This window comes from Aeromonas ichthyocola (assembly GCF_046087985.1).
Classification (GTDB): domain Bacteria; phylum Pseudomonadota; class Gammaproteobacteria; order Enterobacterales; family Aeromonadaceae; genus Aeromonas; species Aeromonas rivipollensis.
The window spans coordinates 569,102-684,043 of sequence record NZ_JBJSWH010000003.1 but is presented as its reverse complement, the minus strand read 5'-3'; the positions used below and the strand labels follow the sequence as shown (position 1 = coordinate 684,043).

At 62.7% G+C, this 114,942-nt stretch carries 97 protein-coding genes, 1 tRNA gene, 2 other RNA genes and 7 pseudogenes (1 of these 107 running past the window's edge); 55 read left to right on the top strand and 52 right to left on the bottom strand.

The features are described from left to right. On the top strand, nt 1–197 hold the final stretch of the coding sequence (maiA, locus tag ACF2JD_RS12005; protein ID WP_163157160.1) for a maleylacetoacetate isomerase. It extends 442 nt beyond the left edge of the window; only the last 197 of its 639 coding nucleotides appear in the window; its start codon lies beyond the left edge, outside the window; the stop codon is at nt 195–197. Between the two features lie 88 nt (nt 198–285). On the opposite strand, the gene ACF2JD_RS12000 is transcribed toward maiA, so the two are convergent. The 4 genes from ACF2JD_RS12000 to ACF2JD_RS11985 form a co-directional block, all read right to left on the bottom strand. Beyond that, complete coding sequence (locus ACF2JD_RS12000) at nt 286–414, bottom strand: hypothetical protein (protein WP_408847505.1); 129 nt, start codon at nt 412–414, stop codon at nt 286–288. A 266-nt stretch (nt 415–680) separates the two neighbouring features. Beyond that, a complete protein-coding gene (gene asnB / locus ACF2JD_RS11995) occupies nt 681–2,345 on the bottom strand; it encodes an asparagine synthase B (protein ID WP_394293635.1) in 1,665 nt (554 codons plus the stop codon). Between the two features lie 192 nt (nt 2,346–2,537). Further along, nucleotides 2,538–2,906 (bottom strand): cupin domain-containing protein, encoded by a 369-nt coding sequence (locus tag ACF2JD_RS11990; protein WP_111911474.1) that lies wholly within the window; start codon nt 2,904–2,906, stop codon nt 2,538–2,540. A 117-nt stretch (nt 2,907–3,023) separates the two neighbouring features. Further along, nucleotides 3,024–3,773 (bottom strand): HAD-IIA family hydrolase, encoded by a 750-nt coding sequence (locus tag ACF2JD_RS11985; RefSeq protein WP_005302324.1) that lies wholly within the window; start codon nt 3,771–3,773, stop codon nt 3,024–3,026. Nucleotides 3,774–3,974: 201 nt separating this feature from the next. Here ACF2JD_RS11985 and ACF2JD_RS11980 point away from each other — a divergent pair, with 201 nt between their 5' ends. Then, entirely contained in the window at nt 3,975–4,994 is a 1,020-nt protein-coding gene (locus ACF2JD_RS11980; protein WP_408752120.1) for an adenosine deaminase, read from the top strand. A gap of 70 nt (nt 4,995–5,064) precedes the next feature. Here ACF2JD_RS11980 and ACF2JD_RS11975 read toward each other — a convergent pair whose 3' ends face one another. From ACF2JD_RS11975 to ACF2JD_RS11960, 4 genes are all read right to left on the bottom strand, one after another. Continuing rightward, entirely contained in the window at nt 5,065–6,186 is a 1,122-nt protein-coding gene (locus tag ACF2JD_RS11975) for an oxidoreductase (protein ID WP_440987482.1), read from the bottom strand. 156 nt (nt 6,187–6,342) lie between these two features. Beyond that, the gene (locus ACF2JD_RS11970; protein WP_440987481.1) at nt 6,343–7,893 is read right to left on the bottom strand and encodes a TerC family protein; all 1,551 of its coding nucleotides are present in this window, start codon (nt 7,891–7,893) and stop codon (nt 6,343–6,345) included. 647 nt (nt 7,894–8,540) lie between these two features. Further along, nucleotides 8,541–9,065 (bottom strand): hypothetical protein, encoded by a 525-nt coding sequence (locus ACF2JD_RS11965; protein ID WP_408796329.1) that lies wholly within the window; start codon nt 9,063–9,065, stop codon nt 8,541–8,543. A gap of 381 nt (nt 9,066–9,446) precedes the next feature. Beyond that, complete coding sequence (locus tag ACF2JD_RS11960) at nt 9,447–10,373, bottom strand: cation diffusion facilitator family transporter (RefSeq protein WP_163157169.1); 927 nt, start codon at nt 10,371–10,373, stop codon at nt 9,447–9,449. A gap of 182 nt (nt 10,374–10,555) precedes the next feature. On the opposite strand from ACF2JD_RS11960, the gene ydiJ reads away from it, so the two are divergent. From ydiJ to ACF2JD_RS11930, 6 genes are all read left to right on the top strand, one after another. Further along, nucleotides 10,556–13,618, top strand: a complete 3,063-nt coding sequence (gene ydiJ, locus ACF2JD_RS11955) for a D-2-hydroxyglutarate dehydrogenase YdiJ (protein WP_440987480.1) — start codon at nt 10,556–10,558, stop codon at nt 13,616–13,618. Further along, a complete protein-coding gene (locus ACF2JD_RS11950) occupies nt 13,618–14,106 on the top strand; it encodes a hypothetical protein (protein ID WP_163137438.1) in 489 nt (162 codons plus the stop codon). The genes ydiJ and ACF2JD_RS11950 overlap by 1 nt, the downstream gene beginning before the upstream one ends. 102 nt (nt 14,107–14,208) lie before the next feature. Further along, nucleotides 14,209–14,670, top strand: coding sequence for a hotdog fold thioesterase (locus tag ACF2JD_RS11945; protein WP_139746270.1), 462 nt, complete (start codon nt 14,209–14,211; stop codon nt 14,668–14,670). Nucleotides 14,671–14,850: 180 nt separating this feature from the next. Then, entirely contained in the window at nt 14,851–16,731 is a 1,881-nt protein-coding gene (locus tag ACF2JD_RS11940) for a DEAD/DEAH box helicase (protein ID WP_162520224.1), read from the top strand. 239 nt (nt 16,732–16,970) lie between these two features. After that, entirely contained in the window at nt 16,971–17,888 is a 918-nt protein-coding gene (locus ACF2JD_RS11935) for a LysR substrate-binding domain-containing protein (protein ID WP_440987479.1), read from the top strand. Nucleotides 17,889–17,992: 104 nt separating this feature from the next. After that, entirely contained in the window at nt 17,993–19,198 is a 1,206-nt protein-coding gene (locus tag ACF2JD_RS11930; protein ID WP_440987478.1) for an MFS transporter, read from the top strand. 65 nt (nt 19,199–19,263) lie between these two features. Here ACF2JD_RS11930 and ACF2JD_RS11925 read toward each other — a convergent pair whose 3' ends face one another. Further along, a complete protein-coding gene (locus tag ACF2JD_RS11925) occupies nt 19,264–20,586 on the bottom strand; it encodes a Na+/H+ antiporter NhaC family protein (RefSeq protein ID WP_440987477.1) in 1,323 nt (440 codons plus the stop codon). Between the two features lie 273 nt (nt 20,587–20,859). Next, nucleotides 20,860–21,522 carry a ribonuclease T gene (gene rnt, locus ACF2JD_RS11920; RefSeq protein WP_167402244.1) on the bottom strand — a complete coding sequence of 221 codons (663 nt, stop codon included), beginning with the start codon at nt 21,520–21,522 and terminating at the stop codon, nt 20,860–20,862. 263 nt (nt 21,523–21,785) lie between these two features. Between rnt and ACF2JD_RS11915 the strand changes: the two genes are divergently transcribed. Beyond that, the gene (locus tag ACF2JD_RS11915) at nt 21,786–22,661 is read left to right on the top strand and encodes a flagellar protein MotY (protein WP_171276332.1); all 876 of its coding nucleotides are present in this window, start codon (nt 21,786–21,788) and stop codon (nt 22,659–22,661) included. Nucleotides 22,662–22,818: 157 nt separating this feature from the next. On the opposite strand, the gene suhB is transcribed toward ACF2JD_RS11915, so the two are convergent. Beyond that, a complete protein-coding gene (gene suhB, locus ACF2JD_RS11910) occupies nt 22,819–23,622 on the bottom strand; it encodes an inositol-1-monophosphatase (protein ID WP_106886543.1) in 804 nt (267 codons plus the stop codon). A 200-nt stretch (nt 23,623–23,822) separates the two neighbouring features. Here suhB and ACF2JD_RS11905 point away from each other — a divergent pair, with 200 nt between their 5' ends. The 8 genes from ACF2JD_RS11905 (at nt 23,823) to emrD (ending at nt 32,127) form a co-directional block, all read left to right on the top strand. Next, nucleotides 23,823–24,278: a hypothetical protein gene (locus ACF2JD_RS11905; RefSeq protein ID WP_106886544.1), complete on the top strand. Its 456-nt coding sequence runs from the start codon at nt 23,823–23,825 to the stop codon at nt 24,276–24,278. A 127-nt stretch (nt 24,279–24,405) separates the two neighbouring features. After that, the gene (locus tag ACF2JD_RS11900) at nt 24,406–25,014 is read left to right on the top strand and encodes a glutathione S-transferase N-terminal domain-containing protein (protein ID WP_440987476.1); all 609 of its coding nucleotides are present in this window, start codon (nt 24,406–24,408) and stop codon (nt 25,012–25,014) included. Between the two features lie 31 nt (nt 25,015–25,045). Continuing rightward, nucleotides 25,046–25,708, top strand: coding sequence for a glutathione S-transferase family protein (locus ACF2JD_RS11895; protein ID WP_411669729.1), 663 nt, complete (start codon nt 25,046–25,048; stop codon nt 25,706–25,708). A gap of 246 nt (nt 25,709–25,954) precedes the next feature. Next, nucleotides 25,955–27,445 (top strand): ABC transporter substrate-binding protein, encoded by a 1,491-nt coding sequence (locus ACF2JD_RS11890; RefSeq protein WP_440987475.1) that lies wholly within the window; start codon nt 25,955–25,957, stop codon nt 27,443–27,445. After that, a complete protein-coding gene (locus tag ACF2JD_RS11885) occupies nt 27,442–28,404 on the top strand; it encodes an ABC transporter permease subunit (protein ID WP_440987474.1) in 963 nt (320 codons plus the stop codon). Before ACF2JD_RS11890 ends, ACF2JD_RS11885 begins: the two co-directional genes overlap by 4 nt. Before the next feature lie 2 nt (nt 28,405–28,406). Then, complete coding sequence (locus ACF2JD_RS11880; RefSeq protein ID WP_408847517.1) at nt 28,407–29,213, top strand: ABC transporter permease; 807 nt, start codon at nt 28,407–28,409, stop codon at nt 29,211–29,213. Continuing rightward, nucleotides 29,210–30,640 carry an ATP-binding cassette domain-containing protein gene (locus tag ACF2JD_RS11875; protein ID WP_440987473.1) on the top strand — a complete coding sequence of 477 codons (1,431 nt, stop codon included), beginning with the start codon at nt 29,210–29,212 and terminating at the stop codon, nt 30,638–30,640. The genes ACF2JD_RS11880 and ACF2JD_RS11875 overlap by 4 nt, the downstream gene beginning before the upstream one ends. Before the next feature lie 287 nt (nt 30,641–30,927). Then, on the top strand, nt 30,928–32,127 hold the full coding sequence (gene emrD, locus ACF2JD_RS11870; protein ID WP_111913213.1) for a multidrug efflux MFS transporter EmrD: 1,200 nt from the start codon (nt 30,928–30,930) through the stop codon (nt 32,125–32,127). Between the two features lie 118 nt (nt 32,128–32,245). Here emrD and ACF2JD_RS11865 read toward each other — a convergent pair whose 3' ends face one another. From ACF2JD_RS11865 to zapA, 8 genes are all read right to left on the bottom strand, one after another. Further along, nucleotides 32,246–33,391 carry a Gfo/Idh/MocA family protein gene (locus ACF2JD_RS11865; protein ID WP_440987472.1) on the bottom strand — a complete coding sequence of 382 codons (1,146 nt, stop codon included), beginning with the start codon at nt 33,389–33,391 and terminating at the stop codon, nt 32,246–32,248. Continuing rightward, nucleotides 33,388–34,485 carry a TIM barrel protein gene (locus tag ACF2JD_RS11860; protein ID WP_440987471.1) on the bottom strand — a complete coding sequence of 366 codons (1,098 nt, stop codon included), beginning with the start codon at nt 34,483–34,485 and terminating at the stop codon, nt 33,388–33,390. The genes ACF2JD_RS11865 and ACF2JD_RS11860 overlap by 4 nt, the downstream gene beginning before the upstream one ends. 150 nt (nt 34,486–34,635) lie before the next feature. Then, a complete protein-coding gene (locus ACF2JD_RS11855; protein WP_303808074.1) occupies nt 34,636–35,604 on the bottom strand; it encodes a substrate-binding domain-containing protein in 969 nt (322 codons plus the stop codon). Between the two features lie 115 nt (nt 35,605–35,719). After that, nucleotides 35,720–36,712 (bottom strand): ABC transporter permease, encoded by a 993-nt coding sequence (locus ACF2JD_RS11850; protein WP_262110699.1) that lies wholly within the window; start codon nt 36,710–36,712, stop codon nt 35,720–35,722. Then, nucleotides 36,693–38,180 (bottom strand): ATP-binding cassette domain-containing protein, encoded by a 1,488-nt coding sequence (locus ACF2JD_RS11845; RefSeq protein WP_440987470.1) that lies wholly within the window; start codon nt 38,178–38,180, stop codon nt 36,693–36,695. The genes ACF2JD_RS11850 and ACF2JD_RS11845 overlap by 20 nt, the downstream gene beginning before the upstream one ends. A gap of 51 nt (nt 38,181–38,231) precedes the next feature. Continuing rightward, nucleotides 38,232–39,248 carry a substrate-binding domain-containing protein gene (locus tag ACF2JD_RS11840; RefSeq protein WP_440987469.1) on the bottom strand — a complete coding sequence of 339 codons (1,017 nt, stop codon included), beginning with the start codon at nt 39,246–39,248 and terminating at the stop codon, nt 38,232–38,234. A gap of 202 nt (nt 39,249–39,450) precedes the next feature. Next, a non-coding RNA gene (gene ssrS, locus ACF2JD_RS11835) (6S RNA) lies at nt 39,451–39,633 on the bottom strand. 16 nt (nt 39,634–39,649) lie between these two features. Further along, the gene (zapA, locus tag ACF2JD_RS11830; RefSeq protein ID WP_025327271.1) at nt 39,650–39,982 is read right to left on the bottom strand and encodes a cell division protein ZapA; all 333 of its coding nucleotides are present in this window, start codon (nt 39,980–39,982) and stop codon (nt 39,650–39,652) included. A 173-nt stretch (nt 39,983–40,155) separates the two neighbouring features. On the opposite strand from zapA, the gene ACF2JD_RS11825 reads away from it, so the two are divergent. The 6 genes from ACF2JD_RS11825 to gcvP all read left to right on the top strand — a co-directional run bounded on the left by ACF2JD_RS11825 (nt 40,156) and on the right by gcvP (nt 48,605). After that, complete coding sequence (locus tag ACF2JD_RS11825; RefSeq protein WP_106886558.1) at nt 40,156–40,725, top strand: UPF0149 family protein; 570 nt, start codon at nt 40,156–40,158, stop codon at nt 40,723–40,725. Between the two features lie 208 nt (nt 40,726–40,933). Beyond that, entirely contained in the window at nt 40,934–42,157 is a 1,224-nt protein-coding gene (gene ubiH / locus ACF2JD_RS11820) for a 2-octaprenyl-6-methoxyphenyl hydroxylase (protein WP_440987468.1), read from the top strand. A 99-nt stretch (nt 42,158–42,256) separates the two neighbouring features. After that, complete coding sequence (locus tag ACF2JD_RS11815) at nt 42,257–43,477, top strand: FAD-dependent 2-octaprenylphenol hydroxylase (RefSeq protein WP_440987524.1); 1,221 nt, start codon at nt 42,257–42,259, stop codon at nt 43,475–43,477. A gap of 387 nt (nt 43,478–43,864) precedes the next feature. Further along, nucleotides 43,865–44,962, top strand: a complete 1,098-nt coding sequence (gcvT, locus tag ACF2JD_RS11810; protein WP_440987467.1) for a glycine cleavage system aminomethyltransferase GcvT — start codon at nt 43,865–43,867, stop codon at nt 44,960–44,962. A 77-nt stretch (nt 44,963–45,039) separates the two neighbouring features. Continuing rightward, nucleotides 45,040–45,429 (top strand): glycine cleavage system protein GcvH, encoded by a 390-nt coding sequence (gene gcvH / locus ACF2JD_RS11805; protein ID WP_025327266.1) that lies wholly within the window; start codon nt 45,040–45,042, stop codon nt 45,427–45,429. A gap of 299 nt (nt 45,430–45,728) precedes the next feature. Further along, the gene (gcvP, locus tag ACF2JD_RS11800; protein WP_440987466.1) at nt 45,729–48,605 is read left to right on the top strand and encodes an aminomethyl-transferring glycine dehydrogenase; all 2,877 of its coding nucleotides are present in this window, start codon (nt 45,729–45,731) and stop codon (nt 48,603–48,605) included. 87 nt (nt 48,606–48,692) lie between these two features. On the opposite strand, the gene ACF2JD_RS11795 is transcribed toward gcvP, so the two are convergent. After that, the gene (locus tag ACF2JD_RS11795; RefSeq protein ID WP_139745026.1) at nt 48,693–49,178 is read right to left on the bottom strand and encodes a VOC family protein; all 486 of its coding nucleotides are present in this window, start codon (nt 49,176–49,178) and stop codon (nt 48,693–48,695) included. Between the two features lie 218 nt (nt 49,179–49,396). Here ACF2JD_RS11795 and ACF2JD_RS11790 point away from each other — a divergent pair, with 218 nt between their 5' ends. After that, nucleotides 49,397–50,146: a class I SAM-dependent methyltransferase gene (locus ACF2JD_RS11790; RefSeq protein ID WP_139745027.1), complete on the top strand. Its 750-nt coding sequence runs from the start codon at nt 49,397–49,399 to the stop codon at nt 50,144–50,146. A 347-nt stretch (nt 50,147–50,493) separates the two neighbouring features. Beyond that, nucleotides 50,494–52,050 carry a diguanylate cyclase domain-containing protein gene (locus ACF2JD_RS11785; RefSeq protein ID WP_440987465.1) on the top strand — a complete coding sequence of 519 codons (1,557 nt, stop codon included), beginning with the start codon at nt 50,494–50,496 and terminating at the stop codon, nt 52,048–52,050. Between the two features lie 128 nt (nt 52,051–52,178). Here ACF2JD_RS11785 and ACF2JD_RS11780 read toward each other — a convergent pair whose 3' ends face one another. Then, nucleotides 52,179–52,424: a hypothetical protein gene (locus tag ACF2JD_RS11780; RefSeq protein ID WP_025327258.1), complete on the bottom strand. Its 246-nt coding sequence runs from the start codon at nt 52,422–52,424 to the stop codon at nt 52,179–52,181. Nucleotides 52,425–52,540: 116 nt separating this feature from the next. Here ACF2JD_RS11780 and ACF2JD_RS11775 point away from each other — a divergent pair, with 116 nt between their 5' ends. Next, nucleotides 52,541–53,842 carry an MFS transporter gene (locus ACF2JD_RS11775; RefSeq protein ID WP_106886565.1) on the top strand — a complete coding sequence of 434 codons (1,302 nt, stop codon included), beginning with the start codon at nt 52,541–52,543 and terminating at the stop codon, nt 53,840–53,842. Nucleotides 53,843–53,919: 77 nt separating this feature from the next. Here ACF2JD_RS11775 and ahpF read toward each other — a convergent pair whose 3' ends face one another. The 3 genes from ahpF to ACF2JD_RS11760 form a co-directional block, all read right to left on the bottom strand. Further along, a complete protein-coding gene (ahpF, locus tag ACF2JD_RS11770; protein ID WP_163147490.1) occupies nt 53,920–55,506 on the bottom strand; it encodes an alkyl hydroperoxide reductase subunit F in 1,587 nt (528 codons plus the stop codon). A 141-nt stretch (nt 55,507–55,647) separates the two neighbouring features. Then, nucleotides 55,648–56,214: an alkyl hydroperoxide reductase subunit C gene (ahpC, locus tag ACF2JD_RS11765; RefSeq protein ID WP_005324327.1), complete on the bottom strand. Its 567-nt coding sequence runs from the start codon at nt 56,212–56,214 to the stop codon at nt 55,648–55,650. A gap of 644 nt (nt 56,215–56,858) precedes the next feature. After that, nucleotides 56,859–57,305, bottom strand: coding sequence for a CBS domain-containing protein (locus tag ACF2JD_RS11760; RefSeq protein ID WP_106886567.1), 447 nt, complete (start codon nt 57,303–57,305; stop codon nt 56,859–56,861). Nucleotides 57,306–57,580: 275 nt separating this feature from the next. Between ACF2JD_RS11760 and queA the strand changes: the two genes are divergently transcribed. The 7 genes from queA to nlpI all read left to right on the top strand — a co-directional run bounded on the left by queA (nt 57,581) and on the right by nlpI (nt 64,615). Continuing rightward, nucleotides 57,581–58,648, top strand: a complete 1,068-nt coding sequence (gene queA / locus ACF2JD_RS11755) for a tRNA preQ1(34) S-adenosylmethionine ribosyltransferase-isomerase QueA (protein WP_289977364.1) — start codon at nt 57,581–57,583, stop codon at nt 58,646–58,648. 117 nt (nt 58,649–58,765) lie between these two features. After that, nucleotides 58,766–59,902, top strand: coding sequence for a tRNA guanosine(34) transglycosylase Tgt (gene tgt / locus ACF2JD_RS11750; protein WP_025327252.1), 1,137 nt, complete (start codon nt 58,766–58,768; stop codon nt 59,900–59,902). 50 nt (nt 59,903–59,952) lie between these two features. Then, nucleotides 59,953–60,288, top strand: a complete 336-nt coding sequence (gene yajC / locus ACF2JD_RS11745) for a preprotein translocase subunit YajC (RefSeq protein WP_025327251.1) — start codon at nt 59,953–59,955, stop codon at nt 60,286–60,288. An 18-nt stretch (nt 60,289–60,306) separates the two neighbouring features. Further along, a complete protein-coding gene (secD, locus tag ACF2JD_RS11740) occupies nt 60,307–62,160 on the top strand; it encodes a protein translocase subunit SecD (protein ID WP_025327250.1) in 1,854 nt (617 codons plus the stop codon). A 9-nt stretch (nt 62,161–62,169) separates the two neighbouring features. Continuing rightward, nucleotides 62,170–63,117, top strand: coding sequence for a protein translocase subunit SecF (secF, locus tag ACF2JD_RS11735; protein WP_106886570.1), 948 nt, complete (start codon nt 62,170–62,172; stop codon nt 63,115–63,117). Nucleotides 63,118–63,223: 106 nt separating this feature from the next. After that, the gene (locus ACF2JD_RS11730) at nt 63,224–63,592 is read left to right on the top strand and encodes a rhodanese-like domain-containing protein (protein ID WP_139745032.1); all 369 of its coding nucleotides are present in this window, start codon (nt 63,224–63,226) and stop codon (nt 63,590–63,592) included. 90 nt (nt 63,593–63,682) lie between these two features. Further along, the gene (gene nlpI / locus ACF2JD_RS11725) at nt 63,683–64,615 is read left to right on the top strand and encodes a lipoprotein NlpI (protein ID WP_307764782.1); all 933 of its coding nucleotides are present in this window, start codon (nt 63,683–63,685) and stop codon (nt 64,613–64,615) included. 76 nt (nt 64,616–64,691) lie between these two features. Here the strand turns inward: nlpI and ACF2JD_RS11720 are convergent, their stop codons facing one another. Both ACF2JD_RS11720 and ubiU read right to left on the bottom strand, forming a co-directional pair. Continuing rightward, the gene (locus ACF2JD_RS11720) at nt 64,692–65,564 is read right to left on the bottom strand and encodes a U32 family peptidase (RefSeq protein ID WP_289985753.1); all 873 of its coding nucleotides are present in this window, start codon (nt 65,562–65,564) and stop codon (nt 64,692–64,694) included. A gap of 11 nt (nt 65,565–65,575) precedes the next feature. After that, nucleotides 65,576–66,571, bottom strand: a complete 996-nt coding sequence (gene ubiU / locus ACF2JD_RS11715) for a ubiquinone anaerobic biosynthesis protein UbiU (protein WP_440987464.1) — start codon at nt 66,569–66,571, stop codon at nt 65,576–65,578. 190 nt (nt 66,572–66,761) lie between these two features. Between ubiU and ubiT the strand changes: the two genes are divergently transcribed. Further along, entirely contained in the window at nt 66,762–67,280 is a 519-nt protein-coding gene (gene ubiT / locus ACF2JD_RS11710) for a ubiquinone anaerobic biosynthesis accessory factor UbiT (protein ID WP_440987463.1), read from the top strand. Here ubiT and ACF2JD_RS11705 read toward each other — a convergent pair. Further along, nucleotides 67,242–67,661 carry a hypothetical protein gene (locus ACF2JD_RS11705; RefSeq protein WP_440987462.1) on the bottom strand — a complete coding sequence of 140 codons (420 nt, stop codon included), beginning with the start codon at nt 67,659–67,661 and terminating at the stop codon, nt 67,242–67,244. The two genes, ubiT and ACF2JD_RS11705, sit on opposite strands and share 39 nt — an antisense overlap. Nucleotides 67,662–67,845: 184 nt before the next feature. On the opposite strand from ACF2JD_RS11705, the gene trmJ reads away from it, so the two are divergent. From trmJ to ACF2JD_RS11605, 20 genes and pseudogenes are all read left to right on the top strand, one after another. Further along, on the top strand, nt 67,846–68,577 hold the full coding sequence (gene trmJ / locus ACF2JD_RS11700) for a tRNA (cytosine(32)/uridine(32)-2'-O)-methyltransferase TrmJ (protein ID WP_440987461.1): 732 nt from the start codon (nt 67,846–67,848) through the stop codon (nt 68,575–68,577). Nucleotides 68,578–68,670: 93 nt separating this feature from the next. Further along, on the top strand, nt 68,671–69,174 hold the full coding sequence (iscR, locus tag ACF2JD_RS11695; protein ID WP_025327241.1) for a Fe-S cluster assembly transcriptional regulator IscR: 504 nt from the start codon (nt 68,671–68,673) through the stop codon (nt 69,172–69,174). Between the two features lie 52 nt (nt 69,175–69,226). Then, on the top strand, nt 69,227–70,441 hold the full coding sequence (locus tag ACF2JD_RS11690) for an IscS subfamily cysteine desulfurase (protein ID WP_106886576.1): 1,215 nt from the start codon (nt 69,227–69,229) through the stop codon (nt 70,439–70,441). Between the two features lie 54 nt (nt 70,442–70,495). Beyond that, a complete protein-coding gene (gene iscU, locus ACF2JD_RS11685) occupies nt 70,496–70,879 on the top strand; it encodes a Fe-S cluster assembly scaffold IscU (protein ID WP_005299770.1) in 384 nt (127 codons plus the stop codon). A 15-nt stretch (nt 70,880–70,894) separates the two neighbouring features. Then, nucleotides 70,895–71,218 (top strand): iron-sulfur cluster assembly protein IscA, encoded by a 324-nt coding sequence (gene iscA, locus ACF2JD_RS11680; RefSeq protein WP_005324290.1) that lies wholly within the window; start codon nt 70,895–70,897, stop codon nt 71,216–71,218. Nucleotides 71,219–71,304: 86 nt separating this feature from the next. Further along, nucleotides 71,305–71,823 (top strand): co-chaperone HscB, encoded by a 519-nt coding sequence (hscB, locus tag ACF2JD_RS11675; protein ID WP_440987460.1) that lies wholly within the window; start codon nt 71,305–71,307, stop codon nt 71,821–71,823. A gap of 28 nt (nt 71,824–71,851) precedes the next feature. Further along, nucleotides 71,852–73,714: a Fe-S protein assembly chaperone HscA gene (hscA, locus tag ACF2JD_RS11670; RefSeq protein ID WP_307764775.1), complete on the top strand. Its 1,863-nt coding sequence runs from the start codon at nt 71,852–71,854 to the stop codon at nt 73,712–73,714. A gap of 1 nt (nt 73,715) precedes the next feature. Further along, a pseudogene (gene fdx, locus ACF2JD_RS11665) lies at nt 73,716–74,054 on the top strand (ISC system 2Fe-2S type ferredoxin). Between the two features lie 157 nt (nt 74,055–74,211). Next, nucleotides 74,212–75,515: pseudogene (gene pepB, locus ACF2JD_RS11660) on the top strand (aminopeptidase PepB). Between the two features lie 103 nt (nt 75,516–75,618). Further along, the gene (pepB, locus tag ACF2JD_RS11655) at nt 75,619–76,911 is read left to right on the top strand and encodes an aminopeptidase PepB (RefSeq protein ID WP_163157226.1); all 1,293 of its coding nucleotides are present in this window, start codon (nt 75,619–75,621) and stop codon (nt 76,909–76,911) included. 270 nt (nt 76,912–77,181) lie between these two features. Further along, nucleotides 77,182–77,610: a nucleoside-diphosphate kinase gene (gene ndk, locus ACF2JD_RS11650; RefSeq protein WP_005324280.1), complete on the top strand. Its 429-nt coding sequence runs from the start codon at nt 77,182–77,184 to the stop codon at nt 77,608–77,610. Nucleotides 77,611–77,778: 168 nt separating this feature from the next. After that, a pseudogene (locus ACF2JD_RS11645) lies at nt 77,779–78,883 on the top strand (bifunctional tRNA (adenosine(37)-C2)-methyltransferase TrmG/ribosomal RNA large subunit methyltransferase RlmN). A gap of 12 nt (nt 78,884–78,895) precedes the next feature. After that, the gene (gene tapF / locus ACF2JD_RS11640; protein ID WP_106886581.1) at nt 78,896–79,687 is read left to right on the top strand and encodes a PilW family type IVa pilus biogenesis/stability lipoprotein TapF; all 792 of its coding nucleotides are present in this window, start codon (nt 78,896–78,898) and stop codon (nt 79,685–79,687) included. After that, nucleotides 79,677–80,606, top strand: a complete 930-nt coding sequence (rodZ, locus tag ACF2JD_RS11635; protein ID WP_440987459.1) for a cytoskeleton protein RodZ — start codon at nt 79,677–79,679, stop codon at nt 80,604–80,606. The genes tapF and rodZ overlap by 11 nt, the downstream gene beginning before the upstream one ends. A 10-nt stretch (nt 80,607–80,616) precedes the next feature. After that, on the top strand, nt 80,617–81,732 hold the full coding sequence (gene ispG / locus ACF2JD_RS11630) for a flavodoxin-dependent (E)-4-hydroxy-3-methylbut-2-enyl-diphosphate synthase (protein ID WP_025327232.1): 1,116 nt from the start codon (nt 80,617–80,619) through the stop codon (nt 81,730–81,732). Nucleotides 81,733–81,871: 139 nt separating this feature from the next. Next, complete coding sequence (gene hisS / locus ACF2JD_RS11625) at nt 81,872–83,149, top strand: histidine--tRNA ligase (protein WP_106886583.1); 1,278 nt, start codon at nt 81,872–81,874, stop codon at nt 83,147–83,149. 3 nt (nt 83,150–83,152) lie between these two features. After that, nucleotides 83,153–83,803, top strand: a complete 651-nt coding sequence (locus tag ACF2JD_RS11620) for a tetratricopeptide repeat protein (protein ID WP_440987458.1) — start codon at nt 83,153–83,155, stop codon at nt 83,801–83,803. Beyond that, on the top strand, nt 83,796–84,980 hold the full coding sequence (gene bamB / locus ACF2JD_RS11615) for an outer membrane protein assembly factor BamB (RefSeq protein WP_106886584.1): 1,185 nt from the start codon (nt 83,796–83,798) through the stop codon (nt 84,978–84,980). Before ACF2JD_RS11620 ends, bamB begins: the two co-directional genes overlap by 8 nt. A 74-nt stretch (nt 84,981–85,054) precedes the next feature. Next, nucleotides 85,055–86,542 (top strand): ribosome biogenesis GTPase Der, encoded by a 1,488-nt coding sequence (gene der / locus ACF2JD_RS11610; RefSeq protein ID WP_440987457.1) that lies wholly within the window; start codon nt 85,055–85,057, stop codon nt 86,540–86,542. A 117-nt stretch (nt 86,543–86,659) separates the two neighbouring features. After that, nucleotides 86,660–86,900 (top strand): annotated as a pseudogene (locus tag ACF2JD_RS11605) (zinc ribbon domain-containing protein). A 346-nt stretch (nt 86,901–87,246) separates the two neighbouring features. Here ACF2JD_RS11605 and mltF read toward each other — a convergent pair. Next, nucleotides 87,247–88,735 (bottom strand): annotated as a pseudogene (mltF, locus tag ACF2JD_RS11600) (membrane-bound lytic murein transglycosylase MltF). Between the two features lie 149 nt (nt 88,736–88,884). Between mltF and purL the strand changes: the two are divergent. Beyond that, nucleotides 88,885–92,778, top strand: coding sequence for a phosphoribosylformylglycinamidine synthase (gene purL / locus ACF2JD_RS11595; RefSeq protein WP_440987456.1), 3,894 nt, complete (start codon nt 88,885–88,887; stop codon nt 92,776–92,778). 272 nt (nt 92,779–93,050) lie between these two features. Here purL and nuoN read toward each other — a convergent pair. The 24 genes and pseudogenes from nuoN to mepA all read right to left on the bottom strand — a co-directional run bounded on the left by nuoN (nt 93,051) and on the right by mepA (nt 114,844). Further along, nucleotides 93,051–94,516 (bottom strand): annotated as a pseudogene (gene nuoN / locus ACF2JD_RS11590) (NADH-quinone oxidoreductase subunit NuoN). 49 nt (nt 94,517–94,565) lie between these two features. Then, entirely contained in the window at nt 94,566–96,083 is a 1,518-nt protein-coding gene (nuoM, locus tag ACF2JD_RS11585; protein ID WP_234566860.1) for an NADH-quinone oxidoreductase subunit M, read from the bottom strand. Between the two features lie 68 nt (nt 96,084–96,151). Next, entirely contained in the window at nt 96,152–97,999 is a 1,848-nt protein-coding gene (gene nuoL / locus ACF2JD_RS11580; RefSeq protein WP_440987455.1) for an NADH-quinone oxidoreductase subunit L, read from the bottom strand. Further along, the gene (gene nuoK, locus ACF2JD_RS11575) at nt 97,996–98,304 is read right to left on the bottom strand and encodes an NADH-quinone oxidoreductase subunit NuoK (protein ID WP_041205926.1); all 309 of its coding nucleotides are present in this window, start codon (nt 98,302–98,304) and stop codon (nt 97,996–97,998) included. The genes nuoL and nuoK overlap by 4 nt, the downstream gene beginning before the upstream one ends. Further along, complete coding sequence (nuoJ, locus tag ACF2JD_RS11570) at nt 98,301–98,852, bottom strand: NADH-quinone oxidoreductase subunit J (RefSeq protein WP_163137819.1); 552 nt, start codon at nt 98,850–98,852, stop codon at nt 98,301–98,303. The genes nuoK and nuoJ overlap by 4 nt, the downstream gene beginning before the upstream one ends. 9 nt (nt 98,853–98,861) lie before the next feature. Next, the gene (gene nuoI / locus ACF2JD_RS11565) at nt 98,862–99,404 is read right to left on the bottom strand and encodes an NADH-quinone oxidoreductase subunit NuoI (protein WP_005324242.1); all 543 of its coding nucleotides are present in this window, start codon (nt 99,402–99,404) and stop codon (nt 98,862–98,864) included. 7 nt (nt 99,405–99,411) lie between these two features. Then, a complete protein-coding gene (gene nuoH, locus ACF2JD_RS11560) occupies nt 99,412–100,380 on the bottom strand; it encodes an NADH-quinone oxidoreductase subunit NuoH (RefSeq protein ID WP_005324240.1) in 969 nt (322 codons plus the stop codon). A 91-nt stretch (nt 100,381–100,471) separates the two neighbouring features. After that, nucleotides 100,472–100,777 carry a hypothetical protein gene (locus ACF2JD_RS11555; protein ID WP_440987454.1) on the bottom strand — a complete coding sequence of 102 codons (306 nt, stop codon included), beginning with the start codon at nt 100,775–100,777 and terminating at the stop codon, nt 100,472–100,474. A 226-nt stretch (nt 100,778–101,003) separates the two neighbouring features. Further along, nucleotides 101,004–101,360: a molybdopterin-dependent oxidoreductase gene (locus ACF2JD_RS11550; protein WP_440987453.1), complete on the bottom strand. Its 357-nt coding sequence runs from the start codon at nt 101,358–101,360 to the stop codon at nt 101,004–101,006. A gap of 192 nt (nt 101,361–101,552) precedes the next feature. Next, nucleotides 101,553–103,112, bottom strand: coding sequence for an NADH-quinone oxidoreductase subunit NuoG (nuoG, locus tag ACF2JD_RS11545; protein ID WP_440987452.1), 1,560 nt, complete (start codon nt 103,110–103,112; stop codon nt 101,553–101,555). 58 nt (nt 103,113–103,170) lie between these two features. After that, nucleotides 103,171–104,538 carry an NADH-quinone oxidoreductase subunit NuoF gene (gene nuoF / locus ACF2JD_RS11540; RefSeq protein ID WP_440987451.1) on the bottom strand — a complete coding sequence of 456 codons (1,368 nt, stop codon included), beginning with the start codon at nt 104,536–104,538 and terminating at the stop codon, nt 103,171–103,173. After that, nucleotides 104,535–105,101, bottom strand: coding sequence for an NADH-quinone oxidoreductase subunit NuoE (gene nuoE / locus ACF2JD_RS11535; protein WP_440987450.1), 567 nt, complete (start codon nt 105,099–105,101; stop codon nt 104,535–104,537). Before nuoE ends, nuoF begins: the two co-directional genes overlap by 4 nt. A gap of 65 nt (nt 105,102–105,166) precedes the next feature. Continuing rightward, entirely contained in the window at nt 105,167–106,972 is a 1,806-nt protein-coding gene (gene nuoC / locus ACF2JD_RS11530; protein WP_049832185.1) for an NADH-quinone oxidoreductase subunit C/D, read from the bottom strand. A gap of 2 nt (nt 106,973–106,974) precedes the next feature. Then, nucleotides 106,975–107,649 carry a NuoB/complex I 20 kDa subunit family protein gene (locus tag ACF2JD_RS11525; RefSeq protein ID WP_025327215.1) on the bottom strand — a complete coding sequence of 225 codons (675 nt, stop codon included), beginning with the start codon at nt 107,647–107,649 and terminating at the stop codon, nt 106,975–106,977. Nucleotides 107,650–107,678: 29 nt separating this feature from the next. Continuing rightward, on the bottom strand, nt 107,679–108,083 hold the full coding sequence (locus ACF2JD_RS11520; RefSeq protein ID WP_440987449.1) for an NADH-quinone oxidoreductase subunit A: 405 nt from the start codon (nt 108,081–108,083) through the stop codon (nt 107,679–107,681). 540 nt (nt 108,084–108,623) lie between these two features. After that, nucleotides 108,624–108,929, bottom strand: a complete 306-nt coding sequence (locus ACF2JD_RS11515; protein WP_440987448.1) for a hypothetical protein — start codon at nt 108,927–108,929, stop codon at nt 108,624–108,626. A gap of 571 nt (nt 108,930–109,500) precedes the next feature. Next, nucleotides 109,501–110,375: pseudogene (locus tag ACF2JD_RS11510) on the bottom strand (flagellar motor protein MotB). Further along, nucleotides 110,350–111,108, bottom strand: coding sequence for a flagellar motor protein (locus ACF2JD_RS11505; RefSeq protein ID WP_025327212.1), 759 nt, complete (start codon nt 111,106–111,108; stop codon nt 110,350–110,352). Before ACF2JD_RS11505 ends, ACF2JD_RS11510 begins: the two are co-directional and overlap by 26 nt. Before the next feature lie 348 nt (nt 111,109–111,456). Beyond that, nucleotides 111,457–111,585: non-coding RNA, RtT sRNA (locus ACF2JD_RS11500), on the bottom strand. A gap of 224 nt (nt 111,586–111,809) precedes the next feature. Further along, nucleotides 111,810–111,897 (bottom strand) — tRNA-Ser (locus ACF2JD_RS11495). A gap of 177 nt (nt 111,898–112,074) precedes the next feature. Then, nucleotides 112,075–112,692: a TPM domain-containing protein gene (locus ACF2JD_RS11490; RefSeq protein ID WP_440987447.1), complete on the bottom strand. Its 618-nt coding sequence runs from the start codon at nt 112,690–112,692 to the stop codon at nt 112,075–112,077. Nucleotides 112,693–112,712: 20 nt separating this feature from the next. Continuing rightward, a complete protein-coding gene (locus ACF2JD_RS11485) occupies nt 112,713–113,456 on the bottom strand; it encodes a TPM domain-containing protein (RefSeq protein ID WP_440987446.1) in 744 nt (247 codons plus the stop codon). After that, nucleotides 113,453–114,058 carry a LemA family protein gene (locus ACF2JD_RS11480; protein WP_162519308.1) on the bottom strand — a complete coding sequence of 202 codons (606 nt, stop codon included), beginning with the start codon at nt 114,056–114,058 and terminating at the stop codon, nt 113,453–113,455. Before ACF2JD_RS11480 ends, ACF2JD_RS11485 begins: the two co-directional genes overlap by 4 nt. Before the next feature lie 42 nt (nt 114,059–114,100). Then, a complete protein-coding gene (gene mepA / locus ACF2JD_RS11475) occupies nt 114,101–114,844 on the bottom strand; it encodes a penicillin-insensitive murein endopeptidase (RefSeq protein ID WP_106886596.1) in 744 nt (247 codons plus the stop codon). Between the last annotated feature and the right edge of the window lie 98 nt (nt 114,845–114,942).

Here is a 114,942-nt window from a genome sequence, read left to right as displayed (position 1 = left end):
CCACGGCCGGCGTCTATTGCGTGGGCAACGAGGTGACTCTGGCGGACTGCATGCTGGTGCCCCAGGTCTATAACGCCCGCCGCTTCAACATGACGTTGGACGACTACCCCACCATCGCGCGCATCGTCGCCAACTGCGAGCAGTTGCAGGCCTTTATCAAGGCGGCCCCCGCCAATCAGCCGGATGCGCAGGCCTGAGGTTCAATACCCTCAACTAGTGTTAAACAACAAACACCCCGCACCGTCAGCCGACAGTGCGTGGCCTTCTCATCTTGGTCGGCGCTTGTCAGATGCGAATCCCCTGGCGCTGACAATGGTCGATAAAGCTGCCGAATGTCGCCTCGTCGTAGCGCTTTCTCTGCTCCAGCAATCCTGTATTGAAGGGCTCCAGCAGCCAGCCCCTGGCATCCAGCACGTAGAAGTGAGGCGCCCCAACGTACTCGGGCTCCCGATCCAGGAAGCGGTTTATCTCCTGACACCCGCTGTTGCAATAGCTGTCCTCTCATAGCCTCTTTCCTGGGGCGTTTTTGTTGCTTCCAAGCCGCCACGAACTCTGTCGCCAAGTGGCAAGAGTGGCGGGTGATATGCGAAAAGCCTGAGCGGAAGCGGAGGGGAACCAAAAAACAAAAGCCCCTCGAAAGGGGCTTGGTTATCTCGCAGTGAAACTGTCCGCTGGGATTATCAGTAACTCTGCTGGTGGACGTCCATCACGGCGCGACCGGACGGGTCGGCCATCTCCTTGAACTTGGCATCCCACTCGAGTGCGGTCGGGGTGGAGCAGGCGACCGACTTGCCGTAGGGCACTGTGCGGGCGGCGGACTCCAGCGGGAAGTGCTCGTCGAAGATGGCGCGATAAAAATAGGCCTCCTTGGTGAGCGGGGTGTTGATGGGGAAGCGGAATGCGGCCGCCTCGAACATCTGATCCGTCACTTCGGTCTCGACCATGGCTTTCAGGCTGTCAATCCAGGAGTAGCCCACGCCGTCGGAGAACTGCTCCTTCTGACGCCAGGCCACCTCGTGGGGCAGCAGCTCCTCGAAGGCTTCCCGCAGAATATGCTTCTCGATCTTGCCGTTGCCGCACATCTTGTCGGCAGGCTGCAGGCGCATCGCCACGTCCATGAACTCCTTGTCGAGGAAGGGCACGCGGCCCTCCACGCCCCAGGCGGCCATGGACTTGTTGGCCCGCAGGCAGTCATACAGGTGCAGGGAGGCGAGCTTGCGCACGTTCTCCTCGTGGAACTCCCGGGCGTTGGGGGCCTTGTGGAAGTAGAGGTAGCCGCCGAACAGCTCGTCGGAGCCCTCGCCGGAGAGCACCATCTTGATGCCCATCGCCTTGATGTAGCGGGCCATCAGATACATCGGCGTGGAGGCGCGTATGGTGGTGACGTCATAGGTCTCGAGGTGATAGATGACGTCCCGCAGGGCATCCAGACCCTCTTGCACGGTGAAGTGGATCTGGTGGTGGATAGTGCCGAGGTGATCGGCCACCTTGCGGGCGGCGGCGAGATCCGGCGACCCTTCCAGGCCCACGGCGAAGGAGTGCAGCTGGGGCCACCAGGCCTCGCTCTTGCCATCGTCCTCTACCCGGCGGGCGGCGTAGAGCTTGGTGATGGCGGAGATGACGGAGGAGTCCAGACCGCCGGAGAGCAGCACGCCGTAGGGCACGTCACACATCAGCTGGCGTTTGACCGCCGCTTCCAGCGCGGCTTTCAGCTCGGCCTTGTCGCTGACGTTGTGCTCGACCGCACCGTACTCCATCCAGTCCCGCTTGTACCACTGCTTGAGTTCGCCATCCTTGCTCCAGAGGTAATGTCCGGGCGGGAAGGTCTCGACGCTCTTGCACACCGGCACCAGAGCTTTCATCTCGGAGGCGACATAGAAGTTGCCGTGCTCGTCGCGGCCGGTATAGAGGGGGATGATCCCCATGTGGTCACGACCAATCAGGTAGGCATCCTGCTCGGCGTCATAGAGGATGAAGGCGAAGATGCCGTTGAGATCGTCCAGGAAGGCGGGGCCCTTCTCCTTGTAGAGGGCGAGCAGCACCTCGCAGTCGGAGTGGGTCTGGAACTTGAAGTCGACCTTGAGGCTCTTCTCGAGTTCCTTGTGGTTGTAGATCTCGCCGTTGACGGCCAATACGTGAGTGCGCTCGGGGTTGTAGAGCGGCTGGGCGCCATTGCCCGGATCGACGATGGCAAGGCGCTCGTGCACCAGGATGGCCTTGTCGGAGCTGTAGACGCCGGACCAGTCAGGCCCGCGGTGACGCAGTCGCTTGGACATCTCCAGGGCCGATTTGCGCAAGGCGGCGGAGTCGGTCTTGATGTCCAGAATGCCGAAAATAGAACACATTGGCGGTAATCCTCTTGATTTTTATATGAGCCCCCCACGTTTGGGCTCGAAATTCCATTTACATTCCTCGCCAATCACAATGCCTAGCGGAAAACCCTTTTGCAAGCGGGAAAACCGCAGAAAATCATGCCGCCAACGTCAAGTCGGTGGGTGAGAATGGTGTCAATAAAGGGCGGGTGCTTGACGTGCGCGTCAGGTCGCGGCGGGTTCGAAGATCACATAGAGCTTGCGGCAGGCCACCAGGGTCTCCCACTCGCCGACGAAGCCCGCTGGTATGACGAACTGATCCCCTGGTTTGAGGTGCAACTGGCCCCCCTGGCCGTCGTGGATCCGCGCCTCGCCCTCCAGCAACTGGCAGTATTCGTGCTCTGTGTAGTGCACAGCCCAGCGCCCCGGCTCGCAGGCCCAGAAGCCTACGTGAAACTGCTGGCTGGGGTCCGAATAGTGGTTCCAGAGGGTCTGGCTCGGGTTGCCGGCCCGGATCCGCTCGGGGGCGGGCATCAGCGGGGTGGGGGAGACGGGGTGCTGGTCCAGCAGGATCCAGTCGTTCAGGCTCTTCATGGTGCGTCCTTGGGGTGGCGAGGGGAGCGTCCTGCTCCCGTTTAGTTTGTTTAACAATGTTGCGCTTACGTTAAACGATGTGTGCCACCTTGCCAAGGGGGGAGCCGATGAGGGGGATCAGACGATATCGATGTCGACCACGGAGTCGAAGATGTGATTCGGTCTGAACGGCATGCGGTCTATGTCCGCCACCTTGCTCACCCCGGAGAGTACCAGCACCGTCTCGAGGCCGGCCTGGAAGCCCGCCAGTATGTCGGTGCGCAGGTTGTCGCCGATGATGATGGTGTCGTCGGAGTGGGCCTCCATCCGGTTGAGCGCCGCGCGAATGATCCAGGCGCTCGGCTTGCCCACGTAAAATGGCTTCTTACCGGTCATGCGTTCTATGGGGGCACAGAGCGCGCCACAGGCCGGGTGCATCATGGGGCCGTGGGTGTCGGGGTTGGTGGCGATGAAACGGGCCCCCTGATCCACGAACTTGGCCCCCAGTTGCATCATGGTCCAGTTGTAGTTGCGGGTCTCCCCTACCACCACGAAGTCGGGGTCTATGTCGGTGATGGTGAAGCCGGCCTTGTAGAGCTCGTGGGTCAGGGCCCCTTCGCCTATCACATAGGCCTTCTTGCCATCCTGGCGCTTGAGAAAATCGGCGGTGCCCATGGCGGAGGTGTAGAAGCACTCCTCGGGTACCTCGATCCCGGCGGAGCGGAAGCGGTTTTGCAGATCTTTCTGGGTCTGGGCCGGGTAGTTGGTGAGGAACAGAAGCTTGCTGCCCTGCTCCAGCAGGCGATGGACGAAACGGTCGGCGCCGGGCACCAGGTCGTTGTTGTGCAGTATGACGCCGTCGATATCACAGATGACGCTTTTTTTCATGGAAACTCCTTGTAGGGGGAGGTGGTTGCCAACCTCGAATGTCTTCAATCACTTATGGCTTTTTTGTGCCGCCATTATAAGGCGCTTTGATGACAAGTCTCCCCCCGGCGCGCCAGATGGGTGCACAATGACGGCAGAGGGAGGGCGCCGCTGGTGCCTGGACTGCCTGATCCATCAGGCGCTGACGATGGAGCCGTCATCATGGAGAACTTTATTGCCGGCTTGCCCAAGCTGGAGCTGCACCTGCATATCGAGGGCACCCTCGAGCCCGAGCTGATGTTTGCCCTGGGCAGACGCAACGGGGTGACCCTGCCCTGGCCCGATGTGGAGAGCCTGCGGGCAGCCTATGAGTTCGACTGCCTGCAATCCTTTCTCGATCTCTACTACCTGGGGGCCAGCGTGCTGGTCACCGAGCAGGACTTCTTCGACCTCACCTGGGCCTATCTTGAACGCTGCGCCGCCGACAAGGTGGTGCACGTGGAGATCTTCTTCGACCCCCAGACCCACAGTGCCCGGGGCGTGCCCTTTGGCACCGTGCTCGGCGGCCTCGAGCGGGCATTGCAGCAGGGGGAGCGGCAGCTTGGCATCAGCTGGCGGCTCATCATGAGCTTTTTGCGCCACCTGAGCGAAGAGGATGCCTTCGCCACCCTGCGCGAGGCCGAGCCTTATCTGGCGCGGCTGCACGGGGTCGGCCTCGATTCGGGGGAGCTTGGCAATCCCCCTGGCAAGTTTGCCCGGGTCTTTGCCCGGGCGAGGGAGCTGGGGCTGCCTGTGGTGGCCCACGCGGGGGAGGAGGGGCCGGCCGACTATATCTGGCAGGCGATTCGGGAGCTGGCGGTGCGCCGCATCGATCACGGGGTGCGCTGCGCCGAGGATCCCGAGCTGGTGCGCTACCTGGCCGACACCCGGCTGCCGCTCACCGTCTGCCCCCTCTCCAACGTGCGGCTCAAGGTGTTCGGCACCATGGCGGATCACAATGTGCTGACCCTGCTGGAGCAGGGGCTCTGCGTCACCATCAACTCAGACGATCCCGCCTATTTCGGCGGCTACCTGGGGGCCAATTTCAGGGCCCTGGCCGACGGGCTCGGCGCCACGCGGGAGCAGCTCTGCCGTCTCTCCCTCAATGGGGTGGAGGCGAGCTGGCTGAGTCTTGCCGACAAGGTGAGGCTGACCCAGGAGATCAGGGGCTATGGTGCCTGCCACGGGGTGGCCCTCTACTAGGCATCGGAGGTGCAAATAGCGCGCGCCCGCCGATGAGGGCGGGCGCGTGGGACTATGCCGGTTGCCCGTCTCAGGCAGGCTGCGACGCTGTCTCGGCCTGATAGACGGGGTAGTCGATGAGCCCCTGCTCGCCGCCGCCAAACAGGGTGGCGGGATCATGGGGGGCAAAGGGATAGCCGTGACGCAGCCGGTTCGGCAGATCCGGGTTTGCCACGAAGGGGCGACCGAAGCCAATCAAGTCGGCCCAGCCCGCCTGCAGCGCGGCTCTGGCCCGCTCACCGTCATATTTTCCCGCATAGATGAGGGTATTGGGGAAAGCATCCCGCAGACCCTGCTTGAAGCCCTCCGCCATCAGAGGCGCATCGTCCCAGTCCGCCTCGGCGATATGCAGATAGACGATGCCTATTTCCCCCAACAGTCTGGCGGCGGCCAGATAGGTCTCCTGCGGGTTCGCATCCACTGTGCCGTTGAGGGTGGTCAGCGGCGCGAGACGCACCCCGACCCGGTCAGGTCCAATCTCGTCACTGACAGCCTCTGTCACCTCTTTCAAGAAGCGCAGTCGGTTCTCCAGGGAGCCGCCGTAGTTGTCGGTGCGGGCGTTGGATTCGGAGTCGAGGAACTGGTTGATGAGGTAGCCGTTGGCGGCGTGCAGCTCTATGCCGTCAAAGCCGGCCTCCATGGCATTGCGGGCGGCCTGGCAGAACTGACCCACCACGGCGTCTATGTCGGCCTGGGTCATGGCACGGGGAGTGACTGTCTCCACAAAACCGGGGGCGTCACTGCCGTTGTCGACAAACACCTTCACCCCTTGCGCCTTGATGGCGGAGGAAGAGATGGGCTGGGCACCGCCTATGTTGTCCGGATGGGTGACCCGGCCCACGTGCCAGAGCTGGGCAAACATGATGCCCCCCTTGGCGTGCACCGCCTCGGTCACCCCCTTCCAGCCAGCCACCTGCTCGGCGCTGTGGATGCCCGGGGTCCAGGCATAGCCCTTGCCAAGGGGGTCTATCTGGGTGCCCTCGCCTATGATGAGGCCGGCGCCCGCGCGCTGGGCGTAATAGGTGGCCATCATGGCATTGGCCACGTCACCGGGCTGGCTGGCGCGGGAGCGGGTCATGGGCGGCATGACGATGCGATTGGAGAGGTGCAACTGGCCGAGGCGAAGGGGGCAGAACAGGGGATCGTGGTTCATGGTGAATTCCTCGTGTTGGGATGGAGGCGACTCTAGAGGGGATTGTCATTGTGAAAAAGAGGGGTAATTGCAGAAGAGAATTGCCATTGGCACAGCAATGGGCCCGAGGCCATGAAAAAGAGGGCCTTCTGGCCCTCTTTTCAGTGTCGCGGCAGATCAGGCGGCGCTGGCGCCTATCGGGGTGACCCGCACCCGCTCTATCCGGCGCTCGCTCACCGCCAGCACCTCGAAGCAGAGCTGACCCAGACGCAGTTGCTGGCCACAGGTGGGCAGGCTGCCGAAGTGGGAGAGCAGCATGCCCGCGAGGGTCACGTACTCATCGCTCTCGCTCACCAGGCCGTCATGGCCCAGGGTCTGCTCTATCTGGTGGATGTTGGTGCTGCCGTTGATGAGCCAGCTCTCCCCCTCCTGGACTATGTCAGGGGTCTCATCCTCGTCCGGCAACTCGCCGACGATGGCCTCCAGCAGATCGTGGTTGGTGACCAGCCCCTGGATGATGCCGAACTCGTCCGCCACCAGAATGAGGCTGCCCCTGGCCTTGCGCAGCTCCGCCAGCAGCCGGATCACGTTGATGCTCTGGGGCACTATGATGGGGTCGTTCTGCTTGGCAAGCTCGGTCAGGGGCTGCCCCTCGTTGAGGGCAAACAGCAGATCCCGCGCCTTCATCACGCCGATGATCTCGTCCAGCTCTCCGTCGCAGACCGGGAACAGGCTGTGGGGGGCCCGCTGCAGCAGGGCCCGGATCTCGTCCGGGGAGTCATTGACGTCGATCCACTCCATCTCGGCGCGGGGTGTCATTATGGTGCGGATGGAACGATCGGCGAGCGACAGTACACCGGTCACCATGTAGCGCTCCTCTTCCCCGAAGCTGATGGGGCGGGGGGCATCCTGCTCCTCTTCCTCATCCTGCTGCGGGTGCTGGTTGGCCCGACTGCCCCCCATCAGTTTGAAGATGGCGGCCGTGGTGCGCTCGCGCAGGGGCTGCCTGGACTCGTGGCGTTGGGCACTGCGCTGGGCGAGCTGGTTGAAGAACTCGATGAGCACGGAGAAGCCGATGGCCGCATAGAGATAGCCCTTGGGAATGTGGAAGCCGAAGCCCTCCGCCACCAGGCTGAAGCCTATCATCAGCAGGAAGCTCAGGCAGAGCACCACCACTGTGGGATGGGCGTTGACGAAGCGGGTCAGGGGCTTGGAGGCGATCACCATCACCACCATGGCGATGGTCACGGCCGCCATCATGACGCCCAGGTGTTCCACCATGCCGACCGCTGTGATGATGGAGTCCAGGGAGAAGACGGCATCCAGCACCAGGATCTGGGCGATCACCACCCCGAATCCGGCATAGACACCGGCCGGGCCCTGCTCCTCCGGCTTGGCCTCCAGTCGCTCATGCAGCTCTGAGGTGGCCTTGAACAGCAGGAAGAGGCCGCCGCCCATCAGGATGAGATCCCGACCCGAGAAGGGATGATCCCAGATGTGCAATATGGGGCTCGTGAGAGTCACGAGCCAGGACATGACGCTCAGCAGGGCGAGGCGCATGATCAGGGCCAGTGAGAGGCCGATGAGTCGGGCCTTGTCCCGCTGGGCGGGGGGCAGCTTCTTCACCAGGATGGCGATGAAGACCAGGTTGTCTATCCCGAGCACTATCTCGAGGATGATCAGGGTGAACAGACCGACCCAGATAGACGGGTCCAGCAAGAATTCCATTAGGATGACCTCAATAAAAACAGACGCAGTGGATGTCGGTCACGGCAAGGGGCCGTGGCAGGGCAAGGCTCGGATGTTTTCAGAGGCGCTGGTTGAGCAGGTACAGATAGGTTTTGATGGGGAAAAACGAAGAGCTACTTCGGGGGGTGTCCATGATGGGCAATAAAACCTCGGGTCAAAAGTGAGCCCTGATGATAACGGCTATCGCCGATTTGGCAAGCACCGGGCGCACAAGTGGTGGCGGGCCATCGGGCCTGGGGGGGCGCCTGCGCTGCTGGTCGGCCCATGGAGAGTCTCTCGCCATATGGATGAGGACAGGCATAAGACGCAGGCGCTGTATATATCCGCACCTGGCCAAAGTGTAACAACCTATTTCAGGCACCTGTCATTTGGTGCTTGTTTTAATAAATGTCAGCTCATTTGGTTATATAAGGAGGCGCGAACAGGCAGCGAGTGTTTATGGGGGCGATGGAAGGGGGAGGTTATTTGAAGGGAGGCTGATGCCTAAATATAAAGATTCGAACCTGAAGACAGGGGCGTTGGCGTCTCAATATAAAGAATTGAACATGAAGACAGGGAGGCATTGCCTCCCTGTCGGTCAATCCCGTCATGTCACGGGGATCTCATATTGAAGGGTGCGAAACCCCTCATTGGCCCGTGTAGGCGGCGCCCTGAACATGACCCTTCTTGTCACTGAGACAGGACCAGGGAGCATCGGCACCCGGCACCTTGATGGTGACGCCGACCCCGGCTTCGGAGTCCATCACGTCAGTCACCTGAAGCTGGGTCTGGGGCACGTTCGTCTTCTCGGAGACCGCCTTCAGGCAGGCTTTCTCCGCAGGGCTGGCCGCGCTGGCAGGGCTTGCCGAGGCCGCAGGCGCTGCTGACGTGGCTGCGGGCTGGCAGACGCCCGAGCCTTGCTTGCTGTTGTAGGAGACATCGTACTGGCCCCCGGTGTTGCTGATGGAGAGGGTGACACCCGCGCCTTTGGCCTCATAGAAGTTGTCGTTGAACTTCTTGAGCTTGGCCTCCTTGCCATTGATATAGACGGGGCCACCCTCATCGCTGTGCATCTGGATCTTACCCGGGCACTCGTAATTAAGCTGGGGAAGGGCAGCACTGGCGGTGCCCGCCATGGTCAATGCAAATACTGTGATCAACACCTTTTTCATGGGACTTACCTTAACTGTTTAACAAAGTGGAATAAGTGTATTTGTTTTTATTGTTTGGTGGATAACAACATCACTGTATTTCGGCGCGCAGTCTGCCGTTTGTCCTTGGCGAAAATAAATAGCTGGCCTACTTAATTTTAGCAACGAAATTTTCGTAACTTTTTGTGCTGCTGAAAATGGTTATTGATTCAAGGGACTCGACAAACGGTTTTCCCTGTCAATGGTTTAAAGATTAAAAAAAACAGAGCAATAACGGGCAGGAGAGGGGCGGCGAGAGTGAAGTCGGATAAAGTAGCTGGCGGGTTGCCGGAGGCCCTGTTTGGGACATTTGTCACGCGGGGCGACGGAGCCCCGCGTTGCATCAGGATGGCAAGCGCCGGATCAGAGCCAGCGTTTCTCGCGGGTGAAGCAGACCGAGAGCCAGGCATCCCCCAGGGTATCGCCGAGGCGGGACCAGAGCTCCTGGCGCAGGGCATCCTGGCGCTCTATGGGCCACTCCTGGTCCGGGGCCACCAGTATGTTCAATTCCAGATCGAAGCGGCGGCCGCTTTTCGCCAGATGGCTGTAGCACTCTATGCCATGGCGCTGGCGCAGGGCGTCTATCTCGCGCTCGACCCGCGCCGAGACATCCCCCTTGGGGGCGATTTTCAACACTTCCCGCAGGTTGCGGCCGAGCACCTTGATGGGGATCAGGGTGGCGCATAGGGCGAGCAGGGTGACCAGCACCGGGTCTATGTAGCGGTTGTAGTGGCCGTAGCCGAGGGCGTCGAGGCCGATGGCGACCACGAAGCCGATGAGCAGGGTGGCGCTGAGCAGGGTGTCGACCAGCCACTCCTTGGAGTCGACCCGCACCAGTTCGGAGTCGATACGTTCGGCGACGCCCGCCTCGATCCGGTAGATGATGGCGCAGAAGAAGGTGCAGACGGCGGCGTAGATGAGGGCGTGGCCGAGATCTATCTCTCGTCCCCCTTCGAGTAGGGAGGTGATGCCGCTATGGAAGGCGCCGAGGCAGAGCAGCAGTATGATGGTGCCGTTGATGACGTTGGTGATGGGCTCGAAGTGGGCATAGCCATACTGGAAGCGCGCGTCTGATGGGCGGGTCACCAGATAGGCGGTGATGAGTCCGAGGCCCGTCATGCCCATGCTGAACAGGGTGAAGATGCCATCGAGCATGATGGCGTTGGAGCCGACGAAGAGACCATAGCCGATCCCGAAGATGGCGAAGCTGATGCAGCCGAACAGTGACAGGGTCAGGGCCTGTTTCTCGGTGCGAACCAGCGTACTGATAACATGGCTGTAATGAGCCATAAAAGTCCTCCTTTCAAATGGTGAAGATTGAACGCGCAAGCGGTTTTCTAGCTGATATACTGCCCGCTCACATGTGAGCGGACTGGCCCCATGGCTCTAAAACAAGAGCGCCCCGAAGAGGCGGAAGGCCAGTCGTTGTCGCCGGAATGCCGGCATCAAGCAAAGGATGGGAACAAGGATTCATGATCCCGAGACTCGATTACCAGGACAGTTTGTCACCTACAACCCTGCAGTTTCTTGAGTTGCTGGCGCGATCAGCATTTCGTGGTGATATCGAAAAGTCTTATGCAAGCCGGTTGGCGATGGCGACGGATAACAGCGTCTATCAGGTAGTACCTCAGGCGGTTCTCTATCCGCGCAGCGCGGATGATATTGCGGTGATGCTCAAGCTGGCTCAGGGGCCAGAGTACGCCACCTTGAGTTTCTTCCCTCGCGGCGGCGGCACCGGCACCAATGGCCAGTCCCTGGGCGGCGGCATTATCGTCGATCTCTCGCGCCATATGAACCAGATCCTGGAAATTAATCTGGAGCAGGGCTGGGTGCGCGCCCAGGCCGGGGTGGTGAAGGATCAGCTCAACGCCTACCTCAAACCTCACGGCTACTTCTTCTCGCCGGATCTCTCCACCTCCAACCGCGCCACCTTGGGCGGCATGGTCAACACAGATGCCTCGGGGCAGGGGTCCCTGGTGTACGGCAAGACCTCGGATCACGTGCTCGGCCTCAAAGCCGTGCTGGAAAACGGCGACATCATGGCCACCGAGCCGGTGAACGGCCAGCGCCTGGCAGACAAGCTGGCCCTCGAGAGCCGCGAGGGGGAGATCTACCGCACCCTCTATCGCATCGGCCGCGAGCGGCGCGCCGACATAGAGGCGACCTTCCCCAAGCTCAACCGCTTTTTGACCGGTTACGATCTCAAGCATCTTTATCAGCCCGACACCGACACCCTGGATGTAAGTCGGGTGCTGTGCGGATCTGAGGGGTCCCTCGGCTTCATCACAGAGGCTCGTCTCAACATCACCCCCATTCCGCGCTACCGCACCCTGGTCAACGTCAAGTACGACAGCTTCCCCTCCGCCCTGCGTAATGCCCCCTTTATGGTGGAGGCTCACGCCCTGTCGGTGGAAACGGTGGACTCCCGGGTGCTGGGGCTTGCTCGCGCCGACATCATCTGGCATTCGGTCAAAGAGTTCATTCAGGAGGTGCCCGGCAAGGACTTGCAGGGGCTCAACATCGTCGAGTTTGCCGACACCGACGAAGCCGAGCACAAGGCCAAGGTGGCCGAGCTGTGCCGCCGTATCGACGGCCTGCTGGCCAAGGGGGAGGCGGGCATCATCGGCTATCAGGTGTGCAGTCACCTGCCGAGCATCGAGACCATCTACGGCATGCGCAAGAAGTCGGTGGGGCTGCTCGGCAACGCCGAGGGGCGCAAGAAGCCGGTGGCCTTTACCGAAGACACGGCGGTTCCCCCCGAGTCACTCGCGGACTTTATCATGGAGTTTCGTGCCCTGCTGGACGGCCACGGTCTCGACTACGGCATGTTCGGCCATGTGGATGCGGGGGTGCTGCACGTGCGCCCGGCGCTGGACTTGTGCGACCCCGAGCAGGAGGTGCTGCTGCGACGCATCTCCGATCAGGTGGTGGCGCTCACCGCCAAATATGGCGGCCTGATGTGGGGGGAGCACGGCAAGGGTTTCCGCTCCGAATACAGCCCCGCCTTCTTCGGCGAGCTGTGGGAAGAGCTGCAGCGGGTCAAGGGGGCCTTCGATCCCGCCAACCGCATCAACCCGGGCAAGATCTGCATTCCCTATGGCAGCGGCGCCGAGCTTGTGTCGGTGGACGGGCCCAAGCGCGGCAAGTTTGACCGCCAGATCCCGATCGCGGTGCGGGAGAGCTACACCCGCGCCATGGACTGCAACGGCAACGGCCTCTGCTTCACCTTCGAGACCGATTCCCCCATGTGTCCCTCGGTCAAGATAAGCCGCGACCGCCGCCACTCTCCCAAGGGGCGGGCCGGGCTGATGCGCGAATGGCTGCGCCAGCTGGCGGAGCAGGGCTTCGACCCGCTCGCGCAAGAGGTGGCCCTGCAAAGCGGCGGTTTGTCTATCAAGGCCATCATCGACAAGACGCGCAACACCCTGGCCCGCGCTCGCGGCCAGTATGACTTCTCCCACGAGGTGATGGAGGCGATGGAGGGGTGCCTGGCCTGCAAGGCATGCACCAGCCAGTGCCCCATCAAGGTGGACGTGCCCACCTTCCGCGCCCGTTTCATGCAGCTCTACCACAGCCGCTATCTGCGCGGCCCCAAGGATTACTTCGTCGGCACCGTCGAAGCTTACGCCCCGCTGCTCGCCAAGGCCCCCAAGCTGGTCAACTTCTTCCTGGAGAAAGAGTGGGCCCAGAAGGCGACCGAGAAGAGCATCGGCATGGTGGATGTGCCGCTTCTGAGCATCCCCACCCTGGCCGAGGAGCTGCGTGATCACAAGGCCCGCTATTTCGATCTGCCGGGCCTCGAGGCCATGAGCCCCGAGCAGCGCCGACAAGTGGTGCTCATAGTGCAGGATCCATTTACCAGCTATTACGACGCCCCCGTGGTGCGGGATCTGGTGAAGCTCGCCAGCAAGCTGGGCTATCAGCCCTACCTGCTGCCCTTCAAGCCCAACGGCAAGCCCCAGCACGTGAAGGGCTTCCTGCGCGCCTTCGCCCGCACCGCCGCGAGCGGCGCCCAGTTCCTCAACAAGATGGCGGCGCTGGGCATCCCCATGGTGGGGGTGGATCCCTCCCTGGTGCTCTGTTATCGCGATGAGTATGTGAAAGCCCTGGGCCCCGCCCGCGGCGACTTCCAGGTGTTGCTGCCCCAGGAGTGGCTGCTCTCTCTTCCGGCTCCGCAAGTCAGGGCCGCAGCGAAAGAGCCGGAGCAGGCCGAGCCCTGGTATCTGTTTGCCCACTGCACCGAGAAGACCGCCAAGCCCTCGACCCACGGCGACTGGGGCACCTTGTTCCAGCGTTTTGGGGCCAGCTTGCGGCCTGTGTCTGTGGGCTGCTGCGGCATGGCCGGCACCTATGGTCACGACGCCAAACAGGTGGAGAACTCCAAGGGGATCTATGGTCTCAGCTGGGCCGAGCCCCTGGCACGCTTGCCCAAGGATCGTTGTCTGGCTACCGGCTATTCGTGCCGCAGCCAGGTCAAGCGGATGGAGGGGGAGAAACTCAAGCATCCGCTGCAGGCGCTGCTGGAACTGCTCTGATGCTGCGCTTCCCCAAGCGGTTTCGGGTGCCGCAAGCCTATCGGCACCCGGACTTTCTGCTGCTGCCTGCCAGCCCGAGCCAGGCGGTGGTGGAGTTCGTCGCCATGCTGCGCGAGCGGGAGCAGCTCCATCGGCTGTTTCGCCCGGATGATGTCTGGCCATCGGCCCAGTTCAGCCTGAGTCAGCACGAGGCCGATCTGGAGTGGCAGTGCTCGGAGTTTCTCGCCAAGCGATCCTTTGCCTATGGCCTCTGGAGCCCGGAGCGGGAGCCCGAGTTCTGGGGTGGGGTCTATCTCTACCCTTCGGTGCTGCCGGAGGTGGAGGTGGAGCTCTTCTTCTGGAAGGTGGCCGAGGCTCCCCTCGCTGACGCCGTGCTGGAGGCCGAGCTGCGCGCCTGGCTGGGCAAGGTGTGGCACTGGCACCACCCGCGCCTGCCGGGGCGTGAGCTGCCCTGGGCCGAGTGGCCCGGGGTGACCTACCCCTGGTGATGCAAGGTACTTGTCAAGATGCCCCGGTTCGGGGCATCTTTTTTCTTCTTCGCCGACACGGCTCGTGTCCAACCTATTGATCACATAAGGAGTCTGCTCGCCATGAGTCAAGAAAATGCCCCCATCTGGCGCAAGCCCATGAGCCTGGAGGGGCTCAATGCCAGCTCCCGCAACACCCTGATGGCCCACCTTGGTATCCTCTATACCGCCTTTGGGCCCGACTGGCTCGAGGCCAGCATGCCGGTGGATCACCGCACCCATCAACCCCTCGGCATGCTGCACGGCGGCGCCTCCGTGGTGCTGGCGGAGACGCTGGGGTCGCTGGCCGCCAACATGGCGGTAGGGGAGGAGAGCTACTGCGTGGGACTGGAGGTGAACGCCAACCACCTGCGTGCCAAACGGGAAGGGGTGGTGACAGGGCGTTGCTCGCCACTGCATCTGGGGGCCACGACCCAGGTGTGGCAGATTGAAATCCGGGACGAACGTGGGCGTTTATTGTGCACCAGCAGACTGACCATGGCGGTGCTCAAACACAAGCGGGACAAGGACTCCGGCGAGGAGTGATCTGCAATAACGCACCATGGGTGCAAAATAAGCAAGCCATAGTCGCGAGATCCCTCTATAATTGCCAACGTCTTGAGAGGCTTATCACATTTTTCAAGACAGCAGAACAAAGTGGCGCTATAATCGCCGCCTTTTTGCTATTCCGCGGTGTTAGCCGCCTGCCTTAATCTGGAAGAATCTATGTCTGATACCGAACAACTGCCCCTTTTTAGTGAGCTTGGACTGGCCGCGCCTGTATTGAAAGCGCTGCAAGACGTGGGCTATGAGCGCCCGTCACCGATCCAGGCCGCAGCAATTCCCCACCTGATGGCGGGACACGATCTGCTGGGGCAGGCGCAAACCGGTACAGGGAAGACCGCTGCTTTTGCCTTGCCTCTGTTGTCTCGTCTGGAAGCTGGTAACCGTAACACTCAGATTTTGGTGCTGGCACCGACCCGTGAGCTGGCGCTGCAAGTTGCCGAGGCGTGCCAACGTTACGCCAAGCACATGCCTGACTTCCATGTCCTGCCCATCTACGGTGGTTCCTCTTACGAAACCCAGACCCGCGCCCTGCGCCGTGGTGCCCAGGTGGTCGTCGGTACCCCGGGTCGTGTGATGGATCTGATCCGTCGCAAGAACCTGGACCTCTCCGGCCTGAAAGCCCTGGTACTGGACGAAGCCGATGAAATGCTGCGTATGGGCTTCATCGACGATGTGGACTGGATCATGGAACAGTGCCCGGCCACCCGTCAGGTTGCCCTGTTCTCTGCCACCATGCCGGACCAGATCCGTCGTGTTGCCCAGAAGCACCTGAAGCAGCCGAAAGAGATCAAAATCATCACCAAGACGTCCACTGCACCGACCATCCGCCAGCGCTACTGGCAGGTAACCGGTCTGCACAAGCTGGACGCCATGACCCGTCTGCTGGAAGTCGAGCCGTACGAAGCCGTACTGGTCTTCGTGCGCACCAAGAATGCCGCCGAAGAGCTGGCTGGCAAGCTGGCCGCCCGTGGTCACGCCTGTGAAGCCCTGCACGGTGACATCCCGCAGAAGCTGCGTGAGCGTACCGTCGACAAGCTGCGTCAAGGCCAGCTGGACATCCTGATCGCCACCGACGTCGTCGCCCGTGGTCTGGACGTCGAGCGCATCACCCACGTGGTGAACTACGACATTCCGTACGACACCGAATCCTACGTTCACCGTATCGGCCGTACCGGTCGTGCCGGTCGTAAAGGCGAAGCCATCCTGTTCGTGGCTCCCCGCGAGCGCCGCATGCTGCGCGCCATCGAGCACGCTACTCGTCAGGCCATCGAGCCGATGAAGATGCCGAGCACCGAGGACATCAACCAGCACCGCATGACCAAGTTCAAGGAGCGCATCCGGGAAACCATGATGGGCGAAGAGCTTGAGATCTACGTGAACCTGGTGAACGAGCTGATCGAAGAAGATTCTGCCGATCCGCTGGAGCTGGCTGCCGCCCTGGCCAAGCTGGTGCAGGGTGACCAACCGCTGCTGCTGGATGACTCCATCACTGAACCGGCAAGCGACCGTGCTGGCCGTGAGTTCGAGCGCCGTGACTTCGGTGATCGTGCTCCCCGTGATTTCGGTGACCGTGGCGATCGTCCTGCCCGTCGCATGCCGTCCCTGGAGCCGCGCCCGCTCAAAGACAATCCTGACGTAGAGATGGAGCGTTACCGCGTAGACGTGGGTGCCCATCACGGCGTCAAGCCGGGCCAGATCGTGGGCGCCATCGCCAACGAAGCGAACATCGAGAGCCGTTTCATCGGCAACATCGACATCGCCGATGACTTCTCCACCGTCGATCTGCCCAAGGGCATGACAGCCGACGTGCTGGAAGTGATCAAGAAGGCCCGTGTCTGCCAGCGTCCGCTGCAGATCACTCGCTACACCGAGGTGCCGGCTGGCAGCAACACCGCCCCCCGTCCGCCCCGCAGCGATCGTCCCTTCAACAAGGACCGCCGTCCCAGCGGTGACCGTCCGTTCAACAAGAGCGGGGAGCGCCGTGAAGGTGGCTTCAACAAGGATCGCAAGTTCGGTGGCAACAAGCGCCGCGACAGCTAAGTCCAGACCTGATTGATGAAAGGCCGCTCCATGAGCGGCCTTTTTTTGTGCGCCTAGTTCGGACAAGAGTTCGGACAAGGGTTCGGGCAAGAGCATTGCGCAAGGCGCCGAGGCCAGCCCCAGGGCCAGTTTGGGCTGGGAGGGATGCGGTCGAGGAGGCGGGATGTTACCTTGTGCCACTGGATGCCGGCGGCGCAAGGTGAGACGCCGCCGGGCAGTGACGGGCAGGGGAGAGACGTATGGATCGATTGGGGGTGATGGAGGTCTTCGTGCTGGCGGTGGAGACAGGCTCCTTCTCGGCGGTGGGACGTCGGCTGGGACTGGGTCAACCCACAGTATCCAAGCTGATTGCCCAGCTGGAGGAGCGTCTTGGCAGCCGCCTGCTGCTGCGCTCGACCCGTGGTCTGGCCCCCACCGAGGCGGGGGAGGCCTATTATAGGCGCGCCAGGGAGATATTGGCGCAGGTCAACGAGGCCGACGCCATGGTGCAGCAGTGCAGGGCTGGCCTGAGTGGCCGCCTGCGGGTGAGCGCGCCCGTCACCTTCGCCCGCCTGCACATCATCCCGCACCTGTCGAATTTTCTCAGGGAGCACCCCGGGCTGGAGCTCGAGATCCTGCTGGATGATGGCAACGTCGATCTCATCTCGGCCGGCATCGATGTCGCCTTGCGGCTCGGGGAGCAGGCGGATTCGGCGCTGGTGGCCCGTCGCCTCTCCCGCTGCGAGATGCGGGTGCTGGGCACCCCGGCCTACTTCGCGGCCAGGGGCATGCCGGCTTCCCCCCAGGGGTTGCAGGATCACGATCTGGTGCTCTACAGCCCCAAGCCCGGCATGGGGCAGCAGTGGCTGTTTTGCCGGGGAGACGAACGGATTGCGGTACGAGGGCGGGGACGGTTGACGCTCTCGGCCGCCGAGGGGATGCGGGCCGCCGTGCTGGCGGGGCTCGGGCTCGGCATCGCCTCCGAGTGGATGTTCGCTCCCGAGCTTGCCCGGGGGGAGGTGGTGGTGGCGCTGCCGGGGTGGCAATTGCCGACGCTGGAGCTCTGGACCCTGCTGCCGGCAGGTCGCGAACTCAGCGCCAAGGTGCGGGCCTTCCTGACCTTCGTGGCCGGGCTGCCCTGCGTGGGGCAGGGGCCGGAGCATGCTGGGGTGGAATAGGTGTTATGGCGGGGCGCCTGCTACTGCCGCCCCGTGTCCCTGGGTAGGCTGTGCTCATCCAGCCCGTGCCTGCACGGGGTTTATTCATCTATGAGGATGGCATCATGAGTTCATCAATCTCCACCGAGCGGGCCGCCATGGCGAGCAGCACGCCCGGCCCCGCCCTTGTCTTTGCCATGGCCCTCTCCTGCGGTCTGGCGGTCGCCAACATCTATTACAACCAGCCCATGCTGGCGGTGATGGCGCAGGATTTTCCCGGCCAATCCGCCATCCCCCTGATCGCCATGCTGACCCAGCTCGGCTATGCGGCCGGCCTGTTGCTGCTGGTACCGCTCGGGGATGTCGTCGAGCGTCGCTGGCTCATTCTGGGGCAGTTCGTATTGATTGCATTGGCCTCCACCATGGCGGCCATGGCCACGGGGCCGACCATGTTGATGCTGGCCTCAGTTCTGCTCGGGATAGGCGCCACGGCGGCCCAGCAGATAGTGCCGGTGGCGGCCACCCTGGCCGATCCGGCCAGGCGAGGGGCCGTGGTCGGCAGCGTGATGAGCGGCCTGCTCGGCGGTATCCTGCTCAGCCGTACTCTGGCGGGCCTTGTCACCGCCTATGGAAGCTGGCGGGCCATGTTCTGGCTCGGGGTGCCGCTGGCCCTGCTGGGGGGCCTGCTGATGGCCCGGATGATCCCGCTGGGGTTGCCTCGCTCTACCCTGAGCTATGCCCGTCTGCTGCACTCCCTCATCGGCCTGTGGCGCCAAGAGCCCGCCTTGCGCCGCGCCACCTTGACCCAGGCCTTGCTGTTTGCCTCCTTCAGTGCCTTCTGGACTGTGCTGGCCTTCTACCTCGCCGATCCCGCCTACGGACTCGGGGCCGAGGTCGCCGGGCTGTTCGGGGTGATCGGCGTGGCGGGCGTGGTGGCTGCCCCGCTGGCAGGACGGATGGCCGACAGGCTGGGAGCAAGGCCAGTGGTGCTGGTGGGCGCCCTGCTGGCGGTGCTGGCCTGGATCCTGTTTGAGACATGGCTCTCCCTGGTCGGGCTGGCGCTCGGGGTCATCTTGCTGGATCTGGGTGTGCAGAGTGCGCTCGTCGCCCATCAGCAGCTCATCTATGGCCTGAGGGCCGAGGCGAGGGGGCGGGTCAATACCCTCTTCATGACGGGCATGTTCCTGGGAGGGACGCTCGGCTCGAGCCTGGCCATGCTGGCCTGGCAGCAGGGGAGCTGGGTCGGTGTGGGTTGGGTGGGTCTCGCGCTGGCGCTGATGGCCTGCTTGGCCGCCCTTGCCGGGAAGCGGAGTCTGCAACCGGCCTCCTAAGACGAGCGTCGGAGACAATAAAGGCGACCCTGGGGTCGCCTTTCGTCTGCCTGCGAGGTGCCGTGTCAGAGCACCATGGCGGCTATCCAGCCGAAGATAATGAGCGGGATGTTGTAGTGGATGAAGGTGGGCACCACGCTGTCCCAGATGTGGTCGTGCTGGCCATCGGCGTTGAGGCCAGAGGTGGGGCCGAGCGTCGAGTCGGAGGCAGGGGAGCCTGCATCCCCCAGCGCACCTGCGGTACCGACCAGGGCTATGGTCGCCATGGGGGAGAAGCCGAGGTGGATGCACAGGGGCACGTAGATGGTGGCGATGATGGGCACTGTGGAGAAGGAGGAACCTATCCCCATGGTGATGAGCAGACCCACCAGCAGCATCAGGAAGGCGGCCAGCCCCTTGTGACCCGCCATCATGCCGGAGACGGACTGCACCAGGCTCTCCACACCGTGGGTCTCCTTCATCACGGCGGCGAAGCCGGCGGCGGAGATCATGATGAAGCCGATGAGGGACATCATGCGCACGCCCTGGGTGAAGGCGTCCTGGCTCTCGCGAAACTTGATGACGCCACCGCAGGTGAAGATGATGAAACCGGCGAGGGCCCCCAGCACTATGCTGTTGGTCATCAGTTGCAGCCCCAGGGCGACGGCGATGGCCAGCAGGGCGACCCAGATGTGGTTGAGGTTCAGCTCGACAGTTTCCGGCTCGGCGGCCAGGATCTTCTCCAGATCATACTGGCGCGGCTTGCGGTAGGTGATGAACACGGCGACCAGCAGCCCGATGAACATGCCGAGCACCGGAATGGCCATCGCCAGCGGCAGCTGGCTGAACTCGACCGGCACCCCGTTGTCGATCAGGTTCTTGGCCAGGATGTTGTTGAGGAAGATGCCACCAAAACCTACCGGCAACAGCATGTAGGTCGCGGTCAGGCCGAAGGTGATGACGCAGGCCACCTGGCGGCGATCGATCTGCATCTGGGCCATGACGTGCAACAGCGGCGGGATCAGGATGGGAATGAAGGCGATGTGGACCGGGATCAGGTTCTGGGAGGAGATGGAGACCCCCAGTACCGAGGTGAGCAGCAGGCTCTTGACCCAGAGGATGCGGGACGAACTGGCATCCTTGCCGAGCTGGCTGATCACCTTGCGGGCCAGCAAGTCGGTGATCCCGGAGCGGGAGATGGCCACCGCGAAGGCCCCCAGCATGGCATAGGAGAGGGCGATTTCGGCGCCGCCACCCAGTCCGCCGGTGAAGGTGCTGAGGGTCTGTTCGAGGGAGAGGCCGCCGAGCAGGCCGCCGACGATGGCGCCGATGGCGAGAGAGACCACCACATTGATCCGCAGCAGGCTGAGCACCAGCATCAGCGCCACCGCGATAACAACAGGATTCATTTGATTTCCTTATAGATTGTGTTGCTGTCTGTCGGGGGAAAGTCAGCTAGTTTGCGAAAAACGTGACAAATGTCGAGAAAAAAAACGGCAAAATGGCCTCTTCACGGCATTCCTGCCGAGCTTATCCAGCTATGTCGGGATGGAATGCTGAAAACGGTGCTGGATGACCCTGTTTATGCCGTTCTGGTCAAACCAGCTGCCCGGCGGTGGCTCCCCTTACGACCTCATGGAAAGAGGCTGCCAAGGCAGCCTCTTTCTCATGCCCCAATGGCACTACTGGGGGTTGTCATCGGCGGGCACATCCTCTGGATTGGCCAGGGGCCAACCCCCCAGGCTCTTCCAGCGGTTGACGATATGACAGAACAGCTCAGTGGTGCGCTCGGTGTCATAGAGGGCGGAGTGGGCCTCTTTGTTGTCAAAGGGGATGTTCGCACTCTGACAGGCCTTGGCCAGCACCGTCTGCCCCAGGGCCAGGCCGGAGAGGGCCGCGGTGTCGAAGGTGGCGAAGGGGTGGAACGGATTGCGCTTGAGACCGGCCCGCTCGGCGGCGGCCATCACGAAGCCGTGATCGAAGGTGGCGTTGTGGGCCACTATGATGGCACGGCTGCAGTCGCTCTCCTTCATGCCCTTGCGCACCCCCTTGAAGATCTCGGTGAGTGCTTCCTTCTCGTCCACGGCGCCGCGCAGTGGATTGAAGGGGTCTATGCCGGTGAACTCCAGGGCGGCCTTCTCCAGATTGGCCCCTTCGAATGGCGCCACATGAAAATGGAAGATCTGATCGGGCATGAGCCAGCCCTGCTCATCCATCTTGAGGGTATAGGCGGCGATCTCCAGCAGGGCATCGGTCTTGGCATTGAATCCGGCGGTTTCAACATCGATGACGACGGGGTAAAAGCCACGAAAACGGCCCTTGAGGGTGTGAACGGCGTCGGTCATGGTATCTCGGTCGGCGTGAAAGGAGGCGGCATTATGGCAAAAAAGCCGGCCCTTGTCCCTCCTGCGCCGCCATGAGTACATCAACCGCTTCTATTGTCAGCAGTTGCGCCGGCCATGGGGCTTGGCACAGACATTGATGACAATGACTTTCTGGAGGGGCGGGATCGCTGGCGCTCGGCGCCTGCCGCCCCTTGCGTGTTTTGCCCTAAAGCTTGGCTTGCCACTGCCGATAGTTAATCCGAGATAGTATGGAGGGCAAGCCGTTGAATGCTTGGGTGTTAGGGTTGATCAGCATATCCGTGAGTATGCAGTTGCAGGCGGGAGTGACCGAGTTCGGTGCCGGCCTGGATCAATCCGTCTGGCGGTTGACCTCGGATACTCAAGTGGAGTGCCGTCTCGAACACCCCATTCCCCGCTGGGGCACGGGCGCCTTCGTCAGCCGGGCCGGTCGCAAGATCAATCTGGACTTCGAGCTGAAGGGACAGCGGCCGCAGGCCAGGACCCAGACGGTGAGCCTCGGGATCATGCCTCCCAGCTGGCGCCCCGGTGTCTCCGGACGCCAGATAAGCCAGCTGCAGTTCTATCAGCAGTTTGACGGCCTGGTGGCGGGGCAAACCGCCTGGACCATGCTGGACGAGCTGGAGGGGGGGCGCATGCCCACCTTCCAGTACAGAGACTGGTATCGCCAGGACAGGCCGGTACGGGTGTCGCTCTCCTCGGTCAACTTCAGGGTCAAGTACCAGGCCTTCATGGATTGCCTGAGCGGCCTCTTGCCCTACAGCTTCAACGACATCGCCTTCAGCGTGCTCTCCTATGACAAGAACAGCGATCAGCTGTCACCTGCCTCCAAGCGGCGGCTGGCGCTGATCGGCGACTACGTGAAGGCGGACAAGAGCATAGATGTGGTGGTGATCGATGCCTACAGCGACAGCTACGGCGGGCGCTGGCCCAATCAGAAGCTCTCCGAGAAACGGGCAGATGCCATCAAGCAGGTGTTTGTGGATCTCGGCATCGAGGAGGGCAAGATCTCGGTGGAGGGGCACGGCGAGAAACAGCACGTGGCCTCCAACGAGACGGACACGGGCCGAGCCAAGAACCGGCGGGTAGTGATCAACATGGGGCGTAACGGCACCATCTAAAGTGAAGAACCCTGCGCTCTAGCCTGCTCATTTGAAACGGGGCAGGGGCCAGGTGCAGGCTGAAGCGGCTCATTTTCCCGATCACAGAGATAAAAAAATGCCAGTCGGCTGGGCCGACTGGCATTTTTTTCAAGGCTTCGCGACTTACTTGGCCAGCTTATTTAGCCAAAGAATCCGGCAGGTTTTCGCGGATCTTGCCGAGCATCTCTTTCAGGACGCGCGGGTTGGCAACCACTATGTTGCCGGAGTTTTCGTAGTTGTGACCACCCACGAAGTCGGTGACTATGGCACCGGCTTCCTTGGCCAGCAGCTCACCGGCGGCCGTTTCCCAGGGCTTGAGGCCGATTTCCCAGAAACCGTCGATGCGGCCAGCGGCCACATAGGCCAGATCCAGCGCGGGGCAGCCAGCACGGCGGATATCGGCACATTCGATGAACATGCTCTGGAACATCTTCAGGTACGGCTCGATGTGGTGCTTCTGCTTGAACGGGAAACCGGTGGCCAGTACGGTGCCAGCCATCTCTTTGGCCTTGCCGACACGGATGCGGTAGCCGTTCAGCTGGGCGCCGTTGCCACGGGTGCTGGTAAACAGCTCGTCACGAATGGGATCGTAAACGACGGCTTGTTCGGTCTTGCCCTTGACGCGCAGGGCGATGGAGACGGCAAAGTGCGGAATGCCCTTGACCAGGTTGGTCGTGCCATCCAGTGGGTCGATGATCCATTGGTAATCCGGATTGGTACCGGTAATCTCACCAGACTCTTCAGCCACTATGCTGTGTTCCGGGTAAGACTTCTTGATGGTGTGAATGATGGCCGCTTCGGCTTCACGGTCAACGTTGGTCACGAAGTCGTGGCTGCCTTTTTGGATAGCCTCGATGTTCTCGGGCTGGGAGAAGGCTTTTACTACAACTTGACCGGCGTTGCGCGCAGCGCGCACGGCGATATTCAGCATCGGATGCATAGGTTCACCACTGGATGTTAAAGAACGGGGGATAAAAGGACGCGGTATCTTACCAAGATATTCTGGAATAGCAACCATGGTACCCGCATTCGGTCATGGCGGGAGCTGGCAGATCTGACGGCTCCAATAAAGACCTGTTATCGGCTAGTCTTATCGCGACAGCCGGTGAACAGGCTGTGGTGAGCATAGGGACATGAGCCATGAATCTGTCATTAGTCAGTCAAAAACCGTCGGCAGCGACGACATTAGGGGTGCTGGCCGCACTGCGTGCCGCCAGCGGATACGGGGATTACTTCACCGAGGTGAGGGTCGCACAACCGGATAGGTGGCAACCGTCGAAGGAGGAGGCGGCCATCTTGCTGCTGGAAGAAGATGATGCTGCATGGCCGGAGCCGGTCTGGCCCGCCGGCGGCACTGCCCTGGGCTTGCCCGTGCTGCCCCTGCTGGTGCATCGACAATATGACAGCCCTCCCCAGGGGCCGGATGTCAGGGACCCGCGCTTTTACTTCGTCTCCAATGGCATAGTACTGGATGAAACTGAACTCGCGGATCCCGCCTGCAGCCTGGTCCTGCAGAGCAAGTTAGAGTCCTATTTCCCGCTTCTCTCCCGCCTCATCCTGCTGCGTCAGCGTCAACCCCTGGTGCTGTGCAGCTGATTGTTTCCCCCCTTCTTTGGGCTGTTCAAGCGGCGCAATATTTGTCATAACAGACCGATATTGCGCCGCTTGGCTGTTGTCCTCCGTGGGGATGAGAAGCGGCGGTATTCCCGTCAACGGAGGTGAGATGAAGGTCTATGAGTTGAAACGTGCCCCCAATGCCCGCCGGGTCAGGATGTTTCTGGCGGAGAAGGGGGTCGAGATGACCTATCAGCAAGTGGATCTGGGGGCAGGGGAGAACCTTGAACCCGCATTTCTGGCCAAGAGCCCGGCGGGGCGCATTCCTGTGCTCGAACTCGATGATGGCACCTGTCTCAGCGAGACTGTGGCCATCTGCCGCTACTTCGAGGAGCTCAACCCCGAGCCCAACCTGTTTGGCAACACGGCGTTGGAGCGCGCCACCATAGAGATGTGGAGCCGTATCGTCGAATTCAATCTCTGGCTGCCCACCGGCATGGCGTTTCGTCATATCACCGGCTTTTACCAGGATCGCGAGACCGTCTTCCCCGAGTGGGGGGAGGAGTGCAAGCAGCAGGCCCTGGCATGGTTTGCCAGGCTCGATGCCCGTCTTGCCGAGGTGCCCTATGTGGCAGGAGATCGCTTCACCATCGCCGACATCCTGGCCCTGTGCACCATCGACTTTGGCAAGGTCGTCGGTCTTCGCATCGCCCCGCACCAGCATCATTTGCAGGCCTGGCATGAGCGGGTGAGTGCCCGTCCCAGCGCCCAGGCCTGATCATTACGTTTGAACGTCCAAGGAGTCCAAGATGATAGATTTGTACACTGCTGCTACGCCCAATGGGTTCAAGGTGTCGATCGCCCTCGAGGAGCTGGGCTTGCCTTACAAGGTGATCCCGCTGGATTTCTCGACCATGGAGCAGAAGAAGCCCGAGTTTCTGGCCATCAACCCCAATGGCCGCATCCCTGCCATCGTCGATCGGGATAACGGTGACTTCGCCGTGTTCGAATCCGGCGCCATCCTGCTCTATCTGGCGGAAAAAACCGGCAAGCTGCTGCCGCAAGATCCCAAGCGCCGCTCCCAGGCCATCCAGTGGCTGATGTTCCAGATGGGCGGCGTCGGCCCCATGATGGGGCAGGCCAACGTCTTCTACCGCTACTTCCCAGAGAAGATTCCGGCGGCCATAGAGCGTTACCAGAAGGAGGGGCGCCGTCTGTTCGAAGTGCTCGACGGACACCTGGCGCACCATGAGTACCTGGCCGACGAGTACAGCATCTCCGACATCGCCACCTGGCCCTGGGTGCGGATCTATGACTGGAGCGGCATCTCCATCGAGGGCCTGCCGTATCTGCAGGCCTGGATGGCGCGCATGGAGGCCAAACCCGCCTGCCAGAAGGGCATCACCATACCGCCGCGCAACGAAAGCCCCGAGGATCAGGTCAAGCGGGCGCAACAGATGGTGACCCGCTAGCATGATGACGATGGCCCGATGACGGGCCATCTCTTTTTATGATCGCCGCCCCATTGCCTGCCCTTCACGCCTGCTGGGCCTCTCACCTGCTCACCCCTTTCCCGCTGTAAATAAGCCATTTATCAAATATGGAAAGTCATTCATTCCGATTAATTGCTATGTTATAACGAAACCTTTCGGTTGGTAATCATTATCGTTTGGATGGAATGGATGACAAAAATACACAGCTGTTCGGGATGGTGCGCATTGGCACTGCTGGTGGGGATGAATGCCGCTCACGGCAAGCCGCTGGCCATGGTGGGGCCCTGGGAGATCCACAGTGTCGACCCTGCCAGCAACGGGGTCTTCTTTACCCGCATGCAGGTGGCGGAGACCCTGGTCGAGGTCGACGGCCAGGGCAATCTGCAACCCGGACTCGCCAGCCAGTGGTCAAACTCCGGGGATGGTTTGCAATGGCGATTCACCCTGCGCCCCGGGGCCCGCTTTCACGATGGCAGCGAGGTGAGCGCCGAGCAGGCCGCCTTTGCCCTGCAGCAGGCCTGGCGCAAACCCGGCGTCATGACCAGCGCCCCCATAGCGTCCATTGAGGCCCGCGAGGGGGCTCTGCTGGTCACCCTCACCGAACCCTTCGCCCCCTTGGCTGCCGTGCTGGCTCACCCCAGCACCCAGATCCTGGCGAAGGAGGCCTATGATGCCAGGGGGGAGGTGATCCAGGTCATCGGCTCAGGCCCCTATCGCATCACCCGGTTGCAGCAGCCCCAGCGAGTCGAAACCGAGCGCTTCGATGGCTGGCAGGGCCCCCAGCCTGCCATCTCGCAGGTGAGCTACCTGACGGTGGGCCGTGCCGAGAGCCGCACCCTGATGGCCGAGAGCGGTCAGGCAGACATCGCCTGGGGGCTGGATCCGGTCAGCATCCGCCGGTTGCAGCAGGCGCCCCGGGTCGCCATCGCCTCCGTCACCCTGCCGCGCACCATACAGCTCAAGCTCAATGGGGCCGATCCTCTTCTGAAGGATCCAGCGGTGCGCCGCGCCCTCAGTCTCGCCATCGATCGCCGTGGCATGGCTGCGGCCCTGCTGCGGGATCCCGAGATGGCGGCGACCCAGCTCTTCCCTCCCACCCTGGGGGAGTGGCATCAACCCGGGCTGACCCTGCTCGCCTATGACGTCAAGGCAGCTCAGGTGGCCTTGGCGGCGGCAGGCTGGCTGTTGGGGGCGGATGGCGTGCTGCACAAGGGGGAGGAGCGTTTCGTCCTGACCCTGCGCACCTTCCCGGATCGCCCGGAATTGCCCCTGCTGGCCACGGCACTGCAGGCGCAGTGGAAGGCGGTGGGGGTGGATCTCAAGGTAGCGGTGGGCAACTCGAGCGAGATCCCGGCCGGTCATCAGGATGGCTCGCTCCAGCTCGGTCTCTATGCCCGCAACTATGCCCTGGTGCCGGATCCCCTGGTCACCCTGTTGGGGGACCTGGCGCCTGCCGGTGCCGACTGGGGGGTGATGAACTGGCAATCCCCTGCCATGGAGCAAACACTGGCCCGCCTTGGCAAGGAGACCCTGCCCGCCGGGGAGGCCGCGGCACTGCGCCGTGACATCGCCACCACCCTGCAGCAGGAGTTGCCCCTCCTGCCCATCGCCTGGTATCGCCAGAGCGCGGCAGTCAGCCGTGAGTTGAAGGGCTTTGAGCTGGATCCCCAGGAGCGCAGCTACCGTCTGGACAAACTGACATGGAGCGCACAATGACAGCGACGCCCTTCTCCGCCGTCATGGGGATCCTGGGTCAGCGGCTGGTGCAGGCGCTGATGGTGGCCCTGCTGGTGGCCGGGCTCTGCTTTCTGATGGTGCAGTCCCTGCCCGGGGACATCGCCTTTCGCATTGCCGCAGGCCGCTACGGTTATGACTATGTCACCGCCGAGGCCGCCAATGCGGTGCGCAGCGAGCTGGGGCTGGCCGGTTCGGCCCTCTCCCGCTTCGGTGACTGGCTGGGGGCCCTGCTGCAGGGGGATCTCGGCAGCTCCCTGGTGACGGGGGCGCCTGTGGCAAGCGAGGTGGGCCACCACCTGGGGGCCACCCTGTCCCTGGCGGTGGCCGCCGTGGCCCTGGCCCTGGTGGTGGCGCTACCGCTCGGCAGCCTGAGCGCCCTGCGTCCGGGGGCATGGTGCGATCGCCTGACCCTGGGCTGGAGCGTGCTGATGCGTGCGCTGCCCCCCTTCCTGCTCGGCCTGGTGCTCATGATGCTGCTCTCGGTGGAGTTGGGCTGGGTCAGCGCCGCCGGTCACGGGGAGGGGAGCAACCTGCTGCTGCCCGCCCTCACCCTGGGGCTGGGGCTCTCGGGGGTACTCTCCCGGGTGGTGCGCGAGAGCGTGCTCACAGTGGTGCAGTCCGGCTATTACCGCTTCGCCCTGACCAAGGGGCTCTCGCCCGCCCGGGTCTTCAGGCGTCACGGCCTGCGCAACACCGGGGTCAGCGTCATCGCCTACACAGGGGTTCAGCTGGTGCTGCTGATCGAAGGAGTAGTGGTGGTGGAGAGCCTGTTCGCCTGGCCCGGCATCGGCCATGCCCTGGTGCACGCCATCTTCTGGCGCGACATCCCCATGGTGCAGGGAACCGTGCTGGTGCTGGCGGCGCTCTTCGTGCTGCTCAATACCCTGACGGATCTGCTCTGTCTCGCCATCGATCCCCGCGGTCACAAGGAGTCCTGATCATGTCTTTCTCTGTCAAGGCGGGAGCAAGCCTGCTCCTGCTGGTGGTGCTGTTTGCCCTGCTGGGCCCAATGCTCTGGCCTGACCCCGCCGCCCAGGATCTGGTGCAGTTCCTGGCCGACCCCTCCTGGCAGGAGCCGCTCGGGCGCGATCAGATGGGCCGCAGCCTGATGGCGCGGCTCGCGGCGGCGACTCGGCTCTCCTTGCTGCTGGGGATGCTGTGCGTCATCACCGCAGCCCTGCTGGGATCCTTGCTGGGCTGGCTATCCGCCTGGCGCGGTGGCTGGGTTGACGGCCTGCTGCGTAGCCTGGCCGACGGCGTGCTGGCTCTGCCGAGCCTGCTGTTGGTGCTGCTCTTCTCCGCCATGGCCCAGGGGGGCTTCGCCATCCTCTATCTCGGGCTGGCCATGGCCCAGTGGGTGGAGTACTACCGGGTGGTGCGGGCCCGCAGCCGGGCGTTGCTTGCCTCGCCCCAGGTGGAGGCGTCCCGCCTGCTGGGCTTTGGCAACGCCCACATAGTGCGCCGTCACCTCTGGCCCGAGCTGGCCCCCCAGTTGCTGACCATGATGGCCTTTGGCCTCGCCGGGGCCATCCTGACCCTCTCGACCCTGGGCTTCGTCGGTGTGGGCATTCAGCCGCCCACCCCGGAGCTTGGCCTGATGATGACGGAGGCGCTGCCCCACTATCAGGAGGCGCCCCGCCTGTTGCTGGCCCCCATCCTGGTGATGGGAATGATGCTGCTGGCCCTGGTGCTGCTCAATCAGAAGGGCACTCTTCACACCCCATCCCCACAAGGAATCACCCCATGACGACCATTCATATCAAGGGCCTGCAGGTGGATGACGGCCGGCAGACCCTGTTGCAGGCGCTGGATCTCACCCTGCTCCCCGGCTCCGCTTTGACCCTGATTGGGGAGAGCGGCTCTGGCAAATCCCTGCTGGCCCACGCCCTGATGGGGACCCTGCCCGCCCCCCTGCGCGGCCGGGGTGAGATGGCGATGGGCGGCCGGCGCCACAGCCTGGCGGACCCCCAGGCCCTGCGCACCCTCTGGGGGCGGGAGCTGGCCATGCTGCCCCAGGAGCCGGTGCTGGCGCTGGACCCCACCATGGGGCTGCTGCCCCAGGTGGAGGAGGGCTGGCTGGCGGGAGGCAAGGAGGCGCGCTCGCGGGCGCGGGACGCCCTGGCGCGGCTGGGGCTCGCCGGGCGGGAGCGCCACTTCCCGCACCAGCTCTCCGGGGGCATGGCCCAGCGCGCCGCCTTTGCCGCCGCCACCCTGGGGCAGGCCCGTTTGCTCATCGCCGACGAGCCCACCAAGGGGCTCGACAGCCGGGCCAGCGCCAGGCTGCAAACATTGCTGCAGGGCTATCTGACCGAGGGGCGCCACCTGCTGACCATCACCCATGATCTCTCCCTGGCCCGGGCGCTGGGAGGCTGGGTGCTGGTGGTCAAGGGGGGTGAGATAGTGGAGCAGGGGCCCGCCGAGCAGGTGCTGCACACGCCTTCCCATGCCTACAGCCGCGCCCTGCTGGCGGCAGAGCCGTCCGCCTGGCCCGAGGCCGTGCATCCCCCGACCGGCGACTGGCTGCTCAGGGGGGAGGGGCTCGCCATGGGGTATGGCGAACAGACCCTGTTCGAGGGGCTGGATCTGCCACTGGCACAAGGGGAGCGGCTCGCCATCATGGCGCCGAGCGGCGCGGGCAAGAGCACCCTCGGCAATGTGCTGCTGGGGTTGCAGCGCCCGCTGGGAGGGCGGGTATTGCGCCAGGGGGGCATAGCCCCCCACCGCTGGCAGAAGCTCTATCAGGATCCGGTGCAGGCCTTCGCCAGCCGGGTGCGCCTCGCCACCCAGTTTGACGATCTGCTGCGCCTGCATCGGCTGCCCCGCCAGTCCATCACCGACTATCTGGCGCGGCTCGGCCTCGATGAGCGGCTGCTGAGCCGGCTGCCTAGCCAGGTGTCCGGGGGGGAACTGCAACGGCTGTCGCTGATCCGCGCCCTGTTGCTGCGCCCCGTGCTGCTGTTTGCCGATGAGCCCAGCTCCCGGCTCGATCCCTTGAGCCAGCAGCAGACCATCGCCTGCCTGCTAGGGGCGCTGGGGGAGATAGGCTGCGCCCTGCTGCTGGTGACCCATGACGAGGCGCTGGCAGGCAGGGTGGCAGGGCGCTGCCTGCGACTGGGGGCGGCAGGCACACCCGAGCAGGTGCTGGCGCCAGCCGAGTTGAGGCGGGTGGGCTAAGGGGAGCGAGGCGCCGAAGCACAGGCACCCGCTCCCTTTCGATGTCGCTTCGACGGGGCCGCTGGCCCCGTCACATTAGAAAAACTTGGGAAAGCAGATTATAAAGATTCGTTCGTTTTTTGTGACATGAATCACTAAGATCACCGCAAGCCAAAGAGCGTCCTGCTCCTGGCGGGTGCGGGTCCTCCGCCTTGCGTTTCACCTTTGATCGACCCTGTTTATTGGATCCCCTCTGCGGTTTTCTGCCAGAGGCGGGCAGCTTTTCGATGATTTTTCGGGACTGAGATATGTATCGGCACAGTTTTTATCCGCTGTTTTTCCTGACCATTCTGATGGTCGCCGTGGGCCAGATGACCCAGACCCTCTATGTGCCCTCCATTCCCATGATGGCGGGGGACTTTCATGTGGCCTCCGGCCAGTTGCAGGCGGTGATGGCCTGCTACCTGATCCCGTACGGCCTCTCCCAGTTCGTCTACGGTCCGCTGTCTGATCGCATCGGCCGCCGCCCCGTGCTGCTTATCGGCATGATGGTGTTTCTGGTGGGCACCCTGACCATTCAGCTGATCCCGCACTTTGCCGCCCTGCTGGCCGGCAGCTTCATCCAGGGGCTGGGCACGGGGGCCGGTGGCGCCATGAGCCGGACAGTGATGCGGGATCGCTACAGCGGCGCCGAGCTCAACCGCGCCAACAGCCTGGTGAGCATGGGGGTGATCTTCTCCCCATTGCTGGCCCCCGTGCTGGGGGGCTGGCTGACCGAGCTGTTCAACTGGCGCGCCGGCTACTGGTTCCTGTTCGGCTTCGGGGCCCTGACTACCTTGGCCCTGCTGGCCTGGTTTGGCGAGACACTGCCGGCGAGCGCCCGTCAGCAGCCACTGCGGGTCGGCGCCGCCTACCGCCACGTGCTCGGCAACCCGCGCTTCCAGGGCAACCTGCTCTGCCTGATGGCGACCTTCGCGGGACTTGCGGTATTCGAGGCGGCGGCCGGGGTGCTGCTCGGCGACGTGCTCAAACTGAGCGCGCGTACCGTAAGCGTCTTGTTCGTGCTGCCGCTGCCCGGCTATCTGTTCGGCGCCTGGCTCTCCGCCCGCTTGAGCTTCCGGCTGAGCCAGGGCAAGCTGATGCGCCTTGGCATCGCCTTCCTGGGGCTGGGGGCCCTCATCATACTGGTGCCCGGCCTGTTCGGGCTGGTGAGTGCAGCCTCTCTGGTGGGCGGCGCGGCTGTCTACTTCATCGGCAGCGGCATCCTCTACCCGACCGCCACCTCCTGCGCCATCGAGCCCTTCCCGGGTCAGGCGGGCACCGCAGGGGCCATCCTGGGGGGCATGCAGAACCTGGGGGCGGGTGTCGTGACCCTGCTGGCCGCCAGCTTCCCCATGGAGGGGCAGCTGACTCTGGGGGCCATCATGGTGGTGATGGTGCTGATCGTGGCCTTGAGCTTCCTCTGGCTGCGCCACCATGGCTCCCCCCACGAGCAGATGGCCGTCTGAGTGCATCGAAGATAGGTGAAGAGCCCGCCCTCGTCGGCGGGCTTTTTATTGCCTTGTGCCTGAAGGGGGAGGGTCGCCCGCCGGTTTTGCGGCGGGCCCCACCTTCCGCCATGGCGGGTCAGGAGAGCTGGAGCCAGCGTCCGTCGGCGGCGTGGCTGGCCAGGCTGGTCTCGATGAAGCGCATGCCCGCCACCCCGTCTTCCACAGTGGTGAGGGCCAGGCTCTCGGGGGGCGGCGCCTCCCCGGCCGCCAGGGCGTGGATCTGCAAGGCCGCGTCCGTATAGAGCTGGGCGAAGGCCTCCAGATAGCCCTCGGGATGACCGGCGGGCACCCGGCTGGCGTGGCGCGCCGCCGCGCTCTCTACCCGGCCCCGGGTCAGCCGCTGGCTGGTGCCGCTAATGGGGGTAAGCCAGAGCTCATTGGGTGCCTCCTGGCGGAAGATCAGGCTGGCCTTGTCGCCATAGAGGCGGATCTGCAGCCGGTTCTCCTCGCCGCTGGCGACCTGGCTGGCGTTGAGCGATCCGCGCATCCCCTGGGAGTAGCGCAACCAGACCTGCAGATGATCGTCCACCTGCCGCCCCGGCACGAAGCTGTGCAGTTCGGCAGCGATCTCATTTGGCAACTGCCCGGTGATGAAGGTCGCCAGCTGGTAGGCGTGGGTGCCGATGTCGCCGAGGCAACCGGCTCGCCCGGCGCGGGCAGGGTCGGCCCGCCAGTCCGCCTGCTTGTTCTGACCCGGGGGGATGGGGTTGGCGAGCCAGTCCTGCAGGTATTCCACCTGAACGTAGCGCAGCTCACCCAGGGCGCCGGCGGCGACCAGCTCGCGGGCGTGGCGCACCATGGGGTAGCCCGAATAGGTGTGGGTCAGGGCAAACAGCCGCCGCCGCTGGCGGGCGAGGCGGGCGAGTTCCTCTCCCTCCGCCAGGGTCAGCGCCAGCGGCTTGTCGCAGATAACGTGGATGCCGGCTTCGAGAAAGGCGCGCGCCACCGGGGCGTGCAGGTGGTTGGGGGTGGTGATGGCCACCACCTCTATGCCGTCGGACCTTGCCGCCTCGGCTTGGGCCATCCTGGCGTAATCCTCGTAGGCGCGGGCCGGATCCAGCCCGAGGGCGAGGGCGCTTGAGCGGGCATTGGCGGGATCGGCGGAGAGGGCGGCGGCGAGCAGCTCATAGTGATCGTCCATACGGGCTGCCAGTCGATGCACGGCGCCGATGAAGGCTCCCTGGCCACCGCCGACCATGCCCAGACGCAGTCGTCTCTTCATTTTTTCTCTCCCATCTTGCCGCCCGAACTGCCGCTCACGCTATCGTCGAGCCCAAGCAGGCTTCTGACCGCCTCCCGTGCCAGGCCGCTGCCGGCGAAGTCATCGAAGGGGCGCTCGGCGACCCGGATAATATGATTGCGAATGAAGTCGGCCCCCTCGGCGGCGCCATCCTCCGGGTGCTTGAGGGCGCACTCCCACTCCAGCACGGCCCAGCCGGGGTAGTCGTACTGGGCGAGCTTGCTGAAGATGGCGCCAAAGTCTATCTGCCCATCCCCCAGGGAGCGAAAGCGCCCCGCCCGCCCGAGCCAGGGGGCGTAGCCCCCATAGACCCCCTGGCGCCCTGAGGGCCTGAACTCGGCATCCTTCACGTGAAAGGCGCGCACCCGCTCGTGATAGAGGTCGAGGAAGGCGAGGTAATCGAGCTGCTGCAGCAGCATGTGGCTGGGATCGTAGAGCACGTTGACGCGGGGATGATCGCCGGTCGCCTCGAGGAAACGCTCCAGCGTGGCGCCATCGAACAAGTCCTCCCCCGGGTGCAGCTCGTAGCAGACGTCCACTCCGGCCTCGTCAAAGGCATTGAGCAGGGGGAGCCAGCGCCTGGCCAGCTCGGCGAAGGCCTCCTCGACGAGGCCGACGGGCCGCTGGGGCCAGGGGTAGAGATAGGGCCAGGCGAGGGCGCCGGAGAAGGTGACGTGGGCCTTGAGGCCAAGCCTTCGGGAGGCGAGGGCGGCCGCCTTGAGCTGCTCGCCGGCCCACGCGGTGCGGGCGGCGGGCTTGCCGCGCACCGCCGGGGGGGCGAAGCCATCGAACAGGCTGTCATAGGCGGGGTGGACCGCCAGCAGCTGGCCTTGCAGGTGGGTGGAGAGCTCTGTGATGACCAGCCCCCGCTCGGCCAGCAGGCCGCTTATCTCGTCGCAATAGTCCTGGCTGGCCGCCGCCCGGGTCAGATCGAACAGGCGCGGGTCCGTCGGCAGTTGCAGGCCGCGAAAGCCGAGGCCGGCGGCCCAGTCCGCCAGGCCGGTGAGGGTATCGAATGGCGGCTTGTCCCCCATGAACTGGGCGAGGAAGATGGCCGGTCCCTTGATGGTCTTCATGGGCACTCCTGAATAAAGGCAGTTAACCCCCTCCCGGCCTCCCCCTTCACAAGGAGGAAGAGTAAAAACTCCCTCCCCTGCGAAGGGGAGGCTTGGGGTGGGGTCTGGGCTCCCGTGAAGGGGAGGCCGGGGTTCTCACATATGACAGCCTTAGAACGGGGAGTCGGGGAAGTAGAACTCCTTGGCCGTCTGCGGGGTGATCAGCACCGAGGGGATGATGGTGTTGGCCGGCAGGCGTTCGCCCTTGAGGCGAGCCTCTGCGGTGAGCATGATGGCGTCATACATGAACTTGGGGGAGTAGGAGACGTTGGCCTGGATGCGGGGGTCGCTGCCCTCCATCAGTGTCTTGATCGCCCCCTTGGCCCCGGCGCCGCCAAACACCAGCTTGATGTCGGTACGCTTGGCCTGATCGATGGCCTTGAGCACCCCCACCGCCATGTCGTCATCGGCGGCCCAGACGGCATCGATATGCTTGAAGCGGGTCAGGAAGTCCTGCATCACCTTGAAGGCATCATCCCGGTTCCAGTTGCCATATTTGGCATCGAGGATCTTGATGCCGCCGTGCTGCTTCATCACGCCGGTGAAGGCGTCGAAGCGCTCGTTGTCCAGGGTGGTCGGAATGCCGCGCAGGGCGACTATGTCTCCCTTGCCGTTGAGGGTCTTGGCGATGAACTCGGCGGGCAGCTTGCCGAAGGCGGTGTTGTCCCCGGCCACATAGGCATCCTGGGCGCTGGTGTCCGTCAGCCCCCGGTCCACCACGGTGACATAGACCCCCTTCTGCTTGACCTGGGCGACCGGCTTGGTCAGGGAGGCTGACTCGAACGGGAAGATGACTAGCGTATCCATCTTGTTGACCGTCAGCAGATCCTGCAGCTGGTTGGCCTGTTCAGGGGCATTGGCGGCGGTCTTGACGATCACCTTGAGATCGGGATGGGCCTTCTCCAGATCCTCCTTGGCCTTGTTGGCCCACCAGACGATGCCGGCGGTGAAGCTGTGGGTCGCGGTCGGGATGGAGACCCCCAGGGTCATCTTCTCGGCTGCCGAGGCGCTGCCGGCAGCGATCATCAGGGCGCAGGCGCCCAGGGTGTGTAGCGTTAAGTTGTGTAGCATCTTATTCATCTTGATAGCCTCTTGACTGTTGGGCTGCTGCCCGTTCCTTGTCGCAGGCGAGGGGAGACCCCGCCACTGGTGTCATTGCCGTTTCTTCGCTTTCGTCTTCCTGTCCACAACAGCCTCAACGCCTGTGTTGCATGAAGGCAACCATGATGATCACTATGCCCTGCACGGCGGCATTGAGGTAAACACTGATGATGCTGGTCAGATTGAGGATATTGCTGATGACCGACAGCAGTATGGCGCCCACCAGGGTGCCGAAGATGCGCCCCTCTCCCCCCTTGAGGGAGGTGCCCCCCACCACCACGGCGGCGATGGCCTCCAGCTCCCACAAGAGCCCTGTGGTGGGAGTGGCGGATCCCAGACGCGGCACATAGAGCAGGGTGGCAATGCCGACGCAGAGTCCGAGCAGCGCATAGGTGAGCAGCTTGACCCTATCGACCCGGATGGCGGCATAGCGCGCCACCTGCTCGTTGGAGCCGATGGCCTGCACATGGCGGCCGAAGGCGGTGCGGTTGAGCAGCAGCCCCCCCGCCAGTGCCACCAGCAGCAGGACCCAGACCGGGATGGGCACCCCCAGCAGGCTGCCGTAATAGACGGGGCTGTAGCTATCACTGAGGGCATCGTCCAGGGTCAGGGCGCCGCCATCGGCCAGATAGGTCAGGACGGCCCGAAAGATGCCGAGGGTGCCCAGGGTGACGATAAAGGGCTCAATCCTGCCTTTGGTAATGAGCAGGCCGTGACCGGCGCCAAACAGCAGGCCGAGCAGCAGGGCCAGCCCTATGCCGAGCACAACCACCAGCAAAGGGGCATCCGCCAGCACACCGGCGCCGAGCCGGTTCATGATGAGGATCATGGCCCCGGCGATCAGGGCGGCCATGGCGCCGACCGAGAGATCGATGCCGCCGGACATGATAACGAAGGTCATGCCCACCGCTATGATGCCGATGAAGGCGGTGCGGGTCAGCACGTTGAGCAGGTTGTCCAGGGTGGCGAAGTCGGGGTTGAGCAGGGCGCCGAGCAGGCACAGCAGGATCAGCCCCAGCAGCGGGCCAGTCGCCGATAGCAGGGAGAGCAACCGCTCTTTGCGGGTGTCAGTGGGTACCGGTTGCATAGGCGATCAACTCCTCTTCGGTCAGATGATGGGCGGGCAGCACCGCCTGGAGGCGGCCGGCCCGCAGCACGGCGACTCTGTGGCACAGGCCGATCAGCTCGATCAGCTCGCTCGAGATGACGATGACGGCACGCCCCTCGGCGGCCAGTCGCTGGATCAGGAAATAGATGTCACGTTTGGCGCCCACATCCACCCCCCGGGTGGGCTCGTCGAGGACGATGACCCTGGGGTCCGGGTGCAGGAACTTGGCGAGGGCCAGTTTTTGCTGATTGCCCCCCGACATCATGCGGGCCCGGGCCGAGTGGGAGCCGGCCTTGATGCCGAAATCGGCAATGGCCCGGGTGAGGGCCGTCTGCTCGGCCTCCTTGTCCAGCCAGGGGTGGGCATAGCGCGCCAGCGTCATCAGGGTGAGGTTCTCGGCCAGCCCGAGGTCGATGTGCAGCCCCTTACCCTTGCGATCCTCCGGCAGATAGGTGAGCCCCTGGTGCATGGCGGCGAGCGGACTGTCGATGCGCACGGCCTTGCCCGCCAGCTGGATGCGGCCCCCCTTGCGCTCGCGCAAGCCGAGGATGGCCTCGAAGGCCTCGGTGCGACCGGCCCCCACCAGTCCGGCGAAGCCATAGATCTCGCCGCTGCGCACCTCGAAATCGAGACTATCCACCCAGCCGGTGACGCAGAGCCCGCTCACCGCGAGGGCTATCTCGGTGCCCTCCGGCGGCGGCAGCCTGGGGGGGAACATGTCCGACATCTCGCGTCCCACCATGAGGTTGGCCATCTGCTGGCGGCTGAAGGACGCCGTCTCCCCCCGGCTGACGAAGCGACCGTCGCGCATGACCACCACCTCGTCGGTGATCTGCTTGACCTCGTCCAGCTTGTGGGAGATGTAGATGATGGTGGTGCCCTGGGCCTTGAGCCTGGCGATGAGGGCGAACAGCCGCGCCGTCTCCCCCGGGGTCAGGGTGGCGGTCGGCTCATCCATGATCAGCAGGCGGGCCTGGCGTGACAGCGCCTTGGCGATCTCCACCAGCTGCTTCTCCGCGACGATAAGCTGCCGCACCTTGGTGGCAGGGGCGCGTTGCAACCCGACCAGCTCCAGATAGTGCTGGGCCCGGCTGGCCATGGTGGCCTCGTCCAGCAGGCAGCCCCGTTTCAGCTCATGGCCGAGGAAGAGGTTCTGGGTCAGGGTGAGGTGCTCGGCCAGGTTGAGCTCTTGATGAATGAGCACTATGCCTGCCTGTTCCGCCTCCCGGGAGGAGTGCCAGCTGCGCGCCTCGCCATCGATGCGGATCACACCGGCGCTGATGGACTCGTAACCGGCAAGGATCTTCATCAGGGTGGATTTGCCCGCGCCATTCTCCCCCAGCAGGCCGTAGACCCGCCCCGGCACCAGGCTGAAGTCGACCCCGTGCAGCACCCGGATGGGGCCGAAGTCCTTGCAGACGCCGCTAAATTCGACACTGAGACTCATCAGCTTCTCCTTTGATGCTTATCTCGCGCTGTCTGCCGATGGGGGCGTGCATCAGGCGCTGGCTCTGCTGACGAGCCGATGGGGGAGCAGGCGCCCGATCAGCGGGGTGTCGGGGGCGTTCAGGCGCTGCAGCAGCAGCTGGGCGGCCTCGGCACCTAGCTCCTCCATGGGTTGCGCCATTGTGGTGAGCGGCGGATTGAGCTGGGCGGCCATGGGTATGTCATCGAAACCCATGATGGCGATGTCGTCCGGGATGCGCAGCCCCGCCTCCTGCAAGCGGTGCATCAGGCCTATGGCCAGCGCATCGGCGACGGCGAAGATGGCGGTGGGGCGCTGCGGGCAGTCGAGCAGTTGCTGCGCCGCCTCGGCCCCGGCCAGGAAGCTGAGGCTGGTGACCCGGATATTCCACTCATCCGCCAGCGCGAGGCCAGCTTCTGCCAGGGCCTGGCGGACCCCGGCCTCCCGCTGGCGGGCATAGAGGTAGGCGGGATCCGCGCCTATGAGCGCGATGCGGCTGTGGCCCCGGTTCAGCAGATAGCGGACTGCCTCCGCCGCCGCTCCCTGGTTATCTATGCCCACGTAGGGAACCGGCATGGCGGGGTCAAACTCGCAGCAGGCAATCCAGGGCAGCGCGTTGATCTCCTGGCTCAGTCCCTGCTGGATGGAGTCGGGATCCAGGCAGATGGCGCCGTCGGCTCTGTGGGTGCGCAGCAGCTCGAAGGCCGAGCGTTCCCGGCCCGGATCGGCGCCAGTGTCGCACAGCAGCACGAAGTAGCCGTGCTGGCGGGCTACCCTGTCTATGCCGCGCACTATCTCGATGTAGAAGGGGTTGCCGAGGTCGGGCACCATGATGAGCAGCAGCCAGCTTCTGGCGGTGCGCAGGCTGTTGGCCAGCTGATTGACGCGATAGCCGAGCTCCTCGACGGCGCGGTTGACCTTGGCCTGGGTCTTGCCGGTGACGCCCTCCTGATGGTTCAGCACCCTTGACACGGTGGCGACCGACACCCCGGCCCGCGCCGCGACGGCGGCCATGGAGACGGGATTGACGGGGGCGGGGGAGCGGCTCATTCCAGCTTCCTGTGGTTGAAATGTAATCGATTACATTTTTAGGTGACACAGGGACAGTTCGCAAGGTGAAAGTAACAAAAAAATAACAACCTGATATCGCATTGATATTGTGCGTATTTTTAATGGCGATTTTGCTGCGAAGGGGGTTGAGTGGGGAGCCCGAATAAAAAAGCCCGTCATATCAATGACGGGCTTTTGCACTAGGTACCCCGGAGATGCCGTTGCCGGTTTGGGCCCTTGAACCGTGAGTTCAAGGCGGAGTCCTAAACTGGCCGCAGGCTTCTCGGTCGGGCCGAGCATGCGCAATAGTCAGAAGATAGAACTCCTGTTGGGTATGATTATCGGCTCGGGGACTTGAACCGGCTGACGCACACCCCAGGGAATTTTAAAACGGGTCGCGCTTAGGGCTTAAGGCCCTCATCGCTGGAATCACCATATTGTCCGTGCTCGATCAAGGCCGCTTCTATGGTGCGCTGCAGCATCTTGATCCGCTTGTCCATGGTCTCAGAGTATTGGTGGTTCTTGTCTTTTTCAAGGCAGAGCTCATGACAGAAATTGAGCGCCGCCATGATGGCAAGCTGTTCATTGCTGGAGACCTTGGAGCGTTGACGCAGCTCGATAAGCTTGTCACTCAGCTGGTCGGCGGCCTGGCGCAGGGCATCCTGTTGTCCCAAGGGACAGGATACCTTGTAGGGACGTCCCAAAATGACGATTTCTACGGCCTCTATGCTCATGCCTTCCTCAATACGGCGGGGCTGATTCCCGCCTTTATCCACGTGGACAACTGGGCGGGACTATATAGCGCAGATGCAGAAGTTTCAAGGCCTTGCTGGCTCTGGGAGGGGGAGAATGCTAGGATCTCGGCCATAATTTTTGCATATTTGCCTGAACTTTGAGCGGATCTTCGATGAGCAAAACGAACCCCCTGAAATACGCAGCCGTGGCCGACCTGATGGAGCAGCACGAGCTGATGGCGACGGCTGTCGAGGCCCATGGCGTGATCTGCGGCCTGGTGTGCGGTGGCGTGGTACTGGATGACAAGAGCTGGCTGCCCCCTTTCAACGATCTGATCAACGATGGTTTCGGCCTTCCGGCGCCGGTGCGCCAGGTGATGACAGATCTCTATCAGGGTGTCATCGAGAGCCTGATGGCGCAAAAAGGGGTCGAGCTGCTGCTGCCAAGCGACGAGGCGCCCCTCGACGAGCGCATCGATGCCCTGGTGGACTGGTCCCAGGCCTTCCTGGCCGGTTTCGGCGTGGTGCAGCAGGAGCTCTCCAAGGCCTCCGAGGAGCTGCAGGAGATGATCCAGGACATCGCCAGCATCACCCAGGTCTCCGCGGAGTTCGATCAGGAGGATGACGAGAACGAAGCCTCCTTCCTGGTGCTCTACGAACACGTGCGCCTCGGGGTCATGATGGCGTTCGAGGAGTTTGGCAAGCGCCCGGATACCCCGAGCGCCCCGCCGACCCTGCATTGAATACCGGAAGAGTCCCCACACTGACATAGAAAAGAGCGCCTGATGGCGCTCTTTTTACGTGACGGCTCTGCCCGGGGGGAGGGGGCGCTCGGCGCCGTCTTGCGGGCCAACTGACGGTGCCAAATCGGTTTTTTGCCCGTGGCCTCGCATCCCGCCCCCCGGCTTTGTGATAGCATTGGCCCACGTTTTTAGCCTATGCCCTCTTCTCATGTCTCATTCTGATCCGGTTCACGTCGACGTGGCTATCGTCGGCGGTGGTATGAGCGGCGCCGTGCTGGCCCTCTCCCTCGCCGCCCTGAAAGGGCCGAGCGGTGCCCCCCTGCAGATCCTGCTGCTGGAGGCGAGCGCCCCCGAACTTCATCGCCATCCCGGCTTCGATGCCCGCGCCATCGCACTCTCCGCCGGCACCTGCGAGGCGCTGGCCCGTCACGGGCTCTGGTCCCGTTTTGCCCCTCACTGCGCCCCCATCACCCATATCCATGTCTCGGATCGGGGCCACTGCGGCCAGACCCGGCTCACGGCGGCGCAGTTTGGTCTGCCCGCCCTCGGCCAGGTGATCGAACTCTCTGCCGCCGGCATAGAGCTGCAGCAGGCAATGGACGCCACCGCGAACATCAGGCTGCGCTGTCCGGCCCAGCTTTCGACCATAGCGCCACAGGAGGAGGGGGTGACCCTGACCCTCGCCAGCGGCGAGCGCTATCAGACCCGGCTGCTGGTGGCGGCCGATGGGGGCAACTCCTTCGTGCGCCAGCACTTCAAGCTACCGGTCAGTCGCCATGACTATGAGCAGAGCGCCATCATCGCCACGGTCAAGACCGCCGAGGATCCCTCCGGCCGGGCCTTCGAGCGTTTCACCGAAGGGGGCCCGCTGGCGCTGCTGCCCATGCAGGAGGGGCTCTCCTCCCTGGTGTGGAGCGTCGAACGGGGCGAGGCGCAGGCCCTGATGGCGCTGGATGACGCCGCCTTTCTGGCCCGCCTGCAGCAGGCCTTCGGCTGGCGGCTCGGGCGCTTCGTGCGCACCGGGGCGCGTCACCTCTACCCCCTGGTGCTGACAGTGGCCGACTATCCCCTGGCCCAGCGCACCGTGCTGGTGGGCAATGCCGCCCATCTGCTGCACCCCATCGCCGGCCAGGGCTTCAATCTCGGCATGCGCGATCTGGACTTGCTCACCCAGGCGGTGGCCCGGGCCCTCGCGGCCGGGGAGGATATCGGCAGTTTCGAGGTGCTGAGCGCTTACTGGCAGCGGCGCAAGGGAGATCAGGAGCAGACCATCTGGCTCACCTCCTCCCTGGCCCAGCTCTTCTCCAACGGTCATGCGCCCCTGGTGGCCGGCCGCAATCTGGCGCTCTCCCTGATGGGGCGACTGCCCTGGCTGCAGGCGCCGCTCGCCTCCCGCACCCTGGGGTTCGTCGCCGACCTGTGTCGTAAATAAGGTGTGCCGAGAAGAGGCCGCAGCGGACAACTTGATGAGGGGATGCCAGCGGGCGTCCCCCTGCTGATCCCGGCGATCAGCCACGAAAGGATAGAGATGATGCAGATGCAAAATGTGGATGTGGTGATTGTGGGGGGCGGCATGGTGGGCCTTGGGCTCGCCGCCGCCCTCAAGAACAGCGCGCTCAAGGTCGCCATCGTCGAGGGGCAGTTGCCCGACACCGGGCTCGGGGAGGCACCGGACAACAGGGTCAGCGCCCTGAGCCTCGCCAGCCAGCGCATCTTGCAGGGGGTCGGTGCCTGGGACGGGATAGTGGCGCGGCGCCTGCAACCCTACGACAGCATGGAGGTGTGGGAGCAGGACAGCTTCGGCCATATCGGCTTTGATGCCGCCAGTCTGCGCCAACCGGCACTCGGCCACATAGTCGAAAACCGGGTCATCCAGCTGGCGCTGCTCGATGCCATTGCGGGGGCGAGCAACATCAGCCTGCTCACCCCGGCCCGGGCCCAGAGCCTGCAAGTGAGCGATGCAGGAGCCCTGTTGCTGCTGGAAGATGGCCGCGCCCTCTCGGCTAAAGTGGTGGTGGCCGCCGACGGTGCCCACTCCTGGGTGCGCCGCCAGGCCGACATCCCACTCACCAGCTGGGACTACGGCCACCACGCCCTGGTGGCGACGGTGCGCAGTGCCGAGCCCCACGAGGCGGTGGCCCGCCAGATCTTCACCCCCGACGGCCCGCTCGCCTTCCTGCCCCTGTGGCAACCCGACCTCTGCTCCATCGTCTGGTCGGTGCCCGCCGTGCGGGCCGAGGCGCTGTGCGCCCTGGATGACGAAGGGTTCAATCGCCAGCTCACCGCCGCCTTTGATGGGCGGCTGGGACTGTGCAAGGTGGAGGGGGCCCGCAGCGCCATCCCGCTCACCGCCCGCTACGCCCGGGACTTTGCCCGCGAGCGGCTGGTGCTGGTGGGGGATGCGGCCCATACCATACACCCGCTGGCGGGGCAGGGGGTCAACCTGGGCCTGCTGGATGCGGCGGCCCTGGCCGAGCAGCTCCTCAAGAGCCAGAGCTCGGGGGCGGATATAGGCCTGCTGGCCAACCTGCGCGGCTATGAGCGCTGGCGCAAGAGCGAGGCTGCCCGCATGTTGGCGGCGATGGAAGGGCTCAAGCGGCTATTTGGTGGCAGCCACCCCCTCAAGAAGCTGGTGCGCGGGGTGGGGCTGCGGGCCGTCGATGGTCTGGCGCCGCTCAAACAGGGGGTTATTCGGGCGGCCATGGGGTTAGAGGGTGAGCTGCCCGCCCTGGCCAAGGGTGAAAAAATCTAATCTTACTCCCGGGTTTTGACAATAAAACTAATCTGACAAGGCTGAATGCCCCTCCGGGGTGTCAGCCTTTAATGTTGGCGGGAAGCGAAACGTTTTTCTGTAAATTGTGACGTAACGGTAAAAATCAACATTAAATCTCGCGCATGCCGGGTTTGTACTGTTTTTATCACTGTTTTTGTCTTAGTGTCTGGTGTCAGTTTGTCGGGGCGGTATTAGTTTTTTTTGAGCGGCACCCAGGCGCTCTTGTCATATAATCCGCACCGTTCAAGGAATCACTCCTGCCCCACGGGTGGGAACGAGCACAGACCTTGCGGTCCGCCCTCCCGCTGTGCTGGGGAGCCGGAGCGGATTGCGAGCGTTGTCGCGAACGCTTAAGGAAACACAGCGATGATCCAGACTACTGTACTGCATCCCAAACACCTGGAAGCTGGCGCCAAGATGGTGGACTTCCACGGTTGGGAAATGCCCATCAACTACGGCTCCCAGCTGGAAGAGCACCACGCGGTGCGCAGCGATGCGGGCATGTTCGATGTCTCCCACATGACCATAGTCGACCTGACCGGCGAGCGGGTCAAAGCCTTCCTGCAACACCTGCTGGCCAACGACGTGGCCAAGCTCACCGTCCCCGGCAAGGCCCTCTACAGCGGCATGCTCAACCCGGAAGGCGGCGTCATCGATGACCTCATCACCTATTTCCTGACCGATACCTTCTACCGCCTGGTGGTGAACTCCGCCACCCGCGAGAAGGATCTGGCCTGGATCCGTCACCACGCCATCGACTTTGGGGTGAGCGTGACCGAGCGCCCGGAGCTTGCCATGATCGCGGTGCAGGGCCCCAACGCCAAGGCCAAGGCGGCCAAGGTGTTCACCCCCGAGCAAAATGCGGCTGTCGAAGGCATGAAGCCCTTCTTCGGTGTGCAGGCCGGTGATCTCTTCATCGCCACCACAGGCTATACCGGCGAAGAGGGCTACGAAATCGTGGTCCCCCAGGAGAAGGCGTGCGATCTGTGGCAGGCCCTGCTGGACAACGGCGTGGCCCCCTGCGGCCTCGGCGCCCGTGACACCCTGCGCCTGGAAGCGGGCATGAACCTCTACGGCCAGGACATGGACGAGTCAATCTCCCCCCTGGCCGCCAACATGGCCTGGACCCTGGCCTGGGAGCCTGCCTCCCGCGAGTTTATCGGTCGCGCCGCCCTGGAAGACCAGAAGGCCGCCGGCACTAGCCCTAAGCTGGTGGGTCTGGTGATGATCGATAAAGGGGTGCTGCGTGCCGGCATGCCGGTCACCTTCACCACAGCAAGCGGCGAGACTCGGGAGGGGGTGATCACCTCCGGCTCCTTCTCCCCCACCCTGGGCTACAGCATCGCCCTGGCGCGGGTGCCCCGCGACATCGGCGCCGAGGCCCAGGTGGAGATCCGCAAGAAGCTGGTCACCGTCAAAGTCACCAAGCCGGCCTTCGTGCGCAACGGCCAGCCCCTGGTGTAATCATTGATTGCGGCGAAGGGTGTCCCTTCGCCGACCCCATTTTGTTGAAGCGATCCAAGAGCATAAAGGAAGCACAAATGAGCCATATCCCGAGCGAACTGAAATATGCCACCTCCCACGAGTGGGTCCGTGTTGAAGCCAACGGCGAGGCCGTGATCGGTATCACCGAGCACGCCCAGGATCTGCTGGGTGACATGGTGTTCGTCGATCTGCCGGAAGTGGGCAAGCAGGTGAGTGCCGGCGAAGATTGCGCCGTGGCCGAGTCGGTGAAAGCCGCCTCCGACATCTACAGCCCGGTGAGCGGCGAGATCCTGGCCATCAACGAAGAGCTGGAAGGCAGCCCCGAGCTGGTCAACTCCGACCCCTACGGTGCCGGCTGGCTGTTCCGCATCAAGCTGGATGACGCGGGCGAGCTCGCCAACCTGCTGGATGCCGAAGGCTACCAGAACGTGGTGGACGAAGAGTAATGCCCCCGGGCCCTGCCAACACAGCAGGGCCCCTTTGTATGACCGCCTGCCGGGCACACGCCAGCCGGTGGAAGGGTGAAGTCGCCCGCGCCTGCCGTTTGCCAGCCTGGCCTCGCCAGGGGGCAAGCAGGCAGCTCCGCCACAAGGCGATCCCCTGTCGATGCTGTCGCAGCATCCGGCGCCGCACCCTGTCTGCGGGGCCCAGAACATGAGTGGAGTCGGTATCCGCCGACGATCAGGAACATCAGGTCTTGGTTATCAGGATTTCATACCAGGACTTATTACCAGGAAATAGGGAAATGACCCAGTCACTGTTTGAACTCGAGCAAAAAACCGATTTCATCCGTCGCCACATAGGCCCGGGTGAGGAAGAAGTGCGGGCCCTGCTCGCCACCGTGGGCGCCGAGAGCCTGGACGATCTGATTGAGCAGACTGTCCCTGCCGCCATCCGCCGCCTGGGCCCGCTCGGTATCGGCGCCCCCATGACCGAAGTGGAAGCCCTGGCCAAGCTCAAGGGCTATGCGGCCAAGAACCAGATCGCCAAGAGCTACATCGGCATGGGCTATCACGACACCCACGTGCCCCACGTCATCTTGCGCAACGTGCTGGAAAACCCGGGCTGGTACACCGCCTACACCCCCTATCAGCCGGAGCTGGCCCAGGGCCGTCTCGAGGCGCTGCTCAACTTCCAGCAGCTCACCCTGGACTTGACCGGCATGGATCTGGCGAGCGCCTCCCTGCTCGATGAAGCCACCGCCGCTGCCGAAGCCATGGCGCTCGCCAAGCGCATGGCCAAGTCCAAGTCCAATCTCTTCTTCGTGGCCGACGACGTTCACCCCCAGGTGATCGACGTGGTCAAGGAGCGCGCCGTTCACTTCGGTTTCGACGTGGCCGTGGGCCCCGCCTGTGACGCTGTGAGCGAGGAGGTGTTCGGTGCCATGTTCCAGTACCCGTCCACCACAGGTCAGGTGACCGATCTGCGCTCCCTGATCGCCGCCGTCCAGGCCCAGAAGGGACTGGCCTGCGTCGGTACCGACATGCTCTCCCTGCTGCTGCTCAAATCCCCGGGTGAACTGGGGGCCGACGTGGTGTTCGGCTCTGCCCAGCGCTTCGGCGTGCCCATGGGCTACGGTGGTCCCCACGCTGCCTTCTTCGCCACCCGCGATGCCTACAAGCGCTCCATGCCGGGCCGCATCATAGGCGTCTCCAAGGATGCCCGTGGCAAGAGTGCCCTGCGCATGGCGATGCAGACCCGCGAGCAGCATATCCGCCGCGAGAAGGCGAACTCCAACATCTGTACCGCCCAGGTACTGCTGGCCAACATGGCGAGCTTCTACGCCGTCTACCACGGCCCTGTGGGGCTGAAAACCATCGCCTCCCGCGTCCATCGTCTGACCAGCATCCTGGCGCTGGGGCTCACCGCCAAGGGGCTGACCCTCAAGCACGATAGCTGGTTCGACACCCTCACAGTGCTGACCGCGGGCAAATCCGAGCTGATCGCCAAGGCCGAAGGGCTGGGCATCAACCTGCGCGCCGATCTGGACGGTGCTGTCGGTGTGTCCCTCTCCGAGACCACCACCCGCGATGACGTGGCCGAGCTGTTCGACCTCTTCCTGGGGCAAGGCCATAGCCTGGATGTCGCGGCCCTGGATGCCAAGGCCCAGGCTCACCACGGCATCCCGCAGGATCTGCTGCGCACCGACGCCGTGCTGACCCACGAGGTGTTCAACAAGTACCACTCCGAGACCGAGATGCTGCGCTACATCCACCGTCTCGAAGCCAAGGATCTGGCCCTGAACTACGCCATGATCTCCCTGGGCTCCTGCACCATGAAGCTCAACGCCACCGCCGAGATGATCCCGGTGACCTGGCCCGAGTTTGGCAAGCTGCACCCCTTCGCCCCGCTGGCCCAGACCCAGGGTTACCAGCTGCTGCTGGCAGACCTCGAAGACTGGCTGGTGAAGGTGACAGGTTATGACGCTGTCTGCATGCAGCCGAACTCCGGCGCTCAGGGGGAATACGCGGGCCTCTTGGCCATCAAGAAGTACCACGAGTCCCGCGGCGAAGGGCATCGCGATGTCTGTCTCATCCCGGCATCGGCCCACGGCACCAACCCGGCCTCCGCCCAGATGGCGGGCCTCAAGGTCATCGTCACCGCCTGCGACAAGTTCGGTAACGTCGATCTCGACGATCTGCGTGCCAAGGCCGCCGAGGTGGGGGAGAAGCTTAGCTGCCTGATGGTGACCTACCCCTCCACCCACGGGGTGTACGAGGAGACCATCAAGGAGGTGTGTGACATCGTTCACCAATATGGCGGTCAGGTGTACCTGGACGGCGCCAATATGAACGCCCAGGTGGGCCTCACTGCACCGGGCTTTATCGGCGCTGACGTGTCGCACCTCAACCTGCACAAGACCTTCGCCATTCCCCATGGCGGTGGCGGCCCGGGCATGGGCCCCATAGGCGTGAAGCAGCACCTGGCACCCTTCGTGGCCGGTCATGCCGTGGTCAAGACCGACAAGGAGAGCCGTGACAACGGCGCCGTCTCGGCGGCACCCTTCGGTTCGGCCAGCATTTTGCCCATCAGCTGGATGTACATCGCCATGCTGGGGGACGAGGGGCTGAAAAAATCCACCCAGGTCGCCATCCTCAACGCCAACTACCTGGCCAAGAAGCTGGGGGAATCCTTCCCCGTGCTCTATACCGGGCGCAACGGCCGGGTGGCTCACGAGTGCATCCTGGACATACGCCCGCTCAAAGAGGCCTCCGGCATCAGCGAGATGGACGTGGCCAAGCGCCTGATGGACTACGGCTTCCACGCGCCGACCATGAGCTTCCCGGTGGCGGGTACCCTGATGGTCGAGCCGACCGAATCCGAATCCAAGCGCGAGCTGGATCGCTTCGTGGAAGCCATGACCGCCATCCGCGCCGAGATAGCCCGGGTGCAGGACGGCCACTGGAGCCTGACCGACAACCCCCTGGTCAATGCGCCGCACACCCAGGATGACGTCATGGACGAGCAGTGGAGTCGCGGCTACACCCGCGCCGAAGCCGTCTTCCCGTCAGACGCCGTGCGCGCCAGCAAGCTGTGGCCCTCGGTCAACCGCATCGACGACGTCTACGGTGATCGCAACCTGTTCTGCTCCTGCGTCCCGACCGAGGATTACGCCAAGTAATCGCGGCGCCCGGAAGGGCTGACAGCCAATAAGCACAAGGCCACCCCATCGGGTGGCCTTGTCGTTTGTTGCGCCCCCAAACGGTGTTCAGCCTCGGCGCGCCGCCTCTATGGCGGCGATATCTATCTTGCCCATCTGCATCATGGCCTCGAAGGCGCGCCTGGCGGCCTCGGGGTCGGGATCCGTGATCGCCTCGGTGAGGGCGAGGGGGGTGATCTGCCAGGAGATGCCCCACTTGTCCTGGCACCAGCCGCACTCGCTCGCCTGACCACCGTTATCTATGATGGCGTGCCAATAGCGATCCGTCTCGGCCTGGGTCTTCGTTGCGACCTGAAACGAGAAGGCCCAGCTGTGGCTGACCCCGGGGCCGCCATTGAGCCCGAGGCAGGGGATCCCCATCACCCTGAACTCGACCGTCAGCACATCCCCTCGCTTGCCGGCGGGGTAGTCGGCCGGGGCGCGGTGCACGGCATCGACGGCGGAGTCGGGGAAGGTGCTTGCGTAAAACCGTGCCGCCTCTTCGGCGTCCCCGTCATACCAGAGGCAGATTCTGTTCTTTGCGGCTGTCATCATCTCGTGGCTCCTGCCGGTTGATCTCATCTTGGTGCCTGTCATCCTGCTCTCTCTTCATCTCGCCCGGGCGTTGCCGCCTGGCGCCGTCTGTTGCCAGCCGGGGAGTTGCATGATGTCGTCAAGTGTAGTGGCATAGGGATCCGGGCCGCCCGGTTTGGCGTGCAGAGCGACAGGCAGGGCGACCCTATGCCCCGCCAATGACAAGAGAGGTGTGCGCGATGGACAGTACCCAGCGATTCTCGACCCGGGTCGAGGCCTATGTGAAGTACCGCCCCGGTTATCCGGCGGCCATGCTGGACTTTCTGGCTGGCGAGCTTGCCATGGGGCCAGAGGCCCAGGTGGCCGACATAGGGGCGGGCACCGGCATCCTGACCGCCCTGCTCGCACCGCGGGTGGCGCGGGTCTGGGCGGTGGAGCCCAACGACGAGATGCGCGCCGCCGCGAGGCGACTGCTGGCGGATGTGGGCAACATCGGCTGGTCTCACGGCAGTGCGGAGGCCACCGGGCTGCCGACGGGCTCGGTGGATCTGGTCACTGTCGCCCAGGCGTTTCACTGGTTTGATCGCGCGGCCTTTCGGCAGGAGTGCCAGCGCCTGCTCAGACCCGGTGGCCGGGTCGCCCTCATCTGGAATGACAGGCTGACCGACACCCCGTTTCTCAGGGCCTATGAGGAGGGGTTGCACGCCTATTCCGGGGATTACGAGGAGGTCAATCATCGCAACCTCGGCGAGCACGACTTTAGTGCCTTCTTCGAGGGGGAGTATCGGCTCGATCGCTTCGAAAACCGCCAACTGTTCGATCTGGACGGCGTGCTTGGGCGGCTCAACTCCTCCTCCTATGCCCCCGCCGTCGGCACCCCGGCCCATGAGCAGATGACGGCGCTCATCCGCCGCGAATTTGGCCGAAATGCGGTGGGCGGCAGGGTCTCTTTCAACTATTGCACCCTGGTCTACAGCGGCCGGGTGTAACGGGGCCCATGCAGAAAATGAAGGGCGATGGGGCAGGGGGCATGCCCAATCGCGTGGACTGGTGACAGTCGGCGCGAACGGCATGCTCCCTTGGCTCCCGTTCTCTAATCGCAGAAAACGACACCCTGGCGTTGCCGACTGGTTTTTTTTTGCTCAGAAAACAGACCGCATCTCTCTGTTTCCCCTGATAAAACCTAATTTCGCCGAAAATCTGCCTGAATCGTGCTTGAACAAGGCCGTGAAAAGAGTCGCCCTCCCTGAAGGGCTGGCGGCATACTGCGCGCCTTCCGATGTGGCCATGCCTGTCTTGCAGGGCAAACAGCGGGGTATTGAGCAGGACCCAGGGTATGTTGACCTTCAGACGCACGCAGAAAAATTTCACCTTCATTACAGGCTATCTCTGGCTGCTGGCCTTGCCGATGCTGCTCGGGATCGGCGGCATGTTCGCCCTCTCCGTCTACAACCACGGGGTGGTGGTGGAGCAGAAGCTGGTCAGCCTCAACGGCATGGCGGTGGTGACCGAAGCCAGGATGCTCGATCACCTCGAGCAGCTGATGTCTGTCGAAGTCACTGCGGATGCACTGACCCCAGTGCTCTCCACCTCTAGGACCCGGGAGGCCTATCGCGAGCGCTGGGGGAAGATGACGGCCCTGGATCCCCTGGTGATGCTGATTTTTCATGCCGATTCGAATGGCTATTTCTTCTCCGGCAGCGAAGAGGCGGATCTGGCCTGGGTGAATGCCAAGGTCAATGTGGACTCCCGCGCCTGGTTCAAGGGGGCGCTGACGTCGCGCGCCTTCTACTGGACGCCTGCCTATCAGGACATCTTGACGGGCGATCATATTCTGACCCTGGCCCATCGCCTGCCCGATGACCAGCAGCAGGGTGAGCGGGTCATCGGCATCGATGTGAACGTCGCACAGTGGTCCCAGATGCTCAGGGACATGCTCTATGGGGACAACGCCGTGAGCCACATGGTGATTGACCGCCGCACCAACCAGATCCTGGTGAGTTCGCAGTCGGCCTACAACGGCCAGATCTTGCAGGCTCCCTGGCTGGCGCGCCTGACGGCGCAATCAGGCTCTTTCTACGAGGAGATGAGCAACGAATATGTGGCTTACGGTACCCTGCCAGACAGGGAGCACTGGATGGCCATCACTGTGCAGCCAAGGCGGGATTCGGTTGCCGTCATCGGGGGCAGCCTGGCGCTGGGGCTGCTGGCCGTTGCCTGCGCCCTCTTCATCACAATGTCGGCCTTCTTTCGCCTGCGTTTGCTGGTACTCATCGACAGTCTGGCGAGCCGCATCCGCCGACTCGGCGCCGGCGCGCGCGAGCCCCGGCCGGTGAGTGCCTTGCCCTCCTTCCCTGAGATGGCCTTGCTGGATCAGGAGCTGGATCAGGTGTCCGATCACCTGCAAGAGTCCTTTGACCTGGCCCACAGGGACGCGCTCACCGGCAGCTATAATCGGCGCTTCCTGGATCAGCGGCTGCGCCAGTTGCACCAGGAGGGGCGCAGTGTCGTCCTGGCCCTGGTCGATCTGGACAATTTCAAGCAGCTCAACGACGTCTATGGTCATGCCGGCGGTGATGCGGCGCTGTGCCGCAGTGTCGAGCTGGGACGGGAGTTGCTGGGGGAGGGGGTTTCCCTGTGTCGTTACGGTGGCGAGGAGCTGGTCGCCCTCTTCGAGCAGCACTCGCTGGCGCAGGCCGAGGGGTTGATGGAGCTGTGGCGCTGCCGGCTCAGTGAGCTGAAATGGCGGGAGAAGGGGATGCGGGTCACCTTCAGTGCCGGCATAGGCGAAAGCCGGGGCCGCCCCCCCGAGGCGCTGATGACCCTGGTCGACAAGGCCATGTATCAGGCCAAACGGGCCGGCAAGAACCGCATTCATCGCAGCGAGGAGTGAGCGCCCTGGCTGCTGGCGTCTCTCTCATGACAAGGCCCTCGTCGTTCACGGCGAGGGCCTTTGTTATTTCCCGGGTACCTCGTTTGGCTGTGCTGCGAAGCAGACAGTCGCGAGGGGGCCTTGTGACCTTAGCCCTGGTCTATGCCCAGGATGGCCATGGCTTTGGCCAGGGTATCGACGGATTCCTGATGCTTGCCCGCGTTATGCAGGGTCTCTCCTTCGGCCCTTAGCTGCTTCACCTCGGCCAGTTTCTCGGCACTGAGGGCGGGGTTCGTGGCCAGGGCATCATCAATCTTCTTCATGTCCATGGGGCAGTGAAAGGCGATGGCGCTCCCGGCGAAGAGCAGGGCGGCCAACAACAGCATGAGTCTCATTTTGACGACCTCCTTGATGGGATCCCGTTAAGAATAGCCCCAGAGGGCCGGGACTATTGGGTTGAACCGGGCAAGAAACAGACGCTACCATGATCTTTTCGACACGAGGAGGCGTCATGACACTCACAAGGTTGTTGTCACCCCTGACCAGTCTGGTGATCTTCATTCTGGGTCACGGCATGTTCAATACCCTGCTGACGGTGCGCCTCTCGGCAGAGCAGGTCTCGGTGCAGGCCATCGGCCTGGTGTCGGCGGCCTATTTCGGGGGCCTGGTGCTGGGGGCCTTCATCAACGCCCGCCTCATCATACGGGTGGGCCATATCCGGGCCTATGCGGCCTACGCCTCCCTGCTCTGTTTCCTGTTCCTGCTGCACGGCATGGTGGTGGAGCCCATCGCTTGGGCGGCGCTGCGGCTGGTGGGGGGCTTTGCCACCGGCGGCCTCTTCGTGGTGCTGGAGTCCTGGATGCTGGTCTCCAGCACCCCGGCCAACCGGGGACGGCTGATGTCCCTCTACATGATACTGCTCTACGGATCCCTGGCCATGGGCCAGTTGCTGCTCAAGTGGGTGGATCCCATGGTGCTGACCCCCTTTGCCCTGTGCGCCATGGCCGCCACCCTGTCGGTGGTGCCGCTCGCCCTCTCCCGGGTGGCCACCCCTGCCATGGTGGCGCCCCAGCCGGTGGGGGTGCTGGAGCTTGTTCGGCTCACCCCGGCGGGGATGGGTAGCAGCTTCACCTCGGGCCTCATCCTCGGGGCCATCTACGGCCTGCTGCCGCTCTACTTTACCGACAGCGGCGCCTCGCTCTCGCGGGTGGCGGACATGATGGCGTTGGTGATCCTGGGGGGCATGTGCCTGCAATACCCCATAGGGCGGATGTCTGACCGCTATGACAGGCGGCTGGTGATCCTGCTGCTGTGCGCAGCGCTGACTCTGCTCGCCCTGCTGATGGTGTTGTTGCCCGAGGGCTGGCGCGAGCCGATCGCGGGGGCCCTGGTGTTCCTGCTGGGGGGCATGGCGTTCTCCATCTATCCCTTGAGCCTCAGTCACGCCTGCGACGAGTTGCGCCCGGATCAGGTGCTGGGGGCCAATCAGGGGCTGCTGCTCGCCTACAGCCTGGGGGCCATGATAGGGCCGCTGCTGGCCCCCTTCGTCATGCTGCAGTTCGGGTCAGAGGGGCTGTTCGTCTACTTCGCCCTGTGCGGCGCCCTGCTGGCGGGCTATCTGGGCTGGCGCAGGCGGCAGCGGGCACCCATTCCCCTGGCCGAACACCAGGTGTTCATGCCGGTGCCGCCCAATACCCCCATGACCGCCGAGCTGGAGCCGAGAACGGATCTGGAAGGAGAGGCGGTGCCCGCGACCTATGCCACACCCGAGGTGGAGGATGTGGAAGGAATGGAGGAGCCGCAGGTTCGCTGAGAGCCAGCCTGCCCGAAGACGCGCATAAAAAAGCCGACTCCCAGGGAGTCGGCTTCTTGTTGGTGCTAAGGCCGTTATCAGGCGGTCACGGCGTCGGCTTTGACGGCATGAGCCTCAGGGGCCGCATTGCGGATAAGGTAATCGAAGGCACCCAGGGCTGCGGTGGCACCGGCGCCCATGGAGATGATGATCTGCTTGAACGGCACTGTGGTGGCGTCCCCTGCGGCATAGACGCCGGGCAGGGAGGTCGCGCCCTTGGTGTCGATCTCGATCTCGCCAAAGCGGGTCAGGGCCACCTCGCTCCCTTTCAGGAACTCGGTGTTCGGTACCAGACCTATCTGCACGAAGATGCCGGCCACCGCCAGGTGCTTGATCTCGCCCGTGGTGCGGTCCTCGTAGTCCATGCCCACCACCTTGCTGCCGTCACCTATCACTTCGGTGGTGCGGGCACTCATGATGATGTCGATGTTGCCCATGGAGCGGGCCTTCTTCTGCAGCACCTCGTCGGCGCGCAGGGTATCGGCGAACTCCACCACGGTGACGTGCTCGACGATGCCAGCCAGATCGATGGCCGCTTCTATGCCGGAGTTACCGCCACCTATCACCGCAACCCGCTTGCCCTTGAAGAAGGGACCGTCGCAGTGGGGGCAGTAGGCCACGCCCTTGGTGCGGTACTCGAGCTCGCCCGGCACGTTCAGATCGCGCCAGCGGGCACCGGTCGCCAGGATCACGGCGCGGCTCTTCAAGGTGGCACCGGAGGCCAGCTCCACGTTCACATAGCCATCCTTGCTGATGGCGGCGGCACGCTGCTCGGTGATCACTTCCACGCCGTACTGCTTGACGTGTTGCTCCAGGCTGGCAGCCAGCTTGGGGCCCTCGGTGTAGGGCACGGAGATGAAGTTCTCGATGCCGACGGTGTCCATCACCTGGCCGCCGAAGCGCTCGGCGACGATGGCGGTGCGGATCCCCTTGCGGGCGGCATAGATGGCGGCAGCAGCGCCAGCCGGGCCACCGCCCACCACCAGCACGTCGTAGGGGGCCTTTTCGCTCAGCTCTGCGGCCTTGCGCTCGGCCGCGCCGGTATCGAGCTTGGCCACTATCTCTTCGAGCGAGGTGCGACCCTGGCTGAACGGCTGGCCGTTCAGGTAGACGTTCGGAACCGCCATGATCTGGCGCTCGTTCACCTCATCCTGGAACAGGGCGCCGTCGATCATGGTGTGGGTGATGCCGGGGTTCAGGGTGGCCATCAGGTTCAGGGCCTGCACCACATCCGGGCAGTTGTGGCAGGAGAGGGAGATATAGGTCTCGAAGTGGAACTCGCCCTTGAGGTTTTTCACCTGCTCCAGCACGGCCGGATCGGCCTTGGAGGGGTGACCGCCACTTTGCAGCAGGGCGAGCACCAGGGAGGTAAATTCATGACCCATGGGGATGCCGGCAAAATGCACGCGCGGTGCCTGGCCTTGTGGCGCCACGCTCATGGAAGGCTTGCGAGCGGCGGTGCCATCGGTCATGGAAATCTTGGGGGACATCTCTGCTATCTCGTTGGCCAATGCCAGGAGCTCTGCGGATTTGTCGCTGTCATTGCCGGACACGCTGATCTCGATGGGATTGACGATGTACTGCAAGTAACCGTTGAGTTGTTGTTTGAGGTTGGTATCTAACATGGTCGAATTCCTTCTTGTTATGGCGGTCGGCACTATTCATGAATACAGAAAGCACTGGATGCAAAAAACAGTGAATGCAGGAAGCGCTGGGCCAGAAAGCAGACCGGCCCTTGAGTGGGCCGGTCTTGGAGAGCAGGAGGCTTAGATTTTGCCTACCAGATCCAGGGACGGGGCCAGGGTGGCATCGCCTTCTTGCCATTTGGCCGGGCACACTTCACCCGGGTGAGCGGCAACGTACTGGGCAGCCTTGACCTTGCGCAGCAGTTCCAGAGCGTCACGGCCGATACCGCCAGCGTTGATTTCAACGATCTGGATGACGCCTTGCGGGTCGATGACGAAGGTACCGCGGTCAGCCAGGCCAGCTTCTTCGATCATCACGCCGAAGTTGCGGGTGATGGTGCCGGTCGGGTCGCCGATCATCGGGTACTGGATCTTCTTGATGGTGTCAGAAGTGTCGTGCCAGGCCTTGTGAGTGAAGTGGGTGTCGGTGGAGACGGCGTAGATCTCGACGCCCAGCTTCTTGAAGGCAGCGTAGTTGTCAGCCAGATCGCCCAGCTCGGTCGGGCAAACGAAGGTGAAGTCAGCCGGGTAGAAGAAGACCACGGACCACTTGCCTTTCAGGTCAGCGTCAGACACCTGAACGAATTTGCCATTGTGGTAGGCGGTAGCGTTGAACGGCTTGATTTCAGTGTTGATATAGGTAGACATGTATTTGCTCCTTGGTGATGTACATATGCCCGTCTGGTCGTGAAGTGCTTGGCCAGGCGAGGCGCTTAACTTTCGATGGAGGCATCATAGGGCTTTTCTCTAATCGGTCAAAGCCACAATTTTGAATCACTTAAATCTACTTATTAGATAGCCCATCGCAACTGTACCTAACATGAATATCTCAGGCCTTCAGAGATAACTCATTGTCGAAGTTCAATTTCTGTCCTCCATGTCACATTTTCAAGTCCCGGATGGGAACTTGTTTTATGCCAGAGGGGCGAGAGGAGTATTGAAGGCGCGTCGGGACAGGGGGGGGAGAGCATGAGAGACGGGCAAAAAAAATCCCGGCGCCGTCGCACAGACAGGGCCGGGTCATCAAACAAGGAATGGCGATATAAAAATGCTTTACAGCAAAGACTAACTACGGGGTGTGCAAACTTGCAGACATATGAAGAGAAGACATCGGGTGCACAATCCTCATCTCCTCTTCGGCAACTATTGCATGGACGGCATCATAGTGTGATGAAGATCACAAATCAAGTTTGTGGTGTAATTTTTCAATCAAACTGAAAGTGTTTCAGTTATTTAGCCGGTAAATTAGGCTGAAAACGCTTTTATTGTAATTTTATTACAGTTATTTGTGATCAGAAATCCGAGGGCGGCTCCTGCTCTTCCATCAATTCCAGCAGATTGATGGCCACTGTGATGAAATCCGACTCAGTGACTATGCCCACCAGCTTGCGTCCCCGCACCACCGGCAGGCAACCATATTTGTGGCGCTGCAGGTAGAGGGCCGCCTCCTTGATGCCGGCGTGGGGATCCACGCTCGCCACCTGGCGGGTCATGATCTCGTCGAGCTGGACGCTGTCGGTGAATTCTGCCTCCCGCTCCGGATTGATCAGCAGCAGCTTGGACTCGCGGGTGGCCAGGATGTCGGAGAGGGTGACCAGTCCCAGCAGATGCTGGTGCTCGTCGACGATGGGGATGTGGCGGATCTGCTCCTGCTGCATCAGCTCCATCGCCTGCTTGACGCTGTTCTGCGGCCCCAGGGTGAAGGGGTGTTCGGTCATGATTTCAGTCAGGGTCATCATGGTGGGCCTCCTTGTGTCTCTGATCTCACCCTAGCTCAGCTCCTGGCCGTGGAACCTGATCAGGGTCAATACAGATCATTAAAGAATCATTAACCCAGGGGCTGTGGGCGCTGCGGGGTACAAATTGGCGTCCAAGCGCCCGTGTCGGCGCGTCCAGGGCCTACAAGGCTCACAAAAAGAGCGCTATCCCTTGCCGGCCTTGGGTTTTTGGTCTTTTGGGTTGCCTTGGAAGAGGGGGATAACTAGACTAGCCGCCGATTCCCCCGAGGTGAAAGATGCAAGTATCCGATTTTCATTTTGATCTGCCAGACGAGCTGATTGCCCGCTATCCGATGGCAGAGCGTACCGCCAGCCGCCTGTTGCAGCTCGATGGTCAAAGCGGCGCCCTGCGCCACGGTCAATTTGTGGATGTGCTGGACCAGCTCAACCCGGGCGACCTGCTGGTGTTCAACAACACCCGGGTCATTCCGGCGCGCATGTTTGGCCAGAAGGCCAGCGGCGGCAAGCTGGAGGTGCTGGTGGAGCGCATCCTGGACGAGCACAGCGTGCTGGCCCATGTCCGCTCCTCCAAGTCCCCCAAGCCCGGCACCCGCCTCATTCTGGAGGGTGGCCCCGATGGGGATAAGGTCGAGGCCGAGATGCGCGCCCGCCACGACGCCCTGTTCGAGATCCACTTCCTGGACCCGCGCCCCGTGCTTGAGATCCTGGAGGCCATAGGCCACATGCCGCTGCCGCCCTATATCGACAGGCCCGACGAGGATGCCGACAAGGAGCGCTACCAGACCGTCTACAACCAGAAGCCGGGCGCCGTGGCGGCGCCGACCGCCGGTCTGCACTTCGACGAGCCGCTGCTCGAGCAGATCCGGGCCAAGGGGGTGGAGCTGGCCTTCGTCACCCTGCACGTGGGGGCGGGCACCTTCCAGCCGGTGCGGGTGGAGAAGATTGAAGATCACCACATGCACTCCGAGTATGCCGAAGTGCCCCAGGAGGTGGTGGACGCCATAGCCGCGACCCGCGCCCGGGGTGGCCGGGTGATTGCGGTGGGCACCACCTCGGTGCGCTCCTTGGAGAGCGCGGCCAAGGTGACCCTGGCCCAGGGCAAGCCGCTGGCGCCCTTCTTCAGCGACACCGACATCTTCATCTTCCCGGGCTACGAGTTCCAGATTGTCGATGCCATGGTCACCAACTTCCACCTGCCCGAATCGACCCTGATCATGCTGGTCAGCGCCTTCGCCGGGTACGATCAGGTGATGGCGGCCTATCAGGCGGCGGTGGAAGAGCAGTACCGTTTCTTCAGCTACGGGGACGCCATGTTCGTCACCCGTCGCCAGGTTGAGGCATAAGCCTCAGCCTTCAGAAGCCGTTCAGGGACTCCTTGTCAGGATTCTGGCCGGTTTCTTGTATCGGGCCCATGGGGCCCTCCGTTGTCAGACTGTTTCTCTGACTGAATCGAGGTAGCAATGAAATTTGAACTGAAAACCACAGATGGTCGCGCCCGTCGCGGTCAGCTGGTATTCGAGCGCGGTGTGGTCCAGACCCCGGCCTTCATGCCGGTCGGTACCTACGGCACCGTCAAGGGGATGACCCCGGAAGAGGTGCGCGAGACCGGCGCCCAGATCCTGCTTGGCAACACCTTCCACCTCTGGCTGCGGCCGGGTCAGGCGGTGATGCGTGCCCACGGCGACCTGCACGACTTCATGAACTGGCAAGGCCCCATCCTCACCGACTCCGGCGGTTTCCAGGTGTTCAGCCTGGGTCACATTCGCAAGATAACCGAAGAGGGGGTGCACTTCCGTCATCCCATCAACGGCGAGAAGATCTTCCTCGACCCCGAGAAATCCATGGAGATCCAGTACGATCTGGGCTCCGACATCGTGATGATCTTCGACGAGTGCACGCCCTATCCGGCGACCTACGAAGAGGCCCGCAAGTCCATGGAGATGTCCCTGCGCTGGGCCAAGCGCTCCCGCGACAAGTTTGATGCCCTGGGCAACAAGAACGCCCTGTTCGGCATCATCCAGGGCTCCGTCTACGAGCCGCTGCGGGATGTCTCCCTGGACGGTCTGCTGGAGATCGGCTTCGACGGCTATGCGGTCGGCGGTCTGGCGGTGGGTGAGCCCAAGGAGGACATGCACCGCATCCTGGATCACGTCTGCCCGAAGATCCCGGCCGACAAGCCGCGCTACCTGATGGGGGTGGGCAAGCCCGAAGATCTGGTGGAAGGGGTGCGCCGCGGCATCGACATGTTCGATTGCGTGATGCCGACCCGCAACGCTCGCAACGGTCATCTGTTCACCACCGATGGTGTGGTCAAGATCCGCAATGCCAAGTATCGCGAGGACACCAGCACCCTGGATGCGGACTGCGACTGCTACACCTGCAAGAACTACACCCGCAGCTATCTGTACCATCTGGACAAGTGCAACGAGATCCTCGGTGCCCGTCTGAATACCATTCATAACCTGCGTTATTACCAGCGTGTGATGCAGGGTTTGCGGGACGCGATCGAGCAGGGTAAATTAGACGACTTTGTAACTGAGTTTTACCGTCGGCAAGGGAAGCCCGTGCCTCCGTTAACTGAAAATGACGTGAAATAACAACGACATATAAGTTAGTTTTCAAATCTACATCAATAAGAGGTTGTTAAATGAGCATTATCTCCAAGGCGTATGCAGAAGGCGCAGCTCCGGGTGCACAGGGTGGTGGCATGGAAATGATCATCATGCTGGCCGTGTTTGGCCTCATCTTCTATTTCATGATCTATCGTCCCCAGGCCAAGCGCGCCAAGACTCATCGCGATCTGATGAGCTCCCTGGCCAAGGGTGACGAAGTGCTCACCTCCGGTGGCCTGGTCGGCAAGATCGCCAAGGTCTCCACCGATAGCGACTACATAGTGCTGGCCCTGAACGATCAGACCCAAGTCACCATCAAGCGTGATTTCGTCTCTGCCGTTCTGCCCAAGGGTTCTATCCAGTCCCTTTAATCTCCCGAGGAGCACAGCGTGTTAAATCGCTATCCGCTGTGGAAATACCTGATGGTGATCGTCGTGATCGCCATCGGTTTTCTATATGCAGCCCCCAATCTTTACGGCGAAGACCCGGCCTTGCAGGTATCTGCCAGCCGTGGTGCCGAAGTCAAACTAGAGACGCTCGATCAGGTGAAGGAGACGCTCGAAGCGGCTCAGATCCCGGTCAAACATGCTGCGTTCGAACACGGTTTCATCCTGATCCGGTTCACCAATACCGAAGACCAGCTCAAGGCACGTGACATCGTCGCCAACAAGCTGGGCGACAACTTCATCACTGCCCTCAACCTGGCACCTTCCACGCCTGCCTGGCTCGAAGCCATAGGCGCCGCTCCCCTCAAGCTGGGTCTGGACCTGCGCGGTGGTGTGCACTTCCTGATGGAAGTGGACATGGCCGAGGCGCTGACCAAGCAGCAAGAGCAGATGGTGCAGGATTTCCGCTCCGAGCTGCGCACCCAGAAGATCCGCTACTCCGGCGTGCGCCGGGTCGGTGATCAGGTGCAGGTGGTGTTCCGCGAGGAGGCCGATCAGGCCAAGGCGGCCTCTTTCCTGCGTCGGCAGAATCCGGATCTCACCTTCACCACTGAGCAGAAAGGGGATGACTTCATCCTGCTGGCTGGCCTGAGTGAAGCCAAGATCAAGGAAGTGAAGAAGTACGCCCTCGAGCAGAACATCACCATCATCCGCAACCGGGTGAACGAGCTGGGTGTGGCCGAGCCGCTGGTACAACAGCAGGGTGCCGAGCGCATCGTGGTGGAGCTGCCCGGTATCCAGGACACCGCCCGTGCCAAGGAGATCCTGGGGGCCACAGCCACCCTGGAGTTCCACATGGTCGATGAGGCCGCCGACATCCAGGCCGCTGCCGCGGGCCGGGTGCCGCCGAGCTCCAAGGTCTACAACGATCGCAACGGTCGTCCCGTGGTGCTGCAAAAGCGCGTGATCCTGACCGGTGACCACATAGTGGGTGCCCAGTCCGGTTTCGATGAATACAGCCGTCCCCAGGTCAACATCAAGCTCGATGGCCAGGGTGGCAACAAGATGGCCAACTTTACCAAGGACAACGTTGGTAAGGGCATGGCCACCGTCTTCATCGAGTACAAGCCGGTGGGTCAACCCGGTCCGGACGGCAAGCGCAAGTTCCGCAAGCAGGAGGAGGTGATCAACGTCGCCACCATCCAGTCGCGCCTTGGCAGCCAGTTCCGCATCACAGGTATCGACAACGCCAACGAGGCCCACAACCTGGCGCTGCTGCTGCGTGCCGGTGCCCTGATAGCCCCTATCCAGATAGTCGAAGAGCGCACCATAGGCCCGAGCCTGGGTCAGCAGAACATCGACAGCGGTATGGAAGCCATCGGCTGGGCCATGCTGGTGATAGTGCTGTTCATGGGGATCTACTACCGTGCGTTCGGTTGGGTGGCCAACCTGGCCCTCTCCATGAACCTGGTGCTGATCGTCGGCATCATGTCGATGATACCCGGGGCCACCATGACACTACCGGGCATTGCCGGTATCGTGCTGACGCTGGGCATGGCGGTGGATGCGAACGTGCTGATCTACGAGCGTATTCGTGAAGAAATCCGCAACGGCCGCGGGGTGCAGCAAGCCATCCACATGGGCTTCGACCGCGCCTTCTCGACCATCGCTGACTCCAACGTCACCTCGCTCATCACCTGTGTGATCCTGTTTGGTATCGGCACCGGCGCCATCAAGGGCTTCGCCCTGACCCTGGGCATAGGTCTGACCGCCTCCATGTTTACGGCCATTACTGTATCCCGCGCCATCATCAACCTGGCCTGGGGCGGACGGCGCATCGACAAGCTGCCGATCTAAGGAAGAGACATGTTTCAGATTCTACATTTTGAAAAGCCCATCCCCTTCATGCGTTTCGCCAAGTCGGGAATGGTGTTCTCTGCCTTGCTGACGATGCTTGCCCTGTTCTGCCTGTTCGATCGCGGCCTGAACTGGGGGCTGGACTTTACCGGGGGCACCACCATAGAGGTGGGGTTCCAGCAATCGGTGAGCCTGGACAAGATGCACGAAGCGCTGGATCAGCAGAAGATTGAAGGGGCGACCCTGCAATTCTTCGGCTCCAGCCGCGACGTGCTGGTGCGCATGGCCCCCCAGGAGGGGGTCAAGGTCGAGCAGCAGGGCAACGAGGTGCTGGCGGCCGCCAAGCTGATCGATGAGGGCGCCGTGCTCAAGCGCGTCGAGTTCGTCGGTCCTTCGGTGGGTGACGAGCTGGCGACAGACGGTGCCCTGGCCATGCTGGCCTCCATCCTCTGTATCCTGGCCTACGTGGCGGTGCGCTTCGAATGGCGTCTGGCGATGGGGGGCATCCTCTCCCTGGCGCACGACGTCATCATCACCCTCGGCATCTTCGCCTACTTCCAGTACGAGTTCGATCTGACCGTGCTGGCGGCGCTGATGACCCTGGTGGGCTACTCCCTGAACGACACCATAGTGGTGTTCGACCGCCTGCGGGAGAACTTCCGCAAGGTGCGCAAGGGGGATACCGCCTTCATCATGGATCTCTCCATGACCGAGACCCTGAGCCGGACCATCATCACCTCGGGGTTGACCTTCGTGGTGGTGGTGGCGCTGCTGCTCAAGGGCGGCCCGCTGATCCACGGTTTTGCCATCGCCATGGTGATAGGGGTGGCCTTCGGGACCTACTCCTCCATCTATGTGGCGAGCGCCTCTGCCATGTTCTTCGGGGTCAAGCGGGAGCACATGCTGCCGACCCAGGTGGAAAAAGAAGGGGCGGATCAGCAAGAGATCCTGCCGTAACAGACAAGGGCGCCACAAGGCGCCCTTTCTCTTGGGGAGCGGCTGAGTCATTATGCTCCCCAGCACCCATCCTCATGACCCATTGCAAGAATGCAAGGAGCAAGCCATGCAACACAATCCCCGTTTTCTGGCCCTAGTAGAGGCCATTCGCCCGCAGATACGGGAAACCGACGTGCACCAGATCAGGCGCTGGCAGGAAGAAGGCCGTGTTTTTCACCTGATCGATGTGCGGGAAGATAACGAGTGGGCGAAAGGGCACCTGCCGGGGGCCGAACACCTGGGCCGCGGGGTGATGGAGCGGGACATCGAGACCCGTTTTCCCGATCCAGACACCGAGCTCTACCTCTATTGTGGTGGGGGATTTCGCTCCATCCTGGCGGCGGACAACCTGCAAAAGATGGGGTATTCCCGGGTGGTCAGCGTCGATGGAGGCTTTCGTGGTTGGTGTGACGCCGGATACCCTGTCGAATCCTGATTTATTTGAGGGATAGGGGTTGCGCCACATGACAAAAGGCCGGTTGACCTTTACCATATGCGGGGTCAAGCGTAAGCGTCGGAGTGTTCATTGAACGTCAGGATAGGGATTGGATACCTCACCGGTATCCTGTTGTTGCTCCCCATGTGGGGATGCAGCAGTAGCAGTCAGGTTACAGCGCCTCAAGTTCCCAAGCCGCAACCCGCTTCATTGGTATTGGCGACCCCCTTGCAGGTCTCCTACCAGAGCGAGTTGGCCTTGGCGCGACTCGGGCAGATGCTCAGTGAAATGGAATTGACGACCGAACAGCGGGCCGAGTTGTTCTATGAGCGTGCCGTGGTGTTTGACCGGGTTGGCCTTCGTTCCCTCGCTCGGCTCGACTTCAACCGCGCCCTGCGGGAGAAGCCCGACTTTGCCGAGGCTTACAACTTCATCGGTGTCTATCTGGTTCAGCAACAGAACTATGACGAGGCCTATGAGGCATTCGATTCGGCTCTCGAGCTCGCCCCGGATTACGATTACGCCTACCTCAACCGTGGCATAGCGCTCTATTACGGCAACAGGCCCGAGCTTGCCACCGCCGACATGAAGCGTTTCTACGAGGCGCAGCCGGAAGATCCCTACCGGGTGATCTGGCTCTATCTGGCCGAGCAGAAGCTCAACGGGCCGGCGGCCATGAGCCGGATGCGCGAGCGGCTGAACAAGTATGACGACGACGCCTGGAACTGGGATCTGGTCCGCCTCTATACCGGCGAGATCAACGCCACCCAGCTGATGGGCAACGTGGTGAAAGGGGTCAAGGACAACCGGGAGCTTGCCGAGCGCCTGTGCGAGACCTACTTCTACCTCGGCAAGTTCGAGCTGGCCAAGGGCAACCGCAAGGAAGCCATCAGCTACTTCAAGCTGGCGCTGGCCAACAACGTCTATGACTTCATCGAGCATCGCTATGCCCTGCTCGAGCTGGAGCTGATGGCGCGCAAGCCCTTGCCGCCGGGTGCCCAGGGCAAAAACAGCAAAGCGTGAGAAGGGCATCAGCCCTCAGTGAAAAAGGCCTCTTGATGAGGCCTTTTTGCTGTCTGTTGCTGGGGGATGCGGGGTGTCATTCCACCAGGCTCATGCCGGGGATCTGCCGCCAGTAACCGTTGCAGTCCCGCTCCTGCTGCAGGGGCAGCGGTGCCTGACCCTGCTGGTTGGCCTTGAAACGGGCCAGCATGTCGAGTGTCTCCATCCCTTCGGGGGAGAGGCGCACCACATCCACCAGTCCCGCCATGCCTTCGAGCTCGTTGCCGAGGTTGTAGCAGTAGCCGGACTGGGTCTGGATGCCGTTGAGATTGAACACCTTCTGCCCCTCGCGGCTGCTGGCGAGGCGCCCTGTGGGGTAGTGGATGCAGGCGAGCTCGCAGTTGTCCTTGGGCTTGTCGAGGGAGCGGGCGGTGAAGCAGCGCGCCGAATAGGCCAGCGGCAGGTGGCCGTAGGCGAACACCTCCACCTCGAACTGCTGGCGGGCGCTGCCCAGATCCTCATTGAGCTGCACCAGCCAGTCGCGGGAGAGCTCCACCGGCATCACCCAGCGCCGCATCCCCTGTTTGAGCAGCATGCGCAGCACCTCGGCGTTGTAGGCATTGATGCCCGGGCCGCACACGAAGGGCAGCCCCGCCTCCCAGGCGAGCTGGACTGTGCCGAGATCGTTGGCCTCGACCATGAGATCGCCATTGTCGACCAGCCGCTTGACCTCCTTGAGTTCCGACGGCGCCGAGATCAGCGCCAGGGTGGAGAGCACGGCCTGCTTGCCCGAGCTCGCCACCTGGCGGGCCAGGGCAATCCAGTCATCCCCTTTCAGTTCACGGCGCTTGCTGCACACCGTCTCGCCCAGATAGATGATGTCGGCCTGGCTCTGCGCCGCCGCCTCATAGAAGGCCTGGGTATCGGCCTTGGGCCAGTAGAAGAGCAGGGGCCCGAGAGAGAATTGCATATGTGCTCCTTTTATTGCCACTGGCGATGATAGGCGCCGAGGGTGGTCTGGCTTCCCTCGGAGACGCGGGCAAGCTGGGCATCCCACTCGCTCTTGACGCTGTAGGCGTCGGGGTTGGCCTGATAGGCGTCGATGGCGGCGCGCCAGACCCGGGTCACCTGCTCCACGTAGGCGGGGCTGCGCTGGCGACCCTCGATCTTGACCGACTGGATCTCGGTCTGGAACAACTCGGGCAAGAGGCCTAGCGTGTTGAGGCTGGTGGGCTCCTCCAGGGCGTGATAGGTCTGGCCATCCACCTCGAAACGCCCCTTGCACAGGGTCGGGTAACCGGCGTTTTCCCCGGGGCCGTAGCGGTCGATCAGCACCTCGTTGAGCCGCGACTCGAGGCCGTTCGGGGTCTCCTCCCAGCGCACGAACTTGGCGGGGGAGCAGGCGCCTACGGTATTGGGGCTCTCGCCTGTCATGTAGGAGGAGAGATAGCAGCGCCCCTCCGCCATGATGCAGAGGCTGCCGAAGGCGAACACCTCGAGGCCGACGTCGGTTTCGCGGGCCAGCTGCCTGACCTGATGCATGGAGAGCACCCGTGGCAAGACCACCCGGCCGACGTTGAAGTGCTGCTGGTAGAAGCGAATGGCGGCGGCGTTGGTGGCGCTGGCCTGGACAGAGACATGGAGCTCCATGTCGGGATGATGGCGGCTGGCGTAATCCAGCACGGCGAGATCGGCGATGATCAGGGCATCGGCACCGAGTGCCACCCCTCTGTCCACCGCCTGCTTCCATCTGGCATCCGAGCCCGGGTGGGCGAAGGTGTTGATGGCGATGTGCAGCTTGCGACCGTGCTGGTGCACATAGTCCACCGCCCTTTCCAGCTTGCTGTCCGTGAAGTTGAGCCCGGCGAAGTGGCGGGCATTGGTGTCGTCCTTGAAGCCGATATAGACGGCATCGGCCCCGTTATCCACAGCTGTCTTCAGTGCCGGCAGGCTGCCTGCCGGGCAGAGTAATTCCATCGGGTACGCTCCGAGAGGGCAAAAATGCAAAAAGTGGCCCGATTGTATGCAGGCTTGGGCCCCCGCTTTTTGACCTGAGGCAGCTTTAGGTGGCTTTACCCTTCTTGAGGTAAGTCGGCACAAGTTTGATTTTCAACAGGATCCTGATAATTGCACTGTGTTTGAATGGGCAAAAAACTGGGAGTTTATCGTGTTTCATCAACTGCAACGCCGCCTGGTCGAACAGGCCCCTCGTCTCTTGCGCCATCCCCTCAAGCTGGTGCCCTTCACCCTGCAGCAAAACCTGATGGAGGCCTTGCTGGCGCAGGCGTTCAAGGAGGCCATCCAGGATGGGGACTTCGCCTTCCTGGCGGGCAAGTGGCTCAAGGTCGAGGTGTCGGATCTCGAGCTCTGCTGGTTTGTCAGCGAGCGAGGGGGAAAACTGGTGGTGGCCCGTGAATGCGAGCGAGCCGATGTCTGCTTCAGCGGCAGCAGCCAGGATCTCATCCTGATTGCCGGTCGCAAGGAGGATCCGGATTCCCTCTTCTTCCAGCGCAGGCTGAAGATAGAAGGGGATACCGAGCTGGGCCTTGAGGTGAAGAACCTGATGGACAGCCTAGACCTCGATGGGCTGCCAGGGCTGATGAAATATCCCCTGATGGATCTGGCCACCCTGATAGAGCGGGTGCGATCAGCGCAGGATCCGCTGCCCGCGTCTATTATGGCCTGAGCCGCGTCTCAGTTGCAGGGCCAGCCCCCGGGTATGGTGGCGGTGACGCCGCCGGGCCCACAGGCAACGGCCAGCCCAGAGACAGGGGAGCAGGCCGAGCAGGGCCGTGGTGTCAGGCAGGCGCAGCAGCACCAGCCCGAGCGCCAGCCACAGGAAAGGCAGGGCCTCGTAGTACCACTCGGGTTGCAGCCAGCGCTTGGCGGGATAGATGACCAGATCGGTGCGCCTGTAGTTGGAGCGCATCATCCAGATGAGGGCGCCCACGGCAAACAGCAGGGTCGCCGCGAGCCAGAGCAGCGGGGAGTGGGCAAAGGACCACAGCACGGCGGAGAGCAGCAGGTAAAGCAGCGGCAGTTGTTCGTAGATCCAGGGGGGCAGCATGAAAGGGTGACTCCGGGTAATGCAGCTTGACCCTCTAAGGTTAGCCCTCCCTTTTCCCGTCTTCAGGCCGGTTGGTTATACGAACCATCACTTTTGTTCTGAAATGCAGGGTCAGAAGCGGTGCCAAAATAGCGATTGGTTATGTTACAATTGCGCGCCATTTTTGACTGAAGATTGACTGGGCATGTTGGATCAGATTCGTATCGTGTTGGTAAACACCTCTCACACCGGCAACATGGGGTCTGCGGCGAGAGCCATGAAGACCATGGGGCTGACGCAGCTGGTGTTGGTCGATCCGCAAGCCTTGCCAGATGCCGATGCCATCGCCCTGGCGGCAGGTGCCAGCGATGTGCTTGCCAATGCCCGCATAGTCCCGACGCTGGATGACGCCATCGCCGATTGCGGCCTGGTCATCGGCACCAGTGCCCGATCCCGCACCCTGAGCTGGCCCATGCTGGATCCCCGCGAAGCGGGCGAGAAGCTGGTAGCGGAAGGGGTGAAGCACCCGGTCGCTCTGGTGTTTGGCCGTGAACGCACCGGCCTCACCAACGACGAGCTGCAAAAGTGCCACTATCACGTGGCCATCCCGGCCAATCCCGAATACAGCTCCCTCAATCTGGCCATGGCGGTGCAGACCCTCTGCTACGAGGTGCGCATGCACTGGCTGGCGACTCAGGAGACTGACACTGCGGCAGAGGTGGAGCGGGTCGATTACCCCAGCGCGCAGCAGTTGGAAGGCTTCTATCAACACCTGGAGCAGACCCTGCAGAAGACAGGTTTCATCGCCGATGATCACCCAGGTCATGTGATGAGCAAGCTGCGTCGTCTGTTCAATCGTGCCCGGCCGGAAGTGGTTGAATTGAATATATTGCGCGGTATTCTCACCTCGGTGCAGAAAGCCCGGCCGCAGGATTAATCCCGACTGATTTACTCAACCATATACTTGACTGTTTTAGTCGGGTATGTGACCATGTGCCCATATTGATTTGTTCGCAAGACGGTAAGGCATATGAGACTGACCTCAAAAGGACGTTACGCTGTGACAGCCATGCTAGACGTGGCGTTGCATGCAGAGCAGGGGCCCGTTCCCCTGGCTGATATTTCAGAGCGCCAGGGCATCTCCTTGTCCTATCTGGAACAACTGTTTGCCCGTCTGCGCAAGCATGGACTGGTGAGCAGCGTGCGCGGCCCGGGCGGCGGTTATCGCCTCGGCCTGGCCCCTGGCGAGATCTCGGTGGGTCAGGTGATCACTGCGGTCGATGAGTCGGTCGATGCGACCAAGTGTCTCGGCAAGGGTGGCTGCCATGGCGGTACCCAGTGTCTGACTCACTCCCTGTGGCGTGACTTGAGCGAGCGCATTTCCAGTTTCCTGGGGGACATCACCCTGGCGGAGCTGGTCGGCCAGGCCGATGTGCGCCGCATCGCCGGCAAGCAAGATGAACAAATGAAGACCGTGTTGTCCCTGGTTGACCGGGCAGAACGCGGTGATGTGAGCTTGAAAGTCCAACTATAAACGTGCTTTCCACGACGAGTCGCTGTGTGACTCCGTCGTAACGGAGAAAAACATGAAACTGCCTATTTACCTTGATTATTCGGCAACCTGTCCGGTGGACCCGCGTGTCGCAGAAAAAATGATGCAGTGCCTCACCATGGACGGCCTGTTTGGCAATCCTGCCTCCCGCTCTCACCGTTTCGGCTGGCAGGCCGAAGAGGCGGTGGACCTGGCCCGTAATCAAGTGGCAGAGCTGATTGGTGCAGATCCTCGCGAGATCGTCTTCACCTCCGGCGCGACCGAATCCAACAACCTGGCCATCAAGGGCATAGCCCACTTCTATGCTGGCAAGGGCAAGCACATCATCACCTCCAAGACTGAACACAAGGCGGTGCTCGACACCTGCCGTCAGCTGGAGCGTGAAGGCTACGAGGTGACCTACCTCGAGCCGATGCCGAACGGGCTGTTTACTCTGGAGCAGATCGAAGGCGCCCTGCGCGATGACACCATTCTGGTCAGCATCATGCACGTCAACAACGAGATCGGTGTGGTGCAAGATATCGCCGCCATCGGCGAGCTGTGCCGCTCTCGCAAGATCCTGCTGCACGTAGACGCGGTCCAGAGCGTGGGCAAGATCCCGGTCGACGTGGAAGCGCTGAAAGTGGATCTGCTCTCCATGTCTGCCCACAAGGTATACGGCCCTAAGGGCATAGGTGCCCTGTACGTGCGCCGCAAGCCGCGGGTCCGCCTGGAAGCCCAGATGCACGGTGGTGGTCATGAGCGCGGCATGCGTTCCGGTACCCTGGCGACCCACCAGATCGTCGGCATGGGCGAGGCCTTCCGCATCGCCAAGGAAGAGATGGCGAGCGAGAGCCAGCACATCATGGCCCTGCGTCAGCGTCTGTGGAACGGCATCAAGAACATCGAAGAAGTCTATATCAACGGCGATCTGGACCATCGTGTCCCGGGTAACCTGAACGTCAGCTTCGCCTATGTGGAAGGGGAATCCCTCATCATGGCGCTGAAGGATCTGGCTGTCTCTTCCGGTTCGGCCTGTACCTCGGCCAGCCTGGAGCCTTCCTACGTGTTGCGCGCCCTGGGCCTGAACGACGAGCTGGCGCACAGCTCCATCCGTTTCAGCATTGGTCGCTTCACCACAGAGGAAGAGATCGACTACGCAATCAAGCTCATCTGCGACTCCATCGGTCGTCTGCGCGAGATGTCCCCCCTGTGGGAGATGTTCAAGGACGGCGTCGATCTGAACACGGTCGAATGGGCACATCACTGATCATTGCCAGCGTGGCAAGTGTTTGGTGAACAACGGAATTAGCAGGAGTTAGATATGGCTTACAGTGAAAAAGTAATCGACCACTACGAGAATCCCCGCAACGTCGGTGGTTTTGACAAGAACGATCCCAGCATCGCGACCGGCATGGTCGGCGCCCCGGCCTGTGGCGACGTGATGAAGCTGCAACTGAAGATCAGCGACGACGGCATCATCGAAGATGCCAAGTTCAAGACCTACGGCTGTGGTTCCGCCATCGCCTCCAGCTCCCTGGTGACCGAGTGGGTCAAGGGCAAGACCCTGGACGAAGCCGCCGGCATCAAGAACACCGACATCGCCGAAGAGCTGGCCCTGCCACCGGTGAAGATCCACTGCTCCATTCTGGCGGAGGATGCCATCAAGGCCGCCATCGCCGATTACAAGCAGAAGAAAGGTCTCTAAGGTCCGGAGAGCAGTATGGCCATTACCATGACAGATGCCGCAGCGGCACGGGTTTCCTCTTTCATAACCAACCGGGGCAAGGGCATAGGCCTGCGCCTCGGCGTTAAGACCACCGGCTGTTCTGGCCTTGCCTATGTGCTCGAGTTTGTGGATGAGCTGGCCGCTGAGGATCAGGTGTTCGAGCAGAACGGTGTCAAGATCATCGTCGATGCCAAGAGCCTGATCCATCTGGATGGCACCGAGCTGGACTTCGTCAAGGAGGGCCTCAACGAGGGCTTCCAGTTCAACAACCCGAACGCCAAGGGCGAGTGCGGTTGTGGCGAGAGCTTCAGCGTCTAATCGATGAAGCCGGCAGCCTGCTGCCGGCTTTGCCGTTCAAGATGGATGTTGAGCAAGGCACTAGCCTTCGAGTCTGAGGACACAGAATGAATCATTTCGAGCTGTTCGGGCTGGCAGAGGGCTTCGAGCTCGATACCCGCCAGCTGGCAGACACCTATCGCCAGTTGCAAACCCGGTTCCACCCCGATCGTTTTGCCACCGCCCCCGAGCAGGAGCAGTTGGCCGCGGTGCAGCGTGCCGCCCAGATCAACGATGCCTTCACTACCCTCAAGTCCCCCCTGCGCCGAGCCGAATACCTGCTCTCCCTGCGCGGCACCGACATTCGAGGCGAGCAACAGACTCTGCAAGACACCTCTTTCCTGATGCAACAGCTGGAGTGGCGCGAGCGTCTGGCTGACCTGAAAGGGAATGCGAGTCCTGAGCGTGCCATCGAAGATTTTCGTCGCGAGATCAGGCATGATCACCAGTCTCTGATGCAACGGCTGACCGACTCCCTCACCGCGGGTGAAGATCTGACGGCGGCCGATTGCGTGCGCAAACTCAAGTTTGTCGACAAGCTCCTCGAGGAGCTGGAACGATTCGAAGACTCGCTGTTCGAGTCTTGACCCTCTAACGCTGGAATTGTGATTACCCATGGCATTACTGCAAATCGCCGAGCCCGGCCAGAGCGCCGCGCCTCATCAGCACAAACGTGCCGTTGGCATCGATCTCGGCACCACCAACTCCCTGGTCGCGGCAGTGCGCAGCGGCCAGGCCGACACCCTGTGTGACGAGCAAGGGCGCGATCTGCTGCCCTCTGTGGTGCACTATCAAGCTGCCGGGAGCCAGGCCGACGCCATCCGGGTGGGCTTTGACGCCAAGCGCGAAGCCGCCCTCGATCCCCACAACACCATAGTCTCGGTCAAACGGATGATGGGCAAGGCGCTGGCCGACATGGATACCCGTCAGCAGCCTTACGAGTTCGTGGCCGCCGACAACGGCATGCCCCAGATCCAGACCCGCCAGGGGCTGGTCAATCCGGTGCAGGTCTCGGCCGAGATCCTGAAAAAACTGGCCGAGCGCGGCGCAGCCTCCCTCGGCGGCGACCTCGATGGCGTGGTCATCACTGTGCCCGCCTATTTCGACGACGCCCAGCGCCAGGGCACCAAGGATGCGGCTCGTCTGGCCGGCCTGCACGTGCTGCGGCTGCTCAATGAACCCACTGCCGCCGCCATCGCCTACGGCCTCGACTCCGGTCAGGAAGGGGTGATTGCCGTCTATGACCTCGGTGGCGGCACCTTCGACATCTCCATCCTGCGCCTGCATCGCGGTGTGTTCGAGGTGATGGCCACCGGCGGCGACTCGGCGCTGGGGGGCGATGACTTCGATCACCTGCTGGCGGACTGGATCAAGGCACAAGCCGGCCTGAGCGGCCAGCTCGATGCCCGCACCCAGCGTGAGCTGCTGGACGTGGCGGCGGCGGTCAAGCACGGCCTGACCGATGCCGACCGCGTTTCCTGCACCTTTGCCGGTTGGCAGGGGGAGGTGAGCCGCAGCCAGTTCGACGAGCTCATCATGCCGCTGGTCAAGCGCACCCTGCTGGCCTGCCGCCGCGCCCTGCGCGATGCGGGGCTCGAGCAGGTGGAAGTGCTGGAAGTGGTGATGGTAGGGGGCTCCACCCGGGTGCCGCTGGTGCGCGAGCAGGTGGGGGAGTTCTTCCAGCGTACGCCCCTGACCAGCATAGATCCGGACAAGGTGGTCGCCATCGGCGCCGCCATCCAGGCGGACATCCTGGTGGGCAACAAGCCTGATGCCGAGATGCTGCTGCTGGACGTCATCCCGCTCTCCCTCGGTCTTGAGACCATGGGGGGGCTCGCCGAGAAGGTGATCCCGCGCAACACCACCATACCGGTGGCCCGCGCCCAGGAGTTCACCACCTTCAAGGATGGCCAGACTGCCATGGCCATCCACGTGGTGCAGGGAGAGCGCGAGCTGGTGGCGGATTGCCGCTCCCTGGCCCGCTTCACCCTGACCGGCATTCCGCCCATGGCGGCCGGCGCCGCCCACATTCGCGTCACCTTCCAGGTGGATGCGGACGGGCTGCTGTCGGTCAGCGCCATGGAAAAATCCTCCGGCGTGCAGGCGGAGATCCAGGTCAAGCCCTCCTATGGCTTGGCGGAAGAGGACATCCTCAGCATGCTGAGCGCCTCCATCGCCAATGCCCAGCAGGACATGGATGCCCGCATGCTGGCGGAGCAACAGGTCGAAGCCGATCGGGTGGTGGAGAGCCTCAATGCGGCGCTGGCCGCCGATGGCGAGGCGCTGCTGAGCGCCGCTGAGCGTGCCGAGATCGATGCCGCGATCCATCATCTGCTGGCCATGCGTGCCACAGGCACAACCAACCAAATCAAAGATGCCATCGAGGCGGCGGATGCCGTCAGTGGCGAGTTTGCGGCCCGTCGCATGGATGCTTCCATTCGCAAGGTGCTGACCGGCCAAAACGTCAACAAGGTGTAATATGCCAAAACTGATCATTCTGCCTCACCCCGAACTCTGTCCGGACGGCGCTGCCCTCGAGGGTGCGACCGGTGAGACCATTCTCGACGTGGCGCTGCGTAATGGGATCGAGATTGAACATGCCTGCGAGAAGTCCTGTGCTTGCACCACCTGCCATTGCGTGGTGCGATAAGGCTTCGACTCTCTCGAGCCAAGCGACGAGCTGGAAGACGACATGCTGGACAAGGCGTGGGGACTGGAACCGGAATCACGTCTCAGCTGCCAGGCCAGGCTGGCGGACGAGGATCTGGTGGTGGAACTGCCCAAGTACACCCTGAACCTTGCCTCTGAACGCCATTAATTACACATGAGTGAATTGCACGTGCAGCATCCCGTGGTGCTTCATGATATGGTGAAGGCCGTGACCCTTGGGGGCACGGCCTTTTTTGTATTCGTTATTCCCTCTTTGCCTATGAAGAGTGCTTATAAATCGTGCCAGTAAAAAGGAAGCAAACACGATGGCTAACATGATGAACGTAGCGTTATCTACCCAGGCTGCCGCCGCCCATTGGGGCGAGGGTGCGCTACTCAGTTTTAATGGTGACAGAGCTGACATCCCATCTGGGCAGTTAGTCAGGAAAAGGAGGCGCTGCGCGCCATCCAGCGCGCGGCCCGACGCTTCGAGTCCACCGGGATCAAGCGGGTCAAGCTGGTCGGTGAGGGTTGGGATCGGGAACGTCGTTACGCCTTCGCCCAGGGCTTTTATGCCGCTAAAGGAGTGCGTGAACTGGACTTTGGCCAGCAGAGCGAGGCAGGATAGCTGCGAGCTGGACGCCTTGCTGAAGGCGAGCTGCTGGGTGCGTGACATCACCAATGGCTGCCCGGAGAGATCTACCCCATGAGTCTGGCGGAATCGGCCCTGCTGCTCATTCGCGGTCTGGCCGGTGACAAGGTGACCGCCCGCATCACCGCAGGAGAAGCCCTGCGGGAGGCCGGTCATATCGGGATCTGGTCGGTGGGCCGCGGCAGCGAGCGCGAGCCCGTGCTGCTGGAGCTGGACTACAACCCGACCGGGGATCGCAACGCCCCCGTGGTGGCGGCCCTGGTGGGCAAGGGCATCACCTTCGACTCCGGTGGCTACTCCATGAAGTCCTCTGACAACATGCTGCCGATGAAGTCCGACATGGGCGGTGCCGCCATGGTGACCGGCGCCCTGGCGCTCGCCATCAGCCGTGGTCTGAACAAACGGGTGAAGCTCATTCTCTGCTGCGCCGAGAACCTGGTCTCCGGCCACGCCTTCAAGCTCGGCGACATCCTCACCTACAAGAACGGCATCTCGGTGGAGATCCAGAACACTGACGCCGAAGGTCGCCTGGTGCTGGCCGATGGCCTGCTGGCGGCCTCCGACAGCGGCGCTGCCCACATTCTCGATGCCGCCACCCTGACCGGCGCCGCCAAGACGGCGCTGGGCCGCGACTACAACGCCGTATTTGCCCTCGACGAGGGGGAGCAGGCGCGCGCCCTGGCCGCCGCTAAAGCCGAGAACGAGAAGGCCTGGCCCCTGCCGCTGGAACCCTGGCATGTGGGTCAGCTCACCTCGGCCTTCGCCGAGCTGGGCAACGTCGCCTCCGCCGAAGGCACAGCCGGTGCCACCACGGCGGCCGCGTTTTTGTCGCGCTTCGTGCGTGACGAGGGCAAGGGCTGGGTGCACCTGGATCTCGCCGCCTCCTATCAAAAATCCGGCAACGAGCTGTGGGCGACCGGCGCCAAGGGCCACGGTCTGCGCACTATCGCCCGCTGGCTGCAGGAGGTGGCTGAATGAGTGTCTGGCTGAATCAAGAACTTGGGGATGGTTTGGGACACCCTTTGCAAGGGGTCACGGCCTGTGCATTATCGGTAGCTGGTTGGCTGCAGGAGGTGACTCAATGAACATCTGGCTGAGCCGTGAATTTGCCGCCCCCGAGTGGGGAGAGGGGGCACTGCTTTCCCATCGCCCCGATGGCATGGTGATCCACCTGGTGACGGCGTCGCCCTTGCTGGACATCCAGCAGGCGGCCCGCCGCCTCTGTGGTCAGGGGATCCAGAAGGTCGCCCTGTGCGGTCACTGGGAGCGCGAACAGCAGTGGGCCTTCGCCCAGGGGTTGCAGACCCCCAAGGCAGAGGTGGAGCTGCAGTGGGCGACTTCGTCCGAAGAGGACAGGGAGGAGCTGGAGGCGCGCTGGCTGTGCGGGCGCTGGGTGCGCGAGATGACCAATGCGACCCCGGAGCAGCTGGGCCCGCTGGAGCTGGCGGTGGAGGCGGCGGCCTTCATCACCGAGCTGGCACCGGACAGGATCAGTCATCGCATCCTCAAGGGGGAGGCGCTGCAACAGGCGGGTTGGGTCGGTCTCTATCAGGTTGGCCGCGGCAGCGATCGCGAGCCCGTGATGCTGGAGCTGGACTACAACCCCACCGGGGATCGCAATGCCCCCGTGGTGGCGGCCCTGGTGGGCAAGGGGATCACCTTCGACTCCGGCGGCTACTCCATGAAAACCTCCCAGGGCATGCTCACCATGAAGCATGACATGGGGGGGGCGGCCATCGTCACCGGCGCCCTGGCGCTGGCCATACTGCGTGGCCTCGACAAGCGGGTGAAGCTCATCCTCTGCTGCGCCGAGAACCTGGTCTCCGGCCATGCCTACAAGCTGGGTGACATCCTCACCTACAAGAACGGCACCACGGTCGAAATCGTCAACACAGACGCCGAGGGGCGCCTGGTGCTGGCCGACGGCCTGCAGCTCGCCGGTGAATCCGGCGCGCCCCTCATCATAGACGCCGCCACCCTGACGGGGGCCGCGGTAATGGCGCTGGGGGGACGCTACAACGCCCTGTTTGGTCTGGACAAGGGGCTGGTGAGCCGCGCCATGGCCTATTCGGATGCGGAGCAGGAGCCGGCCTGGCCGCTGCCGCTCGAGCCCTGGCATCGTCAGCAGTGCCCGTCCCACTATGCCGATACGGCCAACAGCCGTCCTGTGCCGGGCGGTGGCCCGGGCGGTGCCTCCAACGCGGCGGGTTTCCTCTCCCGTTTCGTTGCCAACGAGGGGCAGGGCTGGCTGCACGTGGATCTGGCCGCCTGTTTCAGCGAGAACGGCGACAACCTCTGGGCCCCCGGGGCCAACACCCTGGGGATGCGCACCATAGCCCATACCCTGCTGGCGGAGACGCGCCGAGGGGCATGACAAGGCGAAAGGGCACCTCGGGGTGCCCTTTTCAGTGGTGCTGGTTATATGAGCAATAGATAAGGTTTTAGCGGGTTAGCGTGACTATCGTGCACAAGCGCACATTTTTTCTCAGTGCCATGGCACAAGATGAGTCACCATGTTGTTTCAAGGAATTATTTGTTTAATAAAAAGTTGCTTTTTTGTGTGTTATTTCGTTTTTTGTTTACGTATAATCGCCGCCGAACATGGATTCCTACAATAAAACTCTGTAGTTAAGGAAAGAACTCAATGGCTATCGAACGTACCTTCTCTATCGTCAAGCCGGACGCGGTCAGCAAGAACCTGATCGGTGCCATCTACAGCCGCTTCGAGAGCGCCGGCCTGAAAGTGGTCGCCGCCAAGATGCTGCACCTGAGCAGCGAGCAGGCCGCCGGTTTCTACGCCGAACACCAGGGCAAGCCTTTCTATGATGGCCTGGTCGCTTTCATGACCTCGGGTCCCGTCATGGTACAGGTGCTGGAAGGGGAAGACGCCATTCGCCGTCACCGCGAAATCATGGGCGCCACCAACCCGAAAGAGGCCCTGGCCGGCACCCTGCGTTCCTGCTACGCCGAGAGCATAGATCGCAACGCCGTGCACGGTTCCGATGCCCCGGCCTCTGCCGCCCGTGAAATCGCCTACTTCTTCTCCGACGCCGAGATCTGCCCGCGCGGCTGATTTTCGTCAGAAGATCAACAAGGGAGCCTCGGCTCCCTTTTGTTTTTTGGTCATTCAGTCAATATCCCCTTATTCTCCAGGTGGAAAGGCAGACCCATTATTTGTACAATGCCGCCCCCTGACGTAGGTCAGCCGATAATTTATGAAGTGTGTGAGCTGAGGCCCTTGATGAGCGAAACAAAAACCAACCTGCTGGATCTCGATCGGGATGCCATGCGTGCCTTCTTCGTCGAGCTGGGCGAGAAGCCGTTCCGGGCAGATCAGATAATGAAGTGGATCTACCACTCCGGTTGTGATGACTTCGATCAGATGAGCAACGTCAACAAGGCGTTGCGTGAGCGTCTCAAGGCCATTGCCGAGATCCGTGCCCCCGAGATCAGCCGTGAACAACGCTCCGCAGATGGCACCATCAAGTGGGCCCTGCAGGTCGGGGATCAGGAAGTCGAGACCGTCTACATCCCGGAGGCGGGATCGTGCGACCCTCTGTGTCTCCTCCCAGGTCGGCTGCGCCCTGGCGTGCACCTTCTGCTCCACCGCCCAGCAAGGTTTCAACCGCAACCTGAAGGTCTCCGAGATCATCGGCCAGGTCTGGCGCGCCGCCAAGGTAGTCGGTGGCAAGCGCCCCATCACCAACGTGGTGATGATGGGCATGGGCGAGCCGTTGCTGAACCTCGCCAACGTGGTGCCTGCCATGAGCCTGATGATGGATGACTTTGGTTTTGGCATCTCCAAGCGCCGCGTCACCCTCTCCACCTCAGGTGTGGTACCGGCACTGGACATGCTGGGGGACCAGATCGACGTGGCCCTGGCCATCTCCCTGCATGCGCCGAACGACAAGCTGCGCTCCGAGATCATGCCGATCAACGACAAGTACAACATCGAGGCCTTCCTGGCGGGTGTGCGCCGTTATCTGGCCAAATCCAACGCCAATGGCGGCCGGGTGACGGTGGAGTATGTGCTGCTCGATCATATCAATGACGACATGCAGCATGCCCACGAGCTGGCGCAGGTGCTCAAAGAGACCCCTTGCAAGATCAACCTGATCCCCTTCAACCCCTTCCCGGGCAACCCGTTCGGCAAGCCGAGCAACAGTCGCATCGACCGTTTCTCCAAGGTGCTGATGGAATACGGCCTGACCGTCATAGTGCGCAAGACCCGCGGGGATGACATAGATGCGGCCTGTGGCCAGCTGGTGGGGGAGGTGATCGACCGCACCAAGCGCACCATGAAAAATCGGATGCAACAGGATGGGATTTCCGTCAAAATGGTTTAACTCGCTAAGCCATTGTATAGACAGGAAATGGATATCCGTACATTGATCGTAGTGGCAGCGCTCTGCGCGCTGCCTGGCTGTGTCACCGAGACCACTTACGCTGGCCAGAATTCGACCCAGCGTGAAGTGGGTCCCGACTTCAAGGCGGCTGCCCAGACCCGTCTCGATCTGGGTATTCAATACCTGCGTCAGGGCAATGCCGAACAGGCCAAGTTCAACCTTGACCGGGCCCTCCAGTACGATCCCAGCAACCCTCAGGTCTATATCGGCTTCGCCTATTTCTACCAGCAGGTATCCGATTTCAAGGCGGCCGAGGAGAACTACAAGAAGGCACTGGCCATGGATCCGACCAATGCTGACGCGATGAACAACTACGGTGCCTTCCTGTGCAACCGTGGCCGTTTCGAGGAGGCGGAGAAGGCATTCCTGCAGGCGGTCAGCCAGCCCGATTACGTCAAGATCGCCGATACCTACGAGAATGCGGCGCTCTGCTCGGTGCAAAATAACAGAAATGACAAGGCCAACGAGTACTATCGTCTGGCCTTGGGGTATAATCCCCGCAATCCAAGGTTATTGCTGGACATGGCCGAGCTTTCCATGAAAGATGGCAAGCTGCCTGATGTGCAGTCTTACCTCGTGCGTTTTGCCGAAGTGGCAGACGAAAACGAGGAGAGCCTCTGGCTCCGGCTGCGGCTGGCCCAGGCCATGGACAAACCGGCATTACTTCACCAATTCGGGACTGAGCTGGTAAGGCAATATCCCACTTCGCAACAAGCCAAGCGTTACTTAGCCAATGACTACTGAACAGCCACACGATTTTCAAGACGACTCCCAGGCAGTGGGCCCAGGCCAGCTGCTGCGCAACGCCCGTGAACAGCTTGGCTGGACACGAGAGCAGGTTGCGTCCCGCATTCACCTTCGTCTGACCCTGATCGCCGCCATCGAGGCGGATACCTACGACAAGCATACGTCCCACACCTTCATTCGCGGCTATCTGCGCGCCTATGCCAAGCTGGTCGGCATTCCCGAGGAGACCATACTCGCGGCCTACGACAAGCTGGGACTGACGCCGCCCGATAACATCGACATGCAGAGCTTCTCCCGTCGCTCCCGCCAGCAAGCCAACGACAGTCGGCTCAAGGTGGTGACCTGGCTGGTGATCCTGGTGCTGATCGCGCTCTCCATCGCCTGGTGGTGGCAGAGCACTGCACGTCGTTCCGCCGGGGATGAAGCCCTGGCGGCGAGCGAAATGGGCACGGAGCAGACGATGTCTGTCGCCAGCGTGACGCCCGCTGTGGACGTGGCCGACCCCGTATTGCCCGTGGCCTCCGACGCCGTGGCGACGGAAGTTGTGGTAAGTGACGCCGCCGCCACTGTGCCGGCCGTCGTTGCCACGACCAGTGCCGCCCTGTCTACCGAGACCTCGGCTGCTGAGGCGACCCTGGCACCGGCAGAGACGGCCGCCACCGAACCTGGCAAGGCGCCCCAGCTCAAGATGAGCTTCACAGCCGACTGCTGGCTGGATGTCAAGGATGCCAACGGCAAGACCCTGTTCAGCGGTCTGAAGAAGGCGAACGACGAGCTTGTGCTGGAAGGACCCGAGCCACTCAGATTCATCGTTGGCGCGCCCATGGCGGTCAATCTCGAATACCAGGGCAAGTCCTTCGACATGAGCCGTTACAACAACGGCCGGACTGCTCGCTTCTCACTGCCGCAGGAGTAATCTGTCCGCCATGTCCGCTCACGAATCCCCCATTATTCGTCGTCAATCCAGGCAGATCATGGTCGGCAATGTGCCGGTTGGGGGCAATGCCCCCATCACGGTGCAAACCATGACCAACACCAAGACCACGGATGTCGCCGCCACCGTCGAGCAGATCCAGCGGATCGAGCGAGTTGGCGCCGACATAGTCCGGGTCTCGGTACCCACCATGGAAGCGGCGGAAGCCTTCAAGCTCATCAAACAGCAGACCCGCATTCCCATCGTCGCCGACATCCACTTCGACTACCGCATCGCCCTGAAAGTGGCCGAATACGGTGCCGACTGCCTGCGCATCAACCCGGGCAACATAGGCAACGAAGAGCGGGTGCGCGCCGTGGTCGACTGTGCCCGTCATTACAACATTCCGATCCGCATCGGCGTCAACGGCGGCTCCCTGGAGCGTGATATCCAGGAAAAGTATGGCGAGCCGACTCCGGAAGCCCTGCTCGAGTCTGCCATGCGCCACGTGGATTACCTGGATCGCCTCAACTTTGAGAATTTCAAGGTGAGCGTCAAGGCCTCCGACGTCTTCCTGGCGGTCGGTGCCTATCGCCTGCTGGCCAAGCAGATCGACCAGCCGCTGCACCTGGGGATCACCGAGGCGGGCGGTTTCCGTGCCGGCGCGGTGAAATCCGCCATCGGGCTCGGCATGCTGCTGGCCGATGGCATAGGCGACACCATCCGTATCTCCCTGGCCGCCGATCCGGTGGAAGAGGTGAAGGTGGGCTTCGATATTCTCAAGTCCCTGCGCATTCGCTCCCGCGGCATCAACTTCATCGCCTGTCCCTCCTGCTCCCGCCAGGAGTTCGATGTGATAGGGACGGTGAACGCCCTGGAAGAGCGGCTCGAGGACATCATCACCCCGATGGATGTTTCCATCATCGGCTGCGTGGTGAACGGCCCGGGCGAGGCCCTGGTCTCGGATCTGGGGCTGGCGGGCGCTGCCAACAAGAGTGCCTTCTACGAAGGGGGCCAGCGGGTCGACCGGCTCGACAACAAGGATCTCATCCCGACCCTGGAGCGCCGTATCCGCGCCCGGGCGGCCATGCTGGATCCGGCCAACCAGATCCAGGTGGACAAAGGTTGAACCATTGAGGGGCCACCTGGGGTGGCCCCGGCTTTAGGTTGTTGATTTTAAATCCCGCATCCGGGCACCCTGATTTTACCTCGGGGCCGAAAATCCCTATAATGCGGCCAAATTTTACCTCTTTTTCTCGAGTATCAACGTGGCAAAACAGATCCAAGCTATTCGCGGTATGAATGATTGCCTGCCGGAGCAGAGCCCGGTATGGCAGAAAGTGGAACAGATCCTACGCCAGGTCGTCGCCAGCTACGGCTACAGCGAAGTGCGCATGCCCATCGTCGAACAGACACATCTGTTCAAGCGCGCCATCGGTGAAGTGACCGACGTGGTCGAAAAAGAGATGTACACCTTTGAAGACCGCAACGGCGACAGCCTGAGCCTGCGTCCGGAAGGGACCGCCAGCTGCGTCCGTGCCGGCATCGAGCACGGCCTGCTCTACAACCAGGAACGCCGGATGTGGTACATGGGCCCCATGTTCCGTCACGAGCGTCCCCAGAAGGGCCGTTATCGCCAGTTCCACCAGTTCGGGGTCGAGCTGTTTGGCATCAACGGGCCTGACATCGACGCCGAGCTCATCATGCTGACCCACCGCCTGTGGCGTCTGTTCGGCATCAGCGATCACGTCACCCTGCAGCTCAACACGCTCGGTCAGAGCGACGAGCGCGCCGCTTACCGCGATGCCCTGGTGGCCTACCTGGAGCAGTACAAGAGCGAGCTGGATGAAGAGAGCCAGCGCCGCATGTACAGCAACCCGCTGCGGGTGCTCGACTCCAAGGACGAGAAGGTACAGGCCATCCTGGTGGGTGCCCCCCGTCTGTTCGATCACCTGGGTGAAGAGAGCCTGGCCCACTTCGAGGGGCTCAAGCGCCTGCTCGAGTCTGCCGGCATCCAATACGAGGTGAACGAGCGTCTGGTGCGCGGCCTCGACTACTACAACCTCACCGTGTTCGAGTGGGTGACGAGCAGCCTGGGCGCCCAGGGCACAGTCCTGGCCGGTGGCCGTTACGACGGCCTGGTGGAGCAGCTCGGCGGTCAGGCGACCCCGGCCGTGGGCTTTGCCATGGGCATGGAGCGTCTGGTGCTGATGCTCGAAACCCTCGAGCTCAACGCCGACATCCGCCCGGCGGTGGATGTCTATCTGGCCATGGTGGGCGAGGGCACCGAGCAGGCTGGCTTCCAGCTTGCCGAGCGCCTGCGCGACGCCCTGCCGGACTTGCGCCTGATGAGCCACTGCGGTGGCGGCAACTTCAAGAAACAACTCAAGCGTGCCGACAAGAGCGGCGCGGCCATTGCCCTGATCCTCGGCGAGACCGAGGTGCAAAGCGGGGAGATCACCATCAAATATCTGCGTGGCCAGGCCGAGCAACAGACCGTCTCGGTCGATGCCGCCATCGCCCTGCTGGCAGCTAAAGGAGAGTAAGCTGTGGAAGTGTATACCACTGAAGAACAACAGGTTGAGGTCATCAAGAGCTGGTGGAAAGAGAACGGCACCTCGGTACTCGCCGGGACTGTGATCGGTCTGGTCGGCCTCTTTGGCTGGCGTTACTACAACGAGCTGCAGCAGACCAATCAGGAAGCCGCCTCCCAGGCTTATAACGCCATGACAGCCCAGCTCGCCAAGGGTGACGATGCCGCCCTTGAGCAGGCCAAGAGCTTCATCAGCGCCCATCAGGGCGACGCCTATGCGGAGCTGGCTGCCCTGCAACTGGCCGCGGCTGCGGTCAAGGCGGGCAAGCTGGATCTGGCCGCCGAGCAGCTGACCCAGGTGGCCGCGAACGGCGACGAGAGCATCAAGCCCATCGCCGCCCTGCGCCTGGCACGGGTGCTCAAGGATCAGGGCAAGGCCGACGAGGCCCTGGCCCAGCTTGACAAGATCAACAACGACGCCTTCAAGGCCCAGGTGGCGGAAGTGCGTGGTGACGTGCTGCTGGGGCAGGGCAAGCCCGAAGAGGCGCGCGATGCCTATCAGGTGGCGGCCGATGCCGGCGGCCTGCAGAGCAGCGCCGAACTCAAGCTGAAGATGGACGATCTGGCGCTGCCAGCGGTCACTGCGGGTGAGGCTCCGGATGCGTAATCTGTACAAGAAAATGGCGCTGGGGGTGGCAGTCTCCCTTGCCTTGCAGGGTTGCTCCCTGTTCAGCTCAGAGGAAGACCTGACCCCGATGGCGCCTCTGCCCGTGGTGGAGTCCGCCTTCAGTGCCGATACCCAGTGGTCCTCCTCCGTCGGGGATGGCATAGGTGATTTCTACTCCCAGCTGCAACCCGTGGTGGAAGAGGATCACATCTATGCCGCCGCCCGTGATGGGGATGTGACCGCCTTCGATCGCAACAGTGGCGAGACCCTGTGGAGCGTGGATCTGGCAGACTTGCCCATCAACGCCGACAAGCGCAGCGCCCGTCTCTCCGGCGGTCTGGTCTCCCGCTATGGCAAGCTGTTCCTCGGCTCCGAGAATGGGGTGGTCTACGCCCTGAACGAAGCGAACGGGGAAGTGCTGTGGCAGACCACTGTGCCCGGTGAAGTGGTGGCGAGCCCCGCCGTCGAGGATGGTCGCGTGGTGGTGCTGACCACCTCGGGCCGTCTGATGGCGCTCGATACCGATGAGGGCAAGCTGCAGTGGACCCTGTCCGAAGAGCAGCCGCCCCTGACCCTGCGCAGCGCCAGCACCCCTGTCATCACCAACGGCGCCGTGCTCTATGGCCGTGCCGATGGCAAGGTGGGCATAGCCCTGCTGAGCAACGGCCAGCCTGTGCGCCAGTCCAAGGTGGCCGACCCGCGCGGTGCCACCGAGCTGGATCGCATGGTCGATGTGGACGCCCGTCCGCTGATTGCCGGTGATGAGCTCTATGCCATCGCCTACAATGGCCAGCTGATGGCCCGCAAGCTGATGACGGGTGACGAGGTGTGGAAGCGCAAGTATTCCGGCTACCGCGACATGGCGGTTACCGGCAATGCCATAGTGCTGACCGACAGCCGCAGTCATCTGTTTGCGGTGGATCGTCGCAATGGTCTTGAGCTGTGGTCCAACACCCAGCTGGAAAACCGCACCGTGACCGCTCCCGTCGTCCTGGGCGACTACGTGGTGGTCGGCGATGTGGAAGGTTACCTGTATTGGCTGGATCGGACCGACGGGTCCATCAAGGCCATGCAGCAGCTCGACAGCAGTGGTCTCTATGCCGCGCCCTTGGTGGACGGTGACACCCTGTATGTGCAGAGCCGTGGCGGCAAGTTGTACGCTATCAAGCGTCCCTGATCGCCCGTCAATCTGAATATCCGGCTCCTGGTCTTCGGACCCGGAGCCTTTGTCGTCTTGAGAATGAGGCTTTTATGACTCCTGTAGTAGCCCTGGTGGGCCGCCCCAACGTGGGGAAATCCACCCTGTTTAACCGCCTGACCCGTACCCGGGATGCCCTGGTTGCCGATTTTCCCGGCCTGACCCGGGACCGTAAATACGGCCAGGCGAAGTTGGGCGAGCTGGAATTTATCGTGGTCGATACCGGCGGTATCGATGGCACCGAGGAGGGGATCGAGCTGAAGATGGCCGAGCAGTCCCTGCTGGCCATCGAGGAAGCCGATGTGGTGCTGTTCATGGTGGATGCCCGTGCCGGTTTGACCGCCGCGGATCAGGCCATCGCCGAGCACCTGCGCAAGACCCACAAGAAGGTGTTCCTGGTCGCCAACAAGACCGACGGCATCGACGGTGACTCCGCGGTCTCCGAGTTCTACGGCCTGGCGCTGGGGGAGGTCTACCAGATCGCCGCCGCCCACGGTCGTGGGGTGCTGAGCCTGCTGGAGCTGGCGCTGGCCCCCCACCTGGAGACCCTGGTCGAGGCCGCCGCCGAAGAAGAGGCGCAGGAAGAGGAGGACTTCGACGAAGAAGCCCTGCTGCGCATGGTGGCCGCCGGTGATCTCGACACCCGGGAAGACACCAAGGAGACCCCGTTCGCCGACTTGCCCATCAAGTTCGCCATCGTCGGTCGCCCCAACGTCGGCAAGTCCACCCTGACCAACCGCATGCTGGGTGAAGACCGCGTCATCGTCTATGACATGCCGGGCACCACCCGCGACTCCGTCTACATCCCCATGGAGCGTGACGAGCAGAAGTACGTGGTCATCGACACCGCCGGCGTGCGTCGCCGCGGCAAGGTGCACGAGACGGTGGAGAAGTTCTCCGTCATCAAGACCTTGAAAGCCATTGAGGATGCCAACGTCTGCCTGCTGGTGATAGACGCTCGCGAGACCATCACGGATCAGGACTTGAGCATCCTCGGCTTCGTGCTGAGCAGCGGCCGCTCCGTGGTGCTGGTGGTGAACAAGTGGGACGGTCTGGATCAGAAGGTGAAGGAAGACATCAAGAACGAGCTGGACAGACGCCTGGGCTTCATCGACTTCGCCCGCGTCCACTTCATCTCCGCCCTGCACGGCAGCGGCGTCGGCCATCTGTTCGAGTCCATCAACGAGGCTTACCAGTCCGCCACCCGTCGTACCAGCACCGCCATGCTGACCCGTATCATGCAGATGGCGCAGGAAGATCACCAGCCGCCCATGGTCAACGGTCGCCGGGTCAAGCTCAAGTATGCCCACGCCGGTGGCTACAACCCGCCGCGTATTGTGATCCACGGCAACCAGTTGAACGATCTGCCGGACTCCTACAAGCGGTATCTCATCAACTACTTCCGCAAGTCCCTGAAGATCATGGGTACCCCGATCCGGGTCGAGTTCCAGGAGTCGGTCAACCCCTTCGAGGGCAAGAAGAACACCCTGACCCTGAGCCAGGAGCGGCAACGGGAACGCCTGCTGAAGATGAAGAAATAAGCCCTGGCGGCTGCCCTCACCGGCAGCCGCTTTGTTATTCCCCCTGCAGTGGCGTTATGTCAGGAGGGGAATGTGCCATGGGCAAGCCCATCGCAGGTTCACTTTAGGGAGTCGACAATGGAAGCCCTGCTTTGCCCTGCCTGCCAGGCTGAACTGGATACCCGCAGCAAGGAGCAAACCTGCAGCCAGTGCCAGGCCCGTTCGCGTCACGGCCATCTGCCCCACCTGCCAGCAGGAGCTGGAGCGTCTCAAGGCCTGCGGCGCGGTGGATTACTTCTGCAATCACTGCAACTCGCTGGTATCCAAGCGGGCGGTACAGTTCAAGGCTGCGCTGGCTGTAAGGGAATTGAGGCGATAAAAAACCCGGCGATTGCCGGGTTTATGCTGTGTGTTCTGCTATCAGCAAGGTATAGGAGCGATTTCGCGCCACAGGTTGCGCTTGATGTCATTAAGCTTGAGTTTGCGTCTGGGGCTCCAGCCGCACTTTGCTTTTCTGACCAGTGTGATTTTTCTACGTTTTTGCATCTTGGTCTCCTCCCAATGGGTGGCCATCCCGGCCTTGGGTGATGATGGAGCCCATCTGAAAGTGCTGTCATCCCGAGTGCAAGTGATGAAATAGCGCGATAAAAACAATTTCGGATAGGCTCCGGTATGTAATCGGATGGTAACAGAGAAGTTTGCCCGAAAAACAGCCGAATAATGGATCAGCGCATGGTGATCTGCGACCACTTCGGCGATGACGGTGGGGCGCTCGGCAAGTTCCGGCTCGCTGCTGTCGTCGATCGTCCAGTCTTCGCGGCGATGGGCCTTCTGCTGCTCGTTGTCGAGCCAGAGCAGGCTCTGGTAGTACTGGCGCACGTTGTTGACGTAGTTGCGCGCCTCGCCACCCCGGGCATAGCCATAGCGCACCTTGCGATGCCAGCGTGACTGTTGCAGCAGGGGCAACACCTCTTTCACGTCGCTCCAGGCATCGGGATTCTTGCCGAGCTGCTTGGTCAGGCGGCGGGCATCCATCATGTGGCCATAGCCGATGTTGTAGGCGGTGAGGGCAAACCACACCTTCTCGTCCGCCGGCACCGAGTCCGGCACCTTCTCCATCATCTCCTGCAGGTAGCGGGCCCCCCCCTTGATGCTCTCTTCCGGGTGGGTTCGATCGTTGACCCCCATCGCCTTGGCGGTGGGCTCGGTCAGCATCATCATGCCGCGCACCCCTGTGTAGGAGCGGGCCTGGGGGTCCCAGTGGGACTCCTGATAGCTGATGGCGGCCAGCAGGCGCCAGTCTATGTCCTTGGCGTGGGTCTGGAACAGCGCCTGGTACTTGGGCAGCAGGCTTTTGGCCCGCTTGAGGAAGGTGCGGGTGTCGACGAAATCGAAGTTCTGCACGTGGCCGAAGTACTTCTCGTCGAGCTTGGCGATGGAGCCATCCATGAAGCGCTGGCCGAAGAAGTCGATGATGCTGGCGTAGAGGCTGTCATCGGGCAGCTTGGTCATGGCCCAGGCCACTGTCTGCTTGTTGGCCAGAGTCAGCCCCTCGGTGAGCTCTGGGTAGTAGCGCTGGGTGCGGGCCAGCACAGTGTCCTGCACCACCGTGTAGTCAACCTCGCCGTCGGCGACCTGCTTGAGCAGCTCCTCCACGTCGGCGTCCCGGTTGATGCGCCAGCTCAGATTGGGGTACTGGCTGGCCAGCTCCTTCATCAGATCCTCACCGGTGGAGCCTGCAGGCACCACTATGGTGCCCTTGATGTCGCCGAGATCCTTGGGCCTGGGGGAGCCGTTGCGATAGACCAGCTTGGGGGAGACCTGGTAGAAGCCGGGGCCGAAGCGAAACAGCTTGCGCCGCTCCGGGGTCACCACGATGGCGGCGGCGGCGAGATCCAGGCTCCCCTTCTGCAGCTGTTCGACCAGCTCGGCGGTGGAGTAGGCCGGGACTATGGTCAGCTTGACCCCCAGCCAGTCGGCATAGTGCTGCGCCAGCTCGTAATCGAACCCCTGGGCGGTGTCGTCACGCTGGTAATAGGAAGTGGGACCATAGAGGGTGCCAACACGGATCTCGCCCCGTTGGCGGATCTGCTCCAGCTGGCTGGAGGGGGAATAGAAGTCACAGCCGGCCAGGGCCAGTGTCAGCAACATCCCGATAAACAGTCGAAAAATGCAGCGCAAGTAGGTGAGTACCCTTGTTGAAAAAATCGGCATTTGTCAAAAGAGAGGCACCTTTATACCAGAGACGGTGGAGGGAGTCACATCGTGGGAGATGAGAAAAACGTTTGTTCGCGGTGAGCCTGATCCCTATAATACGCGCGTCTCAAATCCCCCCACACTCTAAAACTTGGTGAGAAAGGTATATGGAAATCTTGCGTGGTGCCCCAGCACTGTCTGAGTTTCGTGTCCACAAGCTGCTGCAGAGCTGCGCACAGAGAGGAGTAGAGATAGCAGACGTCTATGCCGAATACGTGCACTTTGCCGAGCTTTCGAGCCCGCTCTCGCCCCCGGAGCGAGCGACCTTGGGCCAGCTTCTGCGCTACGGCCCGACCATCCCGGAACACACCCCCAGCGGTCAGCTGTTTCTCGTTACCCCCCGCCCCGGCACTATCTCCCCCTGGTCTTCCAAAGCAACCGACATCGCCCACAACTGCGGCCTGAACCAGGTCAAGCGGTTGGAGCGCGGCATTGCCTATTACGTGCAGGCCAAGGGTGAGCTGACCACTGCCCAGCGTGGCGAGGTCGCAGCCCTGCTGCACGATCGCATGATGGAGGTGGTGTTCGATGAGCCGAGCCAGGCTGCCGCCCTGTTTGCCCATCACGAACCGCGCCCCTTCACCCAGGTGGATGTGCTGGGCGGTGGCCGCAGCGCCCTGGCCTCGGCCAACATCGAGCTGGGCCTGGCCCTCGCCGATGACGAAATCGACTACCTGGTGGAGAACTTCACCCGCCTTGGTCGCAATCCCAACGACATCGAGCTCTACATGTTCGCCCAGGCGAACTCCGAGCACTGCCGTCACAAGATCTTCAACGCCGACTGGACCATAGACGGTGAGCAGCAGCCCAAGTCGCTGTTCAAGATGATCAAGAACACCTTCGAGCAGACGCCGGATCATGTCCTGTCTGCCTATAAAGACAACGCCGCCGTGATGGAAGGCAGCCAGGGTGGCCGCTTCTTCCCGAGCCCCGCCAGTGGCGAATACCAGTATCACCAGGAGCGCGTCGACATCCTGATGAAGGTGGAGACTCACAACCACCCGACCGCCATCTCTCCCTTCCCGGGGGCGGCTACCGGCTCCGGCGGCGAAATTCGCGACGAGGGCGCGACAGGCCGTGGCGCCAAGCCCAAGGCGGGCCTGGTGGGCTTCTCCGTCTCCAACCTGCGCATCCCTGGTTTCGAGCAGCCCTGGGAGCAGGATTTCGGCAAGCCGAGCCGCATCGTCAGCGCCTTTGACATCATGCAGGAGGGGCCCCTTGGCGGCGCCGCCTTCAACAACGAATTCGGTCGTCCGGCCATCCTCGGCTACTTCCGTACCTTCGAAGAGCAGGTGCCGAGCCACAACGGCGTCGAAGTGCGCGGTTACCACAAGCCCATCATGCTGGCGGGCGGCATAGGCAACATCCGCAGCGAACACGTCCAGAAAGGGGAGATCCCGGTGGGGGCAGCCCTGATCGTGCTGGGCGGCCCGGCCATGAACATAGGTCTGGGTGGTGGCGCGGCATCGAGCATGGCCTCCGGCCAGTCTGCCGAAGACCTCGATTTCGCCTCTGTGCAGCGGGACAACCCCGAGATGGAGCGCCGTTGCCAGGAGGTGATCGATCGCTGCTGGCAGCTCGGCGATGACAACCCCATCGTCTTCATCCACGACGTGGGTGCCGGTGGCCTCTCCAACGCCATGCCGGAGCTGGTGAACGACGGTGAGCGGGGCGGTCGCTTCGACCTGCGCGCCATCGCGAGCGACGAGCCGGGCATGAGCCCGCTGGAGATCTGGTGCAACGAATCCCAGGAGCGCTACGTGCTGGCGGTCGCCCAGGACAAGCTGCCCCTGTTCAAGGCCCTGTGCGAGCGTGAGCGCGCGCCCTATGCGGTCATAGGTACCGCCACCGAAGAGAAGCACCTCACTCTCTCGGATGCACACTTTGACAACCAGCCCATCGATCTGCCCCTGGACGTGCTGCTCGGCAAGGCGCCCAAGATGCACCGCGACGTGCAGAGCCTGCCCGCCCAGGGCAAGGCCCTGCAACTGGACGGCATCACCCTGAGTGACGCGGCCGAGCGGGTACTGCGCCTGCCGACAGTGGCGGAGAAGTCCTTCCTCATCACCATCGGCGATCGCAGCGTGACCGGTCTGGTCAACCGCGACCAGATGGTCGGCCCCTGGCAGATCCCGGTGGCCGATTGCGCCGTCACCGCCGCCACCTACGACAGCTACCATGGTGAAGCCATGTCCATGGGGGAGCGTACCCCGGTGGCGCTGCTCTCCCACGCGGCTTCTGCCCGTATGGCGGTGGCCGAGGCCCTGACCAACCTGGCACCGGCTCATATCGGTTCCCTCAAGCGGGTCAAGCTTTCTGCCAACTGGATGTCTGCCGCCGGTCACCCGGGGGAAGATGCCGGCCTCTATGAGGCGGTCAAGGCGGTGGGCGAGGAGCTCTGCCCGGCCCTTGGCATCACAATCCCGGTGGGCAAGGACTCCATGTCCATGAAGACCCGCTGGCAGCAGGACGGGGAAGAGCGCAGCGTCACTTCGCCGCTCTCCCTGCTCATCTCGGCGTTTGCCCGGGTCGAGGACGTGCGCAACACCGTTACGCCGCAGCTGCGTACAGACCTTGGGGAAACCGACCTTATCCTGATTGACCTTGGCAACGGCAAGCAGCGCCTCGGCGCCTCCGCCCTGGCCCAGGTCTATCGCCAGCTTGGTCAGAGTGCCCCGGATCTGGACAACCCTGTCCAGCTCAAGGGCTTCTTCAACGCCATCCAGGCGCTGGTGGCGGATCGCAAGCTGATTGCCTACCACGACCGCTCCGACGGCGGCCTCTTCGTCACCCTGGCCGAGATGGCTTTCGCCGGTCACTGCGGCCTCGACATCCAGCTCGACCGCGTGGGTGGCGAACTGCTGCCGGCCCTGTTCAACGAGGAGCTGGGTGCCGTCATCCAGGTGCGCCGCGACGACAAGGAAGCCGTGCTGACCCTGTTGGCCGGTCACGGTCTGGCGGCCTGCTCCCATGTGCTGGGTACTGTGCGTGAAGACGATCTCATTCTGTTCCAGCGTGCCGGGACCGAAGTGTACCGCGCCAGCCGCACCGCCCTTCGCACCCTCTGGGGCGAGACCAGCTGGCAGATGCAGCGCCTGCGGGACAACCCCGAGTGCGCGGATCAGGAGCATGCCGCCCGCCAGGACGCCACAGACCCGGGTCTGCAGGCCAGGCTGACCTACAACCCGTCCGAGGACGTGGCCGCGCCCTATATCGCCCGCGGGGTTTCCCCCCGTCTGGCGGTGCTGCGCGAGCAGGGGGTCAACTCCCATGTGGAGATGGCAGCCGCGTTCGACCGCGCCGGGTTCGCGGCGGTGGATGTGCATATGAGTGACATCCTGTCCGGTCGCATCAAGCTGGAAGAGTTCCAGACCCTGGTGGCCTGTGGCGGCTTCTCCTACGGTGACGTGCTGGGGGCGGGGGAAGGCTGGGCCAAGTCCATCCTGTTCAACGACAACGCCCGCGAGCAGTTCCAGCGCTTCTTCGAGCGCGGCGATACCCTCTCCTTGGGGGTGTGCAACGGTTGCCAGATGATGTCCAACCTGCGGGATCTCATCCCGGGGGCCGATCTGTGGCCGCGCTTCGTGCGCAACCGCTCCGAGCGTTTCGAGGCGCGCTTCAGCCTGGTGGAAGTGCAGGACTCTCCGTCCGCCTTCTTCGCCGGCATGGCGGGCTCTGTGATGCCCATCGCCGTCTCCCACGGGGAAGGGCGGGTGGAAGTGCGCGATGCCGCTCACCTTGCCGCGCTGCAGGCCAGCGGCCTGGTGGGGCTGCGTTTCGTGGACAACCGCGGTCAGGTCACCGAGCAGTACCCGGCCAACCCGAACGGGGCACCGGCGGGCATCACTGCGGTCACCACCACCGACGGCCGCGCGACCATCATGATGCCGCACCCGGAGCGGGTGTTCCGTACTGTGGCGAACTCCTGGCACCCGGACAACTGGGGCGAGGATGGTGCCTGGATGCGGATGTTCAGAAACGCTCGCGTGCGTCTGGGTTAATCCCGCGCTGACGTTCTAGAGAATCAAAAACCGGCCCCCGTGGCCGGTTTTTTTATGGGCCTGTGACAAGCTCTGCGAGCCTTGGGTCCATGGCTGGTGGTGGAGGGAAGTGAGATGAAAGATGAGAGAGCTGAGGGGAGAGGGCGGACAGGGGAGGGAGCTGACACTGTGAGCCGGGCTCCCTTGCCGGGTTGATACCTGGGCCCGGCAGTCTGGCGAGATAAAAAAAACCGGCCACGGGGGCCGGTTTTTCGTTGGGACTGAGCGTGATGCTAGCGCAGCACCACGTGCTGGAAGCCCTGCACCAGGCTGATGACAGGCTGGGGGTAGATGCCGAGCGCCACCACCAGGATGGCGGAGAGCAGCACCACAAGCCCGCCGGAGGAGAAGGCCCAGTCGGCCTTGGCATCGCGCGCAGCTGCATGCCGGGTTCCCGCAGGTAGAGGGTGACCATGACGCGCAGGTAGTAGTAGAGCCCCAGGGCGCTGCCGAGCACTATGGCGCCGGAGAGCCACCACAGCTGGGCATCGACCGTCACCCCGATGAGGTAGAACTTGCCGATGAAGCCAAGCGTCATGGGGATGCCCGCCAAGGAGAGCATCATCACCGTCATGACGGCGGTCAGGTAGGGGCGCTTCCAGAACAGGCCGCGATAGCTGTGCAGGGAGTCCGCATCCTTGCCGCGATAGGGGCTGGACATCATGCTGATGACGCCGAAGGCCCCCAGGCTGGTGAAGAGGTACATCAGCAGGTAGACACCGGCCGCTTCCACCGGCATCTGGCCGAGGCGGCTCGCCACTATCACCGCCAGCAGGTAGCCGAAGTGGGAGATGGAGGAGTAACCCATCATCCGCTTGATGTTGGTCTGGATCAGCGCCAAGAGGTTGCCGACCACGATGGAGATGACCGCCATGGCCGCCAGCAGCCAGTGGATCATGGGGTCCGAGGTGGCCGGCACCGCCAGGTAGAAGCGCAGCAGCACGCAGAACACGGCTATCTTGCTCACGGTGGCGAGGAAGGTGGCCACAGGTGCCGGGGCGCCCTCATAGACATCCGGGGTCCAGAGGTGGAAGGGGGCGAGCGACAACTTGAACGCAAAGCCCACCAGCATCAGGCCAAAGCCTCCCATCAGCAGCGGGTGGTGAGCCGGGCTCTGGGCCAGAGTCAGGCCGAGATCGCTGAAGCTCAGGCTGCCCGCCTGGGCATAGAGCAGCGCCATGCCGAACAGCAGGAAGGCGGTGGCGGCGGCGGAGAGCACCATGTACTTGATGCTGGCCTCCAGGGAATGGCGCTCGCGATAGGCATAACCCACCAGACCGAACATGGGCAGGGTCAGCATCTCGATCCCGATAAACAGTGACGCGAGATGGCGGGAACCCGCCAGCACCAGGCCACCGGCGGTAGCGATCAAGAGCAGCAAGTAGAACTCTTCCCGGTTGTCCGGGTAGCCCTTGAGCCAGGAGCGACCGAAGGTACAGGTGGCCAGGGCGCCGATGAGCACCAGCCCCATGTAGAAGACCGCGTAGCTGTCCACTTGCAGCAGGGGAGTGACCCCCTGATCCCCTTGCGCCATGACGATGGGCAGGGAGAAGAGCGCCAGGTTGAGGCCTGTGATGGTCACCACGAAGGCGGTGTCATCGCAGCGCTTCCAGGCGATGGCGAGCATCAGGGCGACCATGGCCCCTGTGGTCAGCAACAGGGGCAGCAGGGCCAATAGTTGGGCGGCGGTAAACGTCATGACATGGCTCCCGGTGTGGACAAGGAAAGGGAGATAGAAACAGAGGGCATCATTGCAGTGCTCCTGTGGCTGGCAGCGCGTACCAGTGCAGCACGCTCAGCAGGCTGCTGCTGGCGGTGTCGAGCACGGGTTGCGGGTAGAGACCGAGCAGCACCAGCAGACCGGCGATGGTCAGCATCATGGCCAGCTCCCGTCTGTCCAGGCCCTTGAGGACACTCTCGTCCTTGGGGGCACCGAAGCAGGCGCGCTGCAGCATGATGAGGGAGTAGACCGAGGCCAGCACCAGGCCGAAGGTGGCGATGATGGTGATGATGGGGGCCACCTGGAAGCTGCCGATGAGGATCAGGAACTCGCCGACGAAGTTGCCGGTACCCGGCATGCCAAGGGAGGCCACCGAGAAGAACAGCATGACGCCGGGCAGGTAGCGCAGCCGACCCCAGAGACCGCCCATCAGGCGCAGGTCCCGGGTGTGCAGCCGCTCGTAGAGCTGGCCGCACAGGATGAAGAGACCGGCGGCGGAGAGGCCGTGGGCGATCATCTGCACCACTGCCCCTTGCAGGGCCAGCTCGCTGCCCGAATAGATGGCGATCATCACGAAGCCCATGTGGGAGATGCTGGTGTAGGCCACCAGACGCTTGATGTCGGTCTGGGCGAACGCCAGCAGGGCGCCGTAGATGATGCCGAAGAGGCCAAGGAGCATGGCGTAGGGGGCGAACTCGGCGGAGGCCTCCGGGAACAGCGGCAGGGTGAAGCGCAGCAGGCCGTAGGCGGCGGTTTTGAGCAGGATGCCCGCCAAGTCCACAGAACCCGCGGTCGGCGCCTGGCTATGGGCGTCCGGCAACCAGCCATGGAGCGGCACCAGGGGCATCTTGACCGCGAAGGCGATGAAGAAGCCCAGCATCAGCAGCCACTGCACGCCCTTGCTCATCGGGGTATTGAGCAGGTCGAGGTAGTTGAAGGTGAAGACCCCTGTGCTGGCATGGTGGGTCAGCACCAGCCCGAGGATGGCCACCAGCATGATGAGGCCGCTCGCCTGGGTGTAGATAAAGAACTTGGTGGCCGCGTTGATCCGGGATTTACCGTCGGTGACCGAGTGGCCCCAGAGCGCGATCAGGAAGTACATGGGAACCAGCATCATCTCCCAGAAGAAGAAGAAGAGGAACAGGTCCACCGCCATGAAGACGCCGAGTACGCCCCCCAGGATCCACAGCAGGTTGAGGTGGAAGAAGCCGATGCGCTGCACGATTTCCTTCCAGGAACAGAGGATGGCCAGCACGCCGATGAAGCTGGTGAGCATCACCATCAGGAGGGACAGGCCGTCTACCGCCAGGTGCAATGAGATGCCGAAGCGGGGGATCCAGGGTTGCTGCCACTCGGCCGCCCAGACGGGGAGGCCGGGGCTGGCGAGGGAGAAGTCACCCCCCAGCCAGATGGCACCGGAGAGCACCAGGCAGGCGCTCATGGAGAGCAGGGCTACCCAGCGAACGAATTGTCCGCCGAGCCGCTCCATCTGCCAGCAGAGCAAGCCGCCGATAAAAGGAATTAACAAGATCCAGAGTAAGGTCACGATGTCAGCTCTCGTCTAGGTTCTAGTCGGGCAGGCCCCAGGCCTGCCACACATATTGGGCTCATGGATCAGCCGAGCAGCAGCAGGGCCAGGATCAGGGCGGCGCCCATCCCCATGGAGGCGGCGTACCAGCGCAGCTTGCCGGACACTGTCCAGGCCAGCAGCTGGTGGCCGCCCTGGGCCAGCACGGCGGGCAGGTTCATCATCCGATCCAGCGGGTCCTTGCCGAGCAAGCGGGTCACCAGCAGGTAGGGCTTGACCCAGATCCAGTCATACAACCAGTCAAAGCCCCAGGCATTGAACCAGAGGGTGCTGAGCGCGCGGCCGGCGGCACTCTCGGTGATCCCCTTCGCCAGGCGACGTTCGCCGAGGAAGAGGAAGGCGGCGAGCGCAATGCCTGCCACGGCGATGACGCCGGAGAGGATCTCGAGGCTGTGGCGTCCCTCTTCGATATGATCCCCCGGGCCTGCCGGCAGTACTCCGGCGAGCGGCGGCACTATCAGGGCACCGACCCCGGTGGAGAGCACCAGCAGCACCAGCAGCGGCAGCTGGTGGGCAAGACCGTGGCCTTTGTGCGCCTGCGTCTGCGCCTTGCCGTGGAAGGCGATGAAGATGAGGCGGAAGGTGTAGAGGGAGGTCAGGAAGGCCCCACCCAGACCGGCCCACAGCAGGGCGCTCTGGCCACTGGCCTGCACCTGCCAGAGGATGGCGTCTTTACTGTAGAAGCCGGCGGTGACCAGCGGCAGCGCGGCCAGGGCCGAGCCCCCCACCAGGAAGCAGGCATAGACCAGCGGCAGGCTCTTGCGCAGGCCCCCCATCTTGAAGATGTTCTGCTCGTGGTGGGTCGCGACTATGACGGCCCCGGCGGAAAGGAACAAGAGCGCCTTGAAGAAGGCGTGGGTCATCAGGTGGAAGATGGCCCCTTCCCAGGCACCGACCCCCAGTGCCAGGAACATGTAGCCTATCTGGCTCATGGTGGAGTAAGCCAGGATCCGCTTGATGTCGGTCTGCACCAGGGCGGCAAAGCCTGCCAGCACTAGTGTGATGGCACCGACCAGGGCCACCAGATGGAGGATCTCCGGAGCCAGCAGGAAGAGGCCGTGGGTGCGGGCGATGAGGTAGACACCGGCGGTCACCATGGTGGCCGCGTGGATCAGTGCCGAGACCGGGGTCGGGCCCGCCATGGCGTCTGCCAGCCAGGTCTGCAGGGGCAGCTGGGCGGATTTGCCGACCGCGCCGCCGAGCAGCATCAGGCAGGCGAACGACAGGGCAGGGGAGCCCTCGGCAAAGACCACTGGGGCGCGCACCAGCAGCTCGTGGATGTTGAGGGTGCCGAGCTCGCGGTAGAGCACGAAGAGCCCGATGGCGAGGAAGACGTCACCGACCCGGGTCACCACAAATGCCTTGAGGGCGGCGGCGCCGTTGGCCGGGTTGCGGTAGTAGAAGCCGATCAGCAGGTAGCTGCACAGCCCCACCCCTTCCCAACCCAGGTAGACGAACAGCAGATCATCGGCCAGCACCAGGAACACCATGCTGGCGATGAAGAGGTTGGTGTAGGTGAAGAAGCGGGAATACCCCTCTTCTCCGCGCATGTACCAGGAGGCGAACAGGTGGATGAAGAAGCCCACCCCGGTCACCACCCCCAGCATGGTCAGCGACAACCCATCCAGCGCCAGACGGAAGGTGGGCTGGAATTCACCCACCGACATCCACTGCCACAGGGTCTGGGTATAGACGCCGCCCTCGGGGGTGTGATTGAGGAAGTCGAACCCGACCCAGATTGTGGTCAGGGCCGACAGGCCTATGCTGCCGACACCGATGAGTGCCGCGCTGCGCTCGCCGAGACGGCCGATGGAGAAGGCCAGTAGCAGCCATCCCAGCAGGGGGAACAGGAAAGTCAGATATAGGAGGCTCATCCGCGCATCTCGCTCACAGTGTCCACGTTCAGGGTGTGGTAACGACGATAGAGCAGCAGTAACAGGGCGAGGCCGATACTGGCCTCCGCTGCCGCCAGAGAAATCACCAGTATGTACATGATCTGGCCGTCGGCCTGGGCCCAGCGGCTACCCGCCACCACGAACGCCAGGGCGGACGCATTCATCATGATTTCGATACTCATGAGGATAAACAGCAGGTTGCGGCGGATCAGCAGACCGCACAAACCGATGCAGAACAGGATGGCGGCCAGCAGAAGACCGTGTTCCATGGGTATGCCACTCATTGCTGACCTCCTTCCTGGGATGGGCGAGCGGTGGGTTTGGGGACGGAAAGCACTTCCCCGCTCTTGTCTTCACGGCCAAGGTGATAGGCGGTGACCAGACCCGCCAGCAGCAGTATGGAGGCGAGCTCCACCGCCAGCACATAGGGGCCGAACAGGGCGATGCCGACCTCTTTTGCACTGACGTCGGTCTGCCCGAGTTCACCGCCGGTGACCCCGAGAATGCCGTAGGCCAGGAAGCCTAGCAGGATGAGGGAGAGCAGGGCAGGCCCACCCCAGGTCATGGGGGTGAGCCAGTTGCGCTCCTGATCCTGGGATGAACCCAGGTTCAGCATCATCACCACGAACACGAACAGCACCATGATGGCGCCGGCGTAGACGATCACCTGCAGGGCGCCAGCAAAGGAGGCTCCCAGGCAGAAGAAGATCATGGCCACGGCGATGAGCGAGATGATGAGATTGAGCAGCGCATGCATGGGGTTGCTGGTGCTGATGACCCGCAGCGTGCTGTAAACGGCGACCAGGGCCGCGGCATAAAATGCCAGTTCCATGATTGACTCCTAGGGCAGCAGGCTCTTGACATCGATGGGTTTGGCTTCGTTCTCGGCATCCCCTTTGGGCTTGCCGTCGATGGCCATCCCGCTCATGCGGTAGAAGTTGTAGTCCGGGTATTTGCCGGGGCCGCTGATCAGCAGATCTTCCTTCTCGTACACCAGATCCTGGCGGCGATACTCACCCATCTCGAAATCCGGCGTCAGCTGGATGGCGGTGGTGGGGCAGGCCTCTTCACACAGACCGCAGAAGATGCAGCGGGAGAAGTTGATGCGGAAGAACTCCGGGTACCAGCGACCGTCGTCCCGCTCCGCTTTTTGCAGCGAGATGCAGCCGACCGGGCAGGCCACGGCGCACAGGTTGCACGCCACGCAGCGCTCGTCACCGTCCGGATCCCGGGTCAGCACGATGCGACCACGGAAACGGGGCGCGGCATAGACCTGCTGCTCCGGGTAGCTCAGGGTTTCGCGGGGGCGCCAGGCATGGGAGAAGACCATCCCCAGACTGCGCAGTTGGGTGCCAACACCCTTGATAATGCTCGTAATTTTCATTGGTGCCTCACTGCACGTTCATAAGCACGACGGCGCCGGTTACCAGCATGTTGAGCAAGGTAAGCGGTAAGCAAACTTTCCAGCCAAAGGACATCACCTGGTCAAAGCGCGGGCGGGGCAGGGAGGCCCGCAGCAGGATGAAGAACACCATGAAACAGGCGGTCTTCAGGGCAAACCAGATGAAGGGCGGCAACCAGGGGCCGTGCCAGCCACCGAAGAAGAGGGTCACTATGAGGGAGGAGATCAGCACTATGCCGATGTACTCGCCCACGAAGAACAGACCCCACTTCATACCCGCGTACTCGATGTGATAGCCGTCGGCGAGCTCCTGCTCGGCCTCGGGCTGGTCAAACGGGTGACGGTGGGTGACGGCAACCCCGGCAAAGAGGAAGGTGATGAAGCCCAGGAACTGGGGGATCACGTTCCACAATCCGGCTTGCGCCTCCACGATCTCCCGCAGGTTGAAGCTGCCGGTCTGGATGACGATCCCCATCAGTGACAGGCCGAGGAACACCTCGTAGGAGAGGGTCTGGGCAGAAGCGCGCAGGCTGCCGAGCAGGGAGTACTTGTTGTTGCTCGACCAGCCGGCAAAGAGCACGGCGTAGACCGCCAGCCCCGCTATGGCCAGGATGTAGAGCAGCCCCACGTTGAGATCCGCCACGCCCCAGGTGGGGGTGATGGGCACCACCGCAAACGCCAGGATGAAGGCGGTAAAGGCGATGATGGGGGCCAGCACGAAGATCCGGCGATCCGCGAAGGGCGGGATCCAGTCCTCCTTGAAGAACATCTTGACCATGTCGGCCGCCAGTTGCAGCAGGCCGAAGGGGCCCACCCGGTTGGGGCCGTACCTGTCTTGCCAGAGCGCCAGCAGACGGCGCTCGATGAAGCTCATGAAGGCGCCAGCCCCCACAATCCCCACCAGCACGATCAAGGCTTTGCCTACCTCCAGCAACAGATCGATCAGCTCATTGCTCATGCGATGGCCTCCTGCAAGTCAGTCACATAGGCTTGTTGCAGGGCCGTCGGCAGGCCGTTCACCCCAAGGGGGAGCCCCACCAGACCGGCGCTCAGCTGTGCACTAAGACGCAGGGCAACTGCCAGTGGCTACCGCCCCAGGAGAAGGAGACCTGACTGCCCCCATGGAGGGCCAGACGCTGCGCATCGGCCGGGTTCAGCACCAGCTCGGGTTCGTTCATGCGGGCCTGAATGACCGGGCTGCGGGCGGAGAGCTCCTCGCCGCCAAACAGCTGGGCATAGTTGACCACCTGCAGTGCCTCTGCGGCCTTGAAGGGGGCGGGGATGGTGGCAAACCAGCCGAGGCTCTCCTTCTGCCTGCCCGGCTTCCAGCAGACGGCGACCGGGATCGCCGGCACGCAGATGCCACCGACTTCATCCTGGAACTTGTTCCAGGCGGAGGGGAGTTCCAGCCCGGCGCCCAGGCGAACGGCACCTGTTGCAGGGGTTGGCGGGCACCGGCATAGCCTTCCATGGAGAAGTTGAAGGGGGAGTCGGGGTCTTGCGCCACCCGGGGCTCGCTCACGTTCTGATCCGCCAGCATGGAGGTGCGGCCGCTGTAGCGGTGTGGCTCGCGCGCGAGCGTCATGCCGCGGATACGCAGCCCTGCGTTGGGGGCCGCTTCCAGCATGGTGGCCAGCAGCGGATTGCTGGTGGCGCAGTCATGGTTGATCTGTCGAAGGTCTGCCAGCGCAGCGACTTGCCGTCCAGCGTGCCTTGCAGCGCGGCCAGCCAGCGCCAGCCTTCGCGCACCTGGATGTCGGCGTCGTAGAAGGCGGGGGCATAGACCTGGAAGAAGCGCTGGGCACGGCCTTCCATGTTCACCACAGTGCCATCGGCCTCCGCAAAGCTGGCGGCAGGCAGCACCAGATCGGCCTTTTGGCGGTCCGGGTCGCCTGATGGTCGATGACCAGCAGGTGCTGCAGGCGGGCCAGGCGGCATCGACCCGGTTGCGCGGTGCGCGGCGATAGAGATCGTTCTCCAGGGTCACCAGCGCCAGCTTCTCTTCGGCCTCGATACGCTCAAGGGCGGCTTCGAGCGGCTTGTCTGACAAGCTTGCCGCCCAGCATGGCCAGACCCAGCGAGTTGGCCTCCTGGCCACCAGCGCGATGCTGGCTTCCAGACCACGGCCTTTCAGGGCGCGGGCAATGTTGCTGGCCGCCTCGACCAGCGCCACATCGCGGGCACTGGAGCCTGCGATGATGAGCGGCTTCTTGGCGTTGCCCAGCAGCTCGGCCCAGCGAGCCGCTTGTGCCTGCTGCTCGGCGCCCAGATCGGCCACGGCCGGTGCGCTCGGGTCGAGCAGGTTGGCGATGGCAAAGCCAAGGCGCGCCTGATCGGCGTGGGGGCGTGCAGCTTGTCGGCCGCCACGTCGTCGAGACGGGTGGTGTCGAGACTGGTGATGAGCAGCGGGTAGCGCTCGTTCTGACCCAGGGTCTGCACCGCGGCGACCTGCCACAGGTCCACCTTCATCTTGCGGGCCAGCTCGCGGGCCTTGCCCTTGACGGCCTGACGCAGCGCCAGCGCGATACGGGCGGCGCTCATGGTGACATCTTCGCCGAGCACCAGAATGGCGTCGGCCTCTTCCATGTCCCGCAGGCTCGGGGTTCGTACCCCGCCCTGGTGCAGGACATGCAGCATCTTTTGCAGGCAGGCCCATTCGCTCTGCTCGACCCCTGCGTAGAAGTTGGCTGCGCCCACCAGCTCGCGCAGGGCGAAGTTGCTCTCGAGCGAGGCTCGTGGCGAGCCGATGCCGATGATGCCGGAGGCGGTGCGCAGGGCATCGGCGGCGCGGTTCAGGGCGCCATCGACCGTGATGGCCAGCTTGTCATTGCCATCCTGAAGCAGGGGTTGGCGCGGGCGGTCGGCCTGGTTGACATAGCCGTAACCGAAGCGGCCACGATCACAGAGGAAGTAGTGGTTCAGGGCGCCGTGGAAGCGGTTCTCGATGCGGCGCAGCTCGCCATATCGCTCACCCGGGCTGATGTTGCAGCCGACCGAGCACTGCTGGCAGATGCTGGGGGCAAACTGCATGTCCCACTTGCGGTTGTAGCGCTCGGAATGGGTCTTGTCGGTGAAGACGCCGGTGGGGCAGACCTCCACCAGGTTGCCGGAGAACTCGCTCTCCAGGGTGCCATCCTCGACCCGGCCGAAGTAGACGTTGTCGTGGGCGCCGTAGACCCCCAGATCCTCGCCGCCGGCGTAATCCTTGTAGTAACGCACGCAGCGATAGCAGGCGATGCAGCGGTTCATCTCGTGGTTGATGAAGGGGCCGAGATCCTGATTCTGGTGGGTGCGCTTGGTGAAGCGGTAGCGACGGCTGTTGTGGCCCGTCATCACCGTCATGTCTTGCAGGTGGCAGGCGCCACCCTCTTCACACACAGGGCAGTCGTGGGGGTGGTTGGTCATCTGCCACTCCACCACAGTCTTGCGAAACTCCTTCGCCTCTTCGTCCTCGATGGAGATATAGGTGCCATCGGTGGAGGGGGTCATGCAGGACATGACCAGGCGGCCGCGCTTGTCGTCGGCATTCTGATACTGTTTGACCGCACACTGGCGGCAGGCGCCGACGCTACCGAGCGCCGGGTGCCAGCAAAAATAGGGGACGTCCAGACCCAGCGACAGACAGGCTTGCAGCAGGTTATCTGCCCCGTCGACCTCGAACTCTTTACCGTCTACATGAATGGTTGCCATACAACTTCCCTGAAACCTGTTTTGTGAAATCGGCTATTGCCCGATGCGTTCTGGCGTATTACCAGCGCTCGCCCAGCAGATTGGGCTGGATACCCTTGAACAGCTTGTGATTGTCATGGGGGGCCTTGACCCCGGCCTCGAACTCGGACCGGAAGTACTTCATGGCACTGCCAAGGGGCTCGACGGCGCCAGGGGCATGGGCGCAGAAGGTCTTGCCCGGCCCCAGGAAGCTGACCAGCTGCTCCAGGGTGGCGAGATCCTCGGGTTGGCCTTCGCCTCGCTCCAGGGCCCGCAGGATCTTGACGCTCCAGGGCAGGCCGTCGCGGCAGGGGGTGCACCAGCCACAGGATTCGCGGGCGAAGAACTCCTCCATGTTGCGCAAGAGTCCGACCATGTTGATGCTGTCATCCACCGCCATGGCGAGGCCTGTGCCCATGCGGGTGCCGACCTTGCCGATGCCTCCGGCATACATCTGGGCATCCAGGTGCTCGGGCAGCAGGAAGCCGGTGCCGGCACCGCCCGGTTGCCAGGCCTTGAGGCGATAGCCGGGTTTCATGCCGCCGGCATAGCCCTCGAACAGTTCGCGGGCGGTGATGCCAAAGGGCAGCTCCCACAGGCCCGGGTTGTTGACCTTGCCGGAGAAGCCCATCAGCTTAGTGCCGTGATCTTCCGAGCCTGGCAGCGCCAGCCCCTGATACCAGGCGACGCCGTTGCCTATGATGGCGGGCACGTTGCACAGAGTCTCGACGTTGTTGACGCAGGTGGGCTTGCCCCAGACGCCGGAGACGGCGGGGAAGGGGGGTTTGGCGCGCGGGTTGGCGCGGCGCCCTTCCAGGGAGTTGATGAGCGCCGTCTCTTCGCCGCAGATGTAACGCCCTGCGCCTGTGTGGACGAACAGCTCGAAGTCAAAGCCCGAGCCCAGGATGTTCTTGCCGAGCAGGCCGGCGGCCTTGGCCTCTTCCACCGCGCGGCGCAGGTGGATGGCGGCATCGACATATTCGCCGCGCAGGAAGATGTAGCCGCGATAGGCCTTGAGGGCCCGGGCACTGATGATCATCCCCTCGATCAGCAGGTGGGGCAGTTGCTCCATCAGCAGCCGGTCTTTGTAGGTGTTCGGCTCCATCTCGTCGGCGTTGCAGAGCAGGTAACGGATGTTCATGCTCTCGTCTTTGGGCATCAGGCCCCACTTCACCCCGGTGGAGAAGCCGGCGCCGCCGCGCCCCTTGAGGCCGGCGTCCTTGACGGTGCCGACTATCTCATCGGGGCTCATCTGACTCAGTGCCTTGCGGGCCGCTTCGTACCCCTGCTTGCTCTGGTATTCGTCCAGCCAGACCGGCTGGCCGTCATCGCGCAACCGCCAGGTGAGCGGATGGGTCTCGGGGGCACGGGCGATGCGGTTGGCGGTGCCAAAGGATGCCAAACTCATGGATAAGCCTCCAGGGTTTTCAGCAGACTGACGGCGTCGAGCCCACCGTAGGTATCGTCGTCGATCATCAGCGCCGGCCCCTTGTCGCAGTTGCCGAGGCAGCAGACCGGCAGCAGGGTGAAGCGGCCGTCGGCCGAGGTCTGGCCGGGGGCCAGATCCATGACTTCTTTCAGGCCGGCCAGCAGTTGCTCATGGCCGTTGATGTAACAGACCATGCTGTCACAGACACGGATGATGTGGCGGCCTACCGGCTGGCGGAAGATCTGGCTGTAGAAGGTGGCGACCCCTTCCACGTCGCTGGCAGGGATGCCGAGCACGGCGGCGATGGCATGGATGGCACCGTCCGGTACCCAGCCGCGGGCCTGCTGCACTATCTTGAGCGCTTCTATGCTGGCGGCGCGGGGATCTTCGTAGTGGTGCGTCTCATGCGCTATGGCATCGCGCTCGGCCTGGCTCAGGACGAAGTCGTCCTTCTGGCTTGGGACTAGGCCGTCTCCCTTGCTCTGGCATGCGCTCTGTCCCGCTGGGGACGATGTATTCTTGCACTGACATTGCTGGCTCATGAACTTAACCTTTTGTCGTTTATTCTTCTTGTCCCGTTGCGCCCCTGTGAGGACGCGGCGGGGACTTAACGATCCACATCCGACATGACGAAATCGATACTGCCCAGGTAGACGATGAGATCCGACACCATCTGGCCGCGGATCACCGAGGGGATCTGCTGCAGGTGGGCAAAGCTCGGAGTCCGGATCCGGGTCCGGTAGCTCATGGTGGAGCCGTCGCTGGTCAGGTAGTAACTGTTGATCCCCTTGGTCGCCTCTATCATCTGGAAGGACTCGGCGGCCGGCATCACAGGGCCCCATGACACTTGCAGGAAGTGGGTGATCAGGGTCTCGATGTCCTGCAGGGTGCGCTCTTTGGGCGGCGGCGTGGTGAGGGGGTGATCCGCCTTGAAGGGCCCCTCCGGCATGTTCTTCATGCACTGCTCTATGATGCGCATGCTCTGGCGGATCTCCTCGATGCGCACCGTGGCTCTGTCGTAGGCATCCCCATTGCTGCCCACCGGCACCTCGAACTCGAACTGATCGTAGCCGGAATAAGGGCGCCATTTGCGCACGTCGAAGTTGAGGCCGGTGGCGCGCAGACCGCCGCCCGTGGTGCCCCAGGCCAGCGCCTGCGCCGTGTTGTAGGCGGCGACGCCTATGGTGCGACCGCGCAAGATGCTATTGCGCATGGCGGCCTTCTCATACTCCATCAGGCGCTTGGGCAGCCAGCTCAGCAGGTTGTCCTGGATGAGGCGAGCCCAGCCGATGGGCAGGTCGTGGGCCACACCGCCGATGCGGAACCAGGCCGGGTGCATGCGCGCGCCCGTGATGGCTTCGATGATGGTGTAGATCTTCTGCCGGTCGGTGAAGGTGAAGAAGACAGGGGTCATGGCCCCCACGTCCTGGATGTAGGTGCCAAGGAACAGCAAGTGGCTCTGGATGCGGAACAGCTCCGCCATCATCACCCGGATCATGTCGACCCGGTTGGGAACCTTGATCCCCGCCAGCTTCTCGACCGCCAGCACATAGGGCAGGTTGTTCATCACCCCGCCTAAGTACTCGACCCGGTCTGTGTAGGGAATGTAGCTGTGCCAGGACTGGCGCTCGCCCATCTTCTCGGCACCCCGGTGGTGATAGCCGATGTCAGGCACGCAGTCGCGGATCTCTTCCCCGTCGAGCTGCAGCACCAGGCGGAAGGCGCCGTGTGCCGAGGGGTGGTTGGGGCCGAGGTTCAGGAACATGTAGTCCTCGTTCTCGTTGCCCCGGGCCATGCCCCACTCTTCGGGCTTGAACAGCAGGTTGTCCTGCTCCTGATCCTGCTTGACCGCATCGAGCATGAAGGGATCGAACTCGGTGGCGCGGGCCGGGTAGTCCTTGCGCAGCGGGTGTCCCTGCCAGCTCTTGGGCATCATGATGCGGGTGAGATGGGGGTGACCGTCGAAGGTGATGCCCATCAGATCCCAGACTTCCCGCTCGTACCAGTTGGCGTTGGGGAAGTGGCGGCTGACGGTGGGCAGGTGCAGATCGCTCTCCATCAGCGGCACCTTCAGCATCACATCGGCGTTACGGTCGATGGAGATGAGGTGATAGAAGACGGTGAAGTCGCTGCCCGGCAGGCCGTGGCGATGGCTGCGCATCCGCTCGTCGGTGGCGCTGAGATCAAACAGCATCACGAAGGGGGAGGGGAGCTTTTGCAGGAAGCCCATCACGTCCAGCAGCAGATCACGGGAGAGCCAGATCACCGGCACCCCGGTACGGGTGCTCTGCACAGTGAAGCGCTCGGCACCGAAGTGGGCGAAGAGTTCGCCGACCACCTGGGCATCGGCGTGATCCGCCGTCTGCCCCTGGGCCATGGTGTAGTTGCTTGGGAATTCTCGAGTCAGTTTCATGGTCAGATCTCATCCGGCGTGCGCAGGTTGGTGACTTGGATGCGCTCTTCCCGCTTGCGATCCTTCTCGGCCTGCATCTGGGGACGGTAGATCCCCTGATCACCCACCACCCAGGAGAGGGGGCGGCGCTCCTTGCCGATGGAGTCCTGCAGCAGCATCAGGGCCTGCAGGAACGCTTCGGGACGGGGCGGACAGCCCGGAATGTAGACGTCGACGGGCAGGAACTTGTCCACCCCCTGCACCACGGAATAGATGTCATACATGCCGCCCGAGTTGGCACAGGCGCCCATGGAGATGACCCACTTGGGTTCGAGCAGCTGTTCATAGAGGCGCTGGATGACAGGCGCCATCTTGATGAAGGGAGTACCGGCGATCACCATGAAATCCGCCTGACGGGGCGAAGCCCGGATGACTTCGGCGCCGAAGCGGGCCACGTCATGGGGGGAGGTGAAGGCGGTACACATCTCCACATAGCAGCAGGAGATGCCGAAGTTGTAGGGCCAGAGGGAGTTCTTGCGGCCCCAGTTGACGGTGTCTTGCAGCACCTCTTCGAGGCGCCCGATCATGATGCCGCGGGTCGCCTGCTGCGCCAGCGGGTCATCGACGGTCTGGCGCTGTTCCTGGGGGTAGCGCTCAACGGGCGCATCCGGGTCAATCCGGGTCAGGGTGTACTTCATGGTGCAACCTCAAAGGGAGGGTCGGTAATTCAATCAGTTTTTTTATCGTTCAGCTGTGGCTTGCGTGGCGACCACTCCAGGGCACCGATACGCCACAGGTAGATGAGGCCTACCAGCAGCAGGGTGATGAAGATGGTGGCTTCGATAAAGCCGACCCAGCCGCTTTCCCGAACGGAGACGGACCAGGCGAAGAGATAGAGCGCTTCGACGTCGAAGATGACGAAGAACATGGCGACCAGATAGAACTTGGCGGAGAAACGCAGACGGGCATTGCCGACGGAATCTATGCCGGATTCGAAGGGCCTGTTTTTGGCACGGCCATAGGCTCGTCCCCCCAGCAAGGCCGCGACGCCTATCATGGTCAGAACAGATGCGATGGCACCTATGACATAAATGGCAAAAGCCCAATGTTGAGCAGAAATATCAGCAAACATAGAGGTTTTTCCTAACCAAATTAATCATGCGACTTAACAATGACGTTACGCATTATGACACTTTCGCACTGATTTACATGTCATTTTTACGAGTTAATTATTAATCTGTTAACTGGAAATTAAAATTTGTTAATGGGTACGTTTTTTTGGCATGAATGTCAAAATGAGCGAGCCGGGGAGGGGGCGAGGATTTTCCCTGAAGGGGTGAGAGAGCCAAAATGGGAAGGGAGGCCACTGGCCTCCCTCAGGTGGGACGGATTAGAGGACAGAGCTGTTGCAAGGGGGGCAGTAACCAGGGGTCATCTGGTTCGGATAGGCACCAATGACGCGAAGACCGATATCTCCACCGGTGAGAATACGCATTTGGCCATCAGGCCACCGTGCTGCTTCAGATTAGCCCTCATTGGCCTCTATGCCATCCCCACCGCACGGGGGAAAAGGCTGATTGTTGCAGCTGCTCGACCAGGGCCGCCAGCTCCTCATAATCTTCCTGACTAATCCCGTAGCTGCCATCGGTTTGGGGCACCGCCTTGGGGCCCATCAGGCGTTTGGCGTGACCCTCGTAGTAGTCCAGCTCCAGTTGCAGGGCGTGATGGACATTGAGGGGAGGCGGCTGCTGATGGAGGCACTCATGCCATCCAGATCCGCCGGAATGCGGTTCTCTTCAACGTCGGCGGTTTTGTTGCCGAGCCCACTGGAGAGGCGCAACAGATGTTCGCTCTCCTGCGCCCGCACTGCACCGGTCATGCTGAGCTTCTCTTCGTTACTGTCGCCACCATAGAGGGGCTTGGCCGCCAGATAGCTATCTTGTTGTTGCAGATAATTTTCCGGCTGCTTGGTATTCATCACCACGGTGCCACCGATGGCATCGGAGCCGTGCAGGGAGGATTGGCCACCTCGATCTGCTTGATGTCATCGAGATCGAGAAGTTGAAGCGACCCACCTTGTCATTGATTTTATCGGCGCCAAAGCCGTTGCTGACGCGCACGCTGATGTTCTGTGGTCGCCAGCGGCTGGCGACCGAGACACCGGGGAATGTCCGGAGCCACGGGTCAGCTCGCTGGCGATCTGACGGTCCAGATCCTCCTGGGTGATGATGGTGATGGAGCCGGAGACATCGGAGATGTTTCTGTTGTTCTCGTTGCCCGGTGACAATGATAGTGTCATCGCTGCGCGCCTTCTCCACAGGGGAAGAGCGGCCGCGCCAGCCGAGGCACACCGGAGTGCCGGCCATGCCGGAAGCAGTTTGTTCGTAATGACAATTGTTTTTGTTTGGGTCTGAGGGCGACATTGCTTCGCAGAGGCCTGACCATTAGGTGATAAATGCAAATAATTACCATTTTGGTCTTGTGGTGTTGATATTACCGAGTTATTTGTTTTTAAAAAGATACTCCCGCGCGAGGCGGGAGCGGGGTGGTTAGGGCTTGAGCAACTGCAGCGACTCTTCTGCTGCCTTGCCTGAGAGAGGGTGATATCGACCCGGCGGTTCGCCTGGCGATGTTCGGCGGTGTCATTGGCGAAGCGGGGCGGGTGTCGGCAACACCCTGGGCTATGACCCGTCTGGCATCGAGCTGGGGGTTGGCCAGCATGGTCTGCACGATGGAGGAGGCCCGTAGCACCGAGAGCTCCCAGTTGCTGCGATAAAGCTCCACCTGGGGCCTGGGAATTATCGGTATGCCCGGTGACCACAACTTGCCCCGGAATATTGGCCAGAATGCCGGCGATTTTGTTGACCAGCGGGATGAACTGGGGCTGCAGAAACGCCGAATCGGCGGGAAGAGCGCCTTCTCGCCGATGCGGATCACCAGTTGACTGCCGAGTTGCTCCACCTCGAGATCCTTGGATTCAATCTGGGCCTTGAGCTGCTGTTCCAGCTTCTTCTTTGGTCACCTGCACCCACTCCTGCTCCTTGGTCTTATGGGGCCAGGCTCCGTTGCGCTAGGCTTTTCCGAGGCGCCAATGGTCTCGTTGAAGGGGTCAGATGCCGCGGCCATGAGCCTCTTTATCCAATAGGGTCTCTTTTTCGGCTGCTGGGAGTGGTTTTCGATTCAGGTTCCAGGAATCCGTGCCCCCCTGCATCACGGGAGAACCGGCGGGCAGAGAGATGAGACCTATCTTGCCAAGAGACTCGATAAAGCCCTGGATCAGTACCCGGGTCTCCGACTGCTTGGCCATGGCGAAGGAGTAGAGCACCACGAACAGGGCAAACAGCAGGGTCATGAAGTCGGCATAGGAGACCAGCCAGCGCTCATGGTTCTCCGGAGCTTCAGCCTTTTTCTTTTTCGCCACCATGGCCTCCGAGGTAGGGTTCAAGGGTCACTTGCAGCCGTTGTTGTGACTCGCCATCCACTATGCAGAGGATGCCGGTCAGGGTCATCTCCTTGTAGTGGCGGATCTGGTGGGCGAAGCCCTTGTAGCGGTTGCCAAAGGGCAGGAAGATCAGGTTGGCGGCGCCGACCCCGTAGATGGTGGCGATGAAGGCCACCGCGATGGCGCCACCGAGTTTGTCCGGCGCATCCAGCAGTCCCATGGCATGGATCAGGCCAAACACGGCACCGACTATCCCCATGGTCGGGCAGTAGCCCCCCATGGCTTCGTAGAATTTGACGGTCTGCTCGAGATCTTCCTGCTCGAATTCGATCTCGTTTTCCAGCACCTCGTGGATCTTGGTCTTCTCGTAGCCATCCACCATCATCTGCACCCCCTTTTTCAGGAAGGGATCCTTGATGTCATCGATCATCCCCTCCAGCGCCAGCATGCCGCTGCGCCGGGCGTTGCCTGCCAGAGTCTCCAGCAACTGGGCCTGCTCCAGCATGTCGAGGCGCAGGGGAGAGATGAGCCACTTGAAACGCTTGAAGGTCTTGCCGACCACGGAGAAGGGGAACTGGGTCAGGGCGGCACCCACTGTGCCCCCGATCACGATGAGAAAGGCGGGGAGATCGAGCAGGGCGCTGGGGTGCCCCCCCTCGATGATGTTGCCACCCAGGATGGCAGCCAGGGCCAGCAGCAAACCAATAAGACTCATTTGTCCATATCCCTATGCGTTGTGTGTGGCTAGTGTAGCCATTTAACTATCAGTTTTTCAAAACGAAATACAATCGGTGAGCAATATCCGGGAGCTAACCGGCACGGGGTTACCCTACTGTGTCGGCCCGAGTCGCACGATCATGAGGGCTGGCGGGCGCCAACATGGCAGCAAGGGGCAACCGGGTATCCTGGCCCCTTGGTCAAGTGGAGAGGGATTGTGCCGACAGGTCGGTGATAAAAAGAGAGTGATGGGCGAGGAGTGGTGGAGATCGGTCTTCCTCCCTCGGTTCTGGGGGCGCAGGAGTTCAAACGCAAAAAACCGACCCTGAGGTCGGTTTTTTATAATTTGGCGGTGGGGAGGGATGATTCGCCACTGCGTGGCTCACCCCTTCGGGGCGGCCGTTGGCCGTTCATCGCACCAAGCTGCTCTGCTCGAACCCGGCGAGGGTTCTCACCCTCCCTCCATGGGCATCAGTTTTTGCTGCGCCACCAGATGCAAAAAACCGACCCTGAGGTCGGTTTTCAATTTGGCGGTGGGTCGGGATTGACTCGCGCCATCCCTGGCGCTCGCCCTGCGGGCAGCCTGCGGCTGTCCAAGGGGGCTGTCCTGCCCCCTTGTCGAACCAGGGTTAGAACCGAGCCGCCCATCACCGGATAAAGTAAAAGGGCCTGTCTTGCGACAGGCCCTTTTACTTTATTTGGCGGTGAGGGAGGGATTCGAACCCTCGATACGTTGCCGTATACACACTTTCCAGGCGTGCTCCTTCAGCCACTCGGACACCTCACCAAATTTTTGACTGCTGTTTAACGTGTTCAATCGCCACGTGGTTCGCTACGCTGTTGCGCTGGAACGGGGCGTAATTTAGGGGAAAGCTGACTCGGGGTCAAACACTTTTCCCCTTATTTTTCAGAATCTTTATCGAATGCCTATCCCTTGCACAGAATGCCGGTTTTTTAAACCGGCTCAGGGTTTGTCCAAAATGATCAGGCTGTCGGGCAACTCGTTTTGATCCCGGGTCGCCGGAAACGCATCGGTCAGGATGGCGCTGGTGCGCTCCACGCACTCGAGGAAGCCCTGCTCCACCTCCTTGTTGCGCACTCGCACCACGAAGTCGTCGATGATCTGCTGCCACTGCGTGTTGTCTATGTGCTGGGCTATGCCGTCATCCACCAGGATCTCCACATAGTGCTCCGCCACCGAGACGAAGATCAGCACCCCGAGCCGGTCGCGGGTGCGGTGCAGCCCCTGCTCGACAAATTGCAGGCGGGCCATCAGGGCAGCCCTGTGCTGACGCACCTTTTTCGGGATCAGCCGCATCTTGATGGGGGTCCAGTGGAACAGCAGGCTCAGCAGCAACCAGACCGACCACTGCACCAGCAGGATCTCGTACCAGCCGAGCCAGAAGCCGAGCTGGAACACCAGCAAGGGGGTGAGCATGGCCAGCAGCGCCGCCCAGAGGGTGGGAATGTAGCGATACCCATCGCTGGCCGGAGCCAGCACCGTGACCAGTTCAGCATCAGTCTCTAGCTCCGCTTCGCGCACCTTGGCCTGAAGCGTGTGGAAGAACTGTTTAGAAATCATGATTTGTCTCTTTACTCCTGTTACCAGCCACCGGAGGCTCCGCCGCCGCCAAAACTGCCGCCACCACCGCGAAATCCACCGCCAGAGCGGCCAGAGGAGCGGCCAGAGGAGCCGGCACCAAATCCACCCGTTCGACGTCCCCCTCTTAACCAACCGCCACCACTGTGCAGAATCATGATGACGATCAGAACAATTACAGTGTGGAAAAATCGCCAGAGGTCGCTGAGTATCCCACCCTTGTTGTTGTTGTTGTTGTTGTTGTTGTTGTTGTCTGCCGGCCGGTACTCACCCGCCAGGGCCTGCATGATGCTCTGGCTGCCGGCCACCACGCCGGCCACCATGTCGCCGCGCTTGAAGGCGGGCAGGATCCGGGTCTGGATGATGTTGGCGGCGATGGCATCGGGCAGGGCGCCCTCCAGGCCATAGCCTACCTCGATGCGCACCTTGCGCTCATCCTGGGCGATCAGCAGCAGCACGCCGTTGTCCTTGCCCTTCTGGCCTATGCCCCAGTGGCGACCGAGCTGGTAGCCGTACTCCTCTATGGTTTCCCCATCGAGGCTGTCGACGGAGACCACCACCAGCTGGATACCGCTGCGCTTCTCGAAGGCCGCCAGCTGCTGGGTCAGCTGGTGGGCCTGCTTGCGGGACATCAGGGCCGCCTCATCCACCACACGTCCGCTCAGGGCCGGAAAGGTGGGCGCGGCTTGCAGCGCTACCGTCCAGAGCAGCAGCAAGGGGAGCAGCGCGCGCAACATCATGGTCATTGGAAGCTGACCTTGGGCGCCTCATCGGCACCGGGCTTGGCGCTGAAACTGGGTTTGGCCTCGAGATCCGAATAGAGCAGCTTGGACCAGATGACCCCCGGGAAGGTGCGGATCTCGGTATTGAACTGGCGCACCGCCTCTATGTAGTCGCGCCTGGCCACAGCGATGCGATTCTCGGTGCCTTCCAGCTGGGCCTGTAGGGTCAGGAACTGCTGATCCGCTTTCAGATCCGGGTAGCGCTCGACCACCACCATCAGGCGGGAGAGGGCGCTGGAGAGCTGATCCTGGGCCGCTTCAAAGGCCTTGAGCTGGGAGGGGTCGCTCACCTGCACGCTGCCGACCCGGGCGCGGGCATCGGTGACCGCTTTCAGGGTCTCCTGCTCGTGGCTGGCGTACCCCTTGACGGTGGCCACCAAGTTGGGAATGAGATCGGCGCGGCGCTGGTACTGGTTCTCGACCTGGCCCCAGCTCGCCTTGACCTGCTCATCCAGGGTGGGAATGTTGTTCATGCCGCACCCGGTCAATCCCAGCAGCAGGGTGAAAGTCAGCAGGCACTGGGTGGCCCTGTGCCGGAGTGAAGTGGCCATCTTGTTGTTCTCCATTGAAATTTCTGACGGATATCGGCTCACCATAGCAGCTTGTGGTCAACCCTCACAACGCCTCGGTAAGACGGGGGCACGGTAGCTCATGGAGACCTTGGGCAACTGGGGCTTGTCCTTGAGCCAGGAGGCCAGCTCGGCATCGCAACCATTGCCGGGTGGGATGGGGGCCTGGGGCTGGCAATCCGGGCTGTTCGCCGGGCAACGCAACCTGACGTGAAAGTGGCTGAAGTGGCCGACCCAGGGGCGCAGCTTGGCGACCCAGGGTTCATCGGCCGCCCGTTTGCACACCTCGGCCTTGATGACGGGGTTGACGAAGATGCGCGCCACCTCGGGCTTGCTGGCGGCGAGGCGCAGCAGATTGAGCTGCTGGGGGCCAAAGCGCCCCGGCAGCATTTTGTAGCTGGGCTCATCGATCAGCGCCCACTCCTTGGGGGCGTCCTGCTCCCATTTGCTGATGGGGCGGTTTGCCATCCGGAACCAGATGTCGGCGTCGAGGCCGGTCTGGTGGCTGCGATGGCCGGAGGTGAAGGGGCCGCCACGGGCCATGGCGAGATCGGCGATATAGAGATCCGGCATGCCGGCCAGCCTGGTCTGGTTGGCCAGGCCCTGCAAGTAGTGAATGAGATCGGGGTGACCGTAATAGCGCAGCCGCTTGGTGCGGATCACCTGATAACCGGGTCCCGTCAGCGGCAGGGATACGCCGTTTTTCAGACAACCGGCCGCGTAGCCGCCGATGGCTTCTGCATAGAGGGCGCTGGTGGTGAACAGCAGGGCAGTGGCGAACATGGGACTCCTGAAGATGGCGGGCTCAGACAGCCCCAAGCATACCAAGAGTGGCGGCCAGTCGTCATCCGCGCCGCCGCGCCGGTTGCAACCCATGGGCG

Excerpts from the sequence above, each read along its gene's own strand:
- asnB (WP_394293635.1), bottom strand. The coding sequence starts at position 2,345 with ATGTGTTCTATTTTCGGCATTCTGGACATCAAGACCGACTCCGCCGCC.
- ACF2JD_RS11990 (WP_111911474.1), bottom strand. The coding sequence starts at position 2,906 with ATGAAGAGCCTGAACGACTGGATCCTGCTGGACCAGCACCCCGTCTCC.
- ACF2JD_RS11985 (WP_005302324.1), bottom strand. The coding sequence starts at position 3,773 with ATGAAAAAAAGCGTCATCTGTGATATCGACGGCGTCATACTGCACAAC.
- ACF2JD_RS11980 (WP_408752120.1), top strand. The coding sequence starts at position 3,975 with ATGGAGAACTTTATTGCCGGCTTGCCCAAGCTGGAGCTGCACCTGCAT.
- ACF2JD_RS11975 (WP_440987482.1), bottom strand. The coding sequence starts at position 6,186 with ATGAACCACGATCCCCTGTTCTGCCCCCTTCGCCTCGGCCAGTTGCAC.
- ACF2JD_RS11970 (WP_440987481.1), bottom strand. The coding sequence starts at position 7,893 with ATGGAATTCTTGCTGGACCCGTCTATCTGGGTCGGTCTGTTCACCCTG.
- ACF2JD_RS11965 (WP_408796329.1), bottom strand. The coding sequence starts at position 9,065 with ATGAAAAAGGTGTTGATCACAGTATTTGCATTGACCATGGCGGGCACC.
- ACF2JD_RS11960 (WP_163157169.1), bottom strand. The coding sequence starts at position 10,373 with ATGGCTCATTACAGCCATGTTATCAGTACGCTGGTTCGCACCGAGAAA.
- ydiJ (WP_440987480.1), top strand. The coding sequence starts at position 10,556 with ATGATCCCGAGACTCGATTACCAGGACAGTTTGTCACCTACAACCCTG.
- ACF2JD_RS11950 (WP_163137438.1), top strand. The coding sequence starts at position 13,618 with ATGCTGCGCTTCCCCAAGCGGTTTCGGGTGCCGCAAGCCTATCGGCAC.
- ACF2JD_RS11945 (WP_139746270.1), top strand. The coding sequence starts at position 14,209 with ATGAGTCAAGAAAATGCCCCCATCTGGCGCAAGCCCATGAGCCTGGAG.
- ACF2JD_RS11940 (WP_162520224.1), top strand. The coding sequence starts at position 14,851 with ATGTCTGATACCGAACAACTGCCCCTTTTTAGTGAGCTTGGACTGGCC.
- ACF2JD_RS11935 (WP_440987479.1), top strand. The coding sequence starts at position 16,971 with ATGGATCGATTGGGGGTGATGGAGGTCTTCGTGCTGGCGGTGGAGACA.
- ACF2JD_RS11930 (WP_440987478.1), top strand. The coding sequence starts at position 17,993 with ATGAGTTCATCAATCTCCACCGAGCGGGCCGCCATGGCGAGCAGCACG.
- ACF2JD_RS11925 (WP_440987477.1), bottom strand. The coding sequence starts at position 20,586 with ATGAATCCTGTTGTTATCGCGGTGGCGCTGATGCTGGTGCTCAGCCTG.
- rnt (WP_167402244.1), bottom strand. The coding sequence starts at position 21,522 with ATGACCGACGCCGTTCACACCCTCAAGGGCCGTTTTCGTGGCTTTTAC.
- suhB (WP_106886543.1), bottom strand. The coding sequence starts at position 23,622 with ATGCATCCGATGCTGAATATCGCCGTGCGCGCTGCGCGCAACGCCGGT.
- ACF2JD_RS11905 (WP_106886544.1), top strand. The coding sequence starts at position 23,823 with ATGAATCTGTCATTAGTCAGTCAAAAACCGTCGGCAGCGACGACATTA.
- ACF2JD_RS11900 (WP_440987476.1), top strand. The coding sequence starts at position 24,406 with ATGAAGGTCTATGAGTTGAAACGTGCCCCCAATGCCCGCCGGGTCAGG.
- ACF2JD_RS11895 (WP_411669729.1), top strand. The coding sequence starts at position 25,046 with ATGATAGATTTGTACACTGCTGCTACGCCCAATGGGTTCAAGGTGTCG.
- ACF2JD_RS11885 (WP_440987474.1), top strand. The coding sequence starts at position 27,442 with ATGACAGCGACGCCCTTCTCCGCCGTCATGGGGATCCTGGGTCAGCGG.
- ACF2JD_RS11880 (WP_408847517.1), top strand. The coding sequence starts at position 28,407 with ATGTCTTTCTCTGTCAAGGCGGGAGCAAGCCTGCTCCTGCTGGTGGTG.
- ACF2JD_RS11875 (WP_440987473.1), top strand. The coding sequence starts at position 29,210 with ATGACGACCATTCATATCAAGGGCCTGCAGGTGGATGACGGCCGGCAG.
- emrD (WP_111913213.1), top strand. The coding sequence starts at position 30,928 with ATGTATCGGCACAGTTTTTATCCGCTGTTTTTCCTGACCATTCTGATG.
- ACF2JD_RS11865 (WP_440987472.1), bottom strand. The coding sequence starts at position 33,391 with ATGAAGAGACGACTGCGTCTGGGCATGGTCGGCGGTGGCCAGGGAGCC.
- ACF2JD_RS11860 (WP_440987471.1), bottom strand. The coding sequence starts at position 34,485 with ATGAAGACCATCAAGGGACCGGCCATCTTCCTCGCCCAGTTCATGGGG.
- ACF2JD_RS11855 (WP_303808074.1), bottom strand. The coding sequence starts at position 35,604 with ATGAATAAGATGCTACACAACTTAACGCTACACACCCTGGGCGCCTGC.
- ACF2JD_RS11850 (WP_262110699.1), bottom strand. The coding sequence starts at position 36,712 with ATGCAACCGGTACCCACTGACACCCGCAAAGAGCGGTTGCTCTCCCTG.
- ACF2JD_RS11845 (WP_440987470.1), bottom strand. The coding sequence starts at position 38,180 with ATGAGTCTCAGTGTCGAATTTAGCGGCGTCTGCAAGGACTTCGGCCCC.
- ACF2JD_RS11840 (WP_440987469.1), bottom strand. The coding sequence starts at position 39,248 with ATGAGCCGCTCCCCCGCCCCCGTCAATCCCGTCTCCATGGCCGCCGTC.
- zapA (WP_025327271.1), bottom strand. The coding sequence starts at position 39,982 with ATGAGCATAGAGGCCGTAGAAATCGTCATTTTGGGACGTCCCTACAAG.
- ACF2JD_RS11825 (WP_106886558.1), top strand. The coding sequence starts at position 40,156 with ATGAGCAAAACGAACCCCCTGAAATACGCAGCCGTGGCCGACCTGATG.
- ubiH (WP_440987468.1), top strand. The coding sequence starts at position 40,934 with ATGTCTCATTCTGATCCGGTTCACGTCGACGTGGCTATCGTCGGCGGT.
- ACF2JD_RS11815 (WP_440987524.1), top strand. The coding sequence starts at position 42,257 with ATGCAGATGCAAAATGTGGATGTGGTGATTGTGGGGGGCGGCATGGTG.
- gcvT (WP_440987467.1), top strand. The coding sequence starts at position 43,865 with ATGATCCAGACTACTGTACTGCATCCCAAACACCTGGAAGCTGGCGCC.
- gcvH (WP_025327266.1), top strand. The coding sequence starts at position 45,040 with ATGAGCCATATCCCGAGCGAACTGAAATATGCCACCTCCCACGAGTGG.
- gcvP (WP_440987466.1), top strand. The coding sequence starts at position 45,729 with ATGACCCAGTCACTGTTTGAACTCGAGCAAAAAACCGATTTCATCCGT.
- ACF2JD_RS11795 (WP_139745026.1), bottom strand. The coding sequence starts at position 49,178 with ATGATGACAGCCGCAAAGAACAGAATCTGCCTCTGGTATGACGGGGAC.
- ACF2JD_RS11790 (WP_139745027.1), top strand. The coding sequence starts at position 49,397 with ATGGACAGTACCCAGCGATTCTCGACCCGGGTCGAGGCCTATGTGAAG.
- ACF2JD_RS11785 (WP_440987465.1), top strand. The coding sequence starts at position 50,494 with ATGTTGACCTTCAGACGCACGCAGAAAAATTTCACCTTCATTACAGGC.
- ACF2JD_RS11780 (WP_025327258.1), bottom strand. The coding sequence starts at position 52,424 with ATGAGACTCATGCTGTTGTTGGCCGCCCTGCTCTTCGCCGGGAGCGCC.
- ACF2JD_RS11775 (WP_106886565.1), top strand. The coding sequence starts at position 52,541 with ATGACACTCACAAGGTTGTTGTCACCCCTGACCAGTCTGGTGATCTTC.
- ahpF (WP_163147490.1), bottom strand. The coding sequence starts at position 55,506 with ATGTTAGATACCAACCTCAAACAACAACTCAACGGTTACTTGCAGTAC.
- ahpC (WP_005324327.1), bottom strand. The coding sequence starts at position 56,214 with ATGTCTACCTATATCAACACTGAAATCAAGCCGTTCAACGCTACCGCC.
- ACF2JD_RS11760 (WP_106886567.1), bottom strand. The coding sequence starts at position 57,305 with ATGATGACCCTGACTGAAATCATGACCGAACACCCCTTCACCCTGGGG.
- queA (WP_289977364.1), top strand. The coding sequence starts at position 57,581 with ATGCAAGTATCCGATTTTCATTTTGATCTGCCAGACGAGCTGATTGCC.
- tgt (WP_025327252.1), top strand. The coding sequence starts at position 58,766 with ATGAAATTTGAACTGAAAACCACAGATGGTCGCGCCCGTCGCGGTCAG.
- yajC (WP_025327251.1), top strand. The coding sequence starts at position 59,953 with ATGAGCATTATCTCCAAGGCGTATGCAGAAGGCGCAGCTCCGGGTGCA.
- secF (WP_106886570.1), top strand. The coding sequence starts at position 62,170 with ATGTTTCAGATTCTACATTTTGAAAAGCCCATCCCCTTCATGCGTTTC.
- ACF2JD_RS11730 (WP_139745032.1), top strand. The coding sequence starts at position 63,224 with ATGCAACACAATCCCCGTTTTCTGGCCCTAGTAGAGGCCATTCGCCCG.
- ACF2JD_RS11720 (WP_289985753.1), bottom strand. The coding sequence starts at position 65,564 with ATGCAATTCTCTCTCGGGCCCCTGCTCTTCTACTGGCCCAAGGCCGAT.
- ubiU (WP_440987464.1), bottom strand. The coding sequence starts at position 66,571 with ATGGAATTACTCTGCCCGGCAGGCAGCCTGCCGGCACTGAAGACAGCT.
- ACF2JD_RS11705 (WP_440987462.1), bottom strand. The coding sequence starts at position 67,661 with ATGCTGCCCCCCTGGATCTACGAACAACTGCCGCTGCTTTACCTGCTG.
- trmJ (WP_440987461.1), top strand. The coding sequence starts at position 67,846 with ATGTTGGATCAGATTCGTATCGTGTTGGTAAACACCTCTCACACCGGC.
- iscR (WP_025327241.1), top strand. The coding sequence starts at position 68,671 with ATGAGACTGACCTCAAAAGGACGTTACGCTGTGACAGCCATGCTAGAC.
- ACF2JD_RS11690 (WP_106886576.1), top strand. The coding sequence starts at position 69,227 with ATGAAACTGCCTATTTACCTTGATTATTCGGCAACCTGTCCGGTGGAC.
- iscU (WP_005299770.1), top strand. The coding sequence starts at position 70,496 with ATGGCTTACAGTGAAAAAGTAATCGACCACTACGAGAATCCCCGCAAC.
- iscA (WP_005324290.1), top strand. The coding sequence starts at position 70,895 with ATGGCCATTACCATGACAGATGCCGCAGCGGCACGGGTTTCCTCTTTC.
- hscB (WP_440987460.1), top strand. The coding sequence starts at position 71,305 with ATGAATCATTTCGAGCTGTTCGGGCTGGCAGAGGGCTTCGAGCTCGAT.
- hscA (WP_307764775.1), top strand. The coding sequence starts at position 71,852 with ATGGCATTACTGCAAATCGCCGAGCCCGGCCAGAGCGCCGCGCCTCAT.
- pepB (WP_163157226.1), top strand. The coding sequence starts at position 75,619 with ATGAACATCTGGCTGAGCCGTGAATTTGCCGCCCCCGAGTGGGGAGAG.
- ndk (WP_005324280.1), top strand. The coding sequence starts at position 77,182 with ATGGCTATCGAACGTACCTTCTCTATCGTCAAGCCGGACGCGGTCAGC.
- rodZ (WP_440987459.1), top strand. The coding sequence starts at position 79,677 with ATGACTACTGAACAGCCACACGATTTTCAAGACGACTCCCAGGCAGTG.
- ispG (WP_025327232.1), top strand. The coding sequence starts at position 80,617 with ATGTCCGCTCACGAATCCCCCATTATTCGTCGTCAATCCAGGCAGATC.
- bamB (WP_106886584.1), top strand. The coding sequence starts at position 83,796 with ATGCGTAATCTGTACAAGAAAATGGCGCTGGGGGTGGCAGTCTCCCTT.
- der (WP_440987457.1), top strand. The coding sequence starts at position 85,055 with ATGACTCCTGTAGTAGCCCTGGTGGGCCGCCCCAACGTGGGGAAATCC.
- purL (WP_440987456.1), top strand. The coding sequence starts at position 88,885 with ATGGAAATCTTGCGTGGTGCCCCAGCACTGTCTGAGTTTCGTGTCCAC.
- nuoL (WP_440987455.1), bottom strand. The coding sequence starts at position 97,999 with ATGAGCCTCCTATATCTGACTTTCCTGTTCCCCCTGCTGGGATGGCTG.
- nuoK (WP_041205926.1), bottom strand. The coding sequence starts at position 98,304 with ATGAGTGGCATACCCATGGAACACGGTCTTCTGCTGGCCGCCATCCTG.
- nuoJ (WP_163137819.1), bottom strand. The coding sequence starts at position 98,852 with ATGGAACTGGCATTTTATGCCGCGGCCCTGGTCGCCGTTTACAGCACG.
- nuoI (WP_005324242.1), bottom strand. The coding sequence starts at position 99,404 with ATGAAAATTACGAGCATTATCAAGGGTGTTGGCACCCAACTGCGCAGT.
- nuoH (WP_005324240.1), bottom strand. The coding sequence starts at position 100,380 with ATGAGCAATGAGCTGATCGATCTGTTGCTGGAGGTAGGCAAAGCCTTG.
- ACF2JD_RS11550 (WP_440987453.1), bottom strand. The coding sequence starts at position 101,360 with ATGCCGCCTGGCCCGCCTGCAGCACCTGCTGGTCATCGACCATCAGGC.
- nuoG (WP_440987452.1), bottom strand. The coding sequence starts at position 103,112 with ATGGCAACCATTCATGTAGACGGTAAAGAGTTCGAGGTCGACGGGGCA.
- nuoF (WP_440987451.1), bottom strand. The coding sequence starts at position 104,538 with ATGAGTTTGGCATCCTTTGGCACCGCCAACCGCATCGCCCGTGCCCCC.
- nuoE (WP_440987450.1), bottom strand. The coding sequence starts at position 105,101 with ATGAGCCAGCAATGTCAGTGCAAGAATACATCGTCCCCAGCGGGACAG.
- nuoC (WP_049832185.1), bottom strand. The coding sequence starts at position 106,972 with ATGAAACTGACTCGAGAATTCCCAAGCAACTACACCATGGCCCAGGGG.
- ACF2JD_RS11525 (WP_025327215.1), bottom strand. The coding sequence starts at position 107,649 with ATGAAGTACACCCTGACCCGGATTGACCCGGATGCGCCCGTTGAGCGC.
- ACF2JD_RS11520 (WP_440987449.1), bottom strand. The coding sequence starts at position 108,083 with ATGTTTGCTGATATTTCTGCTCAACATTGGGCTTTTGCCATTTATGTC.
- ACF2JD_RS11515 (WP_440987448.1), bottom strand. The coding sequence starts at position 108,929 with ATGAATACCAAGCAGCCGGAAAATTATCTGCAACAACAAGATAGCTAT.
- ACF2JD_RS11505 (WP_025327212.1), bottom strand. The coding sequence starts at position 111,108 with ATGAGTCTTATTGGTTTGCTGCTGGCCCTGGCTGCCATCCTGGGTGGC.
- ACF2JD_RS11490 (WP_440987447.1), bottom strand. The coding sequence starts at position 112,692 with ATGATTTCTAAACAGTTCTTCCACACGCTTCAGGCCAAGGTGCGCGAA.
- ACF2JD_RS11485 (WP_440987446.1), bottom strand. The coding sequence starts at position 113,456 with ATGACCATGATGTTGCGCGCGCTGCTCCCCTTGCTGCTGCTCTGGACG.
- ACF2JD_RS11480 (WP_162519308.1), bottom strand. The coding sequence starts at position 114,058 with ATGGAGAACAACAAGATGGCCACTTCACTCCGGCACAGGGCCACCCAG.
- mepA (WP_106886596.1), bottom strand. The coding sequence starts at position 114,844 with ATGTTCGCCACTGCCCTGCTGTTCACCACCAGCGCCCTCTATGCAGAA.